Annotated in this window: 113 protein-coding genes, 1 tRNA gene, 1 other RNA gene and 1 pseudogene (2 of these 116 cut by a window edge); 65 read left to right on the plus strand and 51 right to left on the minus strand. The window is 73.2% G+C overall.

Going from position 1 to position 113,506, the window contains the following annotated elements:
- Positions 1–53, plus strand: the 3' end of a protein-coding gene (locus AB1207_RS01075) for a redoxin domain-containing protein (protein ID WP_367635920.1). 469 nt of this gene lie to the left of the window's left edge; only the last 53 of its 522 coding nucleotides appear in the window; the start codon falls outside the window, past its left edge; it ends in the stop codon at positions 51–53.
- A 97-nt stretch (positions 54–150) separates the two neighbouring features.
- Positions 151–1,113: a BtrH N-terminal domain-containing protein gene (locus AB1207_RS01080; protein ID WP_367636141.1), complete on the plus strand. Its 963-nt coding sequence runs from the start codon at positions 151–153 to the stop codon at positions 1,111–1,113.
- Here the strand turns inward: AB1207_RS01080 and AB1207_RS01085 are convergent.
- Positions 1,073–1,145 (minus strand) — tRNA-Val (locus AB1207_RS01085). The genes AB1207_RS01080 and AB1207_RS01085 overlap by 41 nt on opposite strands.
- A gap of 118 nt (positions 1,146–1,263) precedes the next feature.
- Here AB1207_RS01085 and AB1207_RS01090 point away from each other — a divergent pair.
- From AB1207_RS01090 to AB1207_RS01100, 3 genes are read left to right on the plus strand one after another with little or no spacing between them, the layout of a single operon-like run.
- Complete coding sequence (locus AB1207_RS01090; RefSeq protein ID WP_367635921.1) at positions 1,264–2,088, plus strand: Nif3-like dinuclear metal center hexameric protein; 825 nt, start codon at positions 1,264–1,266, stop codon at positions 2,086–2,088.
- Between the two features lie 8 nt (positions 2,089–2,096).
- Complete coding sequence (locus tag AB1207_RS01095) at positions 2,097–2,840, plus strand: zinc ribbon domain-containing protein (RefSeq protein WP_367635922.1); 744 nt, start codon at positions 2,097–2,099, stop codon at positions 2,838–2,840.
- Positions 2,837–3,934, plus strand: coding sequence for a bifunctional RNase H/acid phosphatase (locus AB1207_RS01100; RefSeq protein ID WP_367635923.1), 1,098 nt, complete (start codon positions 2,837–2,839; stop codon positions 3,932–3,934). The genes AB1207_RS01095 and AB1207_RS01100 overlap by 4 nt, the downstream gene beginning before the upstream one ends.
- On the opposite strand, the gene AB1207_RS01105 is transcribed toward AB1207_RS01100, so the two are convergent.
- Positions 3,886–5,943 (minus strand): MMPL family transporter, encoded by a 2,058-nt coding sequence (locus AB1207_RS01105; RefSeq protein ID WP_367635924.1) that lies wholly within the window; start codon positions 5,941–5,943, stop codon positions 3,886–3,888. The genes AB1207_RS01100 and AB1207_RS01105 overlap by 49 nt on opposite strands.
- A 69-nt stretch (positions 5,944–6,012) precedes the next feature.
- Between AB1207_RS01105 and AB1207_RS01110 the strand changes: the two genes are divergently transcribed.
- Positions 6,013–6,495, plus strand: coding sequence for a MarR family winged helix-turn-helix transcriptional regulator (locus AB1207_RS01110; protein WP_367635925.1), 483 nt, complete (start codon positions 6,013–6,015; stop codon positions 6,493–6,495).
- 3 nt (positions 6,496–6,498) lie between these two features.
- Here the strand turns inward: AB1207_RS01110 and AB1207_RS01115 are convergent, their stop codons facing one another.
- Together AB1207_RS01115 and AB1207_RS01120 are read right to left on the minus strand one after the other, a co-directional pair.
- The gene (locus tag AB1207_RS01115) at positions 6,499–7,638 is read right to left on the minus strand and encodes an SLC13 family permease (RefSeq protein WP_367635926.1); all 1,140 of its coding nucleotides are present in this window, start codon (positions 7,636–7,638) and stop codon (positions 6,499–6,501) included.
- A 10-nt stretch (positions 7,639–7,648) separates the two neighbouring features.
- The gene (locus tag AB1207_RS01120; RefSeq protein ID WP_367635927.1) at positions 7,649–8,392 is read right to left on the minus strand and encodes a YaaA family protein; all 744 of its coding nucleotides are present in this window, start codon (positions 8,390–8,392) and stop codon (positions 7,649–7,651) included.
- A 64-nt stretch (positions 8,393–8,456) separates the two neighbouring features.
- Between AB1207_RS01120 and rnpB the strand changes: the two genes are divergently transcribed.
- Positions 8,457–8,840: RNase P RNA component class A (gene rnpB / locus AB1207_RS01125), an RNA gene on the plus strand.
- Between the two features lie 30 nt (positions 8,841–8,870).
- Here the strand turns inward: rnpB and AB1207_RS01130 are convergent.
- A complete protein-coding gene (locus AB1207_RS01130) occupies positions 8,871–9,986 on the minus strand; it encodes a tyrosine-type recombinase/integrase (protein ID WP_367635928.1) in 1,116 nt (371 codons plus the stop codon).
- Entirely contained in the window at positions 9,961–10,452 is a 492-nt protein-coding gene (locus AB1207_RS01135) for a helix-turn-helix domain-containing protein (RefSeq protein ID WP_367635929.1), read from the minus strand. The genes AB1207_RS01130 and AB1207_RS01135 overlap by 26 nt, the downstream gene beginning before the upstream one ends.
- A 91-nt stretch (positions 10,453–10,543) precedes the next feature.
- Here AB1207_RS01135 and AB1207_RS01140 point away from each other — a divergent pair, with 91 nt between their 5' ends.
- The 11 genes from AB1207_RS01140 (at position 10,544) to AB1207_RS01190 (ending at position 20,091) form a co-directional block, all read left to right on the plus strand.
- Positions 10,544–10,735 carry a helix-turn-helix transcriptional regulator gene (locus AB1207_RS01140; RefSeq protein WP_367635930.1) on the plus strand — a complete coding sequence of 64 codons (192 nt, stop codon included), beginning with the start codon at positions 10,544–10,546 and terminating at the stop codon, positions 10,733–10,735.
- Positions 10,735–11,487 (plus strand): hypothetical protein, encoded by a 753-nt coding sequence (locus AB1207_RS01145; protein ID WP_367635931.1) that lies wholly within the window; start codon positions 10,735–10,737, stop codon positions 11,485–11,487. The genes AB1207_RS01140 and AB1207_RS01145 overlap by 1 nt, the downstream gene beginning before the upstream one ends.
- A gap of 67 nt (positions 11,488–11,554) precedes the next feature.
- The gene (locus AB1207_RS01150) at positions 11,555–11,761 is read left to right on the plus strand and encodes a hypothetical protein (protein ID WP_367635932.1); all 207 of its coding nucleotides are present in this window, start codon (positions 11,555–11,557) and stop codon (positions 11,759–11,761) included.
- Between the two features lie 5 nt (positions 11,762–11,766).
- Entirely contained in the window at positions 11,767–12,603 is an 837-nt protein-coding gene (locus AB1207_RS01155; RefSeq protein ID WP_367635933.1) for a hypothetical protein, read from the plus strand.
- 14 nt (positions 12,604–12,617) lie between these two features.
- Positions 12,618–12,959 carry a hypothetical protein gene (locus AB1207_RS01160; RefSeq protein WP_367635934.1) on the plus strand — a complete coding sequence of 114 codons (342 nt, stop codon included), beginning with the start codon at positions 12,618–12,620 and terminating at the stop codon, positions 12,957–12,959.
- Positions 12,953–13,243: a WhiB family transcriptional regulator gene (locus tag AB1207_RS01165; RefSeq protein ID WP_367635935.1), complete on the plus strand. Its 291-nt coding sequence runs from the start codon at positions 12,953–12,955 to the stop codon at positions 13,241–13,243. The genes AB1207_RS01160 and AB1207_RS01165 overlap by 7 nt, the downstream gene beginning before the upstream one ends.
- Positions 13,240–13,548, plus strand: a complete 309-nt coding sequence (locus tag AB1207_RS01170; protein WP_367635936.1) for a hypothetical protein — start codon at positions 13,240–13,242, stop codon at positions 13,546–13,548. Before AB1207_RS01165 ends, AB1207_RS01170 begins: the two co-directional genes overlap by 4 nt.
- Positions 13,549–14,385: 837 nt before the next feature.
- Positions 14,386–15,606: a phage major capsid protein gene (locus AB1207_RS01175; RefSeq protein ID WP_367635937.1), complete on the plus strand. Its 1,221-nt coding sequence runs from the start codon at positions 14,386–14,388 to the stop codon at positions 15,604–15,606.
- A gap of 86 nt (positions 15,607–15,692) precedes the next feature.
- Positions 15,693–16,061 carry a hypothetical protein gene (locus tag AB1207_RS01180; RefSeq protein ID WP_367635938.1) on the plus strand — a complete coding sequence of 123 codons (369 nt, stop codon included), beginning with the start codon at positions 15,693–15,695 and terminating at the stop codon, positions 16,059–16,061.
- The gene (locus AB1207_RS01185; protein WP_367635939.1) at positions 16,061–19,585 is read left to right on the plus strand and encodes a phage tail tape measure protein; all 3,525 of its coding nucleotides are present in this window, start codon (positions 16,061–16,063) and stop codon (positions 19,583–19,585) included. The genes AB1207_RS01180 and AB1207_RS01185 overlap by 1 nt, the downstream gene beginning before the upstream one ends.
- Positions 19,586–19,653: 68 nt before the next feature.
- Positions 19,654–20,091, plus strand: a complete 438-nt coding sequence (locus AB1207_RS01190) for a GvpU-like protein (RefSeq protein WP_367635940.1) — start codon at positions 19,654–19,656, stop codon at positions 20,089–20,091.
- 169 nt (positions 20,092–20,260) lie between these two features.
- Here the strand turns inward: AB1207_RS01190 and AB1207_RS01195 are convergent, their stop codons facing one another.
- From AB1207_RS01195 to AB1207_RS01210, 4 genes are all read right to left on the minus strand, one after another.
- Positions 20,261–20,782, minus strand: a complete 522-nt coding sequence (locus tag AB1207_RS01195; RefSeq protein WP_367635941.1) for a GNAT family N-acetyltransferase — start codon at positions 20,780–20,782, stop codon at positions 20,261–20,263.
- A gap of 34 nt (positions 20,783–20,816) precedes the next feature.
- On the minus strand, positions 20,817–21,035 hold the full coding sequence (locus tag AB1207_RS01200) for a hypothetical protein (protein ID WP_367635942.1): 219 nt from the start codon (positions 21,033–21,035) through the stop codon (positions 20,817–20,819).
- 350 nt (positions 21,036–21,385) lie between these two features.
- Positions 21,386–21,772 (minus strand): hypothetical protein, encoded by a 387-nt coding sequence (locus tag AB1207_RS01205; protein ID WP_367635943.1) that lies wholly within the window; start codon positions 21,770–21,772, stop codon positions 21,386–21,388.
- A 571-nt stretch (positions 21,773–22,343) separates the two neighbouring features.
- Complete coding sequence (locus tag AB1207_RS01210) at positions 22,344–22,805, minus strand: hypothetical protein (RefSeq protein WP_367635944.1); 462 nt, start codon at positions 22,803–22,805, stop codon at positions 22,344–22,346.
- Between the two features lie 150 nt (positions 22,806–22,955).
- On the opposite strand from AB1207_RS01210, the gene AB1207_RS01215 reads away from it, so the two are divergent.
- Together AB1207_RS01215 and AB1207_RS01220 are read left to right on the plus strand one after the other, a co-directional pair.
- Positions 22,956–23,945 (plus strand): excisionase family DNA-binding protein, encoded by a 990-nt coding sequence (locus AB1207_RS01215; RefSeq protein ID WP_367635945.1) that lies wholly within the window; start codon positions 22,956–22,958, stop codon positions 23,943–23,945.
- Between the two features lie 112 nt (positions 23,946–24,057).
- Complete coding sequence (locus AB1207_RS01220) at positions 24,058–24,315, plus strand: helix-turn-helix domain-containing protein (protein ID WP_367635946.1); 258 nt, start codon at positions 24,058–24,060, stop codon at positions 24,313–24,315.
- 10 nt (positions 24,316–24,325) lie between these two features.
- On the opposite strand, the gene AB1207_RS01225 is transcribed toward AB1207_RS01220, so the two are convergent.
- The 5 genes from AB1207_RS01225 to AB1207_RS01245 all read right to left on the minus strand — a co-directional run bounded on the left by AB1207_RS01225 (position 24,326) and on the right by AB1207_RS01245 (position 26,498).
- A complete protein-coding gene (locus AB1207_RS01225) occupies positions 24,326–24,520 on the minus strand; it encodes a hypothetical protein (RefSeq protein WP_367635947.1) in 195 nt (64 codons plus the stop codon).
- Complete coding sequence (locus AB1207_RS01230) at positions 24,517–24,852, minus strand: DUF6907 domain-containing protein (protein WP_367635948.1); 336 nt, start codon at positions 24,850–24,852, stop codon at positions 24,517–24,519. Before AB1207_RS01230 ends, AB1207_RS01225 begins: the two co-directional genes overlap by 4 nt.
- Before the next feature lie 80 nt (positions 24,853–24,932).
- Positions 24,933–25,133 carry a hypothetical protein gene (locus tag AB1207_RS01235; RefSeq protein WP_367635949.1) on the minus strand — a complete coding sequence of 67 codons (201 nt, stop codon included), beginning with the start codon at positions 25,131–25,133 and terminating at the stop codon, positions 24,933–24,935.
- A gap of 320 nt (positions 25,134–25,453) precedes the next feature.
- Positions 25,454–25,918 (minus strand): hypothetical protein, encoded by a 465-nt coding sequence (locus AB1207_RS01240; RefSeq protein WP_367635950.1) that lies wholly within the window; start codon positions 25,916–25,918, stop codon positions 25,454–25,456.
- Between the two features lie 37 nt (positions 25,919–25,955).
- Positions 25,956–26,498 (minus strand): DUF6083 domain-containing protein, encoded by a 543-nt coding sequence (locus tag AB1207_RS01245; protein ID WP_367635951.1) that lies wholly within the window; start codon positions 26,496–26,498, stop codon positions 25,956–25,958.
- A gap of 138 nt (positions 26,499–26,636) precedes the next feature.
- On the opposite strand from AB1207_RS01245, the gene AB1207_RS01250 reads away from it, so the two are divergent.
- Positions 26,637–27,386 carry a DUF4328 domain-containing protein gene (locus AB1207_RS01250; protein WP_367635952.1) on the plus strand — a complete coding sequence of 250 codons (750 nt, stop codon included), beginning with the start codon at positions 26,637–26,639 and terminating at the stop codon, positions 27,384–27,386.
- Between the two features lie 25 nt (positions 27,387–27,411).
- On the opposite strand, the gene AB1207_RS01255 is transcribed toward AB1207_RS01250, so the two are convergent.
- The 4 genes from AB1207_RS01255 to map form a co-directional block, all read right to left on the minus strand.
- Positions 27,412–28,410 (minus strand): LLM class F420-dependent oxidoreductase, encoded by a 999-nt coding sequence (locus tag AB1207_RS01255; RefSeq protein ID WP_367636142.1) that lies wholly within the window; start codon positions 28,408–28,410, stop codon positions 27,412–27,414.
- Between the two features lie 91 nt (positions 28,411–28,501).
- Positions 28,502–29,269: a polyphosphate--glucose phosphotransferase gene (gene ppgK / locus AB1207_RS01260; RefSeq protein WP_367636143.1), complete on the minus strand. Its 768-nt coding sequence runs from the start codon at positions 29,267–29,269 to the stop codon at positions 28,502–28,504.
- Between the two features lie 97 nt (positions 29,270–29,366).
- A complete protein-coding gene (locus tag AB1207_RS01265) occupies positions 29,367–29,579 on the minus strand; it encodes a PspC domain-containing protein (RefSeq protein WP_437178849.1) in 213 nt (70 codons plus the stop codon).
- A 134-nt stretch (positions 29,580–29,713) separates the two neighbouring features.
- Positions 29,714–30,592, minus strand: a complete 879-nt coding sequence (gene map, locus AB1207_RS01270) for a type I methionyl aminopeptidase (protein ID WP_367635954.1) — start codon at positions 30,590–30,592, stop codon at positions 29,714–29,716.
- Between the two features lie 83 nt (positions 30,593–30,675).
- Between map and AB1207_RS01275 the strand changes: the two genes are divergently transcribed.
- The 13 genes and pseudogenes from AB1207_RS01275 (at position 30,676) to AB1207_RS01335 (ending at position 43,925) form a co-directional block, all read left to right on the plus strand.
- Positions 30,676–30,858, plus strand: a complete 183-nt coding sequence (locus AB1207_RS01275) for an SPOR domain-containing protein (protein WP_367635955.1) — start codon at positions 30,676–30,678, stop codon at positions 30,856–30,858.
- 257 nt (positions 30,859–31,115) lie between these two features.
- Positions 31,116–32,384 carry a toxic anion resistance protein gene (locus AB1207_RS01280; RefSeq protein ID WP_367635956.1) on the plus strand — a complete coding sequence of 423 codons (1,269 nt, stop codon included), beginning with the start codon at positions 31,116–31,118 and terminating at the stop codon, positions 32,382–32,384.
- 5 nt (positions 32,385–32,389) lie between these two features.
- Positions 32,390–33,325 carry a hypothetical protein gene (locus AB1207_RS01285; protein WP_367635957.1) on the plus strand — a complete coding sequence of 312 codons (936 nt, stop codon included), beginning with the start codon at positions 32,390–32,392 and terminating at the stop codon, positions 33,323–33,325.
- 17 nt (positions 33,326–33,342) lie between these two features.
- Positions 33,343–34,206, plus strand: coding sequence for a hypothetical protein (locus tag AB1207_RS01290; RefSeq protein ID WP_367635958.1), 864 nt, complete (start codon positions 33,343–33,345; stop codon positions 34,204–34,206).
- A gap of 7 nt (positions 34,207–34,213) precedes the next feature.
- On the plus strand, positions 34,214–35,068 hold the full coding sequence (locus AB1207_RS01295; RefSeq protein ID WP_367635959.1) for a hypothetical protein: 855 nt from the start codon (positions 34,214–34,216) through the stop codon (positions 35,066–35,068).
- 41 nt (positions 35,069–35,109) lie between these two features.
- On the plus strand, positions 35,110–35,916 hold the full coding sequence (locus AB1207_RS01300; protein ID WP_367635960.1) for an AIM24 family protein: 807 nt from the start codon (positions 35,110–35,112) through the stop codon (positions 35,914–35,916).
- A 70-nt stretch (positions 35,917–35,986) separates the two neighbouring features.
- Entirely contained in the window at positions 35,987–36,562 is a 576-nt protein-coding gene (locus AB1207_RS01305; protein ID WP_367635961.1) for a TerD family protein, read from the plus strand.
- Between the two features lie 130 nt (positions 36,563–36,692).
- The gene (locus AB1207_RS01310; RefSeq protein ID WP_367635962.1) at positions 36,693–37,841 is read left to right on the plus strand and encodes a DUF475 domain-containing protein; all 1,149 of its coding nucleotides are present in this window, start codon (positions 36,693–36,695) and stop codon (positions 37,839–37,841) included.
- Positions 37,842–37,887: 46 nt separating this feature from the next.
- A complete protein-coding gene (locus AB1207_RS01315; protein ID WP_367635963.1) occupies positions 37,888–38,739 on the plus strand; it encodes a hypothetical protein in 852 nt (283 codons plus the stop codon).
- Between the two features lie 59 nt (positions 38,740–38,798).
- Entirely contained in the window at positions 38,799–39,377 is a 579-nt protein-coding gene (locus tag AB1207_RS01320) for a TerD family protein (protein WP_367635964.1), read from the plus strand.
- 9 nt (positions 39,378–39,386) lie between these two features.
- Positions 39,387–40,586, plus strand: a complete 1,200-nt coding sequence (locus tag AB1207_RS01325; protein ID WP_367635965.1) for an HpcH/HpaI aldolase/citrate lyase family protein — start codon at positions 39,387–39,389, stop codon at positions 40,584–40,586.
- A pseudogene (locus tag AB1207_RS01330) lies at positions 40,583–43,107 on the plus strand (phosphoribosyltransferase). Before AB1207_RS01325 ends, AB1207_RS01330 begins: the two are co-directional and overlap by 4 nt.
- Entirely contained in the window at positions 43,104–43,925 is an 822-nt protein-coding gene (locus AB1207_RS01335; protein WP_367635966.1) for an HAD family hydrolase, read from the plus strand. Before AB1207_RS01330 ends, AB1207_RS01335 begins: the two are co-directional and overlap by 4 nt.
- A gap of 2 nt (positions 43,926–43,927) precedes the next feature.
- Here AB1207_RS01335 and AB1207_RS01340 read toward each other — a convergent pair whose 3' ends face one another.
- The 3 genes from AB1207_RS01340 to AB1207_RS01350 are packed head-to-tail and all read right to left on the minus strand — an operon-like array spanning position 43,928 to position 46,330.
- Complete coding sequence (locus tag AB1207_RS01340) at positions 43,928–44,440, minus strand: hypothetical protein (RefSeq protein WP_367635967.1); 513 nt, start codon at positions 44,438–44,440, stop codon at positions 43,928–43,930.
- 49 nt (positions 44,441–44,489) lie between these two features.
- Positions 44,490–45,239, minus strand: a complete 750-nt coding sequence (locus tag AB1207_RS01345) for an alpha/beta fold hydrolase (RefSeq protein WP_367635968.1) — start codon at positions 45,237–45,239, stop codon at positions 44,490–44,492.
- Positions 45,236–46,330 carry a PLP-dependent cysteine synthase family protein gene (locus AB1207_RS01350; RefSeq protein WP_437178838.1) on the minus strand — a complete coding sequence of 365 codons (1,095 nt, stop codon included), beginning with the start codon at positions 46,328–46,330 and terminating at the stop codon, positions 45,236–45,238. Before AB1207_RS01350 ends, AB1207_RS01345 begins: the two co-directional genes overlap by 4 nt.
- Positions 46,331–46,389: 59 nt before the next feature.
- Between AB1207_RS01350 and AB1207_RS01355 the strand changes: the two genes are divergently transcribed.
- Both AB1207_RS01355 and AB1207_RS01360 read left to right on the plus strand, forming a co-directional pair.
- On the plus strand, positions 46,390–46,899 hold the full coding sequence (locus AB1207_RS01355; protein WP_367635969.1) for a hypothetical protein: 510 nt from the start codon (positions 46,390–46,392) through the stop codon (positions 46,897–46,899).
- Entirely contained in the window at positions 46,896–47,450 is a 555-nt protein-coding gene (locus AB1207_RS01360) for a hypothetical protein (protein ID WP_367635970.1), read from the plus strand. The genes AB1207_RS01355 and AB1207_RS01360 overlap by 4 nt, the downstream gene beginning before the upstream one ends.
- A gap of 91 nt (positions 47,451–47,541) precedes the next feature.
- Here AB1207_RS01360 and AB1207_RS01365 read toward each other — a convergent pair whose 3' ends face one another.
- On the minus strand, positions 47,542–49,155 hold the full coding sequence (locus tag AB1207_RS01365; RefSeq protein ID WP_367635971.1) for a glycoside hydrolase family 13 protein: 1,614 nt from the start codon (positions 49,153–49,155) through the stop codon (positions 47,542–47,544).
- 101 nt (positions 49,156–49,256) lie between these two features.
- On the opposite strand from AB1207_RS01365, the gene AB1207_RS01370 reads away from it, so the two are divergent.
- The gene (locus AB1207_RS01370) at positions 49,257–50,411 is read left to right on the plus strand and encodes an ROK family protein (RefSeq protein WP_367635972.1); all 1,155 of its coding nucleotides are present in this window, start codon (positions 49,257–49,259) and stop codon (positions 50,409–50,411) included.
- A gap of 5 nt (positions 50,412–50,416) precedes the next feature.
- Here the strand turns inward: AB1207_RS01370 and panB are convergent, their stop codons facing one another.
- Positions 50,417–51,238, minus strand: a complete 822-nt coding sequence (gene panB / locus AB1207_RS01375; protein WP_367635973.1) for a 3-methyl-2-oxobutanoate hydroxymethyltransferase — start codon at positions 51,236–51,238, stop codon at positions 50,417–50,419.
- Between the two features lies 1 nt (position 51,239).
- Positions 51,240–53,009 (minus strand): NAD+ synthase, encoded by a 1,770-nt coding sequence (locus AB1207_RS01380; protein ID WP_367635974.1) that lies wholly within the window; start codon positions 53,007–53,009, stop codon positions 51,240–51,242.
- Between the two features lie 371 nt (positions 53,010–53,380).
- Between AB1207_RS01380 and AB1207_RS01385 the strand changes: the two genes are divergently transcribed.
- From AB1207_RS01385 to AB1207_RS01395, 3 genes are all read left to right on the plus strand, one after another.
- On the plus strand, positions 53,381–54,334 hold the full coding sequence (locus tag AB1207_RS01385; protein WP_367635975.1) for a hypothetical protein: 954 nt from the start codon (positions 53,381–53,383) through the stop codon (positions 54,332–54,334).
- Positions 54,335–54,544: 210 nt separating this feature from the next.
- Positions 54,545–55,888 (plus strand): glutamine synthetase family protein, encoded by a 1,344-nt coding sequence (locus AB1207_RS01390; RefSeq protein ID WP_367635976.1) that lies wholly within the window; start codon positions 54,545–54,547, stop codon positions 55,886–55,888.
- A 49-nt stretch (positions 55,889–55,937) separates the two neighbouring features.
- The gene (locus AB1207_RS01395; protein WP_367635977.1) at positions 55,938–59,075 is read left to right on the plus strand and encodes a bifunctional [glutamine synthetase] adenylyltransferase/[glutamine synthetase]-adenylyl-L-tyrosine phosphorylase; all 3,138 of its coding nucleotides are present in this window, start codon (positions 55,938–55,940) and stop codon (positions 59,073–59,075) included.
- Positions 59,076–59,087: 12 nt separating this feature from the next.
- Here AB1207_RS01395 and fgd read toward each other — a convergent pair whose 3' ends face one another.
- The gene (fgd, locus tag AB1207_RS01400; protein WP_367635978.1) at positions 59,088–60,104 is read right to left on the minus strand and encodes a glucose-6-phosphate dehydrogenase (coenzyme-F420); all 1,017 of its coding nucleotides are present in this window, start codon (positions 60,102–60,104) and stop codon (positions 59,088–59,090) included.
- 181 nt (positions 60,105–60,285) lie between these two features.
- Here fgd and AB1207_RS01405 point away from each other — a divergent pair, with 181 nt between their 5' ends.
- From AB1207_RS01405 to AB1207_RS01415, 3 genes are all read left to right on the plus strand, one after another.
- The gene (locus AB1207_RS01405; protein WP_367635979.1) at positions 60,286–60,669 is read left to right on the plus strand and encodes a PLDc N-terminal domain-containing protein; all 384 of its coding nucleotides are present in this window, start codon (positions 60,286–60,288) and stop codon (positions 60,667–60,669) included.
- An 87-nt stretch (positions 60,670–60,756) separates the two neighbouring features.
- Complete coding sequence (locus AB1207_RS01410; RefSeq protein ID WP_367635980.1) at positions 60,757–61,767, plus strand: acetamidase/formamidase family protein; 1,011 nt, start codon at positions 60,757–60,759, stop codon at positions 61,765–61,767.
- Positions 61,768–61,811: 44 nt separating this feature from the next.
- The gene (locus AB1207_RS01415; protein WP_367635981.1) at positions 61,812–62,570 is read left to right on the plus strand and encodes an SDR family NAD(P)-dependent oxidoreductase; all 759 of its coding nucleotides are present in this window, start codon (positions 61,812–61,814) and stop codon (positions 62,568–62,570) included.
- A 17-nt stretch (positions 62,571–62,587) separates the two neighbouring features.
- On the opposite strand, the gene AB1207_RS01420 is transcribed toward AB1207_RS01415, so the two are convergent.
- Complete coding sequence (locus AB1207_RS01420) at positions 62,588–63,463, minus strand: NADase-type glycan-binding domain-containing protein (RefSeq protein WP_367635982.1); 876 nt, start codon at positions 63,461–63,463, stop codon at positions 62,588–62,590.
- A 164-nt stretch (positions 63,464–63,627) separates the two neighbouring features.
- Positions 63,628–65,052, minus strand: coding sequence for a type I glutamate--ammonia ligase (glnA, locus tag AB1207_RS01425; RefSeq protein ID WP_367635983.1), 1,425 nt, complete (start codon positions 65,050–65,052; stop codon positions 63,628–63,630).
- A 195-nt stretch (positions 65,053–65,247) separates the two neighbouring features.
- On the opposite strand from glnA, the gene AB1207_RS01430 reads away from it, so the two are divergent.
- Entirely contained in the window at positions 65,248–65,688 is a 441-nt protein-coding gene (locus AB1207_RS01430) for an RDD family protein (RefSeq protein WP_367635984.1), read from the plus strand.
- 112 nt (positions 65,689–65,800) lie between these two features.
- Here AB1207_RS01430 and AB1207_RS01435 read toward each other — a convergent pair whose 3' ends face one another.
- Genes AB1207_RS01435 through AB1207_RS01445 form a run of 3 tightly spaced genes read right to left on the minus strand, consistent with a single transcriptional unit; the run spans position 65,801 to position 69,085 of the window.
- Positions 65,801–66,535, minus strand: coding sequence for a DUF4191 domain-containing protein (locus AB1207_RS01435; RefSeq protein WP_367635985.1), 735 nt, complete (start codon positions 66,533–66,535; stop codon positions 65,801–65,803).
- Positions 66,536–66,570: 35 nt separating this feature from the next.
- Positions 66,571–67,587, minus strand: coding sequence for a lipoyl synthase (gene lipA / locus AB1207_RS01440; protein ID WP_367635986.1), 1,017 nt, complete (start codon positions 67,585–67,587; stop codon positions 66,571–66,573).
- A 46-nt stretch (positions 67,588–67,633) separates the two neighbouring features.
- Positions 67,634–69,085 (minus strand): serine hydrolase domain-containing protein, encoded by a 1,452-nt coding sequence (locus tag AB1207_RS01445; RefSeq protein ID WP_367635987.1) that lies wholly within the window; start codon positions 69,083–69,085, stop codon positions 67,634–67,636.
- Between the two features lie 50 nt (positions 69,086–69,135).
- Between AB1207_RS01445 and AB1207_RS01450 the strand changes: the two genes are divergently transcribed.
- A complete protein-coding gene (locus AB1207_RS01450) occupies positions 69,136–70,059 on the plus strand; it encodes an LLM class F420-dependent oxidoreductase (protein ID WP_367635988.1) in 924 nt (307 codons plus the stop codon).
- A gap of 133 nt (positions 70,060–70,192) precedes the next feature.
- Positions 70,193–71,080 (plus strand): glycosyltransferase family 2 protein, encoded by an 888-nt coding sequence (locus tag AB1207_RS01455; protein ID WP_367635989.1) that lies wholly within the window; start codon positions 70,193–70,195, stop codon positions 71,078–71,080.
- Between the two features lie 12 nt (positions 71,081–71,092).
- Here AB1207_RS01455 and lipB read toward each other — a convergent pair whose 3' ends face one another.
- From lipB to AB1207_RS01475, 4 genes are all read right to left on the minus strand, one after another.
- Positions 71,093–71,740, minus strand: coding sequence for a lipoyl(octanoyl) transferase LipB (gene lipB / locus AB1207_RS01460; protein WP_437178850.1), 648 nt, complete (start codon positions 71,738–71,740; stop codon positions 71,093–71,095).
- Between the two features lie 80 nt (positions 71,741–71,820).
- Positions 71,821–72,390 (minus strand): hypothetical protein, encoded by a 570-nt coding sequence (locus AB1207_RS01465; protein ID WP_367635990.1) that lies wholly within the window; start codon positions 72,388–72,390, stop codon positions 71,821–71,823.
- 109 nt (positions 72,391–72,499) lie between these two features.
- Positions 72,500–73,234, minus strand: a complete 735-nt coding sequence (locus tag AB1207_RS01470; RefSeq protein ID WP_367635991.1) for a Type 1 glutamine amidotransferase-like domain-containing protein — start codon at positions 73,232–73,234, stop codon at positions 72,500–72,502.
- Positions 73,224–74,552, minus strand: coding sequence for an NAD(P)/FAD-dependent oxidoreductase (locus tag AB1207_RS01475; RefSeq protein WP_367635992.1), 1,329 nt, complete (start codon positions 74,550–74,552; stop codon positions 73,224–73,226). Before AB1207_RS01475 ends, AB1207_RS01470 begins: the two co-directional genes overlap by 11 nt.
- A gap of 68 nt (positions 74,553–74,620) precedes the next feature.
- Here AB1207_RS01475 and AB1207_RS01480 point away from each other — a divergent pair, with 68 nt between their 5' ends.
- Positions 74,621–76,510, plus strand: a complete 1,890-nt coding sequence (locus tag AB1207_RS01480; RefSeq protein WP_367635993.1) for a protein kinase domain-containing protein — start codon at positions 74,621–74,623, stop codon at positions 76,508–76,510.
- A 24-nt stretch (positions 76,511–76,534) separates the two neighbouring features.
- On the opposite strand, the gene AB1207_RS01485 is transcribed toward AB1207_RS01480, so the two are convergent.
- The 5 genes from AB1207_RS01485 to AB1207_RS01505 all read right to left on the minus strand — a co-directional run bounded on the left by AB1207_RS01485 (position 76,535) and on the right by AB1207_RS01505 (position 83,262).
- Positions 76,535–77,425 carry a TIGR01777 family oxidoreductase gene (locus tag AB1207_RS01485; RefSeq protein ID WP_367635994.1) on the minus strand — a complete coding sequence of 297 codons (891 nt, stop codon included), beginning with the start codon at positions 77,423–77,425 and terminating at the stop codon, positions 76,535–76,537.
- Between the two features lie 79 nt (positions 77,426–77,504).
- Positions 77,505–79,364 carry a 2-oxoglutarate dehydrogenase, E2 component, dihydrolipoamide succinyltransferase gene (gene sucB / locus AB1207_RS01490; protein WP_367636146.1) on the minus strand — a complete coding sequence of 620 codons (1,860 nt, stop codon included), beginning with the start codon at positions 79,362–79,364 and terminating at the stop codon, positions 77,505–77,507.
- A 69-nt stretch (positions 79,365–79,433) separates the two neighbouring features.
- Positions 79,434–80,813 carry a dihydrolipoyl dehydrogenase gene (gene lpdA, locus AB1207_RS01495; protein ID WP_367635995.1) on the minus strand — a complete coding sequence of 460 codons (1,380 nt, stop codon included), beginning with the start codon at positions 80,811–80,813 and terminating at the stop codon, positions 79,434–79,436.
- Between the two features lie 236 nt (positions 80,814–81,049).
- On the minus strand, positions 81,050–81,427 hold the full coding sequence (locus AB1207_RS01500) for a hypothetical protein (protein ID WP_367635996.1): 378 nt from the start codon (positions 81,425–81,427) through the stop codon (positions 81,050–81,052).
- 332 nt (positions 81,428–81,759) lie between these two features.
- A complete protein-coding gene (locus AB1207_RS01505; RefSeq protein ID WP_367635997.1) occupies positions 81,760–83,262 on the minus strand; it encodes a leucyl aminopeptidase in 1,503 nt (500 codons plus the stop codon).
- Between the two features lie 22 nt (positions 83,263–83,284).
- On the opposite strand from AB1207_RS01505, the gene AB1207_RS01510 reads away from it, so the two are divergent.
- On the plus strand, positions 83,285–83,998 hold the full coding sequence (locus AB1207_RS01510) for a GNAT family N-acetyltransferase (protein WP_367635998.1): 714 nt from the start codon (positions 83,285–83,287) through the stop codon (positions 83,996–83,998).
- Here the strand turns inward: AB1207_RS01510 and AB1207_RS01515 are convergent.
- Complete coding sequence (locus AB1207_RS01515) at positions 83,950–85,122, minus strand: nicotinate-nucleotide--dimethylbenzimidazole phosphoribosyltransferase (RefSeq protein ID WP_367635999.1); 1,173 nt, start codon at positions 85,120–85,122, stop codon at positions 83,950–83,952. The two genes, AB1207_RS01510 and AB1207_RS01515, sit on opposite strands and share 49 nt — an antisense overlap.
- A 199-nt stretch (positions 85,123–85,321) precedes the next feature.
- On the opposite strand from AB1207_RS01515, the gene AB1207_RS01520 reads away from it, so the two are divergent.
- From AB1207_RS01520 to AB1207_RS01555, 8 genes are all read left to right on the plus strand, one after another.
- Complete coding sequence (locus tag AB1207_RS01520; RefSeq protein ID WP_367636000.1) at positions 85,322–86,584, plus strand: GAF domain-containing protein; 1,263 nt, start codon at positions 85,322–85,324, stop codon at positions 86,582–86,584.
- Between the two features lie 98 nt (positions 86,585–86,682).
- On the plus strand, positions 86,683–88,206 hold the full coding sequence (gene exaC, locus AB1207_RS01525; protein WP_367636001.1) for an acetaldehyde dehydrogenase ExaC: 1,524 nt from the start codon (positions 86,683–86,685) through the stop codon (positions 88,204–88,206).
- A gap of 1 nt (position 88,207) precedes the next feature.
- Positions 88,208–88,576, plus strand: coding sequence for a DUF779 domain-containing protein (locus AB1207_RS01530; protein ID WP_367636002.1), 369 nt, complete (start codon positions 88,208–88,210; stop codon positions 88,574–88,576).
- A 36-nt stretch (positions 88,577–88,612) separates the two neighbouring features.
- Positions 88,613–89,647: a Gfo/Idh/MocA family protein gene (locus tag AB1207_RS01535; RefSeq protein WP_367636003.1), complete on the plus strand. Its 1,035-nt coding sequence runs from the start codon at positions 88,613–88,615 to the stop codon at positions 89,645–89,647.
- Positions 89,648–89,805: 158 nt separating this feature from the next.
- Positions 89,806–91,119, plus strand: coding sequence for an MFS transporter (locus AB1207_RS01540; RefSeq protein ID WP_367636004.1), 1,314 nt, complete (start codon positions 89,806–89,808; stop codon positions 91,117–91,119).
- A gap of 19 nt (positions 91,120–91,138) precedes the next feature.
- The gene (locus AB1207_RS01545; RefSeq protein WP_367636005.1) at positions 91,139–92,227 is read left to right on the plus strand and encodes a quinone-dependent dihydroorotate dehydrogenase; all 1,089 of its coding nucleotides are present in this window, start codon (positions 91,139–91,141) and stop codon (positions 92,225–92,227) included.
- 71 nt (positions 92,228–92,298) lie between these two features.
- On the plus strand, positions 92,299–93,876 hold the full coding sequence (locus AB1207_RS01550) for an MFS transporter (RefSeq protein WP_367636006.1): 1,578 nt from the start codon (positions 92,299–92,301) through the stop codon (positions 93,874–93,876).
- Between the two features lie 9 nt (positions 93,877–93,885).
- Complete coding sequence (locus AB1207_RS01555; RefSeq protein WP_367636007.1) at positions 93,886–94,095, plus strand: hypothetical protein; 210 nt, start codon at positions 93,886–93,888, stop codon at positions 94,093–94,095.
- A 93-nt stretch (positions 94,096–94,188) separates the two neighbouring features.
- Here AB1207_RS01555 and AB1207_RS01560 read toward each other — a convergent pair whose 3' ends face one another.
- From AB1207_RS01560 to AB1207_RS01570, 3 genes are read right to left on the minus strand one after another with little or no spacing between them, the layout of a single operon-like run.
- The gene (locus AB1207_RS01560) at positions 94,189–95,199 is read right to left on the minus strand and encodes an aldo/keto reductase family protein (protein WP_367636008.1); all 1,011 of its coding nucleotides are present in this window, start codon (positions 95,197–95,199) and stop codon (positions 94,189–94,191) included.
- Between the two features lie 48 nt (positions 95,200–95,247).
- Entirely contained in the window at positions 95,248–96,159 is a 912-nt protein-coding gene (locus AB1207_RS01565) for a COX15/CtaA family protein (RefSeq protein ID WP_367636009.1), read from the minus strand.
- 10 nt (positions 96,160–96,169) lie between these two features.
- Positions 96,170–96,760 carry a DUF3043 domain-containing protein gene (locus AB1207_RS01570; RefSeq protein WP_367636010.1) on the minus strand — a complete coding sequence of 197 codons (591 nt, stop codon included), beginning with the start codon at positions 96,758–96,760 and terminating at the stop codon, positions 96,170–96,172.
- A gap of 67 nt (positions 96,761–96,827) precedes the next feature.
- On the opposite strand from AB1207_RS01570, the gene AB1207_RS01575 reads away from it, so the two are divergent.
- The 8 genes from AB1207_RS01575 to AB1207_RS01610 all read left to right on the plus strand — a co-directional run bounded on the left by AB1207_RS01575 (position 96,828) and on the right by AB1207_RS01610 (position 105,163).
- Positions 96,828–98,306, plus strand: a complete 1,479-nt coding sequence (locus tag AB1207_RS01575) for a dipeptidase (RefSeq protein ID WP_437178839.1) — start codon at positions 96,828–96,830, stop codon at positions 98,304–98,306.
- A 94-nt stretch (positions 98,307–98,400) separates the two neighbouring features.
- Positions 98,401–98,769: a HesB/IscA family protein gene (locus AB1207_RS01580; RefSeq protein ID WP_367636011.1), complete on the plus strand. Its 369-nt coding sequence runs from the start codon at positions 98,401–98,403 to the stop codon at positions 98,767–98,769.
- Positions 98,753–99,586: a leucyl/phenylalanyl-tRNA--protein transferase gene (gene aat, locus AB1207_RS01585; protein ID WP_367636012.1), complete on the plus strand. Its 834-nt coding sequence runs from the start codon at positions 98,753–98,755 to the stop codon at positions 99,584–99,586. The genes AB1207_RS01580 and aat overlap by 17 nt, the downstream gene beginning before the upstream one ends.
- A 91-nt stretch (positions 99,587–99,677) precedes the next feature.
- The gene (gene ctaC / locus AB1207_RS01590) at positions 99,678–100,616 is read left to right on the plus strand and encodes an aa3-type cytochrome oxidase subunit II (protein ID WP_367636013.1); all 939 of its coding nucleotides are present in this window, start codon (positions 99,678–99,680) and stop codon (positions 100,614–100,616) included.
- On the plus strand, positions 100,616–102,382 hold the full coding sequence (gene ctaD, locus AB1207_RS01595) for an aa3-type cytochrome oxidase subunit I (protein WP_367636014.1): 1,767 nt from the start codon (positions 100,616–100,618) through the stop codon (positions 102,380–102,382). The genes ctaC and ctaD overlap by 1 nt, the downstream gene beginning before the upstream one ends.
- A 3-nt stretch (positions 102,383–102,385) precedes the next feature.
- Entirely contained in the window at positions 102,386–102,787 is a 402-nt protein-coding gene (locus AB1207_RS01600) for a cytochrome c oxidase subunit 4 (protein ID WP_367636015.1), read from the plus strand.
- Positions 102,788–103,013: 226 nt separating this feature from the next.
- Positions 103,014–104,222 (plus strand): L,D-transpeptidase, encoded by a 1,209-nt coding sequence (locus tag AB1207_RS01605; protein ID WP_367636016.1) that lies wholly within the window; start codon positions 103,014–103,016, stop codon positions 104,220–104,222.
- An 8-nt stretch (positions 104,223–104,230) separates the two neighbouring features.
- On the plus strand, positions 104,231–105,163 hold the full coding sequence (locus tag AB1207_RS01610; RefSeq protein ID WP_367636017.1) for a lysylphosphatidylglycerol synthase transmembrane domain-containing protein: 933 nt from the start codon (positions 104,231–104,233) through the stop codon (positions 105,161–105,163).
- Between the two features lie 46 nt (positions 105,164–105,209).
- Here the strand turns inward: AB1207_RS01610 and AB1207_RS01615 are convergent, their stop codons facing one another.
- The 5 genes from AB1207_RS01615 to ctaE all read right to left on the minus strand — a co-directional run bounded on the left by AB1207_RS01615 (position 105,210) and on the right by ctaE (position 110,410).
- Positions 105,210–105,971, minus strand: a complete 762-nt coding sequence (locus AB1207_RS01615; protein ID WP_367636018.1) for an SDR family oxidoreductase — start codon at positions 105,969–105,971, stop codon at positions 105,210–105,212.
- Between the two features lie 109 nt (positions 105,972–106,080).
- Positions 106,081–107,754, minus strand: coding sequence for a cytochrome bc1 complex cytochrome b subunit (gene qcrB, locus AB1207_RS01620; RefSeq protein ID WP_367636019.1), 1,674 nt, complete (start codon positions 107,752–107,754; stop codon positions 106,081–106,083).
- Complete coding sequence (gene qcrA, locus AB1207_RS01625; protein WP_367636020.1) at positions 107,751–108,782, minus strand: cytochrome bc1 complex Rieske iron-sulfur subunit; 1,032 nt, start codon at positions 108,780–108,782, stop codon at positions 107,751–107,753. Before qcrA ends, qcrB begins: the two co-directional genes overlap by 4 nt.
- A gap of 58 nt (positions 108,783–108,840) precedes the next feature.
- Entirely contained in the window at positions 108,841–109,635 is a 795-nt protein-coding gene (gene qcrC / locus AB1207_RS01630; RefSeq protein ID WP_367636148.1) for a cytochrome bc1 complex diheme cytochrome c subunit, read from the minus strand.
- A gap of 115 nt (positions 109,636–109,750) precedes the next feature.
- Positions 109,751–110,410, minus strand: a complete 660-nt coding sequence (gene ctaE / locus AB1207_RS01635) for an aa3-type cytochrome oxidase subunit III (protein WP_367636021.1) — start codon at positions 110,408–110,410, stop codon at positions 109,751–109,753.
- A 306-nt stretch (positions 110,411–110,716) separates the two neighbouring features.
- Here ctaE and trpD point away from each other — a divergent pair, with 306 nt between their 5' ends.
- Positions 110,717–111,775, plus strand: a complete 1,059-nt coding sequence (trpD, locus tag AB1207_RS01640; protein WP_367636022.1) for an anthranilate phosphoribosyltransferase — start codon at positions 110,717–110,719, stop codon at positions 111,773–111,775.
- Between the two features lie 25 nt (positions 111,776–111,800).
- Here the strand turns inward: trpD and AB1207_RS01645 are convergent, their stop codons facing one another.
- Together AB1207_RS01645 and AB1207_RS01650 are read right to left on the minus strand one after the other, a co-directional pair.
- Entirely contained in the window at positions 111,801–112,079 is a 279-nt protein-coding gene (locus AB1207_RS01645; protein WP_367636023.1) for an Lrp/AsnC family transcriptional regulator, read from the minus strand.
- On the minus strand, positions 112,076–113,506 hold the 3' portion of the coding sequence (locus AB1207_RS01650; protein ID WP_367636024.1) for a DEDD exonuclease domain-containing protein. 354 nt of this gene lie beyond the right edge of the window; only the last 1,431 of its 1,785 coding nucleotides appear in the window; its start codon lies off the right edge, out of view — the gene reads right to left on this strand; it ends in the stop codon at positions 112,076–112,078. The genes AB1207_RS01645 and AB1207_RS01650 overlap by 4 nt, the downstream gene beginning before the upstream one ends.

Raw genomic sequence — 113,506 nt, forward strand, 5'->3', positions numbered from 1 at the left:
AGCACGGGGCGCCGCGGTCGCTGGCCGCGCACCTGGCCTGCCTGGAGCGGTGAGCGGGCCGTCGTGACGGCCGCGCCGGTCTGGGTCACGGGTGGGCGGCACTGCGAGACGACGGCGCTCGCCGTGCTCCTCCACGACCGTGGTGCGCAGGTGTCCGAGCCGCTCCTCTTCGGCCTCGGGGCCGGCCTGTCCTTCGTCCACTGGGACACGCGGTCAGCGCCCTTCCCGTTCCTCGGCGGGCGGGTCAAGCCCTTCGAGCTGACCCGGCGCCTGGCCGCGCGCACCGGGCTGCGGCTCTCGGTGCGCGAGACGCGGTCCGCGCGGGCGGCCCTGGCGCACCTGCGGGACGGCCTGGCCACCGGGTCGCCGGTGGGTCTGCAGCTCGACAGCAGCCTGCTGCCGTACTTCACGAGCTCGGCGCCGTTCCCCGGACACGTGGTCGCCGCGACCGCGCTCGACGGCGACCTCGTCCACCTCGTCGACACCGCCCAGCAGGGCGGGCGGGTGAGCGTGAGCCTCGACGACGTCGCGGCCGCCCGGGCCGCGCGCGGCCCGATGTCCGCCCCGCACCGCTCGTTCACCCTGGACGTGCCGGACGGCAGCCCGCTGCGGACGGGCGACCTCGTCCCCGCGCTCGTCGACGCCGTCGTCACCTGCGCCCGGGAGTTCCTCGACCCGCCGATCGCGAACGTCGGCCACCGGGGTCTGCGGCTGGCGGCACAGCGGCTCCCCACGTGGTTCGACCGCGTCCACGACCCGGCGCGCGACCTCGTGACCGCCGGGACGCTCGTCGAACGGGCCGGCACCGGCGGCGGTCTCTTCCGCCTGGTGCACAGCGAGTTCCTCGCCGACGGCGTCGAGCGCTGCAGGGGGCGGCTGCCCGCTGCGGACGTCGACCGGCTGGCCCGGGGCCGAGACCTGTACGCGCGGGCGGCCGACGGCTGGACGCGGGTGGCCGGGCTGCTCGAGGCCGCGGGACGGCAGCTCGACCCGCGGCCGTTGCAGGACGCCGGACGGGTCCTGCACGAGGTCGCCGACCTGGAGACGGCGGCCGCGGAACTCCTGCGGGAGGTGGGCCCGGCCGGGTTCGAACCGACGACAGCCGCGGTGTAAACGCGGTGCTCTACCAGCTGAGCTACAGGCCCCACGCCGTCCCCAGCCGGGTCCGGCGGCACCACGGTAGCCGCCCGTGACCCGTTAGTGTTCGCCTCCGTGATCCCTGCGGCCCCCTCGTCCGGCGCGGACGCGCCCACCCTCCAGCAGGTGACCGACGCGCTGGAGGCCATGCACCCCCTCGACTGGGCGCAGTCGTGGGACGCTGTCGGGCTGGTCTGCGGGGACCCGGCCGCCCCCGTGCGGCGGATCCACTTCGCCGTCGACCCCACCACCGAGGTCGTCGAGGAGGCCATCGCCGCCGGCGCCGACCTGCTCGTGACGCACCACCCGCTGCTGCTGCGGCCGGTGAACTCGGTGGCGGCGACGACGTTCAAGGGCGGCGTCGTGCACCGCGCGATCACCGCCGGGCTCGCCGTCTACGTCGCCCACACCAACGCCGACGCGGGCGCTCCGGGGGTGTCCGACGCCCTCGCCCGGGTCCTGGACCTCGACGAACTCGTCCCGCTCGACCCGCTGCCGGGCCGGCCCGACCTCGGCATCGGGCGCGTCGGGGTGCTCGCCGCCCCCGAACGGCTCGGCGACTTCGCCGACCGGGTCGCGGCCGCGCTGCCCGAGACCGAGCAAGGGGTCCGCGTCGCGGGGGACCCCGACGCCCTCGTCCGGCGCGTCGCCGTCTGCGGCGGGTCCGGGGACAGCCTCTTCGAGCAGGTGCGCGCCAGCGGTGCCGACGTCTACGTGACGGCCGACCTGCGCCACCACCCCGCCTCGGAGGCCCGCGAGCGCGCCGCCTTCGAGGACGGGCGCCCGCACCTCGTCGACCTCGCGCACTGGGCGAGCGAGTGGCCGTGGCTGGCCGGCTGCGCCGACCGCCTCGTCGTCGCGCTGTCCGCGGGCGGCCGTACCGTTGAGGCCCACGTGTCCACCACGCGCACCGATCCCTGGACGTTGCGCGTCCCCAGCCGAGGAGAGTGAGCGGGGCGATGCCCAAGGCTCCGGCGATCGACCAGCAGCGCCTGCTGGACCTGCAAGCCGTCGACACGCGTCTGGCGCAGCTCGCGCACCGCCGCGGGACGCTGCCCGAGCAGACCGAGCTCGACGCTCTGGAGAAGGAGCGGCGCCGGTCCGGCGACATGCTCGTCGCCGCGCGCACCCTCGTCGGCGACGTCGAGCGGCAGGTGGCCAAGGCCGAGGCCGACGTCGCGCAGGTCCGCGACCGCGCCGCCCGCAACACCAAGCGCCTGGAGTCCGGGACGGGCTCGGCCAAGGACCTGCAGGGTCTGCAGCACGAGCTGGAGTCCCTCGCCCGCCGGCAGGGCGTGCTGGAGGACGAGGAGCTCGTCGTCATGGAACGCCTGGAGCAGGTGCAGTTCGCGGCGGCCGAGCTCACCACGACGGACACCGAGCTCGCCGAGCAGATCGCCGACGTCACCGCCCGGCGGGACGCGTCCCTGGGCGAGGTGGCGCAGGAGGAGACGGCCGTCCTGGCCCGCCGTCAGGCGATCGTCATGGGCATCGACGACGCGCTCGTCGCGCTCTACGAGAAGGTCCGGGCCCCGCGCGGGGGTGTGGGTGCGGCGCTGCTGCGCTCGCGCCGCTGCGGCGGGTGCCAGCTCGAGCTCAACGCCTCCGACCTCGCCGAGATCCGCGGGGCGGCCTCGGACGACGTGGTGTTCTGCGAGGAGTGCGGGCGCATCCTGGTGCGCACGGAGGAATCCGGGCTGTGAGCCGCGTCCTGCGGATCGAGGCCGACGGCGGCTCGCGCGGGAACCCCGGCCCCGCCGGGTTCGGCGCCGTCGTGAAGGACGCGGCGACGGGCGAGGTCCTCGCCGAGGTCGCCGAGTCCATCGGCAAGGCGACCAACAACGTCGCCGAGTACCGCGGTCTCATCGCCGGACTCCGTGCGGCGCAGGCGATCGACCCCGGCGCCCGGGTCGAGGTCCGGATGGACTCCAAGCTCGTCGTCGAGCAGATGTCGGGGCGCTGGCAGGTCAAGCACGCCGACATGCGCGTCCTGGCCCAGGAGGCGCGCTCGCTGGCCGGGTCCCACGTCGACTACGGCTGGATCCCGCGCGCGCAGAACTCCCACGCCGACCGCCTCGCCAACGAGGCCATGGACGCCGCCGCTGCGGGGCGGCAGTGGCAGCGGGCGACGACGGAACCCGCGGCTGCAGCCGGCTCGTCGTCGGCAGCCTCCCGGGCCGTCGACCCCGACGGGCCGCCGACGACGATCGTCCTCGTGCGGCACGGCTCGACCCCGCTGACCGAGCAGCGCCGCGTCTCGGGCCGCTACGGCGAGGACCCGGAGCTCTCGGAGCGCGGCGTGGTCGAGGCGGCCGCGGCCGCGGCGTGCCGGGAGGTGGAGGGCGCCGACGTCGTCGTGTCCTCGACGATGCGCCGCTCGCGGCAGACGGCGGACGCGATCGCCGAGCGCCTGGGCGTGCGCGTCGTCGTCGACCCGCAGTGGGACGAGACGGACTTCGGTGACTGGGACGGGCTGACGTCCGCGGAGGTCGTCAAGCGGTGGCCGCGGGAGTTCGCGGCCTGGAACGACTCCGGCGACGCGGCCCCGCCCGGTGGGGAGTCCCTGCGGACGGTGGAGCGGCGCGTCCTCGCCGCGCGCGACGAGGTGCTGCGCCGGTGGGCCGGGCAGCGGGTCGTCCTCGTCACGCACGGCGACCCGCTGCGCGTCCTGCTGCGCTCGGTGCTCGGGGCCGGGCCGCAGGTGCAGCGGCGCATCCACGTCGACCCCGGCTCCCGGACGCTCCTGCGCTACCGCGCCGACGGCTCCTCGGAGGTGCTCGCGGTCAACCGCGTCTGAGCGCGGTGCTGGCCCCCCGCGCCGGGGGAGTCCAGCCGGCTGGGCCACCACACGCGGTGGCCCAGCAGCGCGAACAGCGCCGGGACGAGCACCGTCCGCACGAGCAGCGTGTCCAGCAGGACGCCGATGCCGACGACGACGCCGATCTGCGTCAGGACGATGAGCGGCAGCACGCCCAGCACGGCGAAGACGGCCGCGAGCAGGATCCCGGCGCTCGTGATGACCCCGCCGGTGACGGCGACGCCGACCCGGACGGCCTCGCGGGTGCCGTGCGCCGGGGTCTCCTCGCGGATGCGGGTGACGAGGAAGATGTTGTAGTCCACCCCGAGCGCGACGAGGAACAGCAGCGACAGCAGCGGGACCTGGGTGTCCAGGGCCGGCATCCCGGCCAGCTGCGTGAACACCAGGTAGGCCGCGCCGAGGGCCGCCACGTACGTCGCGAGCACCGTGGCCACCAGCAGCAGCGGTGCGACGAGCGAGCGCAGCAGCACGACCAGGACGACCAGCACGATGAGGACGATGAGCGGCGTCACGACCTGCAGGTCGCGGACCGTCGCCGTCCGCACGTCCAGCGCCTCGGCCTCGGTGCCGCCGACGAGCGTGCCCGGCGCGGCGGCGTGCACGGCCTCGCGCAGGGCCTTGACGGTGTCGCGGCTGGCGGCCGTGCCCGGGTCGGCCCCGAGGCGGGCCAGCAGTTCGGTGGTGCCGTCCGCGGTGCGGCCGACGGTGACCCCGTCGACCCCCCGCACGCCCTCGGCCGCGGCCTGGACGGCGGCGACGTCCCCGCCCCGGACCAGGACCTGGGCCGGCTCGGCGGCGGCGCCGGGGAAGTGCTCGGACAGGGTCCTCGACCCGTCCACGGACTCGGCGCTGACGCGGAACTGCTCGGTCTGGGACAGCCCGAGGGAGGCCCCGGTCAGTCCGGCCCCCATGATCCCCAGCAGCACGACCGAGCCGACGACGATGCGGACGGGTCGGGCCAGGACGGCGCCGGCGATGCGGGCCCAGACGCCGGTGCGCGTGGTGTCGGTGGACCCGACCGTCGGCACGAACGGCCAGAACAGCTTTCGGCCGCAGACGACGAGGGCGCTGGGCAGCACGAAGAGACCGAAGACGAAGGCGACGACGATGCCGATGGCGGCGTCGCGCCCGATCGTCCTGTCGCTCGGCAGGACGGCCGCCTGCAGCGTCAGCAGGGCGAGGACGACGGTGACGGCGCTGGCGGCGATGGCGGGCCCGGCCCCACGCAGGGCGGCGCGCATGGCGGCGCGCCGGTCGGGTTCGCGGCGCAGCTCCTCTCGGTAGCGGGCGATGAGCAGGAGCGCGTAGTCGGTCCCGGCACCGAAGACCAGGACGCTCGTGATGCCCGTGGCGGACGGGTCGACGGGGGTCTCGGTGAGGCGTCCGACGAGTTCGAGCAGGCGCGTCGTGACCTGGTCGGCGATGCCCACGACGGCCAGCGGCACGAGCCACAGGACCGGGGAGCGGTAGGTGACGAGCAGCAGCAGCGCCACCACGCCGGCCGTCACGAGCAGCAGGCGGGTGTTGGCGCCGGAGAACGAGTCGGCGATGTCGACGCTGAACGCCGGCCCGCCGGTGACCTCGACCTGCAGGCCGGCGGGCAGGTCCTGGCGGGCCTGGTTCCGCAGGTCCTCGACGGTGCTCGCGAGCTCCTCGCGCGGGACGTCGACGCGGACGGTGCGGGTGACGAGCGCGGCCTCCCCGTCCTGCGCGGGGACCGGGCGGCCCAGGCGGGAGGCGGCGGCGAGGTCGGCGTCGGTGAGGCCGCCGTCGCGGGAGTAGACGACGAGCAGGGCGCCCTGCCCGTCGTCGGGGAGCCGGTCGGCGAGCGCGGCCGCCCGCACGGACTCCGCCGAGGCCGGGGGGCCGCCGGTCGCGGCCGAGGTGCCGTCAGGAGCCGAGCCGGCCACCCCGTTGACGAGGCCGGTGAACGCGACGGCCGCGAGCAGCACGAGCCAGGCCGTGATGCGGCCGGTGAGGAGTCGCACGAGAACCTCTTCCAGTTGATCTCTCAGTCACTGAGAAGTCTGGCGCGCGAGAGGTAGGATGGCAAACCGATGAGCATGTACCGACCGCGCGACACCCCGCGGGCCCGCCTGGAGCAGGACGTCGTCGAGGAGCTGCGGGACCTGGCCGCCACGTCCCAGCGGATCGCCGACGTCTTCGCCGCCCGTCACGGCCTGCACCCCACGGACCTGCAGGCCCTCATCCACGTCATGCGCCGTGAGGTCGCCGACGACCCGCTGACGGCGGGGGAGCTGGCGGGCCTGCTCAACGTCACGACGGGCGCGGCGACGGGCGTCGTCGACCGGCTCGAGAAGAAGGGCCACCTGCGCCGGGACCGCAGCGAGACCGACCGCCGCAAGGTGTTCCTGCGCTACGGCGACCCCGGTCAGGAGCTCGCGACGGCGTTCTTCGGACCCCTCGGCCGGCGCAGCGGTACGGTCATGGGGGAGTTCGACGACTCAGACCTCGAGGTCGTCCGCCGCTTCCTCGTCGGCATGCGGGCGGCCTTCGATGAGCACCACCGCGAGCTGTGAACCTCAGCGGGTGAGCTGGAGGGCCGCGGTCGCGGCGCTCACGCAGACGACGGCACCGACCAGCCCGAGGAGGGCGAAGCGCGGGAGCGAGATCGCCACCCCGCGCGCCTTGCAGCGGTCCAGCCACAGGAGCGTGGCCAGCGATGCCCACGGCGTCACGAGGGGCCCGAGGTTCACGCCGACGAGGACCGCCAGCAGCCGGTGGGCGCTGCCGGCCAGCGGTTCCACGGCCAGGTAGGCGGGCAGGTTGTCCGCGACGTTCGCCGTGAGGGCGGCCGTCCCGGCCAGCTGCAGGTGGTCGGTGAAACTCTCGCCGGTCCCGGCCAACGGCCGGAGGAGGTTCTCGAGCCCGTGGACCTGCGCCGCCTCGACGACGAGGAACAACCCGCTGACGAGGACCACCGTCTGCCAGGGCAGGAGCGTGACGGACAGCGCTTCACGCCGGCGGACGGCGAACACCGCGACGAGCACGACGGCCGCGACGGCCGCCGGGATCGCCGGCGTCACCCCGCTGACGAAGGCCGGCGCGAGCAGCAGGCAGACGACGGCCGAGGTGCGGAAGAGGACCGGGTCGCGGTCGGGAGCGGGCGGCGGCTCCTCGTAGCTCCCGCGCAGCCGCCGCCGGTAGGTCAGACCCAGGACGAGGACCGCTCCCAGCAGGCCGGCCAGGAACGGCGCCCACGACAGGGACGTGAACCCCACCGTCCCGCGGACGCCGAAGTCGCGCAGGGTGTCCAGCGCGATGAGGTTCGTCAGGTTCGAGACCGGCAGCAGCAGCGAGGCCGTGTTCGCCAGCCACACCGTCGTGACGGCGAAGGGCAGCGGGTCCAGCCGCAGCTGCGCCGCCAGCGCGAGCACCACCGGGGTCAGCAGGACCGCCGTCGTGTCGAGCGACAGGACGACGGTGGACAGCGTGCCGAGCACCACCACCAGCAGCCAGAGAAGCCACGTCCGCCCCCGGCCGATCCGCGCCGCAAGCCGCGCGGCCGCGTCGAACACCCCGGCCGCGTCGGCGAGTTCGGCGACGACCGTCACCGCGAGCAGGAAAGCCAGGACGGGCCCGGCCCGCCCCGCGACCTCGGCGATGTCGTCGCGGCCCAGCAGGCCCGTGACGACGACGACGACCCCGGCGATCCCGCACACCCACCACACGTCAGGCCGCCTCGACTTCCAGCGTCCAGGACGCGCCGCGGCGCGCCGGTTCCAGCAGCTTCGCGTCGAAGTCCTGCGCCACCGCGTCGAGCAGCGCGCCCGGGTCCTTCGGCGGCCGGCCCCCGCGCACCAGCAGAGCGCGCGCCACGAGCCCGCGGGTGTGCTTGGCGTTGTGCGAGACGACCTTGCCGCCCGACAGGACGCGGACGGCGACCGTGCGGGCCGCGGTGGCGGCGTCCGGGACCCACGCCGCGGCGTACGTGCTGGAACGGCAGTCCACGACGACCCCCGCGGGGTGCAGGACCTCGGTGAGGTGCCGCCGCCAGAACGCGGCCAGCGGCCCGATCCCCGGCAACGACGTGCCCATCGACAACCGGTACCCGGGAACGCGGTCGCGCGGTTGCAGGACCCCCCACAGCGCCGAGACGACGAGGACGCGCCGCGCGGCGCTCGCGGGCAGGGTCGGGAGGTCGAGCGCGTCGTACAGGACGCCCGTGTAGACCTGTGCGGCCTTCGCCGCGGGGCGCGTCCGCAGCGTCGTGTTCGCGGCGACGACGTCGGCCAGGCTCGCCCCGGCCCCCAGCAGCTCCGTCGCGTCCGGCCGAGCCGAGACCTCGACGAGCGCGTCGAGCACCTGCTCGCGCGCCGCCGTCAGCTCGGGGTGGGAGAGGGCGTCGAGGCGGACCGGGGCACCGCGTCGCGGCCCCGCCCACTTGGTCTCCGACGGCGGGAGCAGCACGAGCACGAGGGGGGAGCCTAGGGCCTCGTGGACTCCGGGGCCCTCCGGGATGGCCTACGCTGGCGCTGGACGAGTCGGCCGGGCGACCGCGTCGACCGGGTTCGCCCGGTCGCCGAGGAAAGTCCGGACTCCACAGGGCAGGGTGGTGGGCAACGCCCACCCGGCGTGAGCCGCGGGACAGTGCCACAGAAAGCAGACCGCCTCCCCGCACCGGGTCTCCCGGGACGGGGCGGTAAGGGTGAAACGGTGGTGCAAGAGACCACCAGCGTGCTGGGTGACCAGTGCGGCTAGGCAAACCCCACCCGGAGCAAGACCAGACAGGCAGCGTTCGAGGGCGGCCCGCCCGAGCTGCCGGGTAGGTCGCTTGAGGCGTGCGGCAACGCACGTCCTAGAGGGATGGTCGCCACCGCCGGCAACGGCGGTACAGGATCCGGCTTACAGGCCGGCTCGTCCCCTTTCCGGCCTCTGACCAGCGGTGACGCGGTCAGAGGCCGTCTGCAGTCCGCAGAGAGTCCGCAGGAGCGCCGAGGACCTCGTCGATGGCGGACCGCGTTCGATCCTCCGAGTCCGGCCACAGGTGGCTGTAGGTGTCGAGCGTCTCGCTCGCGCTGGCGTGCCCGAGCCTGGCCTGGACCGTCTTGATCGACTCCCCGTGACGGATCAGCAGGCTCGCGTAGTAGTGCCGCAGGTGGTGGAACGTGAACGTCGTCGGCAGTCCAGCGGCCTTGATCGCCGGCCGCCACACCCGTGCCGAGAACGCTGTCCGCCGCATCGGCTCCCCAGCCGTGTCACGGAAGACGTAGTCGTCGGACGGGTACACCCGCAGGTGCTCCGCCAGCGCCTCCACGACGACCTGGGGGAGGGGGATCGTCCGCACGCTCGCCGACGTCTTCGGTGGGGCCAGGAACGGCTCCCGACCCTGCACGGTGACGAGCTGTCGGTCCACCGTGAGCTGACGACGGAGGAAGTCGACCCTGTCGACCGTCAGGCCCAGGCATTCCCCGTGCCGCATCCCCGTGCCGGCGGACAGCGTGACGAGTGCTCGCCAGGACGGGTCGATCGCTGTCTCGAGCGCACGCACCTGCTCCGTCGTCGGCGGCTGCACCTTCGCCCGGTGCACCTTCGGCAGCTTCGTCCCGGTGCACGGGTTCGCCACCACGCGGCGGTCGCGGACGGCCGAGCGGAAGATGCCAGAGACGATGCCGTGCACGACGCCCACTGTCGACGGGCTCAGCGGAGCCCGCTCCTCCGATCCGGTCGCCAGCCGCTTCACCCAGGACTGCACGTCGCTCGGCAGCACCGACGCCAACGGCCGGTCCCCGAGGACGGGGTAGGCGTGACGGCGGAGCATGGTCTCGGTGTGCGCCTGCGTCGTGGGGCGGTGCACCTGCGCGGCGCGCCACTGCTCCGCGTACTCCCTAAAGCTCACCTTCCCGGCGTTGGGGTCGACGTACTGCCCGGTTACCACGGAGGCGGTGACCTCGTCGAGCCACCGCTGGCCGTCCACCTTCCGGTCGAAGTGCCGCGCGTGCTCCTTGCCGCCCGCGTCCCGGTACCGGGCGCGCCAGCGGCCGTCAGGTCTCTTCTTGATGCTCGCCACGTGTCCCGTCCTCGTCTTGAAGTAGCCGAGCCGCTGCTCGCGTAACCGCGTCAACCGCCGGCGAGATCAGCAGGTTGTCGAACATGGCCAACCTCGTCATCTCCGCGTCCAGATCCGCGATGTGGGCTTCAAAGAGCGCCATGGTCTTAACGTGCTCTTGCCTTCTGTCGCTGAGGTCCTCCAGCACCTTCTGTCGCGACTTCTCCACGTCGATGAAGAGGGGCCAGACGGGTACCTGCAGCGTTAGCGATAGCGCGATCGCCTCTGCAAGGCGGATGGGGCGCCGCTCATCGTCGTCTCGTTCCATCTTCGCGATGGATGACTGATGCATCGACACGCCCTCGTCCTCCGTGAGTCGGCGAGCGAGCTCACGTTGCGACCATCCGAGCTCCTCGCGCCGCTTCCGGCACATCTGCGCGAAGCGTGCCTCCATCTCGAACACGTCAGCACCCGTCTGATTCTCCACGTGGTCAACACTGCCGCACACTGGCTTGACAGTCAACGTGACTGCGCCCATTCTCGTTGTAGGCACCCCTGCCTACGAGGAGGATCGCAAGATGGATGACTGGCTCACCACTGCAGAGACCAGCGCGCTTACTCGCGTCGCCGAGGGCACGCTCCGCTACTACAAGCACATCGGATCGGGCCCGCGCTGCTACAAGGTCGGCAGGCGCCTCCTCTACAAGCGCTCGGACGTCCTCACCTGGATGGAGTCTCAGGCCGTCGAGCCGCGCACGGCGGCCTCCTGATGACCGCGGAGACCCTCCCGGGCGGCGTCTCGCCGCTGTCGGAGGCCGACGCCCGCCGCATCGACAACCGCATCCGCATCCTGGCCCCCAGCGTGGGAGAAAGCCTGGCCAAGCTCATGCGCCTCGTAGATGAGGCCGAGCAGGGGCAGGTGCATGTTGTTCTGGGCTTCCCGTCCTGGACCGCCTATCTCGCGGACGCCCTCAGTCAGTTCCACCTCGCGGTCGAGCCGGCTATGCGTAAGGAGCTCGTCCCCCAGCTCGCGGAGAAGGGAATGCCCACCCGCGCCATCGCGCACAGCCTCGGCGTGTCCCAGACGACGGTGGTGAACGACCTGCGCGCTGCGACTGAACAGGAAGTGTTCAGTCGCCCGGCCACGGTGGTGAGCCTTGACGGTCGCCAGCGCCCCGCGTCACAGCCCGCCCGAGCGTCCGCGGCCGACGAGCTCCGCGAGTTCGAAGCCGGACTGGCCCCGCGGAACAGCCCAACGCAGTACCTCGACGACCGTGAGCATCAGTCGACGGCTGGAACCTCCACTGCCACTCGCCGCCGGCCCGACATCACCAAGCGGTTCCTCAACCTCGCCGTGGACTTGCGTCGCCTACAGACGAGCCTGCAGAACCTCCACGACGACGACCGGTACAGCAAGCACAAGGACGACCAGCGTGGTCTGCAGTTTGCCGTCCGACAGATGCTGCAGTTGCTGACTGAGCTCGAGGCCGAGTTCCCTCCGGAGGCCCACCTTGCCCGATGAGACGCGACAGGGCGGCCCTGCTGACTACAGGACCGCCCCCAGCACGTCGCTCACCGACCCGACCAGCATGCCACTCGGACTGACGCCCACGCGAGAGGTTCTCGCCGCCGTCAGCAACATTTTCGTCGTCGCCGTCCGTGTCGACGGTGACCACCTTCGACGCCGGATCTACCTGAGCCTGTCGGCCGCCCAGCGCGCCGCCGAGCGCGCGGAGGCCCGCGGGAAGACGGCCGACATCATCCTGTGCAAGGTCACGCCGGTGGTGACCCGATGACCTGGGTGAAGCTGGACGACCGCTGGACCGACGAGCCGATGATTCAGCAGCTCTCGTTCCAGAGCCGCTGGCACTACCTCGGGATGCTGTCCTGGTGCTGTCGAATGGACCAGTACGACGGCATTATGCGCAGCGTCGACGCCTGGCGCGCCAGCGACGTCGATGACCCAATGAAGGCGATCCAGGAGCTGCGCGACGTCGGGCTGCTCGAGCCCACCGGGGACAGCAGCATCCGGCTGACGCAAATCGATCGGCACGCGCTGCCGCCGTACCTCAGGGACGCGAACCGCAAGGCCGCCAGCCGGGAGACCACCAAGAAGTGGCGCCAGCGTCAGCAGAACGACAGTGACGACTCGGGTGACATGTCACTTCCCGAGGATGGTGACGAGTCACTTTCTCGTCACAGCGGGGTCGGGGTCGGGGTCGGGACGGGAACTGCTCTTACGTCTTCCGATGAGACTTCTAGTGACGACAGCAGGGAGGTCAGCCGCAACCTCCGGTCGCGGGCGCGAGACGTGCCCGACGACATTCCGCCGGGGGAGACCCGAAATCCCGTGGGCACCCACTCCCGCATCAAGGACCGCGCCTGCCGCCTGGTCGCCGACGTCCTCGGCAAGAAGACCAACGACGTGCGCAAGCTCGTCAACTGGGGCGACGACGACCTCAGCAACAAGCTCGACGGCCTGATCGAAGAAGTACTTCGTCCCGCACTCGTCGCCGGCCAGTCCGACACGACCATCAAGGCAGCCCTCCGGAAGGCCCGCGACGAGAACGGCGACATCACCGAGGCCTGGGAGTACCTCGAACCCCCGCACGTCGGCGACGGCGGCTGGACCACCTGAGCGAAGGGGACACGATGACCGAGACCGACGGCAACCCGAAGGCCGTGCAGGCACCCACGTTCCTCACCTGGCTGCAGTACGAGCGGACCCGCCACCGCGCCGACGACGTCGGCTGGATCGCCGGCCACGTCACCACCGACCACGCGGGCGGGTGCCTCACCGCAACGTCGCCGGCCGCGTTACGACACCACCTCATCAGCGACCACCCCGCCAACCACGAACCACAGCAGCGAGTACTGCGGGCCCTCGACCGCGCCGAAACCGCCTACGCCCGCAACCTCCAGCAACTGCAAGCAGCCTGCCGACACACCCGCCGAACGTTCATCCCCGCCGACCAGGAGGAACTCGGTTGCTGAACGTCCCAGATCACGCGCTGCCCGCCTACCGCCTGCTGCTCCAAGCCCTCGCCGGCGTCGCGCCACCGTGCGCGGCGAACCCGGACGCCTGGACCGACCTGGACCCCCACAACCACGACGATCGTGGGAGAGCCGCCCGGGCGTGCTTCACCTGCCCCGCCTTGATCCCTTGCGGGCGCTACGCCACCCAAGCCGGGGAACAGTCCGGCGTGTGGGGTGGCACCGATCGAACTCCCGTTCGCGGCCGACACAAGACCCCCACTACCGAGGAGGCCGCAGCATGACCACCCGCGACAACTGGGCAGAGCTGTCCGAAGTCGCCACCCTCGTCGCCCTCGCCCTCGAGGCCGACGAAGGCCACCGGCTCGACACCCTCGGGGCGATCATCGTCCCCCTCGTCGAACGAGGTGACGCCGCAACCCTGGCCCACATGCTCAGCCGCGCCATCACCCTGGCCGAACTGCTCGTCACCAAGGAGATGGACACCCGCATCGACGCGGACCTCAACCCCAGCACCGGCCCCGTCCTCGGCTACCTCCTCAGCCTCTCCGCCGAAGCTGGGAAGCGCGCCGCGCGAGGTGAGCAGTGACGCGCCCGGTAGGGGGTTCCGATCGCCAGGAGCCGCGAGGGGTGAACACCGCCGGGGTGGTGTTCTGTCCCTCCCCCGGACGGCTAGGGGGGGTCGCGCGCGCGAGGGACGGGTGGGTCCGATGAGCGGCCGCGATGATCTTCTGGACCTCGCTGCCCAGCTGGTGGCGGGGCAGGTCGAGGAGTCCGCGCTGTTGGCGGACGTCATCGTGTCCTTGTCAGTCGACGAGCTCCGCCTGTTGGTAGGACTTGTTTCGACAGGTCGAGCTGATGCAGCTGCATCGGAGGGAGGGGTGAGGGTTCAGGCGGAGGTGTTGGTGGCGCGTGGCCGGGACCTCGTCGTGAAGTGCCCGTGGTGCGCGGCGCATCATCGTCACCTTCGCGGGCATTCTCGGTCGGGGTGGCAGAACCGGACTCCGCCGTGCGGTCGGGCGCTCTCCGCGGAGCAACGTGCGGCCGGCTACTGGTTCCTGGACGACGGTCGGTCGTGACTGATTCGCGGAGTGTCGACTGCCTGTTCAGAGGGTCCTTCCGGTAGAATCCGCAGTGACGGGAAACGCTCCCGGGCCAAGTCGACGAGGATCCGCAAGGACAAGTTGACGAGGAGCCCCAGGGTGGGTCGCGTCGGATCCGATGGTTCCGTCGTGGTGACGGGAAGCTCGGTTCTTCGTTCGCAGCAGTTGCCGGGCCAGCGGTAATCCCGGCCGTTAGGACAGCAGTCAGGTCTGACGGCATCGGTCGAACCCGTCCGCGCGTGTGACGCCGCGAAACTTCATCGTTCGCCGCTGCACGCCCATAGGCGTTGCCGGCTCCCCCTCATTCGCCCATGGAGGGCACCATGAACCTGCAGCAAAAGCGAGCCGCCGCGTACCAGGCCGCACTGGCCATCGTCGACGGAGCCAAGGCCGAGGGCCGCGACCTCACCCCCAGCGAGGTGAGCCGGCTCGAAGCGCACACCGAGGAGGTCCGCATCCACGACGCCGAGATCGCCCGCATCGGGAAGTCCTCGGCGCTCATCAACTCCCTCGGCCAGCTGGGCTCGAGCGAGTCCACTCCGAGCACCTTCGGCGCGAAGTCCCTGGGGGAGCACTTCGTGAAGGCTGCCGGCTCCCGCCTCGCGACCGCTAAGTCCACGGAGGGTCGCTTCTCGATCGCCGCGCCGGAGTTCAAGGCTGCCAGCGACGTGCACACGGTCGGAAGCGTCACGGCTCCTGCCACGACGACGGTCGACACCAACGTCGTCACCGGCTTCCGCCGCTTCCTGCAGGTCGCTGACCTGCTGGCCCAGGGGCAGCTGTCCGGGAATGCCATCAGCTACTTCGTGGAGGGCGCGCGTGAGGGGAACTTCACGACGGTGGCGGAGGGCGCGAAGAAGCCGCAGCTGCACTACGCGGACCCGACGGCCGTCACCGAGTCCCTGAAGAAGATCGCCGGCTTCATCAAGGAGTCCGACGAGATGGTGGAGGATCTTGACTTCCTCGCTTCCGCCATCAACCAGCGCCTCCTGTACGACCTGGCCCTGTTCGAGGAGGACCAGCTGCTGTCCGGGTCCGGCTCGGGCACGAACCTGCTGGGCCTGCTGAACCGCTCCGGAATCCAGACGATGGGCGCCACCACGGACTCCAAGACTGGCAACGCGGACCAGATCTTCAAGGCCATGACCGCCATCCGGACGGTCGCGGCTCTGCGGGCCGACGGCGTCGTCATCAACCCGCTGGACTACCAGGCGTTCCGGCTGACGAAGGACGGCAACGGCCAGTACTACGGCGGCGGCTTCTTCGCCGGCCAGTACGGCAACGGGACGCTGCAGGAGGACCCGCCGCTGTGGTCGGTGCGCACGGTCGTCACCCCCGCCATCGCGCAGGGCACGGTGCTGGTGGGCGCCTTCCAGCAGGCGGCGACGCTGTACCGCAAGGGCGGTGTGCGGGTGGAAGCGACGAACTCCAACGAGGCCGACTTCACCGAGAACAAGATCACGATCCGGGCAGAGGAGCGGGTGGCGCTGGCCGTGCGCCGTCCCGCCGGCCTGGTCAAGGTCACCCTCGGCACCGCCAACTGAGTCACGCGACAAGCACCATGGGGGATCACTTCGCGTGGTTCCCCATGGGCCACGCCCATCCACTGACTCCGCCGAGGGGACCCGACATGACCAAGATCGAACACCCCGAACTTTTCGCCTTCGCCGTCGCCCTGCTCGAGCAGGCTGTCCAGGGCAACCACGCCGGCTCCGACGAGGGCCTGGAGCACCACGACCAAGTGCAGCTCGGCATCTTCGGTGTTCTGGGGGAGATGCCGGAGGACACCGAGCACAACGTCCGCAGTGTCCTGCTCTACCTCACCCGGATCGCCGCGCAGGGACTGCGCCACGCCGAGGCCATCGAGCCGCGCTTCGACGCCCGTCTGTGGCTGCGGTCCCTGGCGCCTCAGCTCGCCGCCATCGAGGCGCTCGCCCACCTGCAGTTGGCTGACGAGCCCGACCCGCGCGGCGACGGCGACGAACCGAAGGAGTCCTGATGGCCGGGAACGCTGTCGTCGCCGGGACGATCGAGTACCTGATCGGTGTCGACGACACCGCACTCATCCGCGGTCTGCAGCAGGCCGCCGGCAAGGTCTCCCAGCAGGGCCGATCGCAGGGGGACGCCTTCGGGCGGTCCCTGAACCAGGGACTGACCGGGCAGCTGCAGACGGTGCAGGCGCAGGTTCGCCAGCAGCTCAGCCGGGCACTGGCGAACCTGCCCACGGTGGAACTGAACGCCGACTCCTCCGACGTGGACAAGGCTCTGGCCGAGGTACGGACCACGATGACGTCGCTGTCCGGGCAGGACTTGCGGTTGGGCGCCGACACGAGCGAGGCGACCGGTCAGCTGGGGGAGCTGCGCAGTCAGCTGCAGCGCATCGCCGCCGAGCACCCGGAGGTCGAGGTCCGCGCCTCCGCCGCGCAGGCCACGCAGGAGCTCGGGGCGGTGGAGTCCGCCGCCCGGCACCTGGACGGTCTGCGCGCCGAGATCGAGGCCCGCGCCGACACCTCCTCGGCTGAGGCCGCCCTGCGCCGCCTGAGCGAGTCCGGCGGCCGGGTCGACGTGGACGTCGACGCGGACACCTCCGCGGCCGAGGACCGCATCGGCGGCCTGGGTGAGGGTGCCGGCGGCGCGGCCGGGGAACGCATCGGCGGGGACGTCGTCGGTGGCATCACCGGCAAGCTGGGGGTGCTCGGCGCCGTCGGTGGCCCTGTCGCTGGGGTCCTCGTCGGCGCCGGCGTCGGTCTGGGCGCCCTGTTCGTGAAGGCCATCTCCGATGGGATGGACCAGCGCGCCGACAACGCCCTGTTCCAGGCCCGCACCGGCCTGGACGACGCCACCGTGGCCAAGTACGCGACCGCGGCGGGGGAGTCCTACGCCTCCAACTTCGGGGACTCCCTCTCGGCGAACCTCGAGATCGCCCGCTCGGCGCTGAACACGGGCCTGCTGGGCGGTGACTCCACCTCCGCGCAGATCCAGACGGTCACCAACCAGCTCGACACGGTCGCGACGCTGCTGGGGGTGGACATCCCCGAAGTCGCCCGCGCCGCCGGGCAGGCCGTGCGCACCGGCCTGGTGAAGGACACCACGCAGGGCCTGGACCTCATCGCCCGCGCCAGCCAGCTCGGCCTGAACGTGTCCGAGGACCTCCTCGACACCATCACCGAGTACGGCACCCAGTTCCGCCGCGCCGGCATCGACGGCCAGACCGCCATGGGCCTGATCTCCCAGCTCGTCAAGGGCGGCGCCCGAGACACCGACCTCGCCGCAGACGCGGTGAAGGAGTTCGTCCTGCGCCTGTCCGACGTCACCAACACCGGCGCGCAGGACGCGCTGACGTCGCTGGGCCTGAACGCCGAGGAGGTGTCCCGCCAGTTCCTGGCCGGCGGGGACTCCGCCGACTCAGCCATGCAGCGGGTGGTGCAGGCCATCACCTCGGTCGAGGACCCGGTGGTCCGCAACACCGCGCTGATCAACCTGTTCGGCACCCAGGCTGAGGACCTCGGTGGGGCCATCAACGCCCTGGACCTGTCCAAGGCCCGGGGTGAGTTCGCTGGGTTCGACGGGACCGTGCAGCGGGCCATGGACACCCTTGGCTCGACCACCCAGGCCAAGATCGAGACCGCCAAGCGGGGCATCGAGACCGCCACCAACGGGATCAAGGTCGCGCTCGCGGACGCCTTCGCCCCGCAGATCGCTGGGGCGGCGGACTGGATCACCACCCACCGAGGGGAGGTGACCCAGTTCCTGTTCACCGTCGGCAACGGGCTGCTGGACCTGGCACGTTCGGCGGTGGAGACGGCCGCGACGTCGACGGAGGCGTTCGGCCGGTTCGTGGGGACCACCGGCCCGCAGGTGCTGGACATGATCCGCTCGATCATCGCCGGCATGGACTCTATCCCGCTGGTGGACCTGAGCGACACCCTCACCCAGTTCGACGCGATGAGCGCTCAGGCCAAGGCGTCGTTCTCCACGGTGGAGTCCTCCACGGCCGCTGCGGCCGACAAGATCCGCTCCACCGCGATCCCCGCGATCGACGGGGTCCAGGAGCGGTTCAGCGCCCTGGAGATCCCCGCCGTCACGCAGGCCCGGTTCGCCGACGCCACCAACGCCCTGTCGTTCGGGCTGGCGGGCGTCTCGGACAAGGCCGAGGAGACCCGCGGATCCCTGGACACCGCCGCCGGGACCATCGACCGCACTACCGACGCCGGGAAGACCCTGGACGGGCAGCTGCGGACGGTCTCCGCCTCACTGCTGGACCAGGCCGTCCAAGGGGCTGCGCTGGGGCAGACGCAGGAGGAGCTCACCGGACGCTTCAACGAGGGCCGGGACGCGCTGATCGGGCAGCTGCAGCAGCTCGGGCTCACCCGGGACGCCGCGGAGAAGCTCGCCGCGCAGTACGGCCTGGTGCCCGGGAAGGTCGACACGATCGTCTCTGACGCCGGCACGGCCGCGTCGGTCAAGGCGGAGGTGGAGCGCCTGAACGGGGAGATCGGGCGGGTGCAGGACCGCACCGTCACGATCACCGCGCGCCTCGCCCTCGGATCCTCCGCGGGCAAGACGTCGAACGGCTGGTCCGGTGGGACGGTCGCGAAGGCCATGGGCGGCTCGGTCCACGGACCCGGCTCCGGCACCTCCGACGACATCCCGGCGTGGCTGTCCAACGGCGAGCACGTCTGGACCGACGCTGAGGTCCGTGCCGCGGGCGGGCACGAGCGGGTGAAGAACCTGCGCCGCGCGGCCTTGTCTGGGGAGCTCCCAGCGTTCGCGCAGGGCGGGCCGGTGGGTGACAACCTGCGGGTCGACATGACTGACCCCGGCGCCTTCCAGCAGTCCGCCGGCTCCGCATGGGACCAGCTCCTCGGCGCGGCGCAGTCCGCGGCTGACTCCGCTGCCCGCGCCGCTCAGGCCGCCGACGAAGCGGGCGGCGCGACTGCCGGCCCGCCGTCTGGGACGGGTTCGGGGTGGGCGTGGCAGGTTGCCACCATCAAGAAGGCGTTCCCGAACATCGCCATCACCTCGACCACCCGGCCGGGCGCGAAGACGGTGTCCGGCAACACCTCGTACCACGCCCGCGGGCGCGCCATCGACATGTCCCCGTCGATGGCGGCGTTCAACTGGATCGCCCAGAACTTCCCGAACACCGCTGAGCTGATCTTCTCCCCGGCGGGGGCGCGGCAGTTGAAGAACGGCCGCTCCCACATCTACTCGGGCGCGGTGAAGGCGATGCACTACAACCACGTCCACTGGGCCTACGACCAGGGCGGTTTGGCGGAGGGGGCCGGCTACCTGCCGAAGCTCACTCCCAAGCCGGAGCGGGTGCTGTCCCCGCAGCAGACGAAGGACTTCGGTCGCCTCGTCGACGCCCTGACCGCAGGCCAGATCGGCGCAGGGGGTGGCAAGACCGTCCAGGTCACCAACCACAACCAGTACCAGCTGATGGACGACGCCCAGATCGCCCTGCTGGCCCGTCAGGAGGCGCTGGAGATGGCCGGGTACCTCGGCATGGCGGGCATCTGATGCCGGCCCGCCATGCCGGCCCGACGTCGGCGTGGCGGGCACCACGGGCTCTGGCTAGCCTGCGCGCCATGACGCGCTCCACAGCAGACCCCGCCCTCGTCGCCCTCGTGCGCACAGCCCAGGAGCAGGACTTTCCTGCGGCCGTCACGCTGGTAACCGCCGGCGGCACGGTCAGCGGTGCACTCATCGGCCGTGATGAGTGGGTCGGCAAGTTCTTCGAGCGCTCCGACGCTGGTGAGGGCAGCGAGCCGATCCTTGACGCCCTGCGAGAAGCCTTCGCCGCCGAGGACACCGCTGGCGGGCCGGATGAACCCATCCAGTACGCCTTCATCCACCTCGAGGGTGCTCGCGTCCACGGCCACGGGCCGGACCTGGAGAACCCCGAGCCCGACGGTCTGCGGGCCCTGTGGCGTGGCCGGGTCGATCAGGTCGTGGGCTGGTCCATCGGGTCCCCGTCCGGGCCGCCGACCGAGCAGGAACCGGTCTTCGACAGCTTCCTGGACTGACCGACCAGCAGGAGTAGCGTTGTGGCTGTCCCTCGGGTCAGGGCGTAGTTAGAGGGGGTCGGCGCCGAGCGCCGACCCCCTCGTCATTCCACGCTCGCCACGAACGGCGACGGCACCCCCGCCCCCTGCACAGAGCGAGGGTGGGGGGGGCAATCGCTTGCCTGCGACATCAAGCGACGTAGAAGTCCCTGCTGTATGCCACGTGTCCGTCGGGGAGATCCTGGTCGTCGACTGCTACGAAGCGCATCCGCTCAAGTGCTGTGATCATGTCAAGGTTGGTGGCCCGCACGAACCCGGTGACCGAGACGGCAGGCGCCCCGGCCGACAGTGCGTTCACGCCAGCAAACTCCGTGACCCCCTCAATGAGGGCTCCAGCTACACCTTGCTGCCGATGCGTGAGTGCGACCCCCAGAGCAGGCATGAAGACCTCAGAGGGGTCACCGCGAGTCCGCCAGAGCGCCGCACCGACGATGGCGCCGGAGGTATCGTCGACTGCGACAACACGGCTCTCCCCAGGCCAGAGTTGAGGCGCCTTCAGCAGCGACTGGGCCTGGTACTCCCACTCGCGGCCGTCCCAGTAGACGTAGCGCTTCTGGGTGCGGTGGTATTTTCGGGGCGGCGTGCAGGTGAAGCCCTCAAGTGCGACCCGGTCCGTCTTGCGGTACTCCCGGACGGTCCAGTCGCGGCTCACAGCGAGGGCCGCGGTCGTCTTCGACCGCTGGCCTTCACCGGAAGCAGGCCTGAAGCGCCCTGACGGTCTGGCGCCCACGCTGGCCGTCGTAAGCCGCCAGGTTGCGCTCGAACAGCTCCCGCGCGCGGGCGGCAGCGAGCGCCTCGCCGTAGGGACCCTCCGGGCCCTCCGACTCGTCCACAAGGTCCGGGTCGTAGTCGACGACGCCGGCGCCGTTGGACGTCCAGGCGTGCGTCACGAGTACCTTCGACATGATCGACCTCCCCACGCGACCGTCAAGATGCTGAGCACACTACCCATCGCTCGGCGCGATCGGCACCCAGGTTGAGGAAAGTCAAGCGAACGGACGCGAAAGCCTCACCTTGCGAAGGAGCATCTTGCCCGCAGGAGTGATGCTCGCACTCAACGGCAGCTCGCCCCGAGGCCACCAGTGCGCTTCCAAGAGCTCTCGTCGGTTCAGACTCCGATAAACGGCATTGACCGCCGGCGCGGACTCCGGCTCCTCAAGCACAACCCCGTCCCGCGCGAGCTCTAGCACCCGCCGCTCTAGCCCACTGAGGGCCACTTCGGCACCTCCCCATGGGCCGCCCGGGCGTGAGGGCGTCATGCCGGGGTGCACAGGAGCCATCCGTCCTTGAGTCCGCCCGGTCCTCGGCGGAGCCAGCCGTTCTCCCGGAGCCATTGGGTGCGCTTCTGCCAGACGCGGTCACCGACGCCGGCATCCCGGGCGAGGTGGATGGCAGTCCGGCCAGCAGCCACCCGGCCCTGGGCGTCGGCGGCCGCGGCGAGCGCTCTTGCCACGGCGCTCATCGACTCGCGGGCCGGTGTCCGGAACTGCTCGCGAGGGACGACACGGACCGCGGCCTCGACGGACACCACCCAGCCGGAGACGGTCGTCGACGGGCAGCGGGTATCGATCGTCGTTGGGCTTGCGATCTCGGTCATGACCATCTGATCGGCCGCCTCCAGCAGGTCCTGGACTGGCCTCACCCGTCGAGAGGCCAAGCACCCCGCGCCCAGTGCGCAGATGGCGGACCTGTCCCTACCTGGAGCCCCCGCTACCCCATCGCGTTAGCGGGGGCCAGTCGCTATGTCACGCCAGACCGAGCAGGACTTCTAGACCGAGGGGCGTCATGGACGCTCGAGCACACACTTGGACACCTGACCTCGTGACGAATGCTACGTCGACCAGGATTCCCAGCTCCTGCAGTCGCAGGTAGGCATCACGGATCGCGGCCTCGGACCCCGCTTGCGAGTAGCGGTCCCCTCGTGCCTCGTGTTGGAGGATCGCGCGTTCGAGGTCGGACAGCTCAATCATTCGATCTCCCTCGTTGACGTTCTGGGCGGCGGTGGCCGTCTTACCCGACAGTGCCCGAGCCGTTGCGTGCGCGCGGGGACTTCAGCCTTCTCACACACTGAGTTCGTGCCCGAGTAGCGCGTCGTCCTGGCGTCCCACCTAGGCATCCCGCTGGTCCAAGACCACGTCATCGCCGTCCACGGCATGGGCCCCAACCGGTGGAGCATGTGGCGGGTCTGGGTGCAGACCTGCAGCCCGGCAGCGTCAGGGAGTCGCCGCCAGTCGGCACACCGCAGACGTCGCGTTGTAGTCCGCCACGTCCGTCTTGATCTTCTCGGCGTCGATCGTCAGGAACTTGTCTGTTGCCGCCTGCATCGCGTCCGCGTCTAGGTCGCTGAACGCCTGGATCACCTCGCCAGCCACACTCAACGCGTTCCCGGACGAACGGATCACATCCTCGGAGGTGTCCAAGGAGTCGATGCACGCCGTCGGGACGTAGGGCTTGGCGGTCGTCTCACGCTCGACGGTCTGGGTCACGGTCACGGTGGGGGTCGGCTGAGGAGCGGGCGCTGCAGTGTCTGCGTCAGCGCTGCTCGACCCGCCCCCAGCAGCCAGCCCGACCAGGAACGTCGCCGCGAAGCCGACGCCGATGAGGATCCGCTTGTTCGTCCGCTTGCGGCCGGCCAACTGCTCCGGGGTGAGCTGAGTCTTCTCGAGCTTGGCCATCACGGTCTCCTGTGAGGTGGGTGGGTCGCTACTGAGCGTCACACAAGGCATCGGTGATCGGTCACGGAACGTCACAGGTCGCTTGACCCCCTTTCGAGGGTGGAGGGAGCGCCCCTCGACGTGCCGCGCTGACGCTGGCAGCCTGCCGTTGTGACCGACGACCGCGACGATGCGCTGGCGGCCCTCACCGAGCAGGTCACCCGCCTCACTGAGCAGATCGGGCTCCTGGTCGGACATCTGCAGATGTCAGGCGTCGCGGGGGAGACAGGTGCGCCGGGGGCACGGACGTACTCGATCGCCGAGGCAGCCGACCGACTGGGAGTCACCGAGTCGCAGCTGCGCACCGACGTGCGCCAACGCCGCGTCCCCTACCTGCGAGTGGGCAAGAGCTACCGCTTCACCAACGAACAGCTGCAAGAGATCACCCAGATCTGGACGGTGGCGGTCATCCCGGACGCGCCGAACCGATGGGGACGCAAGCGGCGACCGCAGGACGAGGAAGCTCGACGGTGGGCCCATCACCGCGGCGAGCCGATGCCGGTGCCGCAGGCCCGACGGGCTGCGACGAGACCCACACAGACCCCAAGACAGTTGAGCCCCACAGACACCCCCATCGAGAAGTCCCCACAGGTGCTCCGGTTCATCGCCGAGCACGGCGACCGCCCGCACATGCGCATCGTCTGCCCCGGGGTGGGGGTGTCCGTGGTGTCGCCCCCCGGTGACGCCTTCTACTGCCCATCGTGCGGCGAGCGCAGCGGGGCTCGCGCCGACCCCAGAAAGTCGGGCCACTACATGGCGTTCCGGCACATCAGGTACGTCCTCGCGGACAGTGAAGAGGCTAGGACCGGACGACCGTGGCCAGGTAGCACGTCGCCAGGCAAGAAGGCGGCGGCCCGTCAGCAGAGTTCACTGCCTCTGGTGAACCTACCTACACGCGTTCCGACCGTTACTGTCCGGTGTCCCGGCAGTGGTAAGTCGGTGCAGCTCGACAAGCCCACCCCGCCCCGCTGCCCGTCCTGCAAGCGAGACGATCTCGAGGTGCCCCGGTTCACGCCGTCCAAGTCGTTCGGGCTCGTCCCCGCCCACGGCAAGACCGTCCCCGCCGACAGTAGGGAAGCGGCCCTCCCTGTGTGGGAGTAGTCGCGCGATGGATGACCGCGCTCTCGGCAGCTTCTGCCGCTGAGGGTCCGGACTGTGCCGCCTCCGGCGCGGCGTCCCGCCCAAGCCGCGAGCCGGAAGCGACGGTGGCGGCATGGACGACGAGACGGTCAATGCGCCCCAGCCTCTCCTCAACTGCGCTGATGTCGCAGCTCAGCTCGGCGTCACCGCCACCTGGGTCCGCGACCAGGCCCGCGCCGGTCGCATCGACCACCGCAAGATCGGCAAGAACTACCGCTTCACCCAGGACGACGTCGACACCCTCGTCGCCAAGTCCCACGTCGTCGGGCGCGACCCCTACCAGCTGTCCGCCCGCCAGGTCGCCGCCATCAACCGCGGCCGACGAACCTGACGAGCGGTGGTCACCGCCAGCGCCAGCCCATGACGCCGTTGACGACGTTCACGGCGACGAGCATCGCGGCCGGCGCCCACACCGCCCCCTCCCGCAGCGCCACGGTCAGCAGGTAGGCGCCACTCATGGCGCCCAGCACTGAGCAGGCCACCGCGAGGTAGGGCCAGCGGTTGCGCCTCTGCTGAGGGACCTCGAGGGCGGTCACCGGGCCGCCTTGATGTCGTCGCAGGTCATCAGGAGCGTCATCGCCAGCACGCGCGCCTCCGCGGGCGTCATGGCCACCACACCGTTCTCCGTGGCGGCCAAGGTCAGCCAGACGTGCGGCTCGTTCTCGTCGACGTCGTGGCCGGCGCGGAACTCCACGATCGGGAAGTGGGCCCCGTCGGCGTCGACGGTCACGTAGTCCGCGGTGGCGGGGACGCGCAGCCAGCGGCCCTTGAAGGCGCCCTGCTCGCAGTTGTCGTCGTGAGCGCACCACGGCGGGCACTCCGTCCGGGTGACAGTCAGTTCAGCTGCAGTGGTCGTGGGACGATCCATCTTGGGTCACTCCTGTGCTCAGACACGGGTGGGATCAAGGCCCTCGAGGAGCGTTGGCGCGCTGCTCGGGGGCCGTCTTGCTATCGGGTCAGGTACGCCTCGATCTCCTCGATCGTGACGCCGCCCTCCCCGCCGTAGACGACCTCGTCGCCCCGCTTCAGCCAGCATCGGCCGAAGTCCAAGGCTCGGGGGTCGCGTCGACGGTTCTTGATGATCGTGAGCCCCTGCCGGCTGGCTGCTCGGCGTAGCCGGTTGTCCCGGACCTTGGGGTTCTCGCTCACGACTCAATGATGCTCCGCGTGATGCTCCGCGTCAAGCCCTACGGTGCGGCCAGTCCGCAGCCAGTCCGCAGGAGGTCCGCAAGCCGTCGCAAACGACCAACGACACCCAACGGCATCGGTGCAGGTCAGAGTGCTGACGGGGGCATCGCTGCAGGTCAGCGAACCGTGCTCACTCTCTCCGGCTTACAGGCCGGCTCGTCCCCTTCCCGACCTCGCGGGCGTGCAGGAACGCTGCAGCCATCCGCCTGGACGGGCTCCGCAACCGGCGTGTCGCGCCCCGCGGAGGCCATGGGTGCAGCGTTCCTGCACACCTCGCCGGATCACGCGTGGCAGAACGTCTCCTGCACCGCGGCGACGACGGCGCGGGTCTGCTCGTCGGTGAGCTGGGGCCCGCCGTCTGCCCCGAACAGCGACCCGGCGCTGCTCGACAGCGACGTCGCGTCGTCGCCGCCGGCGAGGAGGCGGCACAGCTCGGCGGCGGCCGCGACGGCCTTGTCCCGGTCGTCGGCCACGCCGGGGGAGATGGTGCTGAGCTGGGCAGCGAGCTCGGTGGTTTGGCCGGCGTCGGGGCTGGCGGTGATCGTCGTCGAGGGCACGTCGGCCGCCGGCGCGCCCTGGGACGGTGCGGGCTGCGTCTCCACCGCAGTGGGGGCGTCACCGGCCGCACTGGCCGTGGAGGACTGGTCGGCCTGCGCCTCCTCGGTGTCCTGGCCGGAGTTGCGGGAGCAGCCCGTGACGAGGACGAGGGCGGCCACGCAGAGCGTGAGGGTGGCGGTGGTGCGCATGCCGGTCTTCTTCCCCGTCCCGAACGCTCGAACCCCCTCAGAGGTCGACGGCGGGCGGGCGCACGTGGGCGTGCCAGAGCCGCGCGAGCCGCGGGTTGTCCGGCACGGGGTGGGCGGGGCACACCACGTCGTGCAGCACCCGCGCGCCGAGGGCGTCCTCGTCGGGCGCGTCGTCGGCGGGGACGGCGCGCCCGTCGCGCACCTCCCAGCGGTCGGCCGCGGGCACGCTCTCGGCGAGCACGGGTTCCTTGGCCAGCCGCACGGGGGCGCCGTCGGCGCCGGGGTAGCGGTGCACGAGGTGGCCGCAGTACCGGCAGTCCTCCTCGGCGTACGGCCGCTGCTCGGCGCGCCGCTGCAGGCGCCGCACGTGCTCCAGGACGGCCGACGTCTGCTGGCCCAGCGTCGGCGGCAGGTCCCCGCCCTCGACGGGGACGGTGACGGGCCGCACCGCCGGGCGGGGGGCGAACTTCTCGCGGCAGGCCGCGCAGACGGCGACCTCGACGCCGAGGCGTTCGCTGACGACGACCTGCGCCTCCTCGCCGGCGGCTCCGCAGAAGGCGCACACGTCCGGACCACCCACGGGGATAGTCTGCCGCGACCGCCCACGCGGGTGACGCCGAGGGCCGAACGGGTGCAGCGCGCGTCGGACGACGGACCCTGCGGTCACGGCCGCCCCACAGTGGGATCACGGGCACCGGGCCCGACGAGGGGGAGGACCGTGGTGGACGACGGGCAGTTCGGGACAGGCGTGCACCGACGGGCGGCCGAGGTCCCGTTCTTCGCGCCGCCCGCGGGGGAGTTCACCGCCACGGCCGGCGCACCGGTCCCGAGGTTCGGTGCTTCGCAGCCCGTCGCTTCGGCACCGCCCGCGAACTGGCCGCCGGCCCGCACCACCCCGGTGCCCCTTGAACCCGTCGCGGGACTCGGGTCGGCCGCCGTCGTGCTGGCGTCCGTGGTGACCGGGGCGACGCTGCTCACGGGGCTGGTCACCGTCGCGGCCGACCGCAGCCTGGCCGCAGCCGTCGTCGGCGGTCTGGGCTCGGTGGCGACCGCGGGTCTGCTGCTGGCGAACTGGATCGTCGTCGCCCTCTGGCTGGGCCGCGCCCGGCGCAACGCCGTCCGCCTGGCCCCGTCCGCGGTGCAGCGCCGGCACCCGGCGTGGGCGTGGTTCGGCTGGATCGTCCCCGTGGCCCTGCTGTTCGTCCCGTTCCAGCTCGTGCACGACGTCTGGACGGCGTGCCGCGACCGCGTCCGGAACGTCCCCGCCCCGCGCCTGCGGACGTGGTGGGGGTTGTGGCTGTCGGGCGCTGCGGCTTCGAACGCCGCCTCCAGGCTCGCCGGCGACGCGTCGTCCGCGACGGTCGCCGGACTGCTGCTGGTGTCCGCGTTCCTCCTCGCGGGCGCAGCCGTCACCTTCGCCGGTGTCGTGCGCGCCGTCGGTGCGGCGCAGGCGGTCTCCCCGCGCTGACGGACGTCAGCGCGGGGAAGCGCGGTCAGCCCGCGAGGAGCGCGGGCACGACCTCCCGCTCGAACAGTTCCAGGCCGGAGGTGTCGGTCGCGAGCTCGGGGAAGTAGAAGTTCGCGTGCCCCAGGCCGGCGGCCAGGAGGGGGCGGAGCTTCTCGACGATCTGCTCGGGGGTCCCGACGCCCACCGCGGAGGACGAGAAACCCCCCACCTCGCGCTCGGCGGCCTCGGCGCTGACGTACTGCTCCAGCGAAGCCTTCCGGGCGGCGATGCGGTCGGCGACCTCCTTCTCGTCCCGGCCGATCGCGACGCCGTAGTCGGCGGTGCGGGTGATCGTGGAGAAGTCCCGGCCGACGTCCTCGCAGTGCCCGCGCAGGACCTCGGACTTGTGCCGGAACGTCTCCAGCGATCCGTCGAAGTTCGTGTGCGTCGCGTACTTCGCCGCCGTCTTCAGCGTCTTGCGCTCCCCGCCGCCCGCGATCCACAGCGGGATCCCGCCGGCCTGCACGGGCAGCGGCCGGTTGATGGCGCCGGACGTCTGGTAGTGCTTGCCCTCGAACGTGGAGACGCCCTCGGTCCAGAGCTGGCGCATGATCTGCACGCCCTCGTCGAGGCGCGCGAGGCGTTCACCGGCCGAGGGGAACCCGTAGCCGTAGGCGAGCCACTCGTGCTCGTACCAACCGGCGCCGATGCCCATGTTGAGACGGCCGCCGGAGATGACGTCCACGGTCGTCGCGACCTTGGCGAGGTAGGCGGGGTTGCGGTAGCTCATGCAGGAGCACATCTGCCCCAACCGGATCCGCCGCGTGGAGGCGGCGAACGCGGCCATGAGCGACCAGGCCTCGTGCGTGGCCTGGTCGGTGGGTTCGGGAACGGTGTGGAAGTGGTCGTAGACCCAGATCGAGTCCCAGACGTCGCCCTCGTCGGCGTGGCGGGCGAGCCCGCTCATCACGCTCCAGTGGTCGACCGGGTCCACCTGGACGAGGTCGTGCTTCCAGCCCTGCGGCAGGAAGAGTCCGAACGTCAGCCGCGGCGTCGCGTCAGTCATGCGGCGACCCTAGTGCGCCCGGGTCACCACCGGAAGCACCCGTTCCAACGTTGGAGGAACGGGTCCCGGATCAGTCTGCGAGTTCGGCCGCCAGCATCGCCGCACCGATGATCCCGGCGTCGTTGCGCAGCTGCGCGGGGACGATGGGGGCCCGCAGGTCAAGGTGCGGCAGGAACTTCTCGTGCTTCTTGCTGACGCCGCCACCGACGACGATGAGGTCCGGCCACAGCAGGTCCTCGACGTGGGAGTAGTAGCGCTGCAACCGCTTCGCCCACTGCGACCACGACAGGTCGTGCCGCTCGCGGGCCGAGTCCGCCGCCTTCTTCTCGGCGTCGTGCCCGTCGATCTCGAGGTGCCCGAGTTCGGTGTTCGGCACGAGCCGGCCGTCGACGAACAGCGCGCTGCCGATGCCCGTGCCCAGCGTCGTGACGAGCACGACCCCCCGCACCCCCTTGCCGGCGCCGAAGGTGACCTCGGCGTACCCGGCGGCGTCGGCGTCGTTCACCACGAACACCTTGCGGCCCAGGGTCTCGGAGAACAACGTGCCGGCGTCGGTGCCGATCCAGGACTTGTCGACGTTGGCCGCCGTCCGCGCGATCCCGTGCTGGATGACGGCCGGGAACGTGATGCCCACCGGGGTGTCGGCCGGCACGTCGAAACCCGAGATGACCTCGGCCACGACGGGGGCGACGGCGGCCGGGGTCGAGGGCTGGGGCGTCTCCTGCCGCACGCGCTCGGCCGCGAAGGCGCCGCCGGCGAGGTCGACCGGGGCGGCCTTGATGCCGGACCCGCCGATGTCGACGCCCAACCCGGTCGTGCGTCCGGACTCCCGGACCACCGTGGTGCTGGGACGGGCCTGCGGAGTGCTGCTCGGCTGCTCGGTCTCGCTCACGAGCCCGGAGCCTAGGGCGAGCAGCGCTCCGCGGCCACGCGGCTCACCGGCCGTAGCCCCCCGAGGAGCCCGCGCCGTACCCGCCGGTGTCCTTGGGCAGCACGATCCACAGCACGACGTAGACGATGAACTGCGGTCCCGGCAGCAGGCACGACACGAGGAACAGCAGGCGCACGACGTTGGGCGACAGCCCGAAGCGGCGGGCGAGACCGGCGCAGACGCCGGCGATCAGCTTGCCGTGGGTCGGGCGGGACAGGACGGGGGAGCTCACGGGTCCTCCTCGGGGTGAACGGGTGGCGGCGGCTGCCGTCGGGAGGCACAACGCTCGAGCACCGCGCCGTGTCCCGCACCCGGGGAGGATCTTCGCGGGGGCGCCGTCCGACCGGGGGACTACGGCAGCGTGAGGATCTCCGCCCCGGTCTCGGTCACGACGATCGTGTGCTCGAACTGCGCGGTGCGCCGACGGTCCTTGGTGACGACCGTCCAGCCGTCCTCCCACATGTCCCACTCGTGGGTGCCCAGCGTCAGCATCGGCTCGATGGTGAAGACCATGCCGGGCTCCATCACCGTCGCGTGCTGGGGGGCCGCGTCGTAGTGCGGGACGACGAGGCCGGAGTGGAACGCCGGCCCGACCCCGTGCCCGGTGAAGTCGCGCACGACGCCGTAGCCGAAGCGCGCGGCGTACTTCTCGATGACCCGGCCGACGACGTTGATCGCCCGTCCGGGCGCAACGGCCTTGATGGCGCGCATCGTCGCCTCGCGGGTGCGCTCGACCAGCAGGCGCGACTCCTCGTCGACGTCGCCGCACAGGAACGTGGCGTTGTTGTCCCCGTGCATGCCGTCGAGGTACGCGGTGACGTCGATGTTGACGATGTCGCCGTCGGCCAGCACGGTCGAGTCGGGGATCCCGTGGCAGATGACCTCGTTGAGGCTGCTGCACAACGCCTTCGGGAAGCCGCGGTACCCCAGCGTCGAGGGGTAGGCGCCGTGGTCGCAGAGGAACTCGTGGCCGATGCGGTCCAGCTCGTCCGTCGTCGTGCCGGGCGCGACGTGCTCGCCGACGAGGGCCAGGGCCTGCGCCGCGAGCTGGGAGGACCGGCGGATCCGCTCGACGCCCTCGAGGTCGATGACGTGCGAGCCGGTGTACTGCGCGGGCGCGGGACGGTCGACGTACTCGGGCCGCGCGATGCTCGCCGGGACCGGCCGGCGCGGGGAGATCGTGCCGGGCTCCAGCGTGCCCAGCGGTGCGGTGGAGGTCCCGGTGCTCATGGGGGGCGAGTCTAGGTCCGGCTCCCGGGGCGCCCGTGCGCTGCCGGGGCGCGACCGCGGGGGCGACGCGCCAGGATGCGTGCATGAGCACGCAGTGGTTCTACGACACGAGCACCGGCCAGGTGCAGGAGCTGGAGCACAAGGGGCAGCAGAAGGACCTGCTGGGCCCCTACGCCACGCGCGAGGAGGCCGAGCAGGCCCTCGAGCGGGCGAAGGCGCGCACCGAGGAGAACGACCGGCGCGACCGCGAGGAGGACGACTGGTGACGCCGTGACGGGACGTGCGGGTCGGGGAGGTCCCTGAGCGGGACCTCGGGGACTTCCCGCACGTCGACCCGGAGACCGCGACGACCGGCGTACGGGGCGTCACGACCTCTCCACCGAGGGGTGGATGCCCACCGGCGCCGGGTCGGCGAGGATCGGACGACCGCCCACGGCGACGCCGGGAGGGACCGACCTAGGATCGGTCCACGCCCGGGGGAGGCGCGGGTGGCACGCAGATCGAGGACGAGGGGAACCGCCTGATGTCGGAGTCGCTGGACCTGAGCAAGCCGCTGAACCCGCCGGCCGGGGCGAGCGCGCCCGCCGCGACGACGTCGGACCTGCAGCTCACCCCGCCCGCGCCCGTGCCCGTCGTCGCCGACGACACCGCCGAGGGGATGATCCCGCTCGACGAGGCGACCAAGGTGGAGCTGAACCGCAAGGCGCAGGCGTTCGTCGCCGACCTCGCGGCCCAGGACCCCCGCAGCCCGGCCTTCCAGAAGAAGGTCGACGACATCACGCGCATGGGCGAGCAGGAGGTCCGCTCCTCCGCGCAGGTCTCCAACCGCATGCTCGAACGTCCGCAGTCCAGCCTCGCGGGTGCCAAGGGTCAGAAGGCTTCCGGGCCGGGCGCCGACGCGCAGGTGAAGGTCGCGAACACCCTGCTCGAACTGCGGCAGACGGTCACCGACCTCGACCCCGGCCGGGCCGACCTGCGGGGCGCGAAGAAGCTCCTCGGGGTCATCCCGTTCGGGAACAAGATCCAGCGGTACTTCGAGCGGTACCAGGACGCCCAGTCCCAGCTCGACGCCATCATCAAGGCCCTGGCGAGCGGTCAGGACGAACTGCGCAAGGACAACGCGTCCATCGAGTCCGAGAAGCAGAACCTCTGGACGACGATGGGCAAGCTCACCGAGTACGCCACGCTGGCCAAGGCGCTCGACGCCGCGACGGTCGCCAAGATCGACGAACTGCGCATCAGCAACCCGCAGGCCGCCGACGCGCTGACCTCCGACGCACTGTTCCCCATCCGGCAGCGACACCAGGACCTGCTGACCCAGCTGGCCGTCAGCGTGCAGGGGTACCTGGCGCTGGACCTGGTGCGCAAGAACAACATCGAACTCATCAAGGGTGTCGACCGGGCGCAGACCACGACCGTCGCCGCGTTGCGGACCGCGGTCATCGTCGCGCAGGCGCTGGCAAACCAGAAGCTGGTGCTCGACCAGATCAACGCCCTCAACACGACGACGAACCAGATGATCCTCTCGACGTCGGAGATGCTCAAGCAGCAGACCGGCCAGATCCACCAGCAGGCCTCCACCGCGATGGTCGACGTCGCCACGTTGCAGAAGGCGTTCGACAACGTGTTCGCGACGATGGACGCCATCGACACGTTCAAGCAGCAGGCCGTCGTCAGCATGGCCAGCACCGTCGACGCCCTCGAGGGTCAGGTGCACCGCTCGCGGTCCTACCTCGAGCGGGCCCGCAACGGTGAGCAGGGCGCCGGTCCGGCGCTGGAAGGCCCCCGGTGAGTTCGGTGGCCCCACCCCGTGGGGAGGCCGACCGGCGACCGTCCCGCGCGCTGCGGCGCGCGGCCGTCGAGGGCCGGGTCGTCCGTCGTGGTGGGCCCCGGGGCGACCGCAGGAGTGGGTCCTCGCGGGCCGTCGCCCCGCCCGAGGTCGTCTCGCGCAGGTTGCGCAGCCGGACGTGGCGCGCGGCGAACTCGTGGTGGCTCGCCATCCCGGCCGTCGGGCTGCAGTGGTTGTCGTTCCTCTACATGGGCCTGCGTGGCCGCCGCCCGCTCTGGGTGCTGTCGGCCCTCGGCTACTTCGCGGCCAACGGGGCCGCCTTCACCCTCCTGTCGAGGGAGGCGTTGCTGTGGAACGTGCTCGGCGGGCTGCTGCTCGCGGGCACCTGGGGTCTGGGACTGGTGCACTCGGTCATGGCGAACTCGACGTGGTTGCGGCTCAAGGCGGCCTTCACGGGGGAGGAACTCACCCCGGCCCCGGCCCCGGCGCCCGCTCCGGTGGAAACCCCCGTGCCCGCGGATCCCGTGGTCGCGCTGCAGGACCGCCTGCGGGACGTCGTGCGCACCGCCAACCGCAACGGGGGCCGGTTGCCCGACGGCGCCGTCCCGGCCGTGCGCGAGGTCGAGGACGTCCTCAAGCCGCTGCTCGCGCACGTGGCCAAGCGGGGTGCGGACGTCGAGGAGCTGCACAACCTCGAGGCCATCGTCACCGAGTACCTGCCCGGAGCGCTCGAGCACTACCTCGACCTTCCCGAGGAGTACGCCCTCACCAACCGCGGTCCGGGCGGGACGACGCCGGCCGAGGAGCTCGTCGCCCAGCTGCGCCTGCTGGTGGACGGTGCGAAGGACCTGCAGCGCGCCGTGTACGACCAGGACGCGCGCAAGCTGGCGGTGCAGGGACGCTTCCTGGACGCCAAGTTCCGCCGCAGCGACCTGGACCTGTAGGGATCGGAGGCAGACCGGTGGGAGTGGAACTCGGCAAGGGTGGCGACCGCGAGCGCCCGTACGCCACGCAGCAGGCCCCGTCGCCTGCGCCCGAGGTGCGCACCGACGGGACGCTCGCGCGCACGACGCCTCCGCCGGCGCCGTACGAGAAGCGTGAGCCGTCGCTGCCGGACCAGCCGGAAGGGCGGCGTGGGCCCAGCCCGCACGCCATGGGGCTGTTCACCGCGGCGTGGACGGCAGGCTGGATCGTGGCCTTCTCGCAGGGCATCGTCTGGCTCGGTCTAGTCATGCTGTTCACGCAGGGGGCCGTCTTCGGGTACGTGAAGAAGGAGGGGCTGCCCTGGGCCGGCGCCAACCGCGAGGCCCTGCGCGCACGCCGCCTCGAGCGGCACCGGCTGCGCTCGGAGCGGCACCGCCCGCCGGCCGTCGAGACCCCCGCCACGCCGGCCCTGCCCGACCCCGTCTCCACCGCCGAACGCGCGCTCGCCGGGGCCGTCGTGCGGGCCGAGACCTCCGGCGGCCGGATGGACGCCGGCTCCGTCGAGCTGGTCCGCGAGGTGGACCGGCTGCTGCGCCCGCTGCTGGCCCAGCTGCGGACGCGCGAGGCCGACCCGCAGGTCCGGCACGACCTCGAGACCCTCGCGGGCGAGCACCTGCCGCGCACGGTGGACGACTACCTCGTCCTGCCCGACGACTACGCGCACGAGCACCGGACGTCCGCCGGGACGACGCCGGCGGACGAGCTGCGCAGCCAGCTGCTGCTCCTCGTCGAGGGGTGCAGGCAGCTGCGCGACGCGGTCCTGTCCCGCGACGTCGACCGGCAGCAGCAGCAGAGCCGCTTCCTCGAGGCGAAGTTCCGCCGCAGCGACCTGGACCTGTGAGCACGGCGTGGGCGTCGAGCTGAGCAAGCCGGGCGGGCCGGAGGACCGCCCACCGCAGGTGGCGCCCCCGGACCGTCCGGTGGTCAGGATCGCCGGCGGAGCGGTGGAGCAGGTCGGTCCCGACCAGCTCGAACCCCGCCTCGGCACCGACCTGCCCGTCCTGGGGTTCGTCCCCGACCCCGCCTTCCAGCTGCTGCGGTACGTCGGCCTCGGAGGCTGGATCCTGCTGTACGTGCTCTGGTGGCCTCTGGGCTTCATCGGCATGTGGGCGTGGATCGCCCTCAACGTCGCGCACGAGAACGAGGTCCGACGTCGCAAGCGGCTGCGGCGTCACTACCGCCGTGCGCTGCGGGCCGGTCAGGTCGTCCTCAGCGTCGATCCCGTCCAGCACCCGGCCCCGAGCGGGCCGCGGCCGGTCCCGCCACCCCCGCCCCCACCGGCCTGGGACGGTTCGCCGGCCGGTGCGCTCGCGGCCACGGTCGCCCGCGTCGACGCCAGCGGTCGCTTCGCGGACGCCGAGCGCGCGCTCGTCCACGAGGTCGCCGACCTCCTCGGCCCGCTGCTGCGACGGATCGCCGAGCGCGGGGCCGACCCGCAGGTCCGGCACGACCTCGAGACCCTCGCGGGCGAGCACCTGCCCCGCACGGTCGAGGACTTCCTCTCGCTGCCCGACGACGTCGCCCGCGGGCACCGCGACGCCGGCGGGCTGACCCCGGCGGACGAGCTGCGCAACCAGCTCCACCTGCTCCTCGAGGGGTGCCGCCGGCTGCGCGAGGCGGTCCTGGCAGCCGACGTCGACCGGCAGCGCCAGCAGAGCCGGTTCCTGGAGGCGAAGTTCCGTGGCGGAGACCTGCAGCTCTAGGTGATCCGCACGGGAGGCACCCGGTGCGGTAGGAAGGGATCATGACGCTCGACGTCCAGCTCGTCGGCTCCACGACCCAGATGGCCGTGGTGACCCTGCGCCCCGGCCAGACGGTCTACTGCGAGGCCGGCAAGTTCCTCTTCTCCTCCGGCGACGTCGTCATGGAGACGAAGCTGTCGGCGCCGACCGACCCGAACGGCAAGGACTCCGGCGGCGGCGGCTTCGGCGGCCTGCTGCGCGGCGCCGCCAACGCCGGCAAGCGGATGCTGGCGGGGGAGTCCTTCGCCTTCCAGCACTTCCACACCCCCGGCGGGGACGGTCTGCTCGGCCTCGCCGGCGTCCTGCCCGGCGAGATGCGCCACCTCGAGCTCGACGGGGCGACGACGTGGTTCGCCGAGAAGGACGCCTTCGTGGCCGCCGAGGCCGGCGTCCACTTCGACATCGCCTTCTCCGGCCTCGGGCAGGGCGTCATGGGCGGGGAGGGCTTCATCCTCGAGAAGTTCACCGGCCGCGGCTCCCTGCTCATCGCCGGGGCCGGCGACTTCATCGACATCAACCCCGCCGACTACGGCGGCACGATCCGCGTCGACACGGGCTGCATCGTCGCGTGGGACGACCGGATCAGCTACGGCGTCGAGACCGTCGGCCGGCTCAACCGTCAGGGGATCATGAGCGCCGTCTTCGGTGGTGAGGGGCTCACCCTGGCCACGTTGCGCGGCAACGGCCGCGTCATCCTGCAGTCGGTGACCATCGAGGCCTTCGCGAAGGCCCTCGTCAAGAACAGCGCCAAGCCCGACCAGCAGGGCTTCGGCGCGATCGGTGGCCTGTTCGGCGGATCGCGCGACTAGAACGGGCACTTCCCGGGGCCGGTGATCGTTGGCCCACCGTCAGCACTACTCGCAGAAGGAGCGACACACCATGGGCGTCAGCCTCAGCAAGGGCGGAAACGTCTCCCTGTCCAAGGAAGCGCCGGGCATGACCAAGGCGGTCGTCGGGCTCGGCTGGGACGCGAACTCCTTCACGGGCTCGGAGTTCGACCTCGACGCGCAGGCCATCATGGTCGGCGCGAACGGCAAGGTCCCCAACGACGGCTTCTTCGTCTTCTTCAACCAGCTGAAGTCCCCCGAGGGCTCGGTCGAGCACACCGGTGACAACCGCACCGGTGAGGGCGACGGCGACGACGAGGCGATCAACGTCAACCTCGCGACCGTCCCGGCCGAGATCGACAAGATCGTCTTCACCGTCGCGATCTACGACGCCGACACCCGCAAGCAGTCCTTCGGCCAGGTCCGCAACGCGTACGTCCGCGTCGTGAACGCCGAGGGCGGCACCGAGGTCGCGCGCTACGACCTGTCCGAGGACGCCTCGACCGAGACCGCCATGGTGTTCGGCGAGCTGTACCGCAACGGCAGCGACTGGAAGTTCCGCGCCGTCGGCCAGGGCTACGCCAACGGTCTGCGCGGCATCGCGTCGGACTTCGGCGTCAGCGTCTGACGACTCCTCGTGAGCACCGCGCGTCCCGTCCGGGACGCGCGGTGCTCTGGTGTGCGCGCTGTGAGCGGCTCGTGAGAGCCTGTCGCGTCCGGACCCTCTCGCAGGGCGTCCCCGAACAGGAAGCTGACTGGTGATCCTCAAGACCTACCGCTGGTCGTTCGTCGTCACGGCCGTGGGCCTCGTGCTCGCCGCCCTGTACGGCCTCTCGGCCCACCTGGGGATCTTCCAGGCGATCGCCCTCGTGCTGATCCTCTCGGTCCTCGAGATCAGCCTCTCCTTCGACAACGCCGTCGTGAACGCCACCATCCTGGAACGGATGAGCGACTTCTGGCGGAAGATCTTCCTCTCCGTCGGCATCATCATCGCCGTCTTCGGCATGCGGCTGATCTTCCCGATCGTGCTCGTCAGCGTCACCGCCGGACTGGGCCCGATCGAGGTCGTGCAGCTGGCCCTGAAGGGCGGCAACCCGGAGGACCCGGGCACCTACGGCTACGAGCTGAACCAGGCGCACCCCACCATCGCGGCGTTCGGCGGCATGTTCCTGCTGATGCTGTTCCTCAACTTCATCTTCGGGGAGAAGGAGCACCACTGGCTCGGGCCGGTCGAGCGCGCCCTGGAGAAGGTCGGCAAGCTCGAGTACGTCCAGGTGATCGTCGCCGGGGCCGTGCTGCTCGTCGTGGCCGAGACCTTCGCCACCGACCACGGCCGCACGGTCCTCGCGTCCGGGCTCGCCGGCGTCGTCACCTACCTGCTGGTCAACGGCCTCGGGGAGTTGTTCAACGTCGAGGAGCACCTCGACCACGGTGAGCACCCGGAGGGTGCCGAGGCCGAGGCTTCCGGGTCCGAGGGGCGCAAGGGACCGACCGGTGCCGCGAAGGCCACGGGCAAGGCCGCGTTCTTCCTCTTCCTCTACCTCGAGGTCCTCGACGCGTCGTTCTCCTTCGACGGTGTCATCGGCGCGTTCGCCATCACCTCCGACCCGGTGATCATCGCCATCGGTCTGGGGGTCGGCGCCATGTACATCCGGTCGATGACCGTGCACCTCGTCGAGGAGGGCACGCTCGCGCAGTACCCGTACCTGGAGAACGGTGCGCTGTGGGCCATCGGCGCGCTGGCGACGATCCTGCTGCTGAGCATCGAGATCCACATCCCCGAGGTCGTCACCGGCCTCATCGGCCTGGCCTTCATCGTGGCCTCGCTCATCAGCTCGATCCGGTACAACCGGGCGCACCCCGAGGCCGCGCACGTCGAGACCGAGGCGACGGCGCAGGCGGGCTGAGCGCACCCGGAGCGGGGGAGGACGGCGGATCGGAGCAGGAGGCAGGGTGGGCGGGACGCACGGACGGCCGGACGAGGCGGTGCACAACTTCCTCGGGCACCCCGTGCCGCGGCGGAGCACCCGCACCTTCGCCGACCATCTCGCTCCGCCCCGCCGGCCCGCCCCGGTGCCACCGGCCCGGACGCAACCCCGCCCGGCGCCGGCCCCCGTCCCCACGCCCGCCCCGCGCGTGGCGCCGTCCCCTCGTCCGGTCGCGCCGCCGCCGGAGGCCGTCGTCGGGCAGGCGCGGGCCAGCGAGCGCCGCACCGTCCTGGACGACGAGCGCCCCAGCCTGACGGTCCCGGCGGCCGAGCGGGGGTCCGGCAGCCTGCGCTTCTCCCTGCAGTGGGAGCAGCAGGTGACGTCGACGGGTCTGCACCGTTCGTCCGACGTCCACCTGGGGTGCTTCTGGGAGACGCGCGACCGTCACTCCGGTGCGTTGCAGTCCCTGGGTGAACTGCTCGCGGCTCCCGGCTTCGGCGCACGGCAGGTCCTGCGCCTGGGCGCGCGCAGCGAGCAGGCGGGCGAGGAGGTCCTCGCCGACGCGGCCCACCTGGACCTGCTGCGCCGGATGGTCTTCTACGTCTACGCCCAGGGACCGGCGGCGCCCGACTACGCCGCCCTGGCGCCGCGCCTGACGATCTCCCGCCGCGGGGCGGGGACCGTGCAGGTGTGGGCGCAGGACGCGCCGGCCGGCGCCCGCACGTGCGCGCTGGCCTCCATCCACGACGTGGCGGGCGACCTGGTCCTGCGCCGCGAGAACGAGTTCTTCCCCGGGACCGCGCGCGAGGTCGCCCTGGCCTACGGTTTCGACGACCTCGACTGGAACGCCGAGGGCACCGTGCCCCGCCCGTCCTGACCCCGCCCGTCCCGCCCCACGCACGCACCGCACACCCCGAAACCACCGGAGGGAACACCATGGCCGTCAGCCTCGCCAAGGGCCAGAAGCTGTCGCTCAGCAAGTCCGGTGGCGGTGAGCTGACCCGCGTCTTCGCGGGGCTGGGCTGGGACGCCGTGGCCAAGGGCCTGTTCCGGAAGAAGGCCGTCGACATCGACCTCGACGCGAGCGTCCTGCTCTTCGACGGCCGCGGCAAGCTCGTCGACGAGGTGTGGTTCAACCAGCTGCGCAGCAAGGACGGCTCGGTGGTCCACAGCGGCGACAACCTCACCGGTGAGGGCGACGGCGACGACGAGGTGGTCCACATCGACCTGCCCGCGGTGCCCGCGGCCGTGCAGACGCTCGTCTTCACCGTCTCCAGCTTCACGGGCCAGAACTTCAGCCAGGTGCAGAACGCGGTCTGCCGCCTGGTCGACGCGGCCGGTCCCCAGGAGGTCGAGCTGGCGCGCTACGAGCTGACCGAGGCCGGCCCCCACACCGCGCTCGTCAGGGCCAAGCTGACCCGCGAGGGTTCCGGCTGGGCCATGACGGCCATCGGCGCCCCCGCGCAGGGTCGGCACATCCGCGACCTGCGCGACGCCGTCGCGGCGCACCTCTGAGTCCCGGCGGTGCGGCACTTCGCCACCCTCGACGAGGAGCAGACGCAGCGGCTCTTCCTGCACCCGCCGCGGCCCGTCGACGTCATGGCCCCCCGCGACGAGCTGGCCGTGGCCCTCGGCGCGACCCTCTACTGCCCGGCGACGCGCGAACGCCTCGCGGGTGACCTCCTGCGGCTCGCGCGCCGCGGGGTGCTGTCGGCCGTCGCCTGCCTGGAGGACTCGGTCCCGGACGACCGGGTCGCCCAGGCCGAGGAGATCCTCGTCCGCGAGCTCGCCGGGCTGGCCCAGGCCCCGGAGTGGTCGCAGGACCAGCCGCTCATGCTGTTCCTGCGCGCCCGCACACCGCGCCAGCTCCTCGACGTCGTCGACCGTGCGGGCGTGGGGCTGGACTGCCTGCTCGGGTTCGTCGTGCCGAAGTTCGGTGGTGCCGGGCAGCCGCACCCGAAGGAGTGGCTGGAGGCCGTGGCCACCGCCTCGGAGCGGGCGGGGCGCCGGCTCTGGGCGATGCCGGTGCTGGAGAGCCGCGACGTCGCGCACCTCGACACCCGCCACGAGGCCCTCTTCGCGATCCGCGACGTCCTCGACGCCCACCGCGACGTGGTCCTCGCCGTCCGCACGGGCGCGACGGACCTGTCCTCGGCCTACGGGCTGCGGCGGCCCCGCGGGTCGACGGTCTGGGACGTGCGGGTCGTCGCGGACGTCCTGGGCGACGTCATCAACGTCCTCGGACGCGCCGACGGCAGCGGGTACCCGATCACCGCGCCGGTGTGGGAGCACTTCAGCTCCGGCGAGCGCGTCTTCCGCACGTCGCTCGCGGCCAGCCCCTTCGCCGAGGGCGCGGAGGAGCTGCGCGAGCAGCTCATCGCCGACGACCTCGACGGCCTGGTCCGCGAGCTCGTCCTGGACCAGGTGAACGGGCTGCAGGGCAAGACCGTCATCCACCCCTCGCACGTCGCCGTCGTGCACGCGATGTCGGTCGTCACCCACGAGGACTTCTGCGACGCCACCGACGTCGTGGCGCAGTCGGGGGGCGGGGCCATGGCCTCGGCGTACCGGAACAAGATGAACGAGGCGGGCCCGCACCGGGCCTGGGCCGAACGCGTCCTGCTGCGCGCCCGCGCCTTCGGGGTCGCGCGCGAGGACGTCTCGTACGCCCACCTGCTGCAGGCCCAGGACGACGCGTGGCGCCGCGCCCGGGCGGACGCGTGAGCGCGACCGCGCGCGACTGGGTGGGGCAGCGGCTGGGCGTGGCGGTCGACGGGCCGCCCGGCGTCGACGGCCTCGACGTCCACGACCTGCTCGGGCTCGCCCTGCGCCGCAACCCCCGCCGGGCCCACCTCCTCGTCAGCACCGTCCTGGGCAAGCACGTGCCGACCGACCCGCGGCTCGTGCGCGCCGCGGGGCTGCGGCTGGGGGCGCAGGTCGCGGCCGCCCTCGGCGTCCCCGACGCACCCGGCGCCCCCACGAGCACCTGGCGCGCCGCCCTCGCCGGTGACGCGGGCGCCGCGGCCGCCGTCCTGGCCGCCGCGCGCCAGCCCGCCGCCCGCCCCGACGTCGTGGTCCTGGGGTACGCCGAGACCGCCACCGGCCTCGGGCACGCGGTGGCGCAGGCGCTCGGCTGCGCCGGGCTGCACTCCACCCGGCGCGACGTGCCCGGCGCCGTGGACTGGGCGGGGTTCGAGGAGGAGCACTCCCACGCCACGGGGCACCGGCTGCTGCCGACCGACCCCGTCGTCCGCGCCCGGCTCGCCGACCCCGCCGCCCCCGTGGTCCTCGTCGACGACGAGCTGTCCACGGGCCGGACCGTCGCGAACACCGTGCGCGCCGTCCACGCGCTCGCCCCGCACACCCACTACGTCGTCGCCGGGCTCGTCGACCTTCGCTCGGACGCCGACCGGGACCGGATGGCGGCGGTGGCGAGCGAGCTCGGCACCCGCGTCGACGTCGTCTCCCTCGCCGCCGGCACCGTCACGCTGCCCGAGGGCGTCCTGGAGCGGGGCGCCGCCCTCGCCGCCGGTGTCGACCCCGTCGTCCCCGGGACCCGCCCGGCACCCGACGTCACGACCGTCGCGCTCGAGTGGCCCGCCGGTGCCGCGACCACCGCCCGGTTCGGCACACCGCCCGGGCACGAGGCGGCGCTCGACGCAGCCCTGCGGCGCGACGGCGCCCTCGACGACCTGCTGCGACACCTGCCCGACGGGGGTGACGTCCTCGTGCTCGGGACCGAGGAACTCCTGCACGCGCCCCTCGCCGTCGCCACCGCGCTCGCGGACCGGTCCGGGGGAGGCGTGCGGTTCTCCTCCACGACCCGCTCGCCCGTCCTCGCGGTCGACGACCCGGGCTACGCCGTCCGGAGTTCGGTCGCGTTCGTCTCGCACGACCCGGCCCAGGACGGGCCGGGCGTCCGGTACGCGCACAACGTGGCCCGGCCCGGCGGCTGGGACGCGCTCCTGCTCGTCGTGGACGGCGCCTGCGACCCCGCGGCGCTGTCCGCTCCCGACGGCGTGCTGGCCGCCCTGGCCCCGTGCACCGACCGTCTCCTGCTGCTCACCCTGCCCGCCGACACCTGGAGTGACCCCGCGTGAACCTCCCGACCCCGCTGTCCGGACCCCGGTTCGGCAGCTACCGGCCGGACGAGGTGAGCTGGTTGCTCACCGACCTGTCCGACGTCGAGCTCGAGGCCCCCGCCGAGGAGCGCGAGGAGGCGATCCAGAGCGGCGGGGCGCACTACGCCGAGTCGCTGCCGGTGGAGTACCAGCCGAGCGAGGAGTACCAGCGGCTGTTCCTCGACGCCCTCGGGCGCGGGGCCCGCCGGGTCGCGCTGGGCGTGGCGGTCGTCGCCGAGCTCCTGCGCGCCGAACGCGGCCCGGACCTCATGCTGGCGTCGCTGGCCCGGGCGGGGACCCCCGTCGGGATCCTGTTGCGGCGCTGGGCGTCCCGGCAGGGTCTGCACTGGCCGCACGTCGCGGTGTCGATCGTGCGCGGGAAGGGAATCGACGAGGTGGCGCTGCGCTGGGCGGCCGCGCACCACGACCCCGCGTCGGTCGTGTTCGTCGACGGCTGGACGGGCAAGGGCGCCATCGTCCGGGAGCTGTCCGCCGCCCTGGCCGCGCTCGACGCGGGGTTCAGCGACGACCTCGCGGTGCTGGCGGACCCGGGCCGCTGCGTGCGGACGTTCGGCACCCGCGAGGACTACCTCGTGCCGTCGGCGTGCCTGAACTCCACCGTCTCCGGGCTGGTCTCGCGCACGGTCCTCAACGACCGCCTCATCGCCCCGGGGCAGTTCCACGGGGCGAAGTTCTACGCCGACCTCGCCCCCGTGGACCTGTCGCGTCGGTTCCTCGACGAGGTCACCGCCTGCTTCGACGACGTGGCCGCGCAGGTGCCCGCCGCGGTCGAGGCCGTCCGCGGGGGTGACCGGCAGGCGTCGTTCACCGGGTGGGCCGAGGTCGAACGCGTCAGCGAGCACTACGGCATCGGGGACGTGAACCTCGTCAAACCCGGGGTGGGGGAGACGACCCGCGTCCTGCTGCGCCGCGTCCCCTGGCGGGTGCTCGTGCGCCCGGAGGCGGAACTGTCGCACCCCGACGACCTCGCGCACGTCCGACTGCTGGCCGACCAGCGCGGCGTGGTCGTCGAGGAGGTGCCCGGGTTGTCGTACTCGGCCATCGGCCTCATCCACCCCCGCTTCACCCGCGGGGCGACGGGTGCGGACGGGCGGGCGGTGTGAGCGCGGGCCTGCTCGCCGCGAGCGACCTGGACCAGACCCTCGTGTTCTCCTCCCGGTCCGCCCAGGCCGACGTCGCGGGTCTGGTGCCCGTGGAGGAGTACCGCGGCGGGACGATCTCCTGGGTCTCCCCGGGGGCCTGGTCCGTGCTGGGCGACCTCGTCGCCGCGGAGCGCCTCGTGCCGGTGACCACCCGGACCGTGGAGCAGTACCAGCGGATCCGCTGGCCGGACCGGCCGCCGCGGTACGCGGTGTGCGCCAACGGGGGAGTCGTCCTGGTCGACGGTTCGCCCGACGCCGGGTGGGACGCCGCCGTCCGCGAGCGCCTGGCGGGGTGCGCCCCCGTCGCCGACGTCGTCGCCGAACTCGGACGGCTGGCCGCCGACCTCCTCGCCGCCGTCCCGGGTTCGGAGGAACCCGCCGTGCGCGAGGTGCCCGGGTTGTTCGGGTACGTCGTCCTGCGCGACGGGCAGCGCGCCGAACTGGAGGGCGCCCGCCTCGGCGACCTCACCGTCCTGCTCGACGGCTGGGGTTTCACGGTGTCGCTGCAGGGGCGCAAGCTGTACGCGGTGCCGCGGCCGCTGACGAAGTCCGCCGCCGTCGCCGAGGTCGTCTCCCGCTGCGGCGCCGAGGGTTTCGTCGCCGCGGGGGATTCCCTGCTGGACGTCGACCTGCTCGTCGCGGCCCGGTCGGCGCGCCGCCCGCGGCACGGGGAACTCCTGCGGGCCGGGTGGGAGCACCCCGGGGTGGAACTGACCACGGCGGTCGGTGCGGCGGCGGGCGAGGAGATCGCCCGCTGGCTCGCCGCGCAGACCGCCTGACCTCAGCGCGCCCTTCCCCGGACCAGGGCGAAGGCTCCCGCGAGGCCCAGCAGCGCGAGGGTCCAGCGGACGGCCGGCCCGCCCGGCGGGTGCAGCAGCGCTTCGGCCAGCGCGCCCACGGGCACGACGAGGCGGGCGAGCAGCCCGACCGTCCCCGGTCCTCGCAGCAGCGTCCCGACGAACCCCAGCGGCGCGCAGCACACCAGGGCGACGGCCCACCAGAAGGCGATCCGCGGGGCGTACGCCGACAGCGGGAGGTCGTGCAGGCGGGCGGCCACGACGTAGAACGCGCTCAACCCCACCGTCCCGCTGAGCCAGCCGGCGACGGCGGCGGACCGGGGGCGGCCGAGGAGGGCACCCGCTACGACGGCCACGCCCGCCCAGGCCGTCCCGGAGTTGAGGACGGCGACGACGAACCGCGTCGGTGCGGCGGAGCCGCTGTCCAACAGCGCGTTCACCACCCCGAACACGGCGGCCGCGACGAGGACGAGGAGCAGGCGCCGGGTGGGACTCACCCGTCGACCGTAGGCAGGGGTGCGGGCCGGCTCGGACCCCTGCGCGGGATCACCCGGAGCTGCGCGTCAGACCTCCACGGGCGTCGAGGTGCTGCAGGACGGACAGGTGGCCTGCGCCGGGCACGGTGACGACCTCGGCCGCGGGCAGGAGCCGGGCCAGGCGGTGGGCGTGCCCGACCGGCACCATGAGATCGGCCTCGCCGTGGACGATCCGCACCGGGACCGTGGTCCGGGACGGGTCGAAACCCCAGTCCGCCGCGTGAGCGGACTCGTCGTCGTCGAACCCGGGCGAACCGGAGGCCTCCGCGACGACCGTCTCGAACCAGTTCCAGGGACCGGCCAGGGCCGCCCAGTCCTCGGGCGTGAAGGGGACCTCGTCGTCCCCCGTCGTCGGTCTCTCCGGGCCCTCCAGCGGCTCGCCGGGGCTGAGGCCCGACAGGCACAGCGCGTGCGTCACGCGGTCCGGCAGCAGCGCCGCGCACGCCAGCGCGTGGGAGGCGCCGCCGGAGTGCCCGACCGTGCGGCAGAGCGCGATCCCGAGGTGGTCCAGCACCGCCCGCACGTCGGCCGCGACGTCGGCGACCGTGCGCCCGGGCAGGCGGGTGGAGCGGCCGTAGCCCGGGCGGTCCACGCCGATCCAGCGTTCGCCGTCGGTCCGCCACGGGCCCGGCGGTTCACCGGTGTTCGGGCTGCCCCCGTGCCACAGGACGACGTCGGCGTCCGCGGGGCCGGTGTCGTGGATCCCCAGGACGCGGCCGTCCGGGAGGCGCAGTTCCGTCCGTCGCACGTCCTCGCTCACGGGAACAAGGGTTCCACCGCGCGGCGGCCCGCGTCGAGGTCGAACCCCTTGGCCGCCAGCCACCCGTCGTCCCAGTAGGTGTCGAGGTAGCGGTTCCCGTCGTCGCAGACGAGCGTCACGACCGACCCCGGGCGGCCCTCCTCGCGCATCCGGTGCACGAGCCGCAACGCGACGCAGAGGTTCGTCCCCGTCGAGGCGCCGGCGCGGATCCCGGTGCGCTCGAACAGCATCCGCATCGCGGCGACGGACTCGTCGTCGGGGACCGTGACGACCTCGTCGATGACCGAGGGCACGAAGGAGGGCTCCACCCGGGGCCGGCCGATCCCCTCGACGCGCGACCCGCGGGCGGTCACGTCCCGGGACCCGGCCCGCCACGCCGGCGCGAACGCCGAGCCCTCGGGGTCGGCCACGGCGAGCTTCGTCTCGTGCTGGGCGTACCGGCAGTAGCGGCCGATCGTCGCGCTCGTCCCACCCGTCCCCGCGCCCACGACGATCCACGCCGGTTCCGGGTGGGGTTCGAGGGCCAGTTGCTCGAAGATGGAGCAGGCGATGTTGTTGTTGCCGCGCCAGTCGGTGACGGTCGAGGCCATCGCGAACTGGTCGAGGTAGTGGAACCCCGGCTGCGACCCGAGCTCCTCCGCGGCGGCGTAGACGTGCCCGGGGTCCTCGACGAGGTGCAGGCGGCCGCCCTGGCGGCGGATGAGGTCCAGCTTCGCCGTCGACGTCGTGGCCGGGACGACGGCGACGAAGTCCAGGCCGAGCAGCCGGGCGAAGTACGCCTCCGACACCGCCGTCGACCCGCTGGACGCCTCCACCAGCGTCGTCGTCGGCCCGATGTCGCCGTTGCTCAGGCCGAAGAGGAACAGCGAGCGGGCGAGCCGGTGCTTGAGGGATCCGGTGGGGTGCGTCGACTCGTCCTTGAGGTAGAGCCGCACGCCCCACTCGGTGGGGAGGTCGAAGACCCGCAGGTGGGTGTCGGCGCTGCGGTTGGCGTCCGCCTCGACGATGCGCACGGCCGCGTGCACCCAGTCCCGGTCCTCGTGCGAGGGGGGCGTGGAGGCGGGACCGGGGGTGACGGGCGCTGGGCTCACCGGAGGACGGTACCGGCGAAGCGGCCCACCGGAAGATCACCGCAGGCCACGATGGGACCGTGTCCGACCCGTCCGCGCCCCCGTCCCGGCGTTCCGCCACCCTCCTCGCCGGCCTCGCCCTCGTCGGGGCCGCCCTGCCCGTCGTCCTGCTCGTCGCCGACCTCGTCCCGGTCTTCACCGAGACCTACGAGGGGTTCGACCTCCCCGGGTTCACTCCGCCCGGGCGGATGGAACGGCTGGCCCAGGCGGTGACGACGACGGCGTGGTCCCCGGCCCTGCTGACCTCCGTGTTCGGGCTCGCGGTCCTCGCCGTGCTCGTCGTCGCCGGTCGGCGGGTGCCGGTGGTGCTGCGCGTCCTCGGGGCGGTCGTCGCCGTGGCCGTCGTGGCGCTGACCGCGACCGCCGCCGTCGGCACCGCTGCGGGGGCACGCTCGGGGTTCGCGACCGGGCTGGGTCTTGACCCGTCGTCGGCGGTCCAGGACGCCCCGACGATCGGTCCTCTCCTGGCCGTCGGGGTCTTCGCCGTGCTGGCCGTCGTGGCGCTGCTCGGCCGGACGAGGGCGTCGTGAGGCCCCTGCCGTGGGCACTCCTCGTCGCGACGGCCACCCCCGTCGGCGTCGTCCTCGTCGCCGGGGCCCGAGTCCTGCGAGGTGACGTCGACGTCACCTACGGCCTCGGCCCGGGGCCCGAGGCGACCGCCGCTCCCGTGCTGGTGGACCGGCTGGGCTGGCTGACGTACACCGTCGGTTACGACTGGGCGCTCACCGCGGCGGCCCTCGGGTGCGTCCTGCTCGCCGTCTGCCGGTGGGCTCCCCGCCCGTGGCAGGTGGCCGGCCTCGTGCGCGGAGCGGCCACCGCCGTGGCCGGCGTGACCGGCCTCGTGGGGCTCGCTGCGGCGGTGGTCGTCCTCGTGGTCTCGCACGCGCCGCTGACGCCGCTGCAGACCCAGCTGTCGGCTCCCCGGGACCCGGAGCCGGGCACGATGGTCGCGACCGTCGTCAGCCTCGGCACCTCGTTCAGCGACGCGGCCGTCCCCGCCGTCCTCGGGGGCACGGCCCTCCTCGCCGCGTGGTGGCTGACCCGGCGGGGAGCCGAACCCCACCGCGTCGCAGGTTCGTGATGCCGACGCGGCCGCCGCGCTCGTCCCCGCGGGGACCTGCGCAGCAGCCGCGTGGGTGCTGTCCCGCCGCGGGGGCTGACAGCGCCGACGGTCAGCCCTGGGTCTGGACCCAGACCGTGGTGTCCGCCGGCACCCGGCCGTCGGTCAGCTCACCGCTGGCCAGCACGACCCGGCCCGCGGGCACGTCCACCGGCTCGTCGCCGAAGTTCGTCAGGCACGTCCAGCCACCGGGCCGGGCGAACGCCACGACGTCGGCGGGCGTCTCGAGCCACTCCAGCTCCTCGGCGCCCTGCAGGCGTCGCCGGGTGGCCAGGGCCTGCCGGTAGAGCTCGAGCGTGGACCCCTCGACCCCGTCCTGCTGGTCGACCGCGACGTCGGCGAACCACGACGGCTGGGGCAGGTGCGCTCCGCCGGGGCCGAACCCGTGGGAAGGCCCGGCCGCCGTCCAGGGCAGCGGGACGCGGCAGCCGTCGCGGCCCTTCTGCTCGCCGCCGGAGCGCACCCACGTCGGGTCCTGCAGGTCGGCCGCGGGGATGTCCGCGACCTCGGCCAGGCCGAGTTCCTCGCCCTGGTAGAGGTAGGTGCTGCCGGGCAGGGCGAGGATGAAGGCCGTCGCCGCCCGGGCCCGGCGCAGTCCGCCGGCGGTGTCGGGTTCGGGGTCCTTGCCGGCCGAGAGCAGCCAGGCGTTCTGGTCGGCGCCCGCGGGCAGCGCGTAGCGGCTGGCGTGCCGGACGACGTCGTGGTTCGACAGGACCCACGTCGAGGAACTGCCCGCCTCGCGTGCGAAGGCGAGGTTCTCGGTGACGATCGTGCGGAACGCGGTGGCGGTGGGGTCCGCCTGCAGGAGGTCGAAGTTGAACGCCTGGCCGAGCCCCTCGGGGGAGGCGTAGCGCGCCCGGCGGTGCGCTGGCACCCACGCCTCGGCGACGGCGGTGCGCGGCGGGTCGTACTCGTCGAAGAGCTTGCGCCACTCCACGTAGACGTCGTGCACCTCGTCGCGGTCGAAGAACCGGTGCGCCCCGTCGACGAGGTCGGCCAGCTCGGCCTGGGTGGGCAGGGGTTCGGACAGGTCCTTGGCGAGGGAGTTCGCGACGTCGATGCGGAACCCGTCGACGCCGCGGTCGGCCCAGAACCGCAGCGTGCGCAGGTGGTCCTCGCGCACGTCGGGGTGGTTCCAGTTCCAGTCCGGCTGCTCGGGGGCGAACAGGTGCAGGTACCACTCGCCGTCGCCGACGGGTTCCCACGACGACCCGCCGAACATCGCCGTCCAGTCCGAGGGCGGCAGTTCCCCGTCGACGCCGCGGCCGTGCCGGAACACGTAGCGCTCGCGCTCGGGCGACCCCGGCCCCGCGGCCAGCGCCTCCTGGAACCAGACGTGCCGGTCGGAGGAGTGGTTGGGGACGATGTCGACGACGAGCTTGATGCCGGCGGCGTGCAGCGCCGCGACCATCTCGTCGAACTGCTCGAGCGTCCCGATCTTGGGGTCGACGTCGCGGTGGTCGTCGACGTCGTAGCCGCCGTCGGCCAGCGCCGAGGGGTAGAAGGGGCTGAGCCAGACGGCGTCGACGCCGAGGGCCGCCAGGTGCGGCACGCGGGACGTGATGCCGGGCAGGTCGCCGATCCCGTCACCGTTCGAGTCGGCGAAGCTGCGCGGGTAGACCTGGTAGACGACGGCCTGGCGCCACCAGTCCTGGGGCTGGGTCAACGGGAACTCCGGTGATCGTGGATGGAGGGGCTAGATTCAGGCCCTGAATCAAGTGTGCTCGCGTGCGGTGGGAGGGTCAAGCGGTGACACGAGGAGGTTCGGTGACGCGCCGGCTGCGGGACGAGAACGCCCTGGCCGTGCTGCACCACGTGTGGGACCTGCCGGACGGTGCCGACGGCGTGACCGGGTCCGACCTCATGGCGGCCACGGGGTTGTCCCGGGCGACCGTGCACGACGTCTGCGGCGAGCTCATCGAGCGCGGCTGGTTGCGGGAGCTGGAGAACGGCCGCACCACCGAGGGCTACGTCACGGGCCGTCCGGCGCGCCGCTACGCCTTCGACGCCCTCGCCGGGACGGTCCTCGGTGTCGACGCGGGCCTGCACCGGATCGCCGTGCGCGTGGCCGACCTGCGGGGACGTGCGCTGGCCGACGCGGCGGAGGAGGTCGACCACGACCCCGCGCGGACGCCCGTCGCCGACCGCGTCGCCGACGTGGTGCGGATCGTCGAGGAGGCGTGGGACCGGGCCGAGCGGCCCCGGGTGCTCGGGGTCGCCCTCGGGGTGCCGGCCCCCGTGGGCCCGTCGGGAACCACCGAGTTCAGCGGCAACCCCTTCTGGGAGTTCGTGAACCCCGACCTGACCGGCGCGCTCGCCCGCCGGGCGGGCTGGCGGGTGCTCGCCGACAACGACGCGAACCTCGCCGCGCTGGCCGAGGGCTGGCGGGGCAGCGGACGCGGCGTGCGCCACCAGGTGACGCTGCTGGCGGGGGAGCGCATCGGGGCCGGCGTCGTCGAGGACGGCCGGCTGCTGCGGGGGGCGCGCGGTGGCGTGGGGGAGATGCGCTACCTCGACCTCGTCGAGGGCGTCGGGTCCCCGGACGGCCTCGGGAAGGTGCTGCGCGAGCTGGTGCGGGCCGCCGGCGGGACGGGCGCGGCCGAGGACGTCGTCGCCGCGGCCGCCGCCGGGGAGGAGTCCGCCGGGGCGCTGCTCGACGTCGCCGCCGAACGCCTCACGCGGGTCGTCGTGACGCTCGTCAGCCTCTTCGACCCCGACCGGGTGGTCGTCGCCGGCGGTGTGGCCGGAGCCCCCGGGCTCGTCGAACGCGTCGAGGCGGGGCTGCCGCGCTTCCTCGACCCGCCGCGGCCCCCCGTCGTGGCCTCGACGCTCGGCCGCGACGTCGTCGTGCTGGGCGCGCTGCGGAGGGCCCTCGACGAGGTGCGGGCCGATGCGCTCGCGCTCTCACCCGGGCGCGGGTGAAACCCTCAGAACGAGTGCTCGTCGGCGGGGAAGGACCCCTCGCGGACCTCGGCGGCGTAGGTCCGTGCCGCGTCGGCGAGCGTCGTGCGGACGTCGGCGAACTTCTTGACGAACCGGCCCGTGCGCTCGCTCAGGCCGGCGAAGTCCTGCCACACGAGGACCTGCGCGTCGCAGTCCGCACCCGCGCCGATGCCCACGGTGGGGATGGCCAGCGTCGACGTCACCTGCCGGGCGACGTCGGCCGGGACCATCTCCAGCACCACCGAGAACGCCCCCGCCTCCGCGACGGCCTTCGCGTCCGCGACCACCTGCGCCGCAGCGTCTCCGCGCCCCTGGACCCGGTACCCGCCCAGGGCGTGCTCGGCCTGCGGGGTGAACCCGACGTGGCCCATGACGGGGATGCCCGCCGCGACGACGGCCCGGATCCGGGAGGCGCGCGCGACGCCACCCTCGAGCTTCACGGCGTGCGCGCCGCCCTCCTTCATGAGCCGGACCGCGGAGTGCACGGCCTGCTCGTCGGAGGCCTCGTAGGACCCGAACACCAGGTCGGCGACGACGAGCGCGTGCGGCGCCCCGGCGACGACGGCCCGGACCAGCGGCACCATGTGGTCGAGGGTCACCGGGACGGTCGTCGGCATGCCGTAGACGGTGTTGGCCGCCGAGTCCCCGACGAGCAGTGCGGGGATGCCCGCCTCGTCGAACACCGCCGCCGTCATCGCGTCGTAGCTCGTGAGCATCGCCCACTTCTCGCCCGCGTCCTTCCACTGCTGCAGGTGGTGGACGCGGGTCCGCCTGCGGTGCGCGGGCTGCTCGGTCGCGTAGGCCACCTCAGGCCTCCGTCACCGGGGCGTCGGTCTTCACGTCGACCGGCGGGGTGAGCGAGTCCGACGCCTGCGGTTCGCGCCAGCGGTTCGTGATGGGCAGGCGGCGGTCCCGGCCGAACGCCTTGAACGAGATCTTCGGCCCCGGGGCGAACTGCCGGCGCTTCCACTCCGCGCGGTCGACGAGGGTCAGGACGGAGTCCACGAGGGTTCCGTCGAAACCGGCCGCCAGCATGTCGGCGCGGCCCCGGTCGCCCTCGACGTAGTCCTCCAGGATCGCGTCGAGCACCTCGTACGGCGGCAGGGAGTCCTGGTCGGTCTGGTCCGGGCGCAGCTCGGCCGACGGGGGTTTGCTGATGGTGTTCTCGGGGATCGGCGGCTGCTCCCCGCGCCGCACGGCCTCGGCGTTGCGCCAGCGGGACAGTTCCCACACGAGGGTCTTCGGCACGTCCTTCAGCGGCGCGTACCCGCCGACGGAGTCGCCGTACAGGGTCGAGTACCCGACCGCGAGCTCGCTCTTGTTGCTCGTCGCCAGCGTGAGGTGGCCCTCCTGGTTGGCCAGGCCCATGAGCGTCGTCCCGCGCACGCGCGCCTGGAGGTTCTCCTCCGCGACACCGTGCAGCGGGACGGTGGCCAGGAACGCGTCGACCATCGGGGCGATGGCGTACTGCCGGTACTCGAACCCGCAGCGGGTCGCGAGGTCCTCGGCGTCGTCCTTGGAGTGCTGGCTGGAGTACCCCGACGGCAGCGAGATGCCGACGACGTTCTCCGGGCCGATCGCGTCGCAGGCCAGGCTCGCCACCAGTGCGGAGTCGATGCCGCCGGAGACGGCGATGACGACGGAGCGGAACCCGTTCTTGCGCACGTAGTCCCGCAGCCCCAGCACGATCGCCGCGTGGACGTCGGCGACGTCCGGCAGGGGTTCGTGGACCTCGCTGTCGCGCGGGGTGAACGCCGGCGCGGGCTCCTCGGAGACCGTGATCCGCTGCACGCCCTCCTCCCAGCCGGGGGTGCGCGCGGCCGGCAGGTCGAGGTCGGTGACGACGAGGGCCTCGCGGAACTGCGGCCCGCGCGAGAGGACCGTCCCGTCCTGACCGACGACGAGGGAGTCGCCGTCGAAGACGAGTTCGTCCTGGCCGCCGACGGCGTTGACGTAGGCGATCGGGCAGCCGGCCTCCGCGGCGCGGCGGGCCACGAGTTCGAGGCGGACGTCGTCCTTGTTGCGCTCGTAGGGGGAACCGTTGATGACGGCGAGCAGCCCGGCCCCGGCCTCGTCGGCCGTCTGCACCGGCCCGCCGTCCTGCCACAGGTCCTCGCAGATCGCGATCGCCACGTCGATCCCGCGCACGCGCGCCACGAGCAGGTCGTCGCCCGGGGTGAAGATGCGGTACTCGTCGAAGACGCCGTAGTTCGGCAGGTGGTGCTTGGCGTAGCGCCCGACGACCCGGCCGCCGTGCAGGACCGCCGCGCAGTTCTGCGGGCGCCCCACGCCCTCGTGCTGGTCGACGTACCCCACGACGACCGTGACGTCACCGTTCCCGTCGTCGGCGACCTCCGCCGCGAGCCGTCCCACCGCCTGCCGCGAGGCCGCCACGAACGAGCGCCGCAGCGCCAGGTCCTCCACGGGGTAGCCGGTCACCGCGGTCTCGGGGAAGAGCACCAGGTGCGCCCCGTCGGCCGCCGCCTTCGCCGTCCACTCCCGGATCGCCGCGACGTTCCCGTCGAGGTCGCCGACGGTCGTGTCGATCTGGGCCATGGCCACGCGCAGCTGGGGCATGGGGTCAGCGTAGTGAGCGGGGGAGGGTGGCTCCGGGGCGGTGCGGGTCCGGCCCCACGCCGGCGGACTCCCCGGACCTGTCGCGCCCCACACTCGTGCCCGGTCCCGTGCCCGGTCCCACGACCGTCCCCACTCCCGGTCCGAGGGCGGCTCCGGTCGGATCGGCTGTGGGACCGGCGGGGACGTCGTGGGCGCGACCTCCCTGCCGGTCCCAAGGCTGCACCCACGGCCGGTCCGATGCCTCCTGGCTCTCAAGGCCCCCGCTGAGCGGGACGTCGACCCGGGCTCCACAGCCCCGCGAGGGCCGCTCCTGTCCACAGGTGTCGCTGACGGCCGTCCCCGGGCCCGCTCGGAGGTTGGACGCTCTCGGCGTGCTCACCCTCCCGGACACCATCCGATCGTTGGCCCGCGAGCAGCAGGGCCTCGTGACTCGGCGGCAGCTCTACGACGCCGGTGTCACGAGCGCCCAGGTCCGGTGGGCGGCCCAGCGGAACTGGCGGCTCGTCCACCGTGACGTGTTCTCGCTCACGACCGGACGGCTGGACCCGCTGCAGCAGCTCCACGCAGCGCAACTGTTCGCCGGGCCGGACGCCCACCTCGCCTCGCTGTCAGCCGTGCGCTGGCACGGCGTGAGCGCCGTGCCGGACGACGGGGTCCGGCGGTTCCTCGTGCCATGGAACCGGGACGGCAGGAACGCGCCCGGCGTCGCGGTGCGCAGGACGAAGCGCATGGAAACGAGACCCTGGTACCGCGGGCCACTGACGGTGACATCCCCTGCGAGGGCTGTGGTGGACGCAGCCCGGTTGCTGCGGGGGGACGACGTGCGCGCCCTGATCTTCGAGGCGGTTCAGCGTCGGATCGTCCGGCTCGACCAGTTGGTGGTGGAGGTCGAAGCGGGCGCTGTCCGAGGCTCGGCCGCCGTGCGGGCTGCAGTCGAAGAGGTCGCCGGTGGAGCGTGGTCGTTGCCCGAGAGCGACCTGGCCGACGTCTTCGCGAGCAGCCGCATCCTGCCGACGCCCCTCTTCAACCCGGTGCTGACGGGCCCGGACGGGTCGGCGTTGCCCAGCCCGGACGCCCTCTTCGTCGAGGCCTTCCTCGCGGTGCAGGTCCACTCGCGGCGGCACCACCTCTTCGAGGACGACTGGGAGCGCACGCTGCGCGCCGACACCGCCCTGGGAGCCGCGGGCATCCCGCTGATGGCCTTCTCACCCCACACCATCCGCAGTGACGGGGCGCGGTTGCTGCAGTCCGTCGAACGCGCCTACCTCTCCCGTCTGGGTGCGGTGCCGCCGCCCGGAGTCATCTGGTCGAGGCGCCCGGTGTGAGGTGAGCTGATGCGGGGTGGGACCGGGCGTGAGACCGGCTCGGGCGTTGTGATCGCGACCGCCTCGCCGGTCCCACGCCCGTCCCCATGTGGGACCGGATGTGGGACCGGGCGGGGGGCGGCGGGGGCCGGGCGGGGCGGGGACGGTGATGCGCGATGATGACCGGGATGGCCGCCGGGCCCGGCGGACGGATCGACGGGAAGGGTGGACATGGACCGCCAGCAGGAGTTCGTGCTGCGGACGCTGGAGGAGCGGGACATCCGCTTCGTCCGGCTCTGGTTCACCGACGTCATCGGGACGTTGAAGTCGGTGGCGATCGCGCCGGCCGAGCTCGAGGGCGCCTTCGGGGAGGGCATCGGCTTCGACGGATCGGCCATCGAGGGCCTGTCCCGCGTGTCGGAGTCGGACATGCTGCTCAAGCCGGAGCCGTCGACCTTCCAGGTCCTGCCGTGGCGGAACACCGACGAACACCAGGGCACCGCGCGCATCTTCTGCGACATCCTCACCCCGGACGGGCAGCCGGCGCGCTCGGACCCGCGGTTCGTCCTCAAGCGCGCGCTCGACAAGGCCGCGCAGGCGGGCTACACGTTCTACACGCACCCCGAGATCGAGTTCTACCTCTTCAAGGGACCGCTGGAGCGCGGCGCGACGCCGGAACCCGTCGACTACGTCGGGTACTTCGACAACCACCCCGGCAGCACGACGACGGACTTCCGCCGCACGGCCATCTCCACGCTGGAGAGCATGGGCATCTCGGTGGAGTTCAGCCACCACGAGGGCGGCCCGGGTCAGAACGAGATCGACCTGCGCTACGCCGACGCGCTGACGACCGCGGACAACATCATGACGTTCCGCACGGTCCTCAAGGAGGTCGCGCGCGACCAGGGCGTCTACGCCAGCTTCATGCCCAAACCCCTGGCGGGAGAGCCGGGTTCGGGCATGCACACGCACCTCTCGCTCTTCGACGGGGACGCCAACGCGTTCTACGAGGCGGGGGCGGAGTACCAGCTCTCGCGCACCGGACGGCAGTTCATCGCCGGCGTCCTGCGGCACGCCGCGGAGATCACCGCGGTGACCAACCAGTTCGTGAACTCCTACAAGCGGCTGTGGTCCGGCGGCGAGGCGCCCAGCTACATCTGCTGGGGCCACAACAACCGGTCCGCCCTCGTCCGGGTGCCGATGTACAAGCCGTCCAAGGGCCAGTCGGTGCGCATCGAGTACCGCGCGCTGGACTCCGCGGCGAACCCCTACCTGGCGTTCGCGCTGCTGCTGTCGGCCGGGCTGAAGGGCATCGAGGAGGGCTACGACCTGCCCGACGGCGCCGAGGACGACGTCTGGTCGCTCACCGACGCCGAGCGCCGTTCCATGGGCATCGAGCCGCTGCCGCAGAGCCTCGAGCACGCCATCTCCGTCATGGAGCGGTCCGAGCTCGTCGCCGAGACCCTGGGCGAGGGGGTCTTCGACTACTTCCTGCGCAACAAGCGCCAGGAGTGGGCGGACTACCGCGCCCAGGTGACGCCTTTCGAGCTCCAGCGGTACCTACCGCTGCTGTGACGGGCTCGGACGGGACCGGGACCGGGACGGGGACGACGTCGAGGTGGCCGTGAGCGCGCAGGGACGCCGGACGAGCGCGAGCGCCCAGCTGGTCCGGGCCGGGTTCGCCGACCCGGACCGGGCGCTGAAGCTGCTGCGCGACCACGCCCTGCACGGGGTCGTCCGGGCCGAGGGCGACGGCGCCTTCGACGACGGCACGGCCGACCTGGTCCGCGCCCTGGGCCGCACGGCCGATCCCGACCAGGCCCTGCTGGGGCTCGTCCGCTGGGCGGAGTCGCTCACGGCGGGCCTGGACCGCGAGTCCGCGCCGGGGGACGTCGAGGGGGTCGCCGCCGCGCTGAACCTGCTGCGCGGCGGGGACGCGCCGGACGTCGTGGGCACCCTGGCCCGCCTCCTCGGCGTCCTCGGCGGGTCCGTCGCCCTGGCCGACCACCTCGTCCGCCACCCCCGGCACTGGACCGTCCTGGCCTCCTCGGTCCCGCCGGACCCGGCCGAACTGCGCGCCGAACTGCTCGCGGCCGTCGGGGCCGACCCCGACGACCCCGCACCGGTCGCCACCGAGGGCCGCTCCGGGCGCGCGCCGGTCGACGCGTTGCGCGTCGCCTACCGCCGCCGTCTCGTGGGCCTGGCCGGTCGCGACCTGGCCGCGGCCGACCCGCTCGCGGTCCTGCACCTGACGTCGGCCGAACTCGCCGACCTCGCGGCCGCCGCGCTGGAGGCCGCGCTCGCGATCGCCCGCTCGGAACTGCCCGACCACGACCCGGCGACCGGGCCGGGGTCCTGGCGCGCGTGCCGGCTCGCCGTCATCGGGATGGGCAAGACCGGCGGGCGGGAGCTGAACTACCTCTCCGACGTCGACGTCGTCTACGTCGGCGAACCCGGCGAGGGGGCGGCCGAGGACGACGCGCTCGCCGTCGGCGCGAAGCTCGCCGGTGCGCTGCAACGCATCTGCTCGGCCCCGACGGGGGAGGGCGCGCTGTGGGAGGTCGATGCGGCGCTGCGCCCGGAGGGCAAGGCGGGGCCGCTCGTGCGGACCCTCGACAGCCACCTGCAGTACTACCGCCGCTGGGCCAAGACGTGGGAGTTCCAGGCCCTGCTCAAGGCCCGCCCCGTCGCGGGCGACCCGCAGCTCGGCTGGGACTACCTCACCTCCATCGCCCCGATGGTGTGGGAGGCCAGCGCCCGCGAGGGCTTCGTCGGCGAGGTCCAGGCCATGCGCCGGCGGGTGGAGTCGCTCATCCCGTCCAAGGAGGCCGACCGCCAGCTCAAGCTCGGCGTCGGCGGCCTGCGCGACGTGGAGTTCAGCATCCAGCTGCTGCAGATGGTCCACGGCCGCAGCGACGAACGGTTGCGGCGCAGCGCGAACACGCTCGAGGCACTGGAGTCGCTCGCCGCGTACGGGTACGTGGGCCGCAGCGACGCCGGCGAACTCGACCGCGACTACCGGCTGCTGCGCTCCCTCGAGCACCGCATCCAGGTGCACCGCATGCGGCGCACCCACGTCTTGCCGACGTCGGAGGGTGACCTGCGCCGCCTCGGCCGGTCCCTCGGCCTGCGTCAGGACCCGGTGAGCGCGCTCGACGAGGTGTGGCGCGGCACCCGGCGCGACGTCCGCCGCCTGCACGAGAAGCTGTTCTACCGGCCGCTGCTGACGGCCGTGGCGAAGCTGCCCGCGGCGGACGCCCGCATCGACGCGCAGTTGTCGGCCGAGGCCGCCCGGGAACGGCTCGCGGCGCTCGGCTACCGCGACCCCGCCGGGGCGCTGCGCCACCTCGAGGCCCTCACGAGCGGGGTCAGCCGCCGCGCCAGCATCCAGCGCACGCTGCTGCCCGTCATGCTCGGCTGGTTCGCCGACGGCGCCGACCCGGACGCGGGACTGCTGGCCTTCCGCCAGGTCTCCGAGGCGCTCGCCGGCACCCAGTGGTACCTGACGATGCTGCGCGACGCGGGGGCCGCCGCCGAACGGCTCGCCTCCGTCCTGTCCGCGGCGCGGATGCCCACGGAACTGCTCCTGCGCTCGCCCGAGGCCGTGTCGGTGTTCGCCGACGACGACCGGCTCGCGCCCGAGGACGTCGACGAGGTCGTCGCCGACGCCGAGGCCGCCGCCGCCCGCCGCGACGACCTCGCCGCCGCGGTCCTGGCCGCGCGCGGGGTGCGGCGGCGCGAGCAGTTCCGGACCGTCGTGGCCGACCTCGTCGGCGTGCGGGACCTGGCCGGGGTGGGCCGGGCGCTGGCCGACGCCGACCAGGCCGTCCTCGACGTCGCGCTGCGCCGCGTCGTCGCCGACGCCGAGCACCGCGCTGGTGCGCCCCTGCCGACGCGCGTGCTCGTCGTCGGCATGGGCCGGCTGGGGGCGGGGGAGACGGGGTACGGCAGTGACGCCGACGTCCTGTTCGTCCACGACCCGCTGCCCGGCGCGGACGAGACGCAGGCGCAGAAGGCCGCGACGGAGGTCGTGTCCGAACTGCGGCGCCAGCTCGGCGCGGCGGGTCCGGAACCCGCGCTGGAGGTCGACGCCGACCTGCGCCCGGAGGGTCGCAACGGGCCCCTGGTGCGGTCGCTGGCGAGCTACCGCGCGTACTACGAGCGGTGGTCGCTGTCCTGGGAGGCGCAGGCCCTGCTGCGGGCCCGCCCGGTCGCGGGCGACGCCGACCTCGGGGAGGAGTTCCTCGCCCTCGTCGACCCGTTGCGCTGGCCCCCAGGCGGTCTGGCCGAGGCCGACGTGCGGGAGGTGCGGCGCATCAAGGCGCGCGTGGAGGCCGAGCGGCTGCCGCGCGGGGCGGACCCCGCCCGGCACCTGAAGCTGGGGCGCGGGGCGATCTCGGACGTGGAGTGGACGGCGCAGCTGCTGCAGCTGCAGCACGCCGCCGAGCACGAGGGGCTGCGGTCGCTGTCCACCCCGGGCGCGCTGCGCGCCGCGGCCGCCGCGGGACTGCTCGCCGCCGACGACGCCCAGACGCTGCTCACGGCCTGGGACCTCGCCTCCCGCGCCCGCAACGCCGTCGCCCTGTGGCGCGGGAAGTCCGGGGACTCCCTGCCGACGCAGGCGCGCGACCTCGACGGGGTGGCGCGCATGTTCGGCTTCGAACCCGGCAGCTCGCGGGAGTTCGAGGAGCTGTACCTGCGCACCACCCGCCGCTGCCGGGCCGTCGTCGAACGCGTCTTCTACGGCCGCGCCGAGGAGTAGGCCGGGAGCGGGTCAGGCCCGGAGCAGGGGGACTACGTCGGCGGTGAACTGGGTGAGGAACCGCGACTGGTCCTGGCCCGGGCCGTGGAAGACGAGGTGGGTGAACCCCGCGTCGACGTACTCCTGCACGGCCTTCGCGACCTCGGCGGGGTCGGAGGCGACGATCCAGCGCTTGGCGACCTGCTCGATGGGGAGCTCGTCGGCCAGCCGCGCCATCTCCACCGGGTCGTGCACCTGCGACTTCTGCTCCGCCGACAGCGACAGCGGCGCCCAGAACCGGGTGTTCTCCAGCGCCGCCTGCGGGTCCTCGTCGAAGGACAGCTTGATCTCGATGGTCTTGTCGATCTGCTGCTCGCTGCGCCCGGAGGCCTCCAGACCCTCGCGCAGCGCGGGCAGCAGCGTCTCGGAGTACAGGTCCATGCCCTTGCCGGACGTGCAGATGTAGCCGTCCCCGGCGCGCCCGGCGTACTTCGTCACGCCCGGTCCGCCGGCGGCGACGTAGATCGGGACGGGCTGCTCGGGGCGGTCGTAGACGGTCGCGTCGTGCAGGCGGTAGTAGTCGCCCTCGAACGTCACGCGTTCCTCCGACCACAGCTTCTTGATGAGCCGCACGGCCTCACGCAGCCGCGCGAACCGCTCGCGGGTCTCGGGGAAGTCGACGCCCACGGCGGTCTCGTTGAGGGCCTCGCCCGTGCCGATGCCGAGGATCGCGCGCCCGGGGGCCAGGACGCCGAGGGTGGCGAAGGCCTGGGCGATGACGGCCGGGTTGTAGCGCAGGGTCGGAGTGAGGACCGACGTGCCGAGCTGGACGCGCGACGTCTTCGCCGCGACCCACGGCAGCCACACCAGCGCCGACGGCGCGTGCCCGCCGACGTGCCGCCACGGCTGGAAGTGGTCGGAGATCCACACCGAGTCCAGGCCCTGTTCCTCGGCCTGGACGGCGAAGTCGGCCAGCTCCGCGGGGGCGAACTGCTCCGCGGACGCCTTGTAGCCCAGCTTCAACGGCTGACCGTGCGTGTCGACGCTCACGACTCCACCTTCCTCGACGGACCCAGGACGGGCTCAGGCGCCCAACCTACGTCGGCGCCCGACGCGCGGCCGTTCGGGTCCGTCCGGGCGGCACCGGGTCCCGGATGCGGCGATCGGGCCCGTGGCGGCGGGCGCGGCGCTAGCGTCCTGCCCGCCCCGTCCCCGACCCGCTGAGGACCCCGTGATCCGCTACCTGCCCGTCGTCGTCGAGCTGGTCCTGCTCGTCTTCTGCCTCGTCGACTGCGTCCAGACCCCGGCAGACCGCGTCCGGAACCTGCCCAAGCTCGTGTGGGTCCTCCTCATCGTCGTGCTGCCCGTCGTCGGCGGCATCGCCTGGCTCGTGGCGGGACGGCCGCAGCGCGTGACGCACCGGCCGGAGGTCTGGTACTCCTCCACGCCCGGCTTCCCCGAGCACGAGCGACCCGCCGGCTGGGCCGGGGCCGAACGCGGCCGGGTCGACCGGCGGGTGGCCGAGGAACAGGCGCGCGTCGACGCCGAGTTCGACGCCGCCGTGCGCCGGGCCCGCGCGCGGAACCAGCCGACGGGGGACGCTCCGGAGGCCTGAGGGCTTCCGCACCGGCGGTTCCTGGGGTAGAAGGACGGGACACATCGTGATCACCGCCCTGCGCGTCACCGTCCCCCGAGGAGCACCGTGCGATCCCTGGACCCCACCGTCGAGGTCGTCGAGTTCACCCCGACGCCCGAGCAGTACGCGTGGACCTTCGGCGGCGCGGCCCCCGTCGCGCGTGTGCGCCCCGGTACGGCGTTGCGGTTGTGGAGCGACGACGCGTTCTGCGGCCGCCTGCGGTCGGTGACCGACCTGCCGAGCACCGCCCTGCAGATGCCGTTCGTCAACCCGCAGACCGGTCCGTTCTTCGTCGAGGGCGCCGAACCCGGGGACACCCTCGTCCTGCACGTCGTCGACCTCGAACCGGCGCGGGACTGGGGCGCCTCGGCGCTCATCCCGTTCTTCGGCGGCCTGACCTCCACCGACCGCACGGCCACGCTGCAACCCCCGCTGCCGGAACGGACGTGGATCTACCACCTCGACTCCGCGCGGGGGACCGTCGGGCTGGACCTCGGGGACGTGCACCTCGACCTGCCCCTGGAACCCATGCTCGGGACAGTCGGCGTCGCGCCGGCCGCGGGGGAGGTCCGCTCAGCCCTCGTGCCCGACGTGTTCGGCGGGAACATGGACACCCCGGAACTGCGCGCCGGGACGACGGTCTACCTGCGCGTCAACGTCGAGGGCGCGCTGTTCTCCCTGGGGGACGGGCACTTCCGTCAGGGCGAGGGGGAGTCCTGCGGTACCGCCGTCGAGGGTGCCGTGGACTCCCTCGTGCTCGTCGACCTCCTGAAGACGCCCGGCCCGGCGTGGCCGCGGTTGGAGAGCGACACCCACTGGACCGTCGTCGGCTCCGCCCGGCCGCTCGAGGACGCCTGGCGCGCAGGGCAGGTCGACGCCGTCGGCTGGATCTCCGAACTCACCGGTCTGGACACCCTCGACGCCTACCAGGTGCTCTCGCAGGTCAGCGAGGTGCCGCTGGCCAACGCCGTCGACGTGAACTACAGCGTTCCGACGAAGGTCCCCAAGCGTCTCGTCCCTGCGAGCCGGCCCGCCTACGGCGGGATCCACGACCGCCTCCGCGCCCTCGTGCGCTGAACCGCCCGAGAACCCCGCCCGAGAACCCGACGAGAGGAACCCCCGTGGACCTGCAGCTGGACGGCGCCCGTGTCCTGGTGACCGGTGGAACCCGCGGCATCGGCCGCGCGATCGTCGCCGAGTTCCTCGCCGAGGGTGCCGACGTCGCGACGTGCGCAAGGACGGCCGAGGACGTCGACGCCCTCGTGGCGGACGCGACCGGCCCGGGCACGTTGCGGGGCAGCGTCGTCGACGTCGCCCGGCGCGAGGAGGTGACCGCCTGGGTCGAGGAGGCGGCCGCCGACCTCGGCGGGATCGACGTCGTCGTGGCGAACGTCAGCGCCATCGCGGCCGCGAACGACCTGGAGTCGTGGCGGTTGTCGCTCGACGTCGACCTCATGGGGACCGTGGCCCTCGTCGACGCGGCCCTGCCGCACCTGCGCCGCGCCGGCGCCGGGTCCATCGTGACGATCGGCAGCGTCTCCGGCCGCGAGGTCGACGCGTTCGCCGGTCCGTACGGCACCGTCAAGGCCGCCCTCGTCGCCTACACGCAGGGGCTCGCGCACCAGCTCGCGGCCGAGGGGATCCGGGCGAACACGGTCTCCCCGGGGAACACGTACTTCGAGGGCGGCGTGTGGCAGCTGACCGAGCGCAACGACCCGGAGTTCTTCGCCGAGGCGCTCGCGCTGAACCCGACGGGTCGGATGGCGACGCCGGAGGAGGTCGCCCGCCCCGTGGTGTTCCTGTCCAGTCCCGCAGCCAGCTTCGTCACCGGCACGAACCTCGTCGTCGACGGTGCGCTGACGCGCGGGATCCAGCTCTAGCCAGGGGTTCCGGGACGTCAGGAGTTCGCGAACTCCACGTCGCTGATCGCCGTGCGGTCGAACCGGCCGCCGGCCCCGGGCCGCGTCGTGCGGTCGATCGTCAGGTCCACCTCGGTGACCTCGACGGGCGCGACGCCGGTGGTCTGCATCCGGCGGTCGCCGTCGCGCAGGCTCTGCTGCACCGTCACGGGGCCGTTCGCGGTCCGGAACGTCCACGTCACGGCGGTGATGCGCCGGCCCTGCTCGTAGCGGTCGCTGCCGTCGTACGGGTCGACCTTCGCGAACCCGTTGACGAGACCGGCCTGGGTGAGCCGGACGGGCGCGTCGAACGTGAAGACGAGCGTCTCGCCGCTCGCGTCGCCCTCGGCGCGCCACGCCGTCGAAGGCCTGCCGTCGAGGACGTTCGCAACCGCGTAGCTCGTCGTCCGGCCGCCCGCGTCGGCGCTGTCCGGCGCCGTGCTCGGGGCCTTCGCCCGGGCGGGGACGACGGGGCCGACGGGGAAGGTGGGAGTGGGGGTCGCGCTCGGCGGGGGGGCCGCCGCTGCCGCGCTGGGGGTCGGGCTGGGCGTGGTGACCGGTGTCTGCGTCGGTGTCTGCGTCGGTGTCTCGGTGGCGCTGGGAGAGGACGCCGAGGGGGCGGGGGCCGAGGTCTGGACGGCGTCGTCGTCGGACCGGGTGAGGTACCAGGCCGAGAGCCCGACCGCGACCACCACGAGCGCCGCGAAACCCGCGACCACGGGCGTGCCCACGCGCCGCCGGTGGTCCGGCTCGGCGTCGGGCGCGACGACCTCCAGCCTGTCGGTGCCCTCGCGCGGTGCGCCGCAGGTCCAGCAGAACCGGTCCCCCTCGCGCATCGCTGCGCGGCAGGCGGAGCAGGTCGTCGTCGTCGGCACGTGGGCCCCCGTCCTGGGTCGTGTCGCGGAGCACGGCGACGTCCTGTCACCGGAGGTGCACAACCTACTCCGCCGCGGGGTCGTGCCGCACCGAGCCCCGGAACGACGGAACCCCCGTCCCAGCGGGACGGGGGTTCCGGGTGACGACGTGCCGAGCGGTCGGCTCAGATGTCGTAGTAGAGCTCGAACTCGTGCGGGTGCGGACGCAGCCGGATCGGGTCGATCTCGTTGGTGCGCTTGTAGTCGATCCACGTCTCGATGAGGTCGGGCGTGAACACGCCGCCCTCGAGGAGGTAGTCGTGGTCGGCCTCGAGCGCGTCGAGGACGGAACCCAGGTCGTAGGGGACCGTCTTGATGTTCGCGTGCTCCTCGGGCGGGAGCTCGTAGAGGTCCTTGTCGACCGGGTCGGCCGGCTCGATGCGGTTCTTGATGCCGTCCAGGCCCGCCATGAGCTGGGCCGCGAACGCGAGGTACGGGTTCGCCGACGGGTCCGGCACGCGGAACTCGATGCGCTTGGCCTTCGGCGAGTTCCCGGTGATCGGGATGCGGATGCACGCCGAGCGGTTGCGGGCCGAGTAGACCAGGTTGACCGGGGCCTCGTAGCCGGGGACCAGGCGGTGGTAGGAGTTCACCGTCGGGTTCGTGAACGCCAGCAGCGACGGCGCGTGGTGCAGCAGGCCGCCGATGTACCAGCGGGCGAGGTCGGACAGGCCGCCGTAGCCCTTCTCGTCGTAGAAGAGCGGCTCGCCGTTCTTCCACAGCGACTGGTGGCAGTGCATGCCGGAGCCGTTGTCACCGAACAGCGGCTTGGGCATGAAGGTCACGGTGTGACCGTTGCGCAGCGCCACGTTCTTGATGATGTACTTGAAGAGCAGCAGCTGGTCGCCGGCGTTCTTCAGGGTGTCGAACTTGTAGTTGATCTCGGCCTGGCCGGCGGTGCCCACCTCGTGGTGCGCGCGCTCGACGGACAGCCCGGCCTTCTCCAGCTCCACGACCATCTCGTCGCGCAGGTCGGAGAAGTGGTCGATCGGGGCGACGGGGAAGTACCCACCCTTGTAGCGGGTCTTGTACCCGAGGTTCCCGCCCTCCTCCTTGCGGCCCGTGTTCCACGCCGCCTCGATGGAGTCGATGTGGTAGTAGGACTCGCGCTGGTTCGTCTCGAACCGCACGTCGTCGAAGATGTAGAACTCGGCCTCAGGACCGAAGAACACGGTGTCGGCGATGCCCGTCGTCTTCAGGTACGCCTCGGCCTTGGCCGCGATGTTGCGCGGGTCGCGGCTGTACGCCTCGTTCGTGAACGGGTCCACGATCGAGTGGTTGATGACGAGCGTCTTCTCCTTCCGGAACGGGTCCAGGAAGGCCGACGTCGGGTCCGCGATGAGCTTCATGTCCGACTCGTGGATGGCCTGGAAGCCGCGGATCGAGGATCCGTCGAACATCTGGCCCTCGGACAGGGCGTCGACGTCCACCGTGCTCGCGGGGACGGTGAAGTGCTGCATGACACCGGGCAGGTCGCAGAACCGGATGTCGACGAACTTCACGTCTTCGCGCGCGATGAAGTCGATGACCTCTTGGGCGTTGCTGAACATCCAACCTCCAGGAACGGAACCGGCCCGGGTGTCGAGCCGCCGCGGACGCGCCGACCGTAGGGGCACGATGTTTCGCACGTGTTACGTCGGCGTTTCCGCAACCTTACCGACGTGCGGAGGGCGGCGACAGGGCCCCCGGGACGGGGCTGGGGCGGCACTACGACGCGCGTCGTAGACGCCCCGTAGGCTGGGGCGGTGGCCGACCGGACGACGCGCAAGAGCCCCGACCCCGACCCGGCGGAGCCGCCCGCCCAGGCGCCCGGGGTGCGGCTGGGCCTGCCCGCCACGGGCTCCGGGTCCGTCGCCGGCTGGGGCCGGCGCATCCTCGGCCTCGTCGTGGACTGGGTGGTCGCGACCCTCGTCGCCCGCACCGTCCTGGAGGGGCTCGGGCGCGACCTCGGCCCGCTGCTGGTCTTCTTCGTCATGCACCTGCTGCTCGTGTCCACGATCGGGATGAGCATCGGCCACGCCGTCGTGGGGATCGCCGTCCGCCGCCTCGACGGCAGACCCGTGGGGCTGGCGATGGGGGCGCTGCGGGCGCTGCTGCTGACCCTCGTCATCCCCGCCGTCGTCTTCGACAGCGACCGGCGGGGTCTGCACGACAAGGTCGCCACCGTGGTGGTCGTCCGCCGCTGACGCCCGCCCCGCGGCCGCCCGCACCCGGGCGCGTGCGGGGACGACGAAGGGCCCGGCCCGCCGTGGTGGCGGGACCGGGCCCTCGTCGTCGCTGGACGGTCCGCGGTGCGGGTCAGCGTCCGCGCATGGCGCGGCGGTCGGGCCGCGCGCGCATCGGGTCGATGCCCTGGGGGACCGGCGGGCGGATGCCGCCGAGCGCCTTGAGGCGCTTCTGCACCGCGGCGACCTCCTGCTTGGTCAGCTGCGGCTTGAGCCGCTGCACGCGGGAGGCCAGCTTGCGCAGCGGGACCTCGCCGTCCGAGCCGCCGTCACCGACCGTGAAGACGTGGACGGGGACGTTCGGCACGACCCGGGCGACCTTGCGACGCTCGGACTCCAGCAGCTTGCGGACGCGGGTGGGCGGGCCGTCGCCGACGAGGACGATGCCTGCGCGGCCCAGGGCCCGGAACACCATGTCCTGGCTGCGGGCCTCGACGGCCACCGGCTCCTGCTCGATCGTCCACCCGCGGCGGATGGACGACAGCGCCGCTCCGGCGGCGCCCTTCTGGCCCTCGAGGTTCATGTAGGCGGCGCGCTCGGCGCGACGGCCCAGCAGGAACATGCCGGCCAGGATCCCCAGCAGCAGACCGAGGATCGTGAAGTAGATCGGGTGCCCCGAGAGCAGACCGACGACCAGGCCGAGCACGATCGGGCCCGCGAAGGCCAGCAGCAGCCACCACCGGGTCGAGGGGTCGACCCGGACGGTCATGTCGTAGACCTGCTTCAGCTGACGGGTCCGCGCCCACCGCTTCTTCTTCGGCTTGGGTGCGGCGGTCGCACCGCCGTCGCTGGATCCTCGTCGTGCCATGGCGGCAAGGATACGTGCCCGCGCGGCGTCGAGGGTCAGCCCCGGGCGAGCAGGCTGGACGCCTCCTGGGCGGCGGGGGTGTCCTTGTCGAGGTGGGCCAGGTGCGCGGGGATCGCGACGCCGCGCTTGCGCATGGCACCCGCCCACAGCCGGCCGGCGCGGTAGGAGGACCGCACGAGCGGACCGGCCATGACGCCGCTGAAGCCCATCTCCTCGGCCGCCTGGGAGAACTCCACGAACGTCTCCGGCTTGACCCAGCGCTCGACGGGGTGGTGCCGCGGCGTGGGGCGCAGGTACTGGGTGATCGTGATGATGTCGCAGCCCGCGTCGTGCAGGTCCTGCAGCGCCTCGAGCACCTCCTCGTCGGTCTCGCCCATGCCGAGGATGAGGTTCGACTTCGTCACCAGGCCCGCGTCGCGGCCGGCGGTGATGACGTCGAGCGAGCGCCGGTAGCGGAAGGCCGGGCGGATGCTCTTGAAGATCCGCGGGACGGTCTCGACGTTGTGCGCGAACACCTCCGGCGCCGCGTCGAACACCTGCTGCAGCAGCTCGGGACGGCCGTTGAAGTCCGGGACGAGGATCTCGACGCCGGTGTGGGTGTCGCCGTCGGAGTTCAGCTCGTGGGTCTTGCGGATCGTCTCGGCGTACAGCCACGCGCCGCCGTCGGCGAGGTCGTCGCGGGCGACGCCGGTGATCGTCGCGTAGCGCAGGCCCATCGTGCGGATGCTCTCGGCGACGCGGCGGGGCTCGTCGCGGTCCAGCGGGGACGGCTTGCCGGTGTCGATCTGGCAGAAGTCGCAGCGCCGCGTGCACTCGGAGCCGCCGATGAGGAACGTGGCCTCGCGGTCCTCCCAGCACTCGTAGATGTTGGGGCAGCCCGCCTCCTCGCACACCGTGTGCAGGCCGCCGGACTTCACCAGGCCCTTGAGGTCCTTGTACTCCGGACCGGTGCGGGCCGTCGTGCGGATCCAGGACGGCTTCCGCTCGATCGGCGTCTCGGCGTTGCGCGCCTCGATGCGCAGCATCCGGCGTCCTTCCGGGGCGATCGTCACCGGACCAGCCTACGTCGCGCCGCCGGGACGGCAGGACGGGGCGGTCTCACGGGGTGGCGGTCCAGCCGCCCTCGTCGACGCCGCCGGGGACGTCCGCGGCCGCGTCGTAGGGGGTGCGGGTGAGGCGGAAGCTCGCCAGGTCCAGGTGCGAGACCGATCCGTCGGCGCCGGTCACGGGACGCAGGAGCTCCCCGGCGTAGTACTCGTCCAACCCCCGCCAGGCGCCGGGCACCCCCTCGGCGCGGACGAACCGGGACCCGCGGCCGCGTCCGCCGAGCCCGGCCAGCTCCAGGCCGTCCTGAGCGCCGACCCGCACGGCGCGCAGGGACAGCGGCGCCGGACCCCAGTACCAGGGCCCCACGAGGGCGAGGACGTCGGCGGGCACGTCGCGGGGCACCCAGGCCTGCGGCGAGTGCGGCTCGGCCTCGACCAGCGTCTGCAGCAGGCGGACCGGCAGGTCGCCGAACCCGGTCGTCGAGTTCGCCAGGACCACGACGCCGTCCCCGGTCTCGACGTCGACGCGCAGCATCGCGACGAACCCGGGCATGGACCCCGAGTGCCCCGCGTACCGCCGGCCGCCGGCGTTCCACAGCTGCAGGCCGAGGCCGTACCCGGCGGCCCAGCCCGCGCCCCGCGCGTCGTCGACGGTCTGCGGGCGCCACATCTCCTCGACCGTGCTGCGGCGCAGCACCTCCGAGCGTCCGCCCACCACGCCCGCCCAGCGTGCGAGGTCGAGGACGGTCGACCAGACCTGCCCGGCGGGGGCCATCGCGCCCGCGTCGTGCTCGGGTTCGGGCAGGACGACGTCGGCCCACGGGTGGACGGCCAGGCCGCGCGCGGCGGGGGAGACGGGCCGCATCGTCGTGCGGTCCATGCCGAGGGGGTCGAGGAACTCGGTGCGCAGCACCTCGCGCCACGTGCCCTGCCGGACGCGGCCCACGAGTTCGCCCAGGACCCCGAAGCCGACGTTGGAGTAGTGGAAGCGCGTGCCGGGGCGGTGCCGGACGGCGCTCTCGCCCAGCAGCGGCACCAGGCTGTCCCAGTCCCCGCCGCCGGTCCGCTCCCACCACGGCCCGTCCGTCTCGGCCTGCACCCCGCCGGCCTGGCCCAGCAGCTGCCCCACGGTGACGCGGCCCACGCCGTCGGCCAGCTCCGGCAGGTGCGCGCGGACGGGGTCCTCCAGGCCGACGACCTCGTCCTCGACCGCGCGCAGCACCGCGGCCGCCACGAACGTCTTGGTGATGGACCCGATGCGGTACTGCGTGTCCGGACCGGGCCGTCCCGCGGTCCCGGCGCCGCCGTCCAGGCCCGTCGTGCCCGCCCCGCCGCTCCAGACGAGCGCCCCGTCGCGCACGAGACCGGCCACGACCGAGGGCAACCGCGAGGCGACCTGCTCGGCGGCGAGCAGGTGGTCCAGCCGGCGGTGGGTGCTCGGCAGCAGGGACTGCGGGTTGCCGGTCGAGGAGGGCTGCGCGGCGGAGGCGGACGGCGGGGTCATGTCCCGACCCTGCCAGAGGTCCGCCGCGCCCGGGAGGACAGGATGACCGCGTGGACCTGCGCATCTTCACCGAGCCCCAGCAGGGGGCCACCTACGAGACCCTCCGCCGGGTCGCCGTCACCGCCGAGGAGACGGGCTTCTCCGCCTTCTTCCGGTCCGACCACTACCTGACGATGGGCGGCGACGGGCTGCCCGGTCCGACCGACGCCTGGACCACGCTGGCCGGGCTGGCCCGCGACACGAGCACGATCCGGCTCGGCACGCTCGTCTCCTCCGCCACGTTCCGCCACCCCGGGGTGCTCGCGATCCAGGTCGCGCAGGTGGACGAGATGTCCGGCGGCCGCGTCGAACTCGGCCTGGGATCGGGCTGGTACGAGGAGGAGCACCGCGCCTACGGCATCCCCTTCCCGTCGCTGGGGGAGCGGTTCGACCGCTTCGAGGAGCAACTCGCCGTCGTCACCGGCCTGTGGGGCACCCCGTCGGGCGAGACGTTCTCGCACGCGGGGAAGCACTACGAGCTGGTCGACTCCCCGGCGCTGCCCAAACCCGTGCAGGACCCGGTCCCCGTCGTCGTCGGCGGGTCGGCGAAGCGGCGCGGGGCGGCGATCGCGGCGCGGTACGCCCACGAGTTCAACGTCCCGTTCGCCTCGGCGGCCGAGACCGCCGAACGCTTCGAGAAGGTCCGGGCCGCGTGCACGGCGGTCGGTCGCGACCCCGGCACCATGACGTTCTCGGCGGCCCTGCTGCTCGTCTGCGGTCGCGACGAGGCCGAGTTCACCCGGCGCGCGCAGGCCATCGGCCGGGAACCGGGTGAGGTGCGCGAGAACGGCATCGCCGGAACCGTCGGCGAGGTCGTCGAGACCGTCGGCCGCTACGCCGAGGCCGGCGTGGAGCGGCTGTACCTGCAGGTCATGGACCTGTCCGACCTCGACCACCTCGAACTCGTGGCCTCGCAGGTGGCGCCGCAGCTCTGAGCGCCGAGCGGCGGTCACGGAACGTCCCCGGCGGTGACGCTGTCACCTGAGGGGAGAGTTGAACCCTCACGTTCCCGGGTGCAGGCTCCTCGCAGCCGACACCGCCCGGGTGTCGCCCCTCCCGGGAGCATCCGTGACCGACCGCAGGCCTGGGCACCCCCCGCTCGTCAGCGTGGGAGTTCCCGTCCACAACGGCGAGGCCTACCTCGAGCAGACCCTGACGGCGCTGCTCGACCAGACCTTCGGCGACTTCGAGCTGATCGTCTGCGACAACGCCTCGACCGACCGGACGCCCCAGATCGTCGCGGAGTTCGCCGCGGCCGACCCCCGCGTCCGCTCCGTCCGCAACCCCACGAACATCGGGCTGGCGCGGAACTTCAACCGCGTCTTCCAGCTGTCCCAGGGGCGGTACTTCCGCTGGGCCATGGCCGACGACCTCGTCGACCCCACGAACCTGCAGGACTGCGTCGACGCGCTGGAGGCCGATCCCGGAGCCGTCCTGGCCGTCCCCTCCTGGGACCTCATCGACGGCGCCGGCGGGCCCGCGCGCGGGGGCGGGGAGCCGGCGTCCTTCACCTGGGACACCACCCCCGGCCGCCGCATGCAGCAGTTCATCGACATGATCAACGGACCCTCGTCGATCGCCGTCCTGGCCTACCTGTCGGGACTGGTGCGCAGCGAGGCGCTGTGGGCCACCGACCAGCTCGGCAGCTACCCCTCCTCCGACCAGGTGCTGCTCGGGCAACTGCTCCTGCGGGGGCGGTTCGTCGAGGTCCCGGGACGTTCCCTGCACGTGCGGCTGCACGAGGCCTCGGCCGGGCACGGCATCGGCACGGGCGACTACGCCGCCGTCCACCGCACGTTCTTCCCCGACACCCCGCCGCGGAACCTGTTGCGCTGGAGGGCCACCCGCTACCGCAAGATGTGGGACGTGCTGCAGCGCGCCTCGACCTCGCGGGCGGAACTGCGCTCCCTGCGCGTCCGGTACGCCCGCTCGTCGGCGCTGGAACTGCTGCCCTGATCCCGCTCCCCGTCAGCCGGGCAGACCGGCCGCGGGCAGCAGCTCGGTGACGACGTCGGCGGCGGCGAGGACGTCCACCCGGCGACCGGCCCGGGCGCTGAGGGACGTCGCGCCCGCGTCCGGCAAACCGCACGGCACGATGTGGGAGAAACCCTGCAGGTCGGTGTCGCAGTTCAGCGCGAACCCGTGCATCGTCACGCCCCGGGCGACGCGGACGCCGATGGCGGCCAGCTTGTTCTCCGCCCGCCACCCCGGCGCCAGCGGAGCGTCGGCCGTCCAGACCCCCGTGCGGTCCTCGACGCGGTACCCCTCCACCCCGAACCGGGCGGCGACGGCGATGAGGAGTTCCTCGAGCCGGCGCACGTACCCGACGACGTCGAGGGGGCCGCGCAGCCGGACGACGGGGTAGCCCACGAGCTGCCCCGGTCCGTGCCAGGTGATCCGCCCGCCGCGGTCCACGTCGACGACCGGGGTGCCGTCGTCGGGCCGTTCCCAGGAGTTCGTGCGGCGCCCGGCCGTGTAGACGGGTTCGTGCTCCAGCAGCAGCACGGTGTCCGGGGCCTCGCCCGCCACGACGGCGGCGTGCAGCCGGCGCTGCGCCTCCCAGGCCTCCTCGTAGGGCACCCGGCGCTCACCGAGGCCGAACCGCTCGATCCGCAGTCCCGCCCCGGCTCCGGCGACGACAGGAGCGGGGTGTGCGGGGGCCTGCGTCACCCCGGCAGCCTACGTCGCGCCTCCGCTCACGTGGTGGTGGTCGAGCCGGTGCCGCTCGTCCCGGTCCCGCCGTCCGTCCCGGTACCGCCGTCGGTCCCGGTGCCGTCCGTGCCCTGCTGGCCGAGCTGGCCCTGGCCCAGCTGACCCTGCTGACCGAACTGCCGGCCGGAGCCGTCGCCGGCCGGGCCACCGGGACCCCCGGCACCGCCGTCACCGCCGGGGACGGTGCCGTCACCGGGCACCACCTGCCCCGTCGTGCCGGCGCCGGTCGCACCGCCCGTCCCCGCCACGGCCTGGCCGACCGCGTACCCGCCGAGCCCGCCGCCGAGCAGGAGGACGACGCCCGCCCCCGCCAGAGCGGCCGGCAACCACCGGCGACGTCGCGGGGCCACGGGCGCTCCCGGCCACGCCACCGCGGCCGGCGGCGGGGTGAGCGAGGCCCAGACGGGCCCCTGCACCAGCGTCGGGTCCTGGCCGTGCGCCGCGCCCGGGGGCGGGCCGGTGAAGCCGACGGGGGCCACGACCCGGCCCTCGAGCGGACCGGACGGGGGACCGGACCGGGGGCCGGTCGGCTGCTGCTGGTGCGGTGCGTCCACGGGAGGTCCTCCTGCTCGGGTGCTGACCCCCCGACCATCGGTCCCCATCCCCGCAACGGGCCCTGAACGACCTGTGCGGCCGGTGTGGACCGGTGCACACGGGCCGGCCTCAGCGGGGGAGCAGGCGCGGCTCCAGCCGCGTCTCGGTGACCCCGTCCCCGTCCCGCCGCACCACGTAGGCGCCCTTACCGGCCACCTCGGTGACGGCCTCGACGAGGTCGGTCCCGGCGTAGACGAGACCCACGCCGTCGTCGGTGCAGTGCGTCTCGCCGAGCACGCCGGTGCCGACGAGGTGCTGGACGAACGGGCGGCGGGTGGGCTCGGAGTCGTGGTGCACGCCGTTGCCGTACGGCAGCAGCCCCAGCCCGTCCGTCACGGCCCGCAGGTCCGGGCCGAAGGAGTCCGTCGTCCCGCCCTGGAACCAGCAGATCGACCCGGCGCTCACGCCCCCGAGGACGACCCCGGCCTCCCAGGCCGCCCGGAACGCCGCGTCGAGGCCGTGCACCCGCCACACGGCGAGCAGGTTCGCGACCGAGCCGCCGCCGACCCAGACGACGTCCGAGGCCAGGAGCTGCCCGGCCGGGTCGGCCACGCCGGGCATCGGGAACAGGTCCAGGACGGTCGTGCGGAACCCGGCACGGCTGCCCGCCGCGTGCACCTCCGCAGCCCACGCCCGCTGGTCACCCCCGGCCGTGCCGAGGTACGTCAGCCGCGGCGCCCGCCCGGAGGGGACCCGGGCGAGATGGACGGCGAGATGAGCCGTCCCCGCCCAGTCCACGCCCCCGAGCTCCCGGCGGGTCCAGCCGCCGGACGTCGCGACGATCGTCGGGCGTTCAGCTGGCACGCGCGGAACCGCTGCGCCCGAACGTCTTCGTCAGCACCGCGTCGGCCGCGCGGCGCCCGGAGACGAGAGCACCCTGCAGGGAGGCGTTCTCCCGGTGGTCGCCCGCGACGAAGACGCCGTCCCCCACGTCGACGGGCTGGGAGCCCTCGAACGGCGGCGCCACGACGGGCAGGGCGTGCGGGATCGAGTGCGCGGCGACGCGCGTCCACTCGGCCGTGTGGGCGCCGTAGACGCGGGCCAGCTGCTCGCGGACGCGACGCTCCACCTCGGCGCCGGTGTCGGCGCCCAGGACCTGCGCGCTGACCAGGGCGCGGTGCTCCGACCCCGGCTGCAGGTAGCTCGGGGCGACCGCGGACACGACCGCGGTGTTGACGACCGGACCGGTGCGGTCGCCGTCGAGGTGCAGCAGCTTCGCGCGCGAGTCCGGCGCCGGGGAGGACGGGGCGCCGAACCAGAACGTCGACAGCGCGTTGCTGTCCGGCACGTCGAGCGCGGGCACGAGGTGACCCGCCGCGTGGGCGTCGGTCGCGACGACGATGGCGTCGCAGGTGATGCCGCCGCCCGCCGTCTCCACGACGAGGGACCGGGGAGCCAGCCCGATGTGCCGCACCGTGACCCCCGTCGCCAGCGACCCGGCCGGCAGTCCGGCCGCGAGCTGGTCGGGGACGGCTTGCATGCCGCCCGCGGGCAGCCCCGGCGTCCCGCGCAGGAAGGTGCGCACGAGCAGGTCGACGAAGCGGCGCGACGTCGTCCCGTCCACCTCACCCAGGACACCGGCCAGGAACGGTTCGAGGACGGACCAGCGCAGCTCGCCGTGCACCTCAGCGGCGTCCAGACCGTCCGACCAGCCCGAGTCCGGGTCCTTGAGGTCTCCGGCGGACGTCACCTTGAGCAGCCACCGGGCCACGGCCGCCTTCTCACCTGCCGACCCGAGCGGGAAGCGCAGCGCCTGCAGCAGCGCCGTCGGGTGCCGCCGCGGGTCGCGCAGCGTCGCGACCCTGCCGCCGCGGTGGACGGCCACGCCCGCGTCGAACGGCTGCAGGTCCAGGGCGTCGAGGTCGAGGACCTTCTCCACCTCGGGGTAGGCGGGGTTGAGGAGCTGGAAGCCGCGGTCGACGCGGAAGCTGCCGAGGGTCTCCGAGCGCACGCGACCACCGACGGTGTCGGCGGCCTCGACGACCAGGACGTCGACGCCGGCCGCGTGCAGGTGGCGCGCGCAGACGAGGCCGGCCAGGCCCGCGCCCACGACGACCACCTCCGCGGACGTGCGCACGGCGGTCGGCGGGTGGGCGGTGTCGAGGGAGGTGCCAGCGGTCACGCCCCTGAGCGTATCGACCCTGTGGACAACCAGCGCGGCAGTCCCCGCGCGTGCGCCACCCTGTCCGGGTGACCGTCTCCGAACCCCTCACCGGGCCCACCACCGGGCCCCTGGGCGCCACCCCGACCGCTACCGCCGGAGCGCGCGCAGCAGCGGCCGGTCCGGGGCGGCAGTGGCGGCGCGAGGCGCTCTCCGCGCTCGGGGACGACCCGCGCCGCCTCGCCCCCGAGGTCGACGGGTACGCCGTCGGTCGGCTCCTGGGAGCCGGTGGGTCCGGCGTCGTGTGGGCCGGGACGGGAACCGACGGGGTCGAGCGGGCCCTGAAGGTGCTGTCGGCGACCGCCGCGCCGGCGCCGGACGAGGGCCCCGACCTGCTCGCCGAGCTCGCCCTGCTGCGGCGGGTCCGGCACCCGCGGGTCGTCGCCGTGCACGACATCTCGACCGACGCGCAGGGCCGGCCGGTGCTCGTCCTCGACCTGGCCCCGGGCGGGTCGCTCGCCGGTGTGCTGGCCCAGCGGCGCCGGCTGTCGGCGGGGGAGGTCAGCGGCCTGCTGCACGTGCTGGGCCCCGCGCTGGAGGACCTGCACGCCGCCGGGGTCGTCCACGGCGACGTCGCCCCCGGCAACGTCCTGCTGGACGCTCGGGGGGAGCCGCTGCTCGCGGACCTGGGCGTGGCCCGCGCGCTGGGCCGGCGGCACGGCAGCGTCCTGGGCACCCCCGGCTTCGCCGATCCCGCGGCGCTCGCGGGGGAGGGCGTCGGGGCGGCCTCGGACGTGTACGGCCTCGCGGCGCTCGCCTGGTGGGCCCTCACGGGCGAGACGCCCGTCGCCTCCGGTGCGTTCGGGGCCCGCCAGGCGCACCGGCGGGCCGCCGCGGCGCTGCCGGCCGGAGGATCCGGGGCCCTGCTCGCGGCCGTGCGCGAGGGGTTGCACCGCAAGCCGTCACGCCGACCCACGCCCGGTGAGCTCGCCACCGCCGTGGCGGCGGCCGCCCGTCCACGGCCCGTGCGCGGTCTGCCCGTCCCGGCCGCTGCGGCCGCCGGTCCCGTCCCGGCGCCCCCGGGCGTCACGCACCGCCTCGCCGGTGCCGGGGTCGCCGGCGCCGGCGGGGACCCCGAACCCGGTCCCGCGCCCGACCTCGGGGACGGTGCGGGCGCCACGCCGCCCGCGCGCCCGTCCCGGGGGTCCTCGACCGGCCCGGCGGGCCGAGCGACCGCCCGCCGGGCGTCCGCCCGGCCCGACCCCCGCCGTCGGGGCGCCTCCCGCGCGGCCGTCCGTCCCGCGCGGCCGGGGCGACGGCTGCTCCTCGTGGCCGGGGCGCTGCCGGTCGTGGCGGGAGCCGCCGTTCTGCTCGCGCTCCACGGCCGGGCGGACGCACCGTCGCCCGCGCCCGCCGCCGAGACCGCGACGGTCACCGCCCCTCCCGGCGTCGTGGAGGCTCCACCCGGCGACGACGCACCGGGTGGCGAGGCAGCAGTGGGTGACGGAGTGCTGCGCGGGGACGAGGTGCTGCGCGGGGACGGAGTGCTGCGCGGGGACGAGGTGCTGCGCGGGGACGGAGTGCTGCACGGGGACGAGGTGCTGCGCGGGGACGACGCGGCGGCGGTCGTGGGGGTGCTCGCCGACCGGCGGGCGTCGGCGCTGGCGGCGGGGTCCGCGGACGCCCTGTCGGGTGTCGACGTCGCCGGGTCCGCGGCCCGGGCGGCCGACGAGGCGGTGCTCGCCGACCTGGCGGCGAGCGGCACCACGTTCGAGACCCTGGCCTTCGACGTCCGTGCGGTCCGCGAGGTGGAGCGCACGGCCGACCGATGGGTGCTGGAGGCCGACGTGACCACGGCGGAGCACGTCGTCGTCTCGGCCGCCGGGGCACGGACGACCGTCCCGGCCGGCGCCGCGCGCACCTCTCGTCTCACCCTCGACCGGGTCGCGGGGGAGTGGCGCGTCAGCGCCGTCGGGTGACCGTCGGCGGACGGGGGTGGGTGGTCAGGCCCGTGCGAGCCAGCCCGTCACCGCGGCGACGTCGGGGTGGCGGAAGGTGAAGCCGTGCTCGAGCAGCACCGACGGCACCACCCGCTGGCTGGCCAGCACCTGCCCCGCGAACTCCCCGAGGACGAGCTTCAGCGCGAACCCCGGCGCGGGTACGAGGGAGGGCCGGTGCAGGGCCGCCCCGAGCGCCGTCGTCAGGGCGGTGTTCGTCGCCGGCTCCGGGCAGGTCAGGTTGGCGGGCCCGGAGACCGGCCGGGTCAGCAGGAACTCCAGTGCCGCGAGCTCGTCCGGCATCGTGATGGGGCTCCACCACTGCCGTCCGCTGCCGAGCGGGCCGCCGAGGCCGAGCTTGAACAGGGTCAGGAGCTGCCCGAAGGCCCCGCCGACGGGGTTGGCGAGCAGACCGGTCCGGGCGAGCGCCACGCGGACCCCGGCCGCCGAGGCCGGTTCGGTGGCGCCCTCCCACTGCGCGACGACGTCGGCGAGGAAGTCGTCCCCGCGCGGGGCGTCCTCGGTCAGGACCGCCGAACCGCCGTCGCCGTAGGCGCCGATGGCGGAGGCGTTGACGAGGACCTGCGGCGCCTCGTCGAGGCGGAGCAGGGCGCCCACGAGCGTGGACGTGGTGTCCAACCGCGAGGAGAGGATGGTCCGCTTGTAGTCGTCGGTCCAGCGCTGGTCCCCGACGCCGGCGCCCGAGAGGTTGACGGCCCCGTCCAGGCGCCCGAGGGCGCGGGGGTCCAACTCCCCGCGCGAGGGGTCCCACTGCACCTGGTGCGGCTCGCGCACGGGCCGGCGCACGAGCGTCAGGACGTCGTGCCCCGCTCCCCGCAGGTGCGCCACCAGGTGACGACCGATGAGACCGCTGGCCCCGCTGACGACGACGCGCACGAGCACACTCCAAGGTGGTGGTGGGGGAAAGGGAGCAGCCCCGTCCCTGCGGCAGGAACGGGGCTGCGGTGGAGCTGGGTCAGAGCCCGAGCTCACCCTCGAACTCGCCGGCCTCGATGCGCTTCTTGATGGTCTGCAGGAAGCGCGCCGCGTCGGCCCCGTCGACGATCTGGTGGTCGTAGGACAGGGCGAGGTACATCATCGAGCGCACCGCGATCGTGTCCTGGCCGTCGGCGTCGGTGAGCACGACGGGCCGCTTGACGAGCGCGCCGGTGCCGAGGATGGCGACCTGCGGGGCGTTGAGGATCGGGGTGTCGAACAGGGCCCCGATGCTGCCGGTGTTGGTGATGGTGAAGGTGCCGCCGGACAGGTCGTCCGGGGTGATCTTGCTGGCGCGGGTGCGGGCCGCCAGGTCGGAGATCTTGCGCGCCAGCCCACCGAGGTTCAGGTCGCCCGCGTCCTTGATGACGGGGGTGATGAGGCCCTTGGGGGTGTCCACGGCCATCGAGATGTTCTCGCTGCCGTGGTAGACGATGTTCTCGCCGTCGATGCTGGCGTTGAGCGAGGGGTGCTGCTTGAGCGCCTCGACCGCGGCCTTGACGAAGAACGGCAGGAACGTCAGCTTCGCGCCCTCGGTCGCGGCGAAGGAGTCCTTCGCGCGCGCTCGCAGCCGCGCCACCTTGGTGACGTCCACCTCGATGACGGTGGTCAGCTGCGCGGAGTTCTGCAGCGACTCCTTCATCCGCTGGGCGATGACCTTGCGCAGGCGCGACATCTTCTCGGTCGTGCCCCGCTTGGGGGAGACCTCGACGGCCGGGGCCTTGGCGGCGGGCGCCGACGGCGCCGCGGCGGGGGCCTGCGACTGCTGCTGCGCGGCCTTGGCGGCCTCGGCCGCCTTGTCCGCGGCCTCCTGCACGTCCTGCTTGCGGATGCGGCCGCCGACGCCCGTCCCCGTGAGGGAGGACAGGTCCACACCGAGGTCCTTGGCGAGCTTGCGCACGAGCGGCGTCACGTAGGTGCTGCCCCCCGTGGACTGCGCGCCGGCCTGCGCACTCGACGGTGCCGAGGACTCGGCGGCCGGTGCGGGAGCGGACGGCGACTGCTGCGCGGGCTGGGCCGGCGCCGCGGCGGGCTCACCGGAGGAGCCGGCCGACGGCTGCGTGGACTCCTCGGCCTGCTTCTCAGCGGCCTGGCGCTCCTCGACCTCGTCGGCGAGCGTGCCCTCCTGCGCCGGGGCCTCCTGCTGGGGGGCCTCCTGGGCCGGGCTCTCCTGCGGGGCGGGGGCGCTCTGGGCCGAGGCGTCACCGATGCGGGCGAGGTCGGCGCCCACCTCGGCCGTCTCGTCCTCGCCCACGAGGATCTCCAGCAGCGTGCCGGCCACGGGGGAGGGGATCTCGGTGTCGACCTTGTCGGTCGAGACCTCCAGCAGCGGCTCGTCGACCTCGACGCTGTCGCCGACGGCCTTGAGCCAGCGCGTGACGGTGCCCTCGGTGACGGACTCGCCCAGCGCGGGCATCTGCACGGCCTGGCCGGAACCGCCGGAGCTCGGCGCGGCGGCCGCGGCCGGCGGCTGCTCGGGGTCGGGTTCCTGCGCCGACTCCGGGGCGGACTGCGCGTCCTGCGTCGAGGGCGGGGTGGGGGACTCCTGCTGCGCGGGGGCCGCGTCGCCGGAGCCGCCACCGGAACCGCCGCCCTGCTCGGACTCCTCACCGATGCGGGCGAGGTCCGCGCCCACCTCGGCGGTCTCGTCCTCGGGGACGAGGATCTCCAGGAGCACCCCGGCCACGGGCGAGGGGATCTCGGTGTCGACCTTGTCGGTGGACACCTCCAGCAGCGGCTCGTCGACGGCGACCGTGTCGCCGACCTGCTTCAGCCACCGCGTGACGGTGCCCTCGGTCACGCTCTCGCCGAGAGCGGGCATCTGCACCGAGTTCGACATCTGTTCGGTTCTCCTCACGGACGGTCTCCGGCGCCTGGGAGACGCCGCGGGTTCAGGGTGGTCGGTCGGCTACGCGTGCGAGTGCAGGGGCTTGCCGGCCAGCGCGAGGAAGGCCTCGCCGACGGCCTCGTTCTGCGTCGGGTGCGTGTGGACGAGCTCCGCCACGTCCTGCGGGTAGGCCTCCCAGTTCACGATGAGCTGGGCCTCGCCGACCTGCTCGCTCATGCGGGAGCCGACCATGTGGACGCCCACGACGGGACCGTCCTTCTGCCGCACCAGCTTCACGAAACCGGTGGTACCGAGGATCTGGCTCTTGCCGTTGCCGCCGAGGTTGTACTCCAGGACGTCGACGTCCCCGTACTTCTCGCGCGCCTTGGCCTCGGTGAGGCCCACGGAGGCGACCTCGGGCTCGCAGTAGGTGACCTTGGGGATGCCGAGCTCGTCGACGGGCTTGGGGTCCAGGCCGGCGATGTCCTCGGCGACGAAGATGCCCTGGGCGAAGCCGCGGTGGGCCAGCTGCAGACCGGGGACGATGTCGCCGACGGCGTACACGCCCTCGACGTTCGTGCGCAGCCGCTCGTCGGTGAGGACGAACCCGCGGTCCATCGTGATGCCCTGCTCCTCGTAGCCGAGGCCGGCGGTGTTCGGGCCGCGGCCGACGGCGACGAGCATGAGGTCGGCCTCGAAGGTCTTGCCGTCCTCCAGCTTCACGACGACGCCGGTGTCGGACTGCTCGACGCCCGCGAAGCGCACGCCGAGGGAGAACGTGATGCCGCGCTTGCGGAACGCGCGCTCGAGCGCCTTGCTCGCGGCCTCGTCCTCAAGCGGGACGAGGTGGGGCAGGGCCTCGACGATCGTGACGTCGGCGCCGAAGGAGCGCCAGACGCTGGCGAACTCCACGCCGATGACGCCGCCGCCGAGGACGACGACGCGCTCGGGGACGGTGTCGAGCGCGAGCGCCTGCTCGCTCGTCATGACCCGGCCGCCGATCTCGAGACCGGGCAGGCTGCGGGAGTAGGAACCGGAGGCCAGGACGACGTTCTTCCCGACGTAGCGGGTGCCGTCGACCTCGACGGTGTTCTTGGCCACGAGCTTGCCCGTGCCGGCGACCAGCTCGACCTTGCGGGACTTCACGAGCCCCTGCAAGCCCTTGTGGAGGCGGGAGATGATCCCGTCCTTGTACTTGTTGACGCCCGCCATGTCGACGGAGTCGAAGCTGGCGCGCACGCCGAACGTCTCCGACTCACGTGCCGTGTCCGCGACCTCGGCCGCGTGCAGCAGCGCCTTGGTCGGGATGCACCCGCGGTGCAGGCACGTCCCTCCCAGGAGGTCCTTCTCCACGAGGGCCACGGACAGCCCCAGCTCGGCGGCCCGCAGGGCGGCGGCGTAGCCCCCACTGCCTCCCCCGAGGATGACGACGTCGTACTCCTGCCCGGCGGCACCTGCCACGAAATGCTCCTGAGGTCGGCTTGTGCTGGTGACTGCTCCTCGTGATCCTCTCACCACGCCCCCGCCGGAGCGCGAGGGGGGCGTCGCGCTGCGCCCAGGTGCGTCCTGGCGCGTGCCCTGCCGACGGGTGGTCCGGGCGTGGGCCCGCCGAACGCAGGAACGGCACCTCCCCGTGGTGGGGAGGTGCCGTCCGACCAGCTCGTGTCGGGGGGTGTCGAGCCTTCGGTCCGGTGCGCTCAGCGCTCCTTCTCGGCGGTCCAGGACTCCTTGCGCTCGACCGTGCTCTCCTTGCGGGTGACCGTCGACTCCTTGCGGTTGGTCGAGGACTCCTTGCGGTCGGTCGAGCTCTCCTTGCGGTTGGTGGAGGACTCCTTGCGGTCCGTCGACGACTCCTTGCGGTCGGTCGAGGACTCCTTGCGCTGGGTGTCGGAGGAACCCTTGAGGCCGGGCGCCGACTTCGTCACCGTCACGGTGGCGGACGGGGCGGCCGACGCCGACGCCGCCGCACCGAGACCGCCGCCGGCGATGACGGCGGCCGCGGTCAGCGACAGGGCCGCGGTGCGCGCGAGGCGCTGCAGGGAACCGCGGGTGGACGTGGTCTGGCGCGTGGACATGGTGCCTCCGTGACGTGTGCCCCGGTGCACACCGGGGTGTCTGGTTGAGAGAACCGAACCGGTCGGAAGTGACGCCCCCGAACTAGGCCGTCACGGTGAGCATATAGCTAGTTGCTCACCGTGTAGGACATCAGAAGGAAGAGGATCACCCGTCTGGAGCAGTCCCGTCACCACGCCGGAAAGAATGCGGGATGAACATCGTGCGACGCAACGACTCGGCGTCGGAAAACGATCCCAGGTGATCACTTCCACGGCGCCCTCGCGCATTCCTGCGGCCGGCCTTCCGGAGAATGGACGTCCCCCTTCCGGGGGACGTCCGGAAACGGCCCTCCTCAGCGCCGCGCGTGGTCCTCGGCGAGCGCCACGAGGGTGCGCACGGCGACGCCGGTCCCACCGCGGTGCGTGTAGCCCCACGGCTCGCCCGTCGCGAAGGCGGGACCGGCGATGTCCAGGTGCGCCCACGGGATCGGCGTCCCCGCCGGCGTGCTGCCGACGAACTCGCGCAGGAAGACGGCGGCCACGAGCATCCCGCCGGCCCGGTCGCCGATGTTGGCCAGGTCCGCGACGGGGGAGTCCAGCGTCGCGCGCAGCTCATCGGGCAGCGGCATGGGCCAGAACGACTCCCCGGCCCGGTCGGCCGCGGCGAGCAGCGCGGTGCGGAACGCGTCGTCGTTGCCCATGACGCCCGAGACCCGGTTGCCCAGCGCGACGACCTGCGCACCCGTGAGGGTGGCGACGTCGACGACGGCGTCCGGCTGCTCGGCGGACGCGGCGACGAGGGCGTCGCCGAGGACGAGGCGGCCCTCGGCGTCGGTGTTGAGGACCTCGACCGTCGTCCCGCCGAACATCGTCAGGACGTCGGAGGGGCGGATCGCCGTGCCCGACGGCATGTTCTCGGCGACGGCCAGCCAGCCGGTCACCTTCACGGGCAGGTCCAGCTCGGCGACGGCGCGCACCGCGGCGAGGACGGCCGCCGCCCCCGACATGTCGCTCTTCATGGTCTCCATGCCGGCCGCCGGCTTGATCGACAGGCCGCCGGAGTCGAACGTGATGCCCTTGCCGACGAAGGCGAGGTGGCCCTTGGCGCGCGCCGGGGCGTGCTCGAGGACCACCAGGCGCGGCGGGCGCGAGGAGCCCTGGCCGACGCCGAGGATGCCGCCGTAGCCGCCGGCCGCCAGCGCCTCCTCGTCCAGCACGCGCACCGTCAACCCGGTGCCGGCGGCCGCCTGCACGGCGGCGTCGGCGAGGTCGGCGGGCGCGAGGTCCGCGGGGGCGGTGTTGATGAGGTCGCGAGCGGTGTGCACGGCCGCGGCCACCACGCCGGCGCGGTCGAGCGCCGCGCGCAGCGCCTTGTCCCGCGGCTTGTCGACGAGCAGCGTCACCTCGGCGACGGGTTCGCGGGTCGCGGCGCGGTAGCGGGTGAAGGCGTAGGCGCCCAGGGCCGCGCCCTCGGCGAGGGCCGCGGCCGCCGTGGCGTCCGCCACCGGCAGGCCCAGCGCCACGCGGCGGTGCCCGGCGAGCGCGCGGATGGCCGCACCGGTCGCGCGGCGCAGCGCCTCGGCGTCGGGGGAGGCCCCCACGCCCGTGAGGGCGACGAGACCGGTGCCCAGTCCCGCGACGCCCGGCACGAGGTGGACCTGACCGGCCGCCCCGGTGGCGCCGATGGCGACGGCGGCGTCGACGAGGGCGGAGCGGGTCGCCCGGGGGAGGTCCTCACCCCCCAGCAGGACGGGCGCGGTGGCCTTCGCACCCGGCGCGGCGGGCGTCAGCCCGAGCACCAGGGCGTCCACCGACACGCTCTTGACCGACTTGCTGCTGAGGAGGAGACGCGGCACCCGGGCACCCTAACGTGACCGTGTGCGAGCAGCCGGGGACGAGGGTGGGGCGGACGGGACCGGGCCGGAGGTCGTCCCGGGGGTCCGGTGGCGGCCCGTCGTGCCCGACGACGCCCCGGTGCTGTCGGTCCTGTGCCGGCTGACGGGGGACAGCGGCGCCGACGCGAGCGCCCGCACGGCCTTCCCCGACCTGCTCGGTGACGTGTACGCCGCGCCCTACGCCCACGCCTACGGCGTCGACGGCGCCTCCTTCGGCACCCTCGTCCTCGACGAGGAGGGCCCGGCGGGCTACGTGCTGGGCTGCCTCGACACGGCCCGGTTCGAGGCCTGGCGCGAGGAGCACTGGTGGCCGCCGCTGCGCCGCCGGTACCCGCGCCCGGAGGACGGGTTCGCCGGCACCTACGACGAGTGGCTCCTGCGGATCGTCCACGAGGGCGTGCGGCCGGACCCGCTGTGGGCGGACGACTCCTCGCAGCAGTCACCGCGGTACCCCTCGCACCTGCACGTCGACCTGCTGCCGCGGCTGCAGGGGCGCGGGCTCGGCCGGCGGCTCGTCGACCGGCTGTGCGCCCAGCTGGCCGCCGCGGGGTCCCCGGGCGTGCACCTGGGGGTCTCGGCGGCCAACCCCGGTGCGGTGGAGTTCTACCGCCGCACCGGGTTCATCGAGCTGGACCGCTCGGCCACCGGTCACACGTTCGGGCGGGCGCTGTCCTCGTCGGGGGCGGCCTCGGTCTGAGCCTCCGGGGCGGCCTCGGGCTCGGGCTCGATCTCGGGTTCTGATTCCGGCTCGGGCTCGGGTTCCGGGTCCGGCAGCGGCGGCAGGTCCGCCTCGTCGGCCGCGGCGAGCGTCTGCGCCGCCCGCAGCACCCCGACGGCGGCGAGGGCACCGGCCCCGCCCCCGCGCCCGGCGCCGAGCTCGAGCACGGGCGGCAGCTTGAGCCGCTCGGCGGCCAGGGCCTGCGCCGGTTCGGCCGTCGAGGCCCCCAGCTGCCACCACTTCTCCGCACCCGGGACCCCGCGGGAGGCCAGCAGGGCCGCCGCGATCCCGAGGCTGCCGTCGAGCAGGACGGGGGTGCGGCGGGCGGCCGAGCGGAGCAGGAACCCGACGGCCGCCGCGACGTCGGCGCTGCCGACGGCCTGCAGGACGGCGGTCGGCCGCGTCGCCAGCTTGCGGCCGCGGCGGACGGCGTCGCGCACGGCGGCGGTCTTGCGCATCCAGGCGTCGTCGTCGATCCCGCTGCCGCGGCCCACGACGTCGACCGCGCCCTTGCGCAGGCAGACGGCCACGAGCGTCGAGGCGACCGCCGTGGCGCCGACCCCCAGGTCGCCCAGCACGAGCAGGTCCACGCCGGCGTCGACGGCGGCGTCGGCCACCTCGGCGCCCGTCCGCACGGCCGCCTCGACCTCGGCCTCGGTCAGGGCGTCCTCGCGGGCGACGTCGCCGGAGGGGTGCAGGGCCCCGGTCAGGACGGAGGCCGGGACGTCCACGGGTCCGTCCGCGCCCCAGTCCACACCCAGGGCGTGCACCTCGACGTGCGCGCCGACCTGCGCGGCCAGGGTGGCGACGGGTCCGCGCCCGGCGACCAGGTCGCGGACGGCGGAGGCGGTCCAGCCCGGTTCCAGGCGGGAGATGCCGCGCGCCGCGACACCGTGGTCGCCGGCGAAGACGACGAGGCGGACGCGGTCCAGCGGCGCGGCGACGTCCCGGTCCTGCGTCCCGGCCAGCCACCGCGCGAGCTCGTCGGCGCGGGAGGCCGGGAGCAGGGGCGCCACCCGGCGCGGCCGCGCCTCGGAGGTGTGCGGGGAGCGCAGGCCCTCCGCGATCTCGCGCAGGTTCAACGGCCGCGGGCCGTCGGTCATCGGGACTCCTCGTGGACGGGGGCGGGGCGTGGTGCGGGGAAGGGTCCGCGTGTGCCCCGGCATGGTCCCACCCGCTCGTCCCGGTGGCGGTGCGCCCACCGTCCGGCGGGTCGCACACGGACAGGGTTGTCGCGCCGGAGCGCCCCGCCTACCGTGAACGCACCCGGGCCCGAGGACGGCCCCGGGGGGAGGTCGGGGGATGACGTCGGGGGAGTCGACCGGGGCGCGCGAGGACTGGCTGGCCCGGACGGCCGGTACCGCGGTGGGCACACCGCTGCCCGGAGCCCGTGAGCTCGTCTCCTCCTCCTGGTGGCGCGCCCGGCGCACGGGCCTGGACCCCGACCGCGTCGCCCCGCCCGTCGTGGCCGACCCCTCCGACCTGCGCGCCCGTCGCGAGGCGCACCCGCTGGCCGCCGTGCTGCCGACCGCCCGCCGGCTGCTCCTGGCCGAGCCCCTGGGCGTGCCCGTCCTCATGGCCGTCAGCGACGCCGACGGGACGCTGCTGTGGGTGGAGGGCGACGCGGGTCTGCGGCGGGCCGCCGACCGGATGGCCTTCACCGAGGGCGCCCGCTGGAGCGAGGACGTCGCCGGCACCAACGCGCCCGGCACGGCGCTGGCCCTGGGACGACCCGTCCGGGTGAGCCAGGGGGAGCACTACGCCACGGCCGTGGCGGGGTGGAGCTGTTCGGCGGCCCCGGTCCGCCACCCCCTGACCGGTGAGGTCCTCGGCGTCCTGGACCTCACCGGGGGCGACGACCTCGGCCGCGAGCGGGCCCTGGAGTTCGTGCAGGCCGCCGTCGGGGCCGTGGAGGCCGAGCTGCGGGTGGTGGCCCTGCGGCGCCGGCTCGCGCCCGGGGTGGCCGCACCGACGCCCACGACACCCCGCCTGTCGGTCCTCGGGCCCGCGCCGACGCTCACGGCCGGAGGTCAGACCCGTCCGTTGTCGTTGCGGCACAGCGAGGTCCTGCTCCTCCTGGCCCTCGCGCCGGCGTCGGGGCTGTCCGCCGCGCAGCTCGCGGCCGAGCTCGACGAGCGCGACCTCGCCCCCGTCTCGGTGCGCGCCGAGGTCCACCGCCTGCGGGCGGTCCTGCGCGACCGCACGCACGGTGGCCTGGACCTGTCGCCGGCGCCCTACCGGGTCGTCGGGGAGCTGCGCTGCGACGCGCTCGACGTGCGCACCGCGCTGCGGGCCGGACGGGTCCGCGAGGCCGTCGCGGACTGGTCGGGGGACCTGCTGCCGGGATCGGACGCGCCGGGGGTCCGCGACCTGCGCGAGGAGCTGCTCCTGGAGCTGCGCTCGGCCGTCCTGGAGGGCGACGACGACCGCGCCCTGCTGGAGTTCTCGCGCACCGAGGCCGGTCGCCGCGACGTCGTCGTCGCCCGCGACCTCGTCGCGCGGTTGGGTCCCGGTGACCCCGGCCGCGCGGAGGCGCTGGCCCGCTGGGAGCGGCTGCGCGGCTGACCCTGGCCGGGAGGTGCAACGGCGTTGCAACGCCCGCGGGCGCAGGGTGGGGCCACGGCGACGGAGCAGTCGTCGTCCCCTCACCGTGGAGGTCTCCCATGCCGGTCTACGAGGCACCCGGACGCGCCGGGAGCGTCGTCGAGTACGCCGACCGCTACGACCACTGGATCGGCGGCGAACGCGTCGCCCCCGCCGAGGGCCAGTACTTCGAGAACCCCAGTCCCGTCAACGGCCAGACGTTCACCGAGGTCGCCCGCGGCACGGCCGCCGACATCGAACGCGCCCTCGACGCCGCGCACGCCGCCGCCCCCGCCTGGGGCCGGACGTCCGTCGCCGAACGCGCCCTCGTCCTGAACCGCATCGCCGACCGCATCGAGGCGAACCTCGAGAAGCTGGCCGTCGCCGAGTCGTGGGACAACGGCAAACCCGTCCGCGAGTGCCTCGCCGCCGACCTGCCCCTCGTCGTGGACCACCTGCGGTACTTCGCCGGGGTCGTCCGCGCCCAGGAGGGCGGGATCTCCCAGATCGACGACGACACCGTCGCGTACCACTTCCACGAACCCCTCGGCGTGGTCGGGCAGATCATCCCCTGGAACTTCCCGCTGCTCATGGCGATCTGGAAGCTGGCCCCCGCGCTCGCGGCGGGCAACGCCGTCGTCCTCAAGCCGGCCGAGCAGACGCCGGCCTCGATCATGCTGCTCATGGACGTCATCGGGGACCTGCTGCCCCCGGGCGTCGTCAACGTCGTCAACGGGTTCGGCGCCGAGGCCGGCAAACCCCTGGCGAGCAACCCGCGCATCCGCAAGATCGCCTTCACGGGCGAGACGACCACCGGCCGGCTGATCATGCAGTACGCCAGCCAGAACCTCATCCCCGTGACCCTGGAACTCGGCGGCAAGAGCCCGAACGTGTTCTTCGACGACGTCGCCGCCGAGCGCGACGACTTCTACGACAAGGCCCTCGAGGGGTTCACGATGTTCGCCCTCAACCAGGGCGAGGTGTGCACGTGCCCGTCGCGGGCCCTGGTGCAGAGCGGCATCTACGACTCGTTCCTGGCCCACGCCCTCGAGCGGACGAAGGCCGTCAAGCAGGGCAACCCGCTCGACACCGAGACGATGATCGGCGCGCAGGCCAGCAACGACCAGCTCGAGAAGATCCTGTCCTACATCGACATCGGCAAGAAGGAGGGCGCGAGGCTGCTGACGGGCGGGGAGCGCGCCGACCTCGGCGGGGAGCTGTCCGGCGGGTACTACGTGAACCCGACGGTGTTCGAGGGCGACAACTCGATGCGCATCTTCCAGGAGGAGATCTTCGGGCCCGTCGTCTCCGTCACCCGGTTCGACCACCCGGACGACGCCCTGAAGATCGCCAACGACACGCTCTACGGCCTCGGGGCGGGCGTGTGGTCGCGCGACATCCACCTCGCCTACCGCATGGGCCGCGGCATCCAGGCCGGGCGGGTGTGGACGAACAACTACCACGCCTACCCCGCGCACGCGGCGTTCGGCGGGTACAAGAGCTCGGGGATCGGCCGCGAGAACCACGCCATGATGCTCGACCACTACCAGCAGACGAAGAACCTGTTGGTCAGCTACTCGACGTCCAAGCTCGGTTTCTTCTGAGGTGGCCGTCGGTCTGACCCCGGAGGCCGCGGCGGAGCTCCGCAGCCTCCGGGCCCGGCACGGGGACCTGATGTTCCACCAGTCCGGGGGGTGCTGCGACGGCAGTTCTCCCATGTGCTTCGCGGACGGCGACTTCATCCTGTCGGACGCGGACGAGTTCCTCGGGAACGTCGAGGTCCCACCGCTCGACGGTGCGGACGGACGGACCGAGGGGTTCACCGTGGGTGTGTGGATGTCGAAGGAGCAGTACCGGGTGTGGTCGCACACGGAGCTGACCATCGACCTGGTCCCCGGCCGGGGTTCGGGGTTCTCCCTGGAGGCCCCGGACGGGGTGCGGTTCCTCGTCCGCTCCGACGTCTGCCGCGTCTGAGCCCCGCCGGGGGGCGCCGCTCGCTACGGTGGCGCCATGAGCTCCCGTGACGTCGTCTTCGCGCTCGTCGGCTACGGCGGCGGTGGCCGGTTCTTCCACGCCCCCGTCGTCGAGGGGGCCGTGGGCACCCGGCTGGGGTTCGTCGTCACGACGAATCCCGACCGGGCGGCCCTGGCCCGTGCCGAGCACCCCGGGGTCGAGGTCGTCGGCTCGACGGCGGAGGCCGTCGCCGCCGGGGCCGAGGTCGTCGTCGTGTCGACCCCGGCCGCGACGCACACGGCGCTGACGGACGAGGCGCTCGACCTCGGCGCGCACGTCGTGTGCGACAAGCCGTTCGCGCTCGACGCGGCCGCCGCGGAGGCGACCGTCCAGCGCGCCCGGGCGGCCGGGCGGCTGCTCTCGCCGTACCAGAACCGCCGCTGGGACTCCGACCTGCTGACGCTGCGTCGGGTGCTGGCCGACGGCGAGCTCGGGGACGTGGTGCGCTTCGAGTCCGCCTTCGAGCGGTGGGAACCGACCGACCCGCCCGCCGCCGGCGGCGGGTTGCTGCGCGACTTCGGCGCCCACCTCGTCGACCAGGCGCTGCACCTGTTCGGCCCGGTCACCGCCGTCGCCGCGCAGAGCCGCGGCGCGGACGGTGCGGAGCTGGAGTTCCGCCTTCAGCTGACGCACCGCGACGGCGTGCGCAGCGAACTGTCGGGCTCGTGGAAGCAGCCCGTGCCGGGGCCGCGGTTCCGGCTCACCGGCACGGCGGGGACCTTCGTCGTGGACTCGCCGATGGACGTCCAGGAGGAACTCCTCGTCGCCGGCCGGACGCCCCGGGGGGACGGTGCGGCGTGGGGGAGCGAACCGCCGAGCCGCTGGGGTGCGCTCGCCGTCGGCGGTGGTCAGGTGCGACGGGTGCCGAGCGAGCAGGGTCGCTGGCCCGACTTCTACACGGCGTTCGCGGCGGCCGTGCGCGGTGAGGGGCCCGTGCCCGTGGAGGCGTCGGACGCCGTGCGCACCTGCCGGGTCGTGGACGCGGCCCGCGAGGCCGCCCGGACCGGCGAGGTCGTCCGTCTCACGGACTGAGACGCTCATTCCGGGACTTGGACACCTCACAGGCCGCACGTAGTCTGCGGGGACACCCGGAGCGGCGACGGCGACCCCGGTGCGCAGCGGGTGTCGACCGCCCGGCCAGGAGGACCCCTGGGGGCTCCCTCCCGTCCCGATGCCCCGAAGGTTCCGCCATGTCCGCCACGTCAGGCCCCACGCAGACGACGACGCAGACCGCGCCGCCCACCAACCCCGTCGGCAAGGTCGCCGCCGCCAGCCTCATCGGCACGACGATCGAGTTCTACGACTTCTACGTCTACGCCACGGCGGCCGTGCTGGTGTTTCCGGCGCTGTTCTTCCCCTCCGACAACGACACCGCGGCGACGCTCGCCTCGCTGGCCACGTTCGCCATCGCCTTCGTCGCCCGCCCCGTCGGGTCCGTGTTCTTCGGCCACTTCGGGGACCGGGTGGGGCGCAAGACGACGCTCGTCGCGGCACTGCTCGTCATGGGGATCTCGACCGTCCTCATCGGTGTGCTGCCCACGCACGCCTCCGCGGGCAACCTCGCCCCGGCGCTGCTGTGCGTCCTGCGGTTCGGGCAGGGGTTCGGCCTCGGCGGGGAGTGGGGCGGCGCGGCGCTGCTGGCGACGGAGAACGCCCCGCCCCACCGCCGGGCCCTCTACGGCATGTTCCCCCAGCTCGGGGCGCCGTTCGGGTTCGTCCTGGCCAACACCCTCTTCATCCTGCTGGCGACGCAGATGGACGACGCGACGTTCCTGTCCTGGGGCTGGCGCGTCCCGTTCCTGCTGAGCGCCCTGCTCGTCGTCCTCGGTCTGTGGATCCGGCTGAGCCTGGCCGAGACGCCGGTCTTCGCCAAGGCCCTCGCCGAGGAGCGCGCCGTGCGCGTCCCCGTCGCCGAGACGTTCCGCCGCAGCGGCAAGGTCGTCGTGCTCGGCGCGTTCTCGGTCATGCTCACGTACACGCTCTTCTACCTGACCACGACGTGGTCGCTGAGCTACGGCACGAAGACCCTGGGCTACTCGCGCCAGCAGTTCCTGCTCATGCTGTGCGTCGCCGTCCTCTTCATGGCCGCCGCGACGCCGCTGTCGGGCTGGCTCTCGGACCGCTTCGGGCGCCGGCCGGTGCTGGCGAGCGCGATGGTCGGCGGTGCGGTCGTCGGCCTGCTCACCGGGCCGCTGCTCGGGTCGGGGCAGACGTCCCTCGTCATGGTCTGGCTGTGCGCCGGGCTGTTCTTCATGGGGCTCGTCTTCGGGCCGATCGGCGCCTACCTGCCCGAGCTGTTCCCGACGAACGTCCGCTACACGGGGGCCTCGCTGGCCTTCAACTCCGGGTCGATCCTCGGCGCCTCGCTCGCGCCCTACACCGCGGTCCAGCTCGCCTCCGCGCTCGGCGTCGGCTGGGTCGGCTACTACCTCGCCGGCACGGCCGTCGTGAGCCTCGTCTCACTGGCCCTGCTGCGCGAGACCCGTACCGCCTCGCTCGACTGACCCCCGTTAGGGTGCAGGCGTGGCCGGCGGACGTGCGTACAAGACCCTCTACCGGCACGTCCTGACCCGCATCGACGCCGAGGTCGCACACCGCTGGGCGTTCGCCGGGATGCGGCTCGCCGGCCGCGTCCCGGTGGTCCCGGACGTCTTGCGCCGCAGCTTCACCACCGACGACGACCGGTTGCGGGTGCGGGCCCTCGGGCTCGACTTCCCGACCCCGCTCGGGCTCGCGGCAGGCTTCGACAAGAACGCGACGGGACTGGGCTCGCTGGGGCACTTCGGGTTCTCCTGCGTCGAGGTCGGCACCGTCACGGCGCTGCCGCAGCCGGGGAACCCCAAGCCCCGGCTGCACCGGCTCGTGGCCGACCGCGCCGTCGTGAACCGGATGGGGTTCAACAACGACGGGGCCGAGGTCGTCGCGAAGCGGTTGCGGCAGTACCGCGCCGTCCCGCCCGCGCACCCCGTCGTCGTCGGCGTGAACATCGGCAAGAGCAAGGTCGTCGAGGAGGACGACGCGGCCGCGGACTACGCGACCTCCGCGCGGCTGCTGGCCCCCTACGCCGACTACCTCGTCGTCAACGTCTCCTCCCCGAACACCCCCGGACTGCGGAACCTGCAGGCCGTCGAGAAGCTGCGGCCGGTCCTGTCCGCGGTGCGCGAGGCCGCCGACGGCGCCGCGCACCGGCACGTCCCGCTCCTGGTGAAGATCGCCCCGGACCTGTCCGACGACGACGTCGACGCCGTGGCCGACCTCGCCCTCGAACTCGGCCTGGACGGGATCGTCGCGACGAACACGACCATCGGGCGCGAGGGGCTGCGGACCCCCGCGGACGTCGTCGGGGCCGCGGGCGGCGGGGGACTGTCCGGTGCCCCGCTCAAGGCCCGGTCGCTGGAGGTGCTGCGCCGGCTGGCCGCGCGCACCCACGGCTCGCTCGTCCTCGTCGGGGTCGGCGGCATCGAGACGGCGGCCGACGTCGCCGAACGCCTCGACGCCGGGGCCTCCCTGGTCCAGGCCTACACGTCGTTCATCTACGAGGGTCCCGGCTGGGCGCGGCGGGTCCTCGACGAGCTCGCGGCGAGCCGGATGCGCCGGGAGAGCGACCGCTAGTCCCGAGTTGTGGGGTGGGTCCGCGCGGGTGACGCTTCGACGGTTGCCCGAGCGAAACCCCGAGGAGATCCGTGACCGACACGGCCCGGCGCCCCACCCCCGAGCAGGACCGGGGCGCCCCCGACCCCAACCGTTGGCGCGCCCTCGCGGTGTGCCTCGTCGTGGGGTTCATGACCCTGCTGGACGTCTCCATCGTCAACGTCGCCCTGCCCTCCATCGAGTCCTCCCTCGGGGCGGGGTCCTCGCAGGTCCAGTGGATCGTCGCGGGGTACGCGCTCGCCTTCGGGCTCGTCCTCGTCCCCGCCGGGCGCATCGGTGACCTGTACTCGCGCCGGCTGATGTTCGTCGTGGGCCTCGGCGGGTTCGTCCTGACGAGCGCGGCCGCCGGGCTCGTCCAGTCGGCGACAGCGCTGGCCGTCGTCCGGCTGGCGCAGGGCATCAGCGCCGGCCTGGTCAACCCGCAGGTCCTCGCCCTCATCCAGCAGTTGTTCACCGGCGCCGAGCGGGGCCGGGCGTTCGGCGCCTTCGGCACGACGATCGGGTTGTCGACCGCCGTCGGCCCGCTCCTCGGCGGCGGCATCCTCGCCGTCTTCGGCGAGCAGGAGGGCTGGCGCGGGGTGTTCCTCGTCAACGTCCCCATCGGGATCGTCCTCATCCCGCTGGCGTGGAAGTGGTTGCCCGGCAGGGACCCGAACCGCTCACCCGGCCGGCTGCACCTCGACGTCCCGGGGCTGCTGCTGCTCGCCGCCGCCACCGTCCTGGGCATGCTGCCGTTCGTCCTGACCACCGGGCAGGGGGACTCGCCCGCCCGCTGGTGGTTCCTGCTGCCCGCCGCCGTCCTGCTCGTCGCGTTCGTGGCGTGGGAGCGGTGGGAGGGCCGGCACGGCCGCGAGCCCGTCGTGGACGCCGATCTCGTCAGGACCCGGTCCTACCGCAACGGAGCCCTCGTCGGCATCGCCTACTTCGCGGGGTTCACGGGGATCTTCCTCGTGGTGACGCTCTACCTGCAGTCCGGCCTCGGTCTCGCGCCGTGGCAGGCCGGACTGGTGCAGACGCCGTTCGCCGTGCTGTCCGGGATCTTCGCGCAGGTCGGGGGCCGCCAGGTCGCGACGCGGGGGCGGACCGTCGTCGTCATCGGGCTCGCCGTGGTCGCGGTGGGGCTGCTCGCCGCCGACCTCGTCGCCGCCTCGGTGCAGGGGACGTCCGGGGCGATCGCCTTGTCCGCGTGCCTCGCCGTCGCGGGGGCCGGTTCCGGCCTCGTCATCTCCCCGAACCAGACGCTCGCCCTCGCCGACGTCCCCCCGCGGGTCGCGGGCGTGGCCGGCGGGGTGCTGCAGACGGGGCAGCGCGTCGGCTCGGCCGTCGGCGTCGCCGCCACCACGGCGATCTTCTTCTCCACCGTCGCCGGTTCCGGCCTCGGCGGGCAGGCCCGTTCGGCCGGGTCGGGGCAGGGGACGCCGCCGCAGGTGCAGGACGTCTTCGGGCAGGCCCTCTCGCACGGGTTGCGCGTCTCGCTCGGCCTCGTGCTGCTGGCCCTGGTCCTGGCGGTGTTCGACCTGCTGCGTCGCCAGGGGCACGGTCCGGGGGCCGGTGGCCACGGGCACCACGGCGCGCACGACGCCTCGGTGGCCAAGCACCGCGCCGGGTAGCGTCGTCCCGTGAGACCGACGCAGTGGACGTGGACCTACGAGGACGCCGAGGGCCGGGCCGTCGAGGGGGAGGGCGCCGTCTTCCCGACGCAGTCCGACGCCGAGGTGTGGATCGGCGAGGCGTGGCGCGGGCTGCGCGAGCAGGGCGTCGAGAACGCCCACCTGTGGGCCGACGGCGCGAAGGTGTACGGGCCGCTCTCGTTGCGCCCCGCCGACTGACGCAACCTCCGGGGGAGTCCTCGTCGACGCATCCGGCTCATCCTGTGAGCCGGATGCGTCAACGATCCCACCCCCACGTGACCCGCGGAGGGGTCAGGAGGGGCGTTCGGTGGGGGAGGTCGCGGCGGTGCGGGCCGGGTCCCTCTCGACGACGTCGCCGAGGACGTCGTCGATGCGCTGCAGCAGTTCGGCCGGGATCGTCACCCCGGACGCCTTGACGTTCTCCTGCACCTGCTCGGGGCGGGAGGCGCCGATGATCGCCGAGGCGACGTTGTCGTTCTGCAGCACCCACGCCACGGCGAGCTGGGCCATCGACAGCTCGAGCTCGCGCGCGACCGACTTCAGCTCCTGGACCCGCGACAGCACGTCGTCGCGCATCCAGCGGCTGATCATCTGCTTGCCGCCCTTCTCGTCCGTGGCGCGGCTGCCCTCCGGCGGTGCCCCGCCCGGGGTGTACTTCCCGGTCAGCACGCCCTGGGCGACGGGGGAGAAGACGATCTGCGAGATGCCGAGTTCCCGCGAGGTCGGGACCACCTCGGGCTCGATGACGCGGTAGAGCGCGGAGTACTGCGGCTGGTTGGAGATGAGCTGGAACCCCAGCTCGTCGGCGAGCTCGTGGCCCTGCCGCAACTGGTCGGCGGTCCACTCGCTGACGCCGATGTAGAGCGCCTTGCCCGCGCGGACGACGTCGGCGAAGGCCTGCATCGTCTCCTCGACGGGCGTCGCCACGTCCCAGCGGTGCGCCTGGTAGACGTCGACGTGGTCGGTGCCGAGGCGGCGCAGCGATCCGTCGATCGACTCCAGGACGTGCTTGCGGGAGAGGCCGGAGTCGTTGTGCCCCTTGGGGCCGGTGGGGAAGTAGACCTTGGTGAGGATCTCGAGGCTCTCGCGGCGCTGCCCCTTCAACGCCGTGCCGAGGACCGTCTCGGCGGCCGTGTTGGCGTAGACGTCGGCCGTGTCGAACGTCGAGATGCCGGCGTCGAGGGCGGCGTGCACGCACGCGACGGCCGCCTCGTTCTCGACCTGAGAACCGTGGGTGAGCCAGTTGCCGTAGGTGATCTCGGAGACTTTCAGACCACTGCGACCGAGGTGTCGGAACTCCATGGTCGTGAACCTAACCCGACGCCCCGCGGGGGTCGAGGGTCGGGGTTCTCAGACGGCCAGCGCCTCCGGGGCGCGGCGGTCCACGGTGGTGGACCGCGCGGCGAGCAGGACGCGCGTCGCACCGGCCGCGGTGAGGGCCGCCCCACCGAGGTGCAGGACGACAGCCAGACCGGGCAGGCCGTCCAGGCTCTGGAACGTGCCGAGCGCGGCCTGGGCCACGAAGAGCACGAGCAGGAGGGTGGCGCGGCGGCGGACCAGGTCGTCGCCGGCGCGCTTGGCGACCACGACGACCGCGGCCGCCAGGGCCAGGGCGGCCAGCGCGAACACGCCGTGCACGACGGTGATCGTCGCCCAGTGCACCGGGATGCGGTGCACCTCGGCGCTGTCGCCGGGGTGCGGACCGGCGCCCGTCACGACGGTGCCGACCACGACCACGACGCCGGTCGCGGCGACCAGCCAGCGCGCGAGGCGGCGGGTGGCCTCGGCCGGTGCCGGGACGACCGCCCGGTGGGCGATGTCGTAGCTGACGGTCGTGGAGACGAGCAGGGCGATCGCGGCGAGGAAGTGCAGGGCCACGACGTAGGGGTTCAGGCCGGTGAGGACGGTGATGCCGCCCACGACCGCGTTGAGCAGGACGCCGACGAACTGGCCCCAGGCCGAGAACAGCAGCGCGCGGTGGCGCGGCCGCTGCAGGAGGCAGGCGATGATGACGGCCCCCACGGCGACGCAGATGACCGTCGTCAGCATGCGGTTGCCGAACTCGATCGCGCCGTGCAGGCCGGTGGCGGCCGTGGCGGACGTGAAGGAGTCGTCGGTGCAGCGCGGCCACGTCGGGCAGCCCAGCCCGGAGCCGGTGACGCGGACGGTGCCGCCGGTGACGATGATGAGGACCGCGACGGCGACGGCGATCGTCGTCGTCCAGCGGACCGCGCGGGAGTGGGTCGTGGGTGCGGGGCTCACGGCGCGGGGCTCAGGCGGGGTGGGCGCCGCGGGCCACCATGGGGACCGGGCGGCGCATGCGGCGGATCTGCAGGGCGCGGGTGACCCCGTAGCCGACGAGCCCGCGCTCGGGAGCGTCGAACTTGGCGGCGACGGCCCGCTTCACCTTGCGGCCCAGCAAGATGCTGTCGATCACGACGATCGCGAGCATCGCGTAGATCAGCAGGGTGGTGCCGAGCACCAGCGTCGTCGACCCCAGCGGGGTGGCGACCATCGACAGGACCAGCGAGATCCCGGCGATGATGAGGAAGTACTCGCCCACGTTGCGGCGGGCGTCGACGACGTCGCGGACGAACCGCTTCTGCGGACCGCGGTCGCGGATCGGCAGGTAGCGCTCGTCCCCGGTGAGCAGGGCGGCCTGCATCTTGGCGCGCTCCTCGCGCTGCGCCGCGCGGTTCGCCTTCTGCGCCTCCTTGCGGTCGGCCGGGACGAGCGGGCGCTGGTTGCGGGCCTGCGCCTCGCTGCGCTTGGGCGTCGGGCGTCCCTTGCCACCCACCTTCGTCAGCTCGACGGCGGGCGCCTCCACCGTGGGGGCCGACTTGTCCTTCGAGCGTCCGAACACACGTGAAGGGTACGTCACCGGGGGAGGCCGGAACGGCGCTGCGGCGCCGCTGTGTAGCGTCCCCGGTGTGAGTGATGCCACGGTCCCGACCGACGACAGCCCCCGTCCCGGCACCGACCGCGCGGACGAAGGGGTGGCCGGCCGGCTCGCGACGCTGCGCGCCGCCTCGGCCGCCCAGGACGCCGCGACCCGGGCCGACCTCGAGGCCCTCGTCCGCCTCCCCAGCGTCTCGGCCCGCGCCTTCGACGCCACCCACGTCCACGCCAGCGCCGCCGCCGTCGCCGAGCTGCTGCGGGGGGCCGGGGTGCCGCAGGTCGACGTGGTGACGGCCCGGGCGGCCGGCGTCGGCCCCGACGGCGCCGACCTGGAGTCCCACCCCGCGGTCATCGCCCACCGCCCCGCCCCGGCCGGGGCGCCGACGGTCCTGCTGTACGCCCACCACGACGTCCAGCCGCCGGGGCGCGACGAGGACTGGTCGAGCCCGCCGTTCGAGCCGACCGAGCGCGACGGCCGGCTGTTCGGCCGCGGTGCCGCCGACGACAAGGCCGGCGTCATGGCGCACGTGCACGCGCTGCGGACGCTGCTGCCGACGTGGGGCCCGGACGAGGGGGTCGGGGTCACCGTCTTCGTCGAGGGGGAGGAGGAGATCGGGTCCCCGACGTTCGCCGCCTTCCTCGACGAGCACCGCGAGGCCCTCGCAGCCGACGTCATCGTCGTGGCCGACTCCGGCAACTGGCGGGTCGGCGTGCCGGCGCTCACGACGACGCTGCGCGGCCTCGTCGACTGCGACGTGACCGTCGACGTCCTGTCCCACGCGGTGCACTCCGGGGTCAACGGCGGGCCGGTGCTGGACGCGCTGACCTGCCTGGCCCGGCTGCTCGCGACGCTGCACGACGCCGACGGGGACGTCGCCGTCGACGGGCTGCACACCTCCCAGGCGCCCGTGGTCGACCTCGACGAGGCCACCTTCCGCGCCGACGCGGGCGTGCTGCCCGAGGTGCGGCTGGCCGGGACGGGCACGGTCGCCGACCGGCTGTGGACCAAGCCGGCCATCTCGGTCATCGGCCTGGACGCCACGCCCGTGGACCGCGCGAGCAACACGCTCGTCCCGTCGGCCCGCGCGAAGATCAGCATGCGGATCGCCCCAGGCCAGGACCCCTCGGCCGCGATGACCGCGCTGCGCCGGCACCTGCTCGCCAACGCGCCCTTCGGTGCGCGCGTGCGCGTGGACGACGGGGAGCTGGGCCAGGCCTTCTCGGCCGACACCTCGGCCCCGGCCCACGCCGTCGCCCGCGAGGCGTTCACGGCGGCGTTCGGCGTCCCGGCCGTCGAGATGGGCATGGGCGGGTCGATCCCGTTCATCGCCGAGCTGTCCGCGGTCTACCCGCGGGCCGCCATCCTCGTGACGGGGGTCGAGGACCCCGACTCGCGCGCCCACGGCGCCGACGAGTCGCTGCACCTGGAGGACTTCACCAGGGTCTGCCTCGGGGAGGTCCTGCTGCTGGACGGCCTCGCCGGGCGGGGGACCGCCGCCGGGCGGGCGTAACCTGCTGTGGTCCGACCCGCCGGGGAACACGGCGACCGCCCCGGCGGTTGACCCCGACGACAGCCCGCCGCGAGCGCTACCGGAGACGATGCTCATGACCACCACCAGCGACACCACCGCGACCGCCGAGCCGGCGACCCACGGAGTCCTGCTGACCGACGTGGCCGCGACCAAGGTGCGCACCCTGCTCGAGCAGGAGGGTCGCGACGACCTGCGGCTGCGCATCGCCGTCCAGCCCGGCGGCTGCTCCGGCCTCATCTACCAGCTCTACTTCGACGAGCGCACCCTCGACGGGGACGCCGTGCGCGACTTCGACGGCGTCGGGGTCGTCGTGGACAAGATGAGCGGCCCCTACCTCGACGGCGCGACGATCGACTTCGCCGACACCATCGAGAAGCAGGGCTTCACCATCGACAACCCGAACGCCGGGAGCAGCTGCGCCTGCGGTGACTCCTTCAGCTGACCGAGCCTCCGGCCGACCGGCCCCCGCCCCCTCTCCGGGGACGGGGGCCGCTCGCGTCTGGGCGCTGGCCCCGCCGCGTGAGCCGGTCGGCCGGCAGCGCTTCGACGTCGGCCGGTCCCGGTTCGCCTTCGGCGACGTCGCCGTCGAGGAGGGCGAGGACCTCGTCGCGGCCGGGGGCGACCTGCAGCCGGCGACCGTCCTGGAGGCCTACCGCTCCGGCCTGTTCCCCATGGGCCTGGGCGGGGGTGGTCGAGGGCCGCTGGGCTGGTGGTCCCCGGACCCCCGTGGCGTGCTCGTCCCCGAGCGCGTGCACGTCTCACGCTCGTTGCGGCGGTCGCTGCGCACGTTCGAGGTCCGCCTCGACACGGCCTTCGACGACGTCGTGGCCGGCTGCGCGGACCCCTCCCGGCAGGGCGCCTGGATCACCGAGGACGTCGCCCGCGCCTACGGCCGCCTGCACCGCCTGGGGTGGGCCCACTCGGTCGAGGTGTGGCGCGACGGGCAGCTCGTGGGCGGTCTGTACGGCATCAGCCTCGGCGGCCTGTTCGCGGCCGAGTCCAAGTTCCACCGCGTGACCGACGCCTCCAAGGCGGCCGTGGTGGCGCTGGCGGAGGTCATGACGTCGGACGGCGTCAGCGGCCGTCTCGTCGACGTCCAGTGGCGCACGGAGCACCTGGCGACGCTGGGGGTCCAGGAGGTGTCGCGGGGTGCGTACCTCAGTGCGCTGGGCACCGCCCTGTCCCGACCCGAGCCCCGGCCCCTGCGTCCGGCGGGCCCGGCGCGCCCCGATCGGCCGAACGACTACGACGGGGGGTAGTCTCTCCTCCCGAGGGACCACTCTGCTCAGGACCAACGCGTCAGGAGCACGAAACGTCCCCGTTCACTGCTCGCACGTGGAGAGGCCGACGTTGGGTACGCGAGACTCGGGCGCGACGCGTCGTCGCCGTCCCCCCAAGGCGCTGGTCGCCGGCGCCCTCACCGGCGCTGCGGCGCTGCTGCTGACCGGGTGCGCGGGGGACTGGCCGGAAGCGTCGGCGAGCAACTTCTTCCTGCCGGACGCCAGCATCGGCGCCACCGACATGACCCCGCGGATCTCCCAGCTGTGGGACGGGTCCTGGATCGCCGCCCTCGTGGTCGGCGTCCTGGTCTGGGGTCTGACGATCTGGTGCGTCGTGGCCTACCGCCGTCGCAAGGACGACCCGGAGCTGCCCGCGCAGGTCCGCTACAACATGCCGATCGAGATCCTCTACACGATCGTCCCGGTCATGATGGTCGGCGTCCTCTTCTACTACGTGGCGCGTGACCAGCAGGCCATCCTCGACACCTCCAAGACGCCGGACGTCACCGTCCAGGTCGTCGGCAAGAAGTGGTCGTGGGACTTCAACTACCTCGAGGGCAACGGCGACGCCGCCCAGCCGGGCGTCTACGACACCGGCCGCCAGGCGGACCTGACCGGTCGCGCCGGGGTGGAGCCCGAGCTGCCGACGCTGTACCTGCCGGTCGACGAGACGGTGCAGTTCGACCTGTACTCGCGCGACGTCATCCACTCGTTCTGGATCCCCGCCTTCCTCATGAAGATGGACATGATCCCGGGCAGCCCGAACAAGTTCCAGGTCACCCCCACCAAGGAGGGCGACTTCAAGGGCAAGTGCGCCGAGCTGTGCGGTGAGTACCACTCCGAGATGCTCTTCAACGTCAAGGTCGTCTCGGCGGAGGAGTACCAGCAGCACCTCGACGACCTCGCGGCCGCCGGCCAGACCGGGTCCCTGCCCACGACCCTCGCCGGGGCCGAGGAGCTCGCCGGCGTCCAGGCCGACTCGGTCCACTCGAACGAGGAGGAGAACTGATGGCTGCTGAGAGCCTCGACCTGCCCGGCGCGGCAGCGCGCGTCACCTCGCGCCAGCCGCTCGGTGCGGTCGTCCCGCGCTCCCGCGGTCGCGTCATCGCCAACTGGTTGTCCAGCACCGACCACAAGGTCATCGGCAACCTGTACTTCATCGTCTCGTTCATCTGGTTCCTGCTCGGCGGGATCATGGCGCTGCTCATCCGCGCCGAGCTCTTCGAGCCCGGCATGCAGGTGTTCGCCACCAAGAACGAGTACAACCAGGCCTTCACCATGCACGGCACGGTGATGCTGCTGCTGTTCGCGACCCCGCTCTTCTCGGCGTTCGCGAACGCGATCATGCCGCTGCAGATCGGCGCGCCGGACGTGGCCTTCCCGCGCCTGAACATGTTCGCCTTCTGGCTGTTCCTGTTCGGTGGCCTCATCGCCGGCGCCGGTTTCATCACCCCCGGCGGGGCGGCGAGCTTCGGCTGGTTCGCCTACGCGCCGCTGAGCGACGTCGTCCACTCCCCGGGGCTGGGCGGCAACCTCTGGGTCATGGGCCTGGCGTTCTCCGGGTTCGGCACGATCCTCGGTGCGGTCAACTTCATCACCACGATCATCTGCATGCGCGCCCCCGGCATGACGATGTTCCGGATGCCGATCTTCACCTGGAACACGCTCATCACGAGCGTCCTGATCCTCATGGCCTTCCCCGTGCTGGCCGCCGCGCTGCTCGCGCTGGCCGCGGACCGCATCATGGGCGCCCACGTCTTCGAGGCCGCCAACGGTGGCCCGATCCTGTGGCAGCACCTGTTCTGGTTCTTCGGGCACCCGGAGGTCTACATCATCGCGCTGCCGTTCTTCGGCATCGTGACGGAGATCTTCCCGGTGTTCAGCCGCAAGCCGGTCTTCGGGTACAAGGGACTCGTCTTCGCGACGATCTCCATCGCCGGGCTGTCCGTGACCGTGTGGGCCCACCACATGTACGTCACCGGCAAGGTCCTGCTGCCGTTCTTCGCCTTCATGACGATGCTCATCGCCGTCCCGACGGGCGTGAAGTTCTTCAACTGGCTCGGGACGATGTGGCGCGGGTCGCTGACCTTCGACACCCCGATGCTGTGGTCGGTCGGCTTCCTGGTGACGTTCCTCTTCGGTGGTCTGACGGGCGTCATCCTGTCCGCGCCGCCGCTGGACTTCCAGCTGTCCGACTCCTACTTCGTGGTCGCGCACTTCCACTACGTCGTCTTCGGCACGGTCGTGTTCGCGATGTTCGCCGGCTTCTACTTCTGGTGGCCCAAGCTCACCGGGAAGATGCTGCACGAGGGCTGGGGCAAGCTGCACTTCTGGCTGCTGTTCGTCGGGTTCCACACGACGTTCCTCATCCAGCACTGGCTCGGTGCGGCCGGCATGCCGCGCCGCTACGCCGACTACCTCGTGGGCGAGGGCTTCGAGACGATGAACCAGATCTCCACCATCGGGTCGTTCGTCCTGGGCCTGTCCTTCCTGCCCTTCCTCTGGAACGTCTACCGGACCGCCCGCTACGGCGAGAAGGTCACCGTGGACGACCCGTGGGGCTACGGCGCCTCCCTGGAGTGGGCCACGTCCTGCCCCCCGCCGCGGCACAACTTCACGTCGCTGCCGCGCATCCGCTCCGAGCGTCCCGCCTTCGACCTGCACCACCCCGAGGTCGCGGCGCACGACAACCACGACGGTGGCGGCAACCTGCTCGATGCGGTGTACGGCGGCTCCGACCGTCGCGGCCGTGAAGACGTCCACGGAGGGCACTGACCGATGAAGCCTGAAACCTGGCTGTTCTCCGGCGGGATCCTGTTCTTCATCCCCGTCGCCTTCGTCTACGGGATGCTGACCCGCTGGGAGGAGTGGGTGGGCTTCATCGCCCTCCTGCTCACCGGTGGTCTGGCGCTCCTCGTGGGGACGTACCTGACCATCACCGCCCGCCGCATCGACGAGCGCCCCGAGGACAACCCCCGGGCCGACATCTCCGAGGGTGCCGGGGAGCAGGGCTTCTTCTCCCCGCACTCGTGGTGGCCGCTGTACCTGGCCGCCGGTGGCGCGGTCACGTTCTTCGGCGTGGCCGTCGGCTGGTGGCTCTGGCTCATCGGCGTCGTCATCACCGTGCCGATGATCGTCGGCTGGGTGTTCGAGTACTACAAGGGCGAGCACGCCCACTGAGACTGCTCGGCCCGAGGGCCCCGCACCGGACCGGTGCGGGGCCCTCGTGCGTTCCGGGGCCGTGTCACCGATCTGTCACACCGGTCGTGCAACGCGGTGGACCTGCGCGGCGTCCCTCTGGTGGACCGCCGAGGTGACACCATGGTCGGCGGGGGAAGCACGAGAGGGGCGTTCGCGCCCGGGGGAGAGCACGTCTGTGATCCAGAGTCACGTCCAGTCCGCTGCGGTGCGTCGACGCACGCTCGTGGGGGTCCTGCTGGCCGCCGCCGCGGTCCCGTCCGTCGCGGCCTGCCAGTCCGAGAACGGGACCGGTGCCGCCGCGGGAACGGGCGCGGGACCGTCGGCCTCGCCGTCGGCGACACCGCCGAGCTTCACCGTGACCCCGGCCGCCGCCGCGGTGGACGTCCGCCCGGACGCCCCGGTCACCGTCGCCGTGGCCGACGGCAAGCTCACGGACGTCACCGTCACCGCGCCCGACGGCACCCCGGTGCCCGGCGCCCTCGACGCGGCGGGCACGACGTGGTCCTCCCAGGCCCCGCTGACGGTCGCGACGGCCTACACCGTCCACGCCGTCGCCGCGGGGTCCTCCGGAGCGTCCGCGACGCACGACAGCACCCTCACCACGCTGACGCCGGGGGCGACGGCCTTCCCCGCGGTGGCGCCGCTGTCCGGGCGGGAGGTCGGGGTCGGCATGCCCGTCATCGTGACCTTCGACTCCCCGGTGGCGAAGGACCGCCGCCGCGTCGTGGAGCAGAACCTGCACGTCACCGTCACCCCGGCACCGGTCGCCGGCTCGTGGAGCTGGCAGTCCGACTCCAAGGTCGAGTACCGCCCCGAGCAGTACTGGCCGGCCCACTCCCAGGTGCACGTCGACATCGACCTCGGGGCCGTCGAGGTGGCGCCGGGGGTCTGGGGCAAGACCCGCGACATCGACTTCACGATCGGCTCGGCCATGGTGAGCACCGTCGACATCGCCGCCCACACGCTGACCGTCACCCGCGACGGGCAGGTCGTGAAGACCATCCCCGTGACCCTGGGGCAGTCCGGCAGCGGGGGGAAGTTCGTCACTCGCAGCGGGACCAAGGTCATCATGAGCCTGGAGGCGTCGCGGCAGATGAACTCCGAGACGACGGGGATCGGGCAGAACGACCCCAACTACTACAACGTCAACGTGAAGTACGCGCTGCGCGTCACGAACTCCGGGGAGTTCCTGCACGCCGCGCCGTGGTCGGCGTCCTCGCAGGGCCGGGCCAACGTCAGCCACGGCTGCACCGGCATGAGCACCGAGGACGCGAAGTGGATGTACGACAACTCCAAGGTCGGGGACGTCGTCGTCTACACCGGCAGCGACCGTGGCATCGAACCGGGCAACGGGTTCACCGTGTGGAACGAGACCTACCAGCAGTGGCAGCAGGGTTCGGCCCTGAGCGCCTGAGCGGGCGGGTGACGGCCCGCCGCCGGGCGTGGCGGGCCGTCCTCGTCGTCGCCACCGTGGTCGCCGTCGTCGTGCTCGCGCGGCGGTTGGAGGCGGCCGATCTGGGGGAGCGGCTGCGGTCGGCGCGACCGGAGTGGGTGCTCGCCGCCGCGGTGTGCTCGCTCGTGCCGCTGTTCGGCAACGTCGCCTCGATGACCGCGTTGTCGCCCGTGCGCCTGCCGGTGGCGCGCACGTCCGTCCTCTGGCTGGCCACGTCGTTCGTCAACCTCGTCACCCCGTCCAGCACCGGCGGGGTGGCGCTCACGGTGCGGTACCTGCAGCGGCGGGGGCTCCCGCTCGCCGTGGCCGTGACGACCATCGGCATCGTGCAGTCGACGTCCTTCGTCGTCACGGGGGTGCTCGTCGTCGCGGGTCTGCTCGGCGCCGGGCGGTCGACCGAGTCCGCCGTCAGCGTCCCCTGGCCCGTCGTGGGGGCGGGCACCGTGGCCCTGGCGACCGCGCTGGTCGCAGTGCGCCTGCACCCGCAGTGGCGACGCTGGGCGGCCGAGCGGGTGGTCGAGCCCGTGCGCGCGGAGTGGCCCGCCCTGCGCCGCGTCCTGACCCACCCGGGCCGGGTCGTGGTCGCCGTCGCCGGCCACCTGGCGGTGCCGCTGGGGTTCGCCGCCACGCTGTGGTGCGCGGCCCGGGCCGTCGGGGGACAGGCGCCCCTGCTGCTGCTGGTGCTCGTCGTGGTGGGCAGCTCCGCCGTCACGGCTGCCGTCCCCGTCCCCGGCGGCATCGGAGCCTCGGAGGCCGCGCTCACGGCGGGGCTCGTCGCCTGCGGGCTGGCCCCGGAGGCGGCCCTGTCCGCCGCGCTGCTGCACCGGGCCCTGACCTTCTGGGTGCGGGTGCCGCCGGCCTGGGTGGCGCTGCTGTGGCTGCGGCGCCGGCGGGCGGTGTGAGCGGGGCCGGGAGCGTCCCGCGGTCTCCGGCCCCGCCCCTGCCGGCTCAGCCGGTGAAGGAGGAGATGTCCCCGACGTAGCGGGTGTGGTCGGCCGGGATCGGCTCCACGGCGGCGAGCGCGACCTCGGCCGCGAACTCGGCGACGTCGTACAGCTTGCCGGCGGCCTCCTTGCGGGTGGCGAGGGCGCCGGGGTTGGACCGCTCGAGCAGCGTCGCGGTGATGGTGCCCTCGATCATGTCGCCGGACACGACGACGAACTCGACGCCTGCGGCCTCGATCGTCGGGATGAGGGCGCGCAGCGCGTCCTCCCCGGCCCGCTTGCTGCGCGCGACCGGTTCGTACTCCGGCATGGTCGGGGTGGTCTTGATGAAGTGGGCCTGGTGGCTCGTCACGAACACGATGCGCGAGCCCGGCGCCAGCAGGGGCAGCGCGGTCTCCAGCGCGTTGACCTGGGCGTCGCGGTTGAGCTGCATCGCGTAGTCCTCGGCGACGCCCTGTTCCATGCCGCCCGAGGCGTTGAGGACGAGGACGTCGAGCCCGCCCAGCTCGGTCTGCACGCGGTCGAACATCGCCCGCACCGACGCCGGGTCCGTGAGGTCGGCGGCGACGGCGGTAGCGGTCGCACCGCCGGCGGTGAGGGAGGCGACGAGCTTCTCGGCACGGACGGCCTTGTTCCGGTAGTTGACGACGACCGAGGCGCCGGCCTCGGCGACGTACGTCGCGGTCTGGGCACCGATGCCGCGGGAGGACCCGGTGATGAGGACGCGCTTGCCGGAGAGGCTGCCGGGGGCGAGGGGGTTGGTCACGGGGGAGGAGCCTAACTGCTCGTCGGGACGGTGTGGTGGGGCGTGGGAGAGGGCTCGCCCACGCAGAAGGGCCCCGAGCCGGTGGCTCGGGGCCCTTCAGGTGGCGGCGTCAGCCGTGGGTCGTCTGCGACGTCCCGATCGCCGGGTTGTCCGCGCGGTCGAGCTCGTCGGCGTGCGCCTGACCGAGCTCGCTGTGGTGGTCGTGGTGCGCCGCGGCCAGTTCGGCCGGGGTGACCGGCTCCACGCGGTCCTCGAAGTAGAACTTCGAGAGGCGGCGCTGGACCTTGCCGACGATCGTGTCCGGGTTCCCGGCGTCGACGCGGTCCTCGATCTCCATGGGACGCAGCGAGTCGTGCTGGACGAGCGTCCAGCGCTCGAGGTCCGTCAGGGGAGCGTGGACCTCGATGAACTCGCCGTGCGGCAGGCGGACGATCCGCCCGGTCTCGCGACCGTGCAGCGCCTTCTCGCGGTCCTTGCGCTGCAGCCCGAGGCAGATGCGCTTGGTGACGACGAACGCGAGGGCCGGCAACGCGAACACGAGGACGCGCAGCGACCGCGTGATGTCGTTGATCGACAGGTTCATCATGTGGGCGATGATGTCGTTCCCGCCGGAGATCCAGAGCAGGATGTAGAACGTCAGCGCCATGACGCCGAGACCCGTGCGGGTCGGCTGGTTGCGCGGGCGGTCCAGCAGGTGGTGCTCACGACGGTCGCCCGTCGCGGCCTGCTCGATCCACGGGTAGAGGACCATCACGCCCATCGTCAGGAGGATGACGACCGTCGTGGGGATGAAGATGTTCATCGAGAACGTGAAGCCCCACAGCGTGAACTCGAACCACCCCGGCATGAGGCGGACCGCACCGTCGAGCCAGCCCATGTACCAGTCCGGCTGCGAACCGGCGGTCACGGGGGAGGGGTCGTACGCGCCGTAGGCCCAGATCGCGTTGATCTGCACCAGCGCCCCGAGGGCCGCGATGACGCCGAAGACGATGAAGAAGAACCCACCGGCCTTCGCCATGTACACGGGGAACAGCGGGAAGCCGACGACGTTGTCCTCGGTCCGGCCGGGGCCGGGGTACTGGGTGTGCTTGTGCACGACGACCAGCATGAGGTGGACGGCGATCAGCGCCAGGATGACGGCCGGCAGCAGCAGGATGTGGATGGTGAAGAACCGCGGGATGAAGTCCGTCCCGGGGAACTCGCCACCGAACAGGAAGAAGCTGATGTAGCTGCCGACCACCGGGACGGCCAGGATGATCGCCTGCGCGATGCGGATCCCGGTGCCCGAGAGGAGGTCGTCGGGGAGGGAGTAGCCGGTGAAGCCCTCGAAGACGGCCAGGATGGCGAGGATCGAGCCGATGACCCAGTTGACCTCGCGCGGCTTGCGGAACGCGCCGGTGAAGAACACGCGGGCCATGTGGACGATCGTGGCGGCGACGAAGACCAGAGCCGCCCAGTGGTGGATCTGGCGCATGAGCAGCCCGCCGCGGATGTCGAACGACAACCGCAGGGAGGACTCGTACGCCTCGGAGACGTGCTGGCCCACGAGGGGGATGTACCCGCCCTGGTAGGTCGTCTCGGCCGCGCTCGGCTCGTAGAAGAACGTCAGGAACGTCCCGGTCAGGAGCAGGATCACGAAGCTGTACAGCGTGATCTCACCGAGCATGAACGACCAGTGGTCGGGGAAGATCTTCCGGGCGAACCCGTTGACGACCTTGCTCGCGCCGACGGTGTCGTCGGCGAAGTTGGCGACGCCACCCGCCGCCTTGTCGATGGTGCTCATCCGCGCTCCCAGAAGCTCGGGCCCACGGCTTCGTGGAAGCCGCTCGTCGCCACCAGGTAACCCTCGTCGTCCACTGCGATCGGCAGCTGGGGGAGGGCCCGCTTGGCGGGGCCGAAGATCACCTTGCAGTCCTGCGTCAGGTCGAACGTCGACTGGTGGCAGGGGCACAGCAGGTGGTGGGTCTGCTGCTCGTACAGGGCCACGGGGCAGCCCATGTGGGTGCAGATCTTCGAGTAGGCGACGGTTCCGTCGACGCCCCACTCGTTCTGCTTCTCGCTCAGGAGGTCCTGCTCCAGCCGCATGATGAGCACGGCGGACTTGGCCTTCTCGTTCAGGGGGTGGTCGACCTCTTCGATGCCTTCCGGCAGCACGTGGACGACCGAACCGAGGGTGACGTCCGCGGCGCGGATGCGACCGCCCTCGGGGTCCTTGGTGAGGTGCACGCCCTCCTTCCACATGGTCGTGGAGAGGTCGTCGCCCGGCAGCGGCCCGGTGTCGCGGAAGAAGAAGACCGCGGGGATCGGGAAGAGCGCCAGGGCCCCGATGAGGGTGTTGCGGATCAGCGGGCGGCGGCCCAGGCCGGCCTCGGCGGCACCTTCCTTCAGGAGCGCCACGGCCTCCTCGCGCTCGGCCGTCGTGCCGCGCTGGCGGTGGCGCATGTCGATGCGCTCGTCGTCGGGCATGAGGGTCTTGGCCCAGTGGACCGCGCCGACGCCGAGGGCGAAGAGCGACAGGAACATCGACAGGCCGATGGCCTTCGTCGACCAGCTGACGCGGTCGAAGTCGCCGTTGTACTTGATCCCGACGATCGAGACGATGATCCCGATCGAGCCGACGATCGACAGCAGCAGGAAGAACGCGACCTGACGCTCGGCGCGCTTGGCGGCCTGCGGGTCGGTGTCCCCCATGCGGTGCCGGTGCGGCGGCAGCCCCGGGTTCTCGAAGCGGTCGGGAACGCCGCCCTCGGGCTTGGCCAGGGTGGACCCCGGCTGCCCGTGCGCCTCCTCGGCGCGTTCGATGTCGCTCATGCTCCCTGCCCGTCCGGTTCCTTCACGTTGCTCACTGCGGTGCTCACTGCGGTGCTCATCAGGAGGACTTCATCCCCAGCCACACCGAGACGCCGATGAGGGCGCCGATGCCGGCGATCCAGGCCACGAGGCCCTCGGACACCGGGCCCAGCGACCCCAGCGTCAGCCCGCCCGGGTCGACGCGGGTGTCCTCGCCGCCGCGGTCGGTCAGCCAGGCGATGATCGCCTTCTTGTCCTCGGAGCTGATGTTGTTGTCGTTGAAGACCGGCATCGACTGCGGGCCGGTCTGCATGGCCTCGTAGATGTGCTTGGCCGAGACGCCCGTCAGGTCCGGGGCGTACTTGCCGGCGGTCAGCGCGCCGCCCTTGCCCTGCGAGTTGTGGCACATGGCGCAGTTGGTGCGGAAGATCGCCGCGCCGCGCGCAACCTCCTCGTCCGAGACGCCGCTCGTGTCGAGCTGCTCCTCGGTCGGGATGGCCGGGCCGGGGGCGAGGGAGGCGATGTAGGCGGCCATCTGGTCGATCTGCTCCTGCGAGAAGCGGATCTTGTCGACCTCGGGGGCCTGGGCGCCGGACTGGGCCAGCGGCATGCGGCCGGAGCCGACCTGGAAGTCCACCGAGGCCGCACCCACGCCGATGAGGGAGGGGCCGGGGTTCTTCCCGTCGGTGACGCCGCCACCCTGCGCGTTGATGCCGTGGCAGGTCGAGCAGTTGGCGAGGAAGAGCTTCTTGCCGGCCTCGATGTCGTCGGCCGAGGCCGTCGCGGTGGTCGCCTGGGCCTCGCGGGGAGACAGGGCCGCGTACAGGCCCCCGACGAGGAGCAGCGCCAACGCGATCAGCACGACGACGGCCATGGGGTGGCGCCGTCGCGCGCTGAGTGCGGTGAGGGTCCTGGTCACGGTGCTGGTGCTCGCTTCCTACGGGGGCGTTCGGGACTGCGTGTGGGGAACGACGTCGAGAGCTCGTTCGTCACTTCAAGACGTAGATGACCGTGAAGAGGCCGATCCACACGACGTCGACGAAGTGCCAGTAGTACGAGACCACGATGGCGCTCGTGGCCTCCTGGTGGCCGAAGCGCTTGGAGGCGTAGGAGCGGCCGATGACCATGAGGAAGGCGATGAGCCCGCCGAAGACGTGGATGCCGTGGAAGCCGGTGGCGAGGATGAAGACCGAGCCGTAGGCGTTCGTGGCGATCGTCAGGCCCTCGTGCGCCAGCTCGGCGTACTCGAAGACCTGACCGGCGACGAAGAGGCCGCCGAAGATGTAGGTGAGGATGAACCACTCCTGCATGCCCCACTTGGAGAACTGCAGCAGGCCCCCGGTGCGGCGCGGCTGGAAGCGCTCCGCGGCGAAGACGCCGAACTGGCACCAGAACGACGAGATCACGAGGATCGTCGTGTTGACGCTCGAGAACGGGACGTTGAGCAGCTCCGGACCCGACTCCCACAGCGCCGGTGCCACGGAGCGGATCGTGAAGTACATGGCGAAGAGCCCGGCGAAGAACATCAGCTCGCTGGACAGCCACACGATCACGCCGACCGACACCATGTTGGGTCGGTTCACCGACCCGTGTGCAGGACTCGGGGTACTGCTCTGGACAGCCTGTGCACTCGCCACGGCGCCAATCATGCCCCACCCCTGGCGCGGTTCGCCGCTCGGGGACCGACAACGTGTCGTAGACCACCGTTCCGCCGGGTGGGGGAGGTTCGGCACACGGTGTGCGGAGGTCGTGCGCAGGGTGCCCGGGGCCGCTCGTCCGTGCGGGTGAGGGCCCCGGAAGTCAGGGGAACCTCAGTCCCGGATCACAGAACGGTCTCGATCTGCGACGGGTGTGCGCGGCGGGGCTCCCGACCCCGTCCGGGGCGTCCTCAGTAGGGTGCGGAGCGCTCCGGGGCCGCCGGGGCGCGCACCCCACCCGCAGGAGCCGAGGACGCCATGACCACCGCCGCACGCACGTGGGCCGGGCTGCTGACCGAGCTGCTCGCCGGTCACGACCTGACGGCGGAGCAGACCGGCTGGGCCATGGACCAGGTGATGCGCGGCGACGCGGGCGACGTCCAGCTCGCCGGCTTCCTGGTGGCGCTGCGGGCCAAGGGCGAGACGAGCCAGGAGCTGACCGGGCTGGCCGAGGCGATGCTCTCCCACGCGGTGCCGCTGTCCGTGCCGGGCCCGATCGTCGACCTCGTCGGCACCGGCGGGGACCGCGCCCACACCGTGAACATCTCCACGATGGGCTCGCTCGTCCTGGCCGGGGCCGGCCACCGCGTCGTCAAGCACGGCAACCGGGCCGCGACGTCCGCCTCCGGCTCGGCCGACGTCCTGGAGGCCCTCGGCGTGCGGCTGGACCTGCCGCCGCGGCGGGTGGGGGAGCTGGCCGTCGAGGTCGGCATCACGTTCTGCTTCGCCCAGGTCTTCCACCCGGCCATGCGGCACGCCGCCGGCGCCCGCGGCGGGCTCGGCGTCCCCACGGCCTTCAACGTCCTCGGCCCCCTGACGAACCCGGCGCGCGCCGGGGCCACGGCCGTCGGCGTCGCCGACCGCCGGATCGCCCCGCTCGTGGCCGACGTGCTGGCCGCCCGCGGCACCCAGGCCCTCGTCTTCCGCGGCGACGACGGCCTCGACGAGCTGACGAGCACGGGCCCCGCCCGCGTCTGGGTCGTCGACGGCGGCACCGTCACCGAGGTCGGCCTGGACCCCGTCGCCCAGCTGGGGTTGGCGCCGACGACCCTGGCGGACCTGCGGGGCGCCGACGCCGCGCACAACGCCGGTGTCGTGCGGGACCTGCTGGCCGGCACCCGCGGGCCCGTCCGCGACGCCGTCGTCCTCAACGCCGCCGCCGCGCTCGTCGCCGCGGGCGTCCGGGCGCCGGGGGGTGCGGGGCCGGCCGAGGGGCTCGTGGACCACCTGGCCGAGGGCATGCGGCAGGCGTCGGCCGCGCTGGACTCCGGCGCGGCCGCCGACGTGCTCGACCGCTGGGTGCGGGCCTCCGCCTGACGCGCGCCCGGTGGGGCCTAGACGCTCAGTCGACGCCGAGGGCGAAGGCCGACTCCAGGTCGTGCCGGGAGTAGGCGCGGAAGGCGATGTTCGTCGTGGTCGAGACGACGCCCTCGACGCGGCTGATGCCGCCGGCGATGACGTCGGCCAGGTGCTCGTGCTCGCGCACCCGGACCATGACGACGAGGTCGACGTCGCCCGTGACGGAGTACACCTCGCTGACGCCGTCGATCTCGGCGAGGGCCTGGGCGACCTCGGGGATGCGCCGGCCGTCGCAGGCCACGTTGACGATGGCGGTGATCACGCGGGTGAGGCTACCGCCGTCGCCGCCAGTCGGCTCCGTGCCCAGCCCGCCCCGCGCACCGGGCACGTCCAGGGCGAGGTGTCCGGGTCCTGCACGGCGACGAGGCGCACCCCCGGCTGCTCGAGCCAGCCGAGGAGCGCGTCGGTCTCCTCCACCAGCAGGCCGGGGCGCCCCGGTCCGGGCGGGGCGACGACCTCGCCGGTGGCCCGCAGCGCCTCGATGTGCGGCATGGGATCGGACCCGCGCGGGGTCAGGCACGTCCCGGCCAGCCGCCCGTAGCGGATGAGCACGACCTCCCACCCGCCCGTCGGCCAGCCGGGCGTCGGCGCGCTGCGGCGGGCGGCGACGATCTCCGGGCTCGCCGCCACCGGGCCGCGCCGCTGGGCGCGGTCGGCGGCCTGCAGGAACGCCTCGAGGCGGTCGCGGGTGCCGGCGGCCTCCTCGTAGCGCTCCTGGGCGGCGAGGGTCGTCAGCCGCGCCCGCCCGTGCTCCAGCGTGGCGGCGGCGTCCTCGCGCAGGGCCCGGCGGACCTGCTCGACGACCTCGGCGTACGACTGCGCGTCCTGCCCGCCGCGCGCCGTGCCCAGGCAGGGCGCCCCGCAGCGGCCGATCTCGGCCAGCACGCAGGCTCCCTCCCCGTCGGCCTTCGGCACGCGCGGGATGCGCCGGGTGCACTGCCGCAGCGGGTGGACGTCGTGCAGCGCGGCGACGGCCAGCTCGGCCGTGCGGGCCGAGCGGAACGGTCCGAGGTACTCCGCGCCCTCGGCCGTGTCGTCGCGGACCTGCTTGACGAGGGAGAGGCGCGGCCACGCGTCGGCCGTGAGCTTGACCCAGGTGACCTTCTCGGGGGCCTTGGAGCGCCGGTTGTACGGCGGGGCGTGCTCGGCGATGAGGCGCAGCTCCCGCACACGCGCCTCCAGCGGCGTCTCGCACACGACCGGCACCACCGTCGTCGCCGCGCGGACCATCTCGGTCATGCGCGGGCGGCTCTCCGAGGCCGTGAAGTAGGACCGGACCCGGCGGTGCACGTCGACCGACGTCCCCACGTAGAGCACGCGGCCGACGGCGTCGCGGAACTGGTAGACCCCCGGCGCCGACGGCAGGCCGACGGCGAGGTGCTTCTTGGCCCGGCGGGCCGGGTTGACCGCCGTCGCGGTGAACGCCGCCAGGTCCTCCAGGGAGTGCACACCCCGGTTGCCCACCCGGGCCAGCAGCGCGTGCAGGACGTCGACCGTGGCGCGGGCGTCGTGCAGGGCGCGGTGGTCGGGGGTCGTGGTGGTGCCGAACAGGCGCGCGAGCGTCCCGAGCTTGCGGTTCGGCGCCTCGTCGCGGTCGACGAGCTGGCGCGCCAGCACGACGGTGTCCACGACCCGTGGACCCGGCCACGGGCGGCCGGTGAGGGTGCAGGCCGCCTTGAGGAAGCTGAC

The sequence above is a fragment of the Kineococcus endophyticus genome, assembly GCF_040796495.1.
GTDB classification, from domain to species: domain Bacteria; phylum Actinomycetota; class Actinomycetes; order Actinomycetales; family Kineococcaceae; genus Kineococcus; species Kineococcus endophyticus.

Excerpts from the sequence above, each read along its gene's own strand:
- AB1207_RS01520 (WP_367636000.1), top strand. The coding sequence starts at position 85,322 with ATGACGTCGGGGGAGTCGACCGGGGCGCGCGAGGACTGGCTGGCCCGG.
- AB1207_RS01540 (WP_367636004.1), top strand. The coding sequence starts at position 89,806 with ATGTCCGCCACGTCAGGCCCCACGCAGACGACGACGCAGACCGCGCCG.
- ctaE (WP_367636021.1), bottom strand. The coding sequence starts at position 110,410 with ATGATTGGCGCCGTGGCGAGTGCACAGGCTGTCCAGAGCAGTACCCCG.
- AB1207_RS01435 (WP_367635985.1), bottom strand. The coding sequence starts at position 66,535 with ATGGCACGACGAGGATCCAGCGACGGCGGTGCGACCGCCGCACCCAAG.
- AB1207_RS01580 (WP_367636011.1), top strand. The coding sequence starts at position 98,401 with ATGACCACCACCAGCGACACCACCGCGACCGCCGAGCCGGCGACCCAC.
- AB1207_RS01560 (WP_367636008.1), bottom strand. The coding sequence starts at position 95,199 with ATGGAGTTCCGACACCTCGGTCGCAGTGGTCTGAAAGTCTCCGAGATC.
- AB1207_RS01600 (WP_367636015.1), top strand. The coding sequence starts at position 102,386 with ATGAAGCCTGAAACCTGGCTGTTCTCCGGCGGGATCCTGTTCTTCATC.
- AB1207_RS01280 (WP_367635956.1), top strand. The coding sequence starts at position 31,116 with ATGTCGGAGTCGCTGGACCTGAGCAAGCCGCTGAACCCGCCGGCCGGG.
- AB1207_RS01190 (WP_367635940.1), top strand. The coding sequence starts at position 19,654 with ATGACGCGCTCCACAGCAGACCCCGCCCTCGTCGCCCTCGTGCGCACA.
- AB1207_RS01185 (WP_367635939.1), top strand. The coding sequence starts at position 16,061 with ATGGCCGGGAACGCTGTCGTCGCCGGGACGATCGAGTACCTGATCGGT.
- map (WP_367635954.1), bottom strand. The coding sequence starts at position 30,592 with ATGAGCACCGGGACCTCCACCGCACCGCTGGGCACGCTGGAGCCCGGC.
- AB1207_RS01170 (WP_367635936.1), top strand. The coding sequence starts at position 13,240 with ATGACCACCCGCGACAACTGGGCAGAGCTGTCCGAAGTCGCCACCCTC.
- AB1207_RS01140 (WP_367635930.1), top strand. The coding sequence starts at position 10,544 with ATGGATGACTGGCTCACCACTGCAGAGACCAGCGCGCTTACTCGCGTC.
- AB1207_RS01535 (WP_367636003.1), top strand. The coding sequence starts at position 88,613 with ATGAGCTCCCGTGACGTCGTCTTCGCGCTCGTCGGCTACGGCGGCGGT.
- AB1207_RS01110 (WP_367635925.1), top strand. The coding sequence starts at position 6,013 with ATGAGCATGTACCGACCGCGCGACACCCCGCGGGCCCGCCTGGAGCAG.
- AB1207_RS01220 (WP_367635946.1), top strand. The coding sequence starts at position 24,058 with ATGGACGACGAGACGGTCAATGCGCCCCAGCCTCTCCTCAACTGCGCT.
- AB1207_RS01380 (WP_367635974.1), bottom strand. The coding sequence starts at position 53,009 with ATGCCCCAGCTGCGCGTGGCCATGGCCCAGATCGACACGACCGTCGGC.
- AB1207_RS01445 (WP_367635987.1), bottom strand. The coding sequence starts at position 69,085 with ATGACCCCGCCGTCCGCCTCCGCCGCGCAGCCCTCCTCGACCGGCAAC.
- qcrB (WP_367636019.1), bottom strand. The coding sequence starts at position 107,754 with ATGAGCACCATCGACAAGGCGGCGGGTGGCGTCGCCAACTTCGCCGAC.
- AB1207_RS01230 (WP_367635948.1), bottom strand. The coding sequence starts at position 24,852 with ATGGATCGTCCCACGACCACTGCAGCTGAACTGACTGTCACCCGGACG.
- AB1207_RS01180 (WP_367635938.1), top strand. The coding sequence starts at position 15,693 with ATGACCAAGATCGAACACCCCGAACTTTTCGCCTTCGCCGTCGCCCTG.
- AB1207_RS01320 (WP_367635964.1), top strand. The coding sequence starts at position 38,799 with ATGGCCGTCAGCCTCGCCAAGGGCCAGAAGCTGTCGCTCAGCAAGTCC.
- AB1207_RS01300 (WP_367635960.1), top strand. The coding sequence starts at position 35,110 with ATGACGCTCGACGTCCAGCTCGTCGGCTCCACGACCCAGATGGCCGTG.
- AB1207_RS01145 (WP_367635931.1), top strand. The coding sequence starts at position 10,735 with ATGACCGCGGAGACCCTCCCGGGCGGCGTCTCGCCGCTGTCGGAGGCC.
- qcrA (WP_367636020.1), bottom strand. The coding sequence starts at position 108,782 with ATGAGCGACATCGAACGCGCCGAGGAGGCGCACGGGCAGCCGGGGTCC.
- AB1207_RS01500 (WP_367635996.1), bottom strand. The coding sequence starts at position 81,427 with ATGTCCACGCGCCAGACCACGTCCACCCGCGGTTCCCTGCAGCGCCTC.
- exaC (WP_367636001.1), top strand. The coding sequence starts at position 86,683 with ATGCCGGTCTACGAGGCACCCGGACGCGCCGGGAGCGTCGTCGAGTAC.
- AB1207_RS01275 (WP_367635955.1), top strand. The coding sequence starts at position 30,676 with ATGAGCACGCAGTGGTTCTACGACACGAGCACCGGCCAGGTGCAGGAG.
- AB1207_RS01095 (WP_367635922.1), top strand. The coding sequence starts at position 2,097 with ATGCCCAAGGCTCCGGCGATCGACCAGCAGCGCCTGCTGGACCTGCAA.
- ctaD (WP_367636014.1), top strand. The coding sequence starts at position 100,616 with ATGGCTGCTGAGAGCCTCGACCTGCCCGGCGCGGCAGCGCGCGTCACC.
- AB1207_RS01390 (WP_367635976.1), top strand. The coding sequence starts at position 54,545 with ATGGACCGCCAGCAGGAGTTCGTGCTGCGGACGCTGGAGGAGCGGGAC.
- AB1207_RS01305 (WP_367635961.1), top strand. The coding sequence starts at position 35,987 with ATGGGCGTCAGCCTCAGCAAGGGCGGAAACGTCTCCCTGTCCAAGGAA.
- qcrC (WP_367636148.1), bottom strand. The coding sequence starts at position 109,635 with ATGGCCGTCGTCGTGCTGATCGCGTTGGCGCTGCTCCTCGTCGGGGGC.
- AB1207_RS01210 (WP_367635944.1), bottom strand. The coding sequence starts at position 22,805 with ATGGCCAAGCTCGAGAAGACTCAGCTCACCCCGGAGCAGTTGGCCGGC.
- AB1207_RS01200 (WP_367635942.1), bottom strand. The coding sequence starts at position 21,035 with ATGTCGAAGGTACTCGTGACGCACGCCTGGACGTCCAACGGCGCCGGC.
- sucB (WP_367636146.1), bottom strand. The coding sequence starts at position 79,364 with ATGTCGAACTCGGTGCAGATGCCCGCTCTCGGCGAGAGCGTGACCGAG.
- AB1207_RS01160 (WP_367635934.1), top strand. The coding sequence starts at position 12,618 with ATGACCGAGACCGACGGCAACCCGAAGGCCGTGCAGGCACCCACGTTC.
- AB1207_RS01175 (WP_367635937.1), top strand. The coding sequence starts at position 14,386 with ATGAACCTGCAGCAAAAGCGAGCCGCCGCGTACCAGGCCGCACTGGCC.
- AB1207_RS01150 (WP_367635932.1), top strand. The coding sequence starts at position 11,555 with ATGCCACTCGGACTGACGCCCACGCGAGAGGTTCTCGCCGCCGTCAGC.
- AB1207_RS01240 (WP_367635950.1), bottom strand. The coding sequence starts at position 25,918 with ATGCGCACCACCGCCACCCTCACGCTCTGCGTGGCCGCCCTCGTCCTC.
- glnA (WP_367635983.1), bottom strand. The coding sequence starts at position 65,052 with ATGTTCAGCAACGCCCAAGAGGTCATCGACTTCATCGCGCGCGAAGAC.
- AB1207_RS01515 (WP_367635999.1), bottom strand. The coding sequence starts at position 85,122 with ATGACCGACGGCCCGCGGCCGTTGAACCTGCGCGAGATCGCGGAGGGC.
- trpD (WP_367636022.1), top strand. The coding sequence starts at position 110,717 with ATGACCACCGCCGCACGCACGTGGGCCGGGCTGCTGACCGAGCTGCTC.